102 protein-coding genes, 2 tRNA genes, 1 pseudogene and 1 riboswitch (2 of these 106 cut by a window edge) are annotated in these 112,775 nt (G+C 73.4%); of the genes and pseudogenes, 57 read left to right on the top strand and 48 right to left on the bottom strand.

Annotated features, from left to right (window positions below; translation table 11 throughout):
• Positions 1–338, bottom strand: the 5' end (the start) of a protein-coding gene (locus ACIP9D_RS27505) for a TRAP transporter permease (protein ID WP_400451258.1). 1,702 nt of this gene lie to the left of the window's left edge; 338 of the gene's 2,040 nt are visible here — the first part of the coding sequence; it begins with the start codon at positions 336–338; its stop codon lies off the left edge, out of view.
• Between the two features lie 403 nt (positions 339–741).
• Here ACIP9D_RS27505 and ACIP9D_RS27510 point away from each other — a divergent pair, with 403 nt between their 5' ends.
• Both ACIP9D_RS27510 and ACIP9D_RS27515 read left to right on the top strand, forming a co-directional pair.
• Positions 742–1,674: an ABC transporter ATP-binding protein gene (locus tag ACIP9D_RS27510; protein WP_350874053.1), complete on the top strand. Its 933-nt coding sequence runs from the start codon at positions 742–744 to the stop codon at positions 1,672–1,674.
• Positions 1,675–1,782: 108 nt separating this feature from the next.
• Complete coding sequence (locus tag ACIP9D_RS27515; protein WP_350874054.1) at positions 1,783–2,301, top strand: hypothetical protein; 519 nt, start codon at positions 1,783–1,785, stop codon at positions 2,299–2,301.
• A gap of 64 nt (positions 2,302–2,365) precedes the next feature.
• Here the strand turns inward: ACIP9D_RS27515 and ACIP9D_RS27520 are convergent, their stop codons facing one another.
• Both ACIP9D_RS27520 and ACIP9D_RS27525 read right to left on the bottom strand, forming a co-directional pair.
• Complete coding sequence (locus ACIP9D_RS27520; protein WP_350874055.1) at positions 2,366–2,698, bottom strand: hypothetical protein; 333 nt, start codon at positions 2,696–2,698, stop codon at positions 2,366–2,368.
• Positions 2,695–3,012, bottom strand: a complete 318-nt coding sequence (locus ACIP9D_RS27525) for a helix-turn-helix transcriptional regulator (RefSeq protein ID WP_350874056.1) — start codon at positions 3,010–3,012, stop codon at positions 2,695–2,697. Before ACIP9D_RS27525 ends, ACIP9D_RS27520 begins: the two co-directional genes overlap by 4 nt.
• 194 nt (positions 3,013–3,206) lie before the next feature.
• Between ACIP9D_RS27525 and ACIP9D_RS27530 the strand changes: the two genes are divergently transcribed.
• The 19 genes from ACIP9D_RS27530 to ACIP9D_RS27620 all read left to right on the top strand — a co-directional run bounded on the left by ACIP9D_RS27530 (position 3,207) and on the right by ACIP9D_RS27620 (position 28,523).
• Positions 3,207–4,004 carry an ABC transporter permease gene (locus ACIP9D_RS27530; RefSeq protein ID WP_350874216.1) on the top strand — a complete coding sequence of 266 codons (798 nt, stop codon included), beginning with the start codon at positions 3,207–3,209 and terminating at the stop codon, positions 4,002–4,004.
• Positions 4,005–4,016: 12 nt separating this feature from the next.
• Positions 4,017–4,826, top strand: coding sequence for an ABC transporter permease (locus ACIP9D_RS27535; protein ID WP_350874057.1), 810 nt, complete (start codon positions 4,017–4,019; stop codon positions 4,824–4,826).
• A 63-nt stretch (positions 4,827–4,889) separates the two neighbouring features.
• Positions 4,890–5,984: a YihY/virulence factor BrkB family protein gene (locus ACIP9D_RS27540; protein WP_350874058.1), complete on the top strand. Its 1,095-nt coding sequence runs from the start codon at positions 4,890–4,892 to the stop codon at positions 5,982–5,984.
• 282 nt (positions 5,985–6,266) lie between these two features.
• A complete protein-coding gene (locus tag ACIP9D_RS27545; protein WP_350874059.1) occupies positions 6,267–7,445 on the top strand; it encodes an ROK family protein in 1,179 nt (392 codons plus the stop codon).
• Positions 7,446–7,644: 199 nt separating this feature from the next.
• On the top strand, positions 7,645–9,156 hold the full coding sequence (locus ACIP9D_RS27550) for a sugar ABC transporter ATP-binding protein (protein ID WP_350874217.1): 1,512 nt from the start codon (positions 7,645–7,647) through the stop codon (positions 9,154–9,156).
• Positions 9,153–10,280: an ABC transporter permease gene (locus ACIP9D_RS27555; protein ID WP_350874060.1), complete on the top strand. Its 1,128-nt coding sequence runs from the start codon at positions 9,153–9,155 to the stop codon at positions 10,278–10,280. The genes ACIP9D_RS27550 and ACIP9D_RS27555 overlap by 4 nt, the downstream gene beginning before the upstream one ends.
• A 95-nt stretch (positions 10,281–10,375) precedes the next feature.
• Entirely contained in the window at positions 10,376–11,428 is a 1,053-nt protein-coding gene (locus ACIP9D_RS27560; RefSeq protein WP_350874061.1) for a substrate-binding domain-containing protein, read from the top strand.
• Positions 11,429–11,448: 20 nt separating this feature from the next.
• The gene (locus ACIP9D_RS27565; RefSeq protein ID WP_350874062.1) at positions 11,449–12,687 is read left to right on the top strand and encodes a Gfo/Idh/MocA family oxidoreductase; all 1,239 of its coding nucleotides are present in this window, start codon (positions 11,449–11,451) and stop codon (positions 12,685–12,687) included.
• Between the two features lie 645 nt (positions 12,688–13,332).
• Entirely contained in the window at positions 13,333–14,499 is a 1,167-nt protein-coding gene (locus ACIP9D_RS27570; protein ID WP_350874063.1) for an inositol-3-phosphate synthase, read from the top strand.
• Positions 14,483–15,424, top strand: a complete 942-nt coding sequence (locus ACIP9D_RS27575; protein WP_350874064.1) for an SCO3242 family prenyltransferase — start codon at positions 14,483–14,485, stop codon at positions 15,422–15,424. The genes ACIP9D_RS27570 and ACIP9D_RS27575 overlap by 17 nt, the downstream gene beginning before the upstream one ends.
• Positions 15,421–16,416 (top strand): sugar phosphate isomerase/epimerase family protein, encoded by a 996-nt coding sequence (locus tag ACIP9D_RS27580; RefSeq protein ID WP_350874065.1) that lies wholly within the window; start codon positions 15,421–15,423, stop codon positions 16,414–16,416. The genes ACIP9D_RS27575 and ACIP9D_RS27580 overlap by 4 nt, the downstream gene beginning before the upstream one ends.
• 56 nt (positions 16,417–16,472) lie before the next feature.
• Positions 16,473–17,072 (top strand): EboA domain-containing protein, encoded by a 600-nt coding sequence (locus tag ACIP9D_RS27585; protein WP_350874066.1) that lies wholly within the window; start codon positions 16,473–16,475, stop codon positions 17,070–17,072.
• The gene (locus tag ACIP9D_RS27590) at positions 17,072–17,938 is read left to right on the top strand and encodes a TatD family hydrolase (RefSeq protein ID WP_350874067.1); all 867 of its coding nucleotides are present in this window, start codon (positions 17,072–17,074) and stop codon (positions 17,936–17,938) included. The genes ACIP9D_RS27585 and ACIP9D_RS27590 overlap by 1 nt, the downstream gene beginning before the upstream one ends.
• Positions 17,938–19,137, top strand: a complete 1,200-nt coding sequence (gene eboE, locus ACIP9D_RS27595) for a metabolite traffic protein EboE (RefSeq protein ID WP_350874068.1) — start codon at positions 17,938–17,940, stop codon at positions 19,135–19,137. Before ACIP9D_RS27590 ends, eboE begins: the two co-directional genes overlap by 1 nt.
• 156 nt (positions 19,138–19,293) lie before the next feature.
• Positions 19,294–20,748, top strand: a complete 1,455-nt coding sequence (locus ACIP9D_RS27600; protein WP_350874069.1) for a nucleotide pyrophosphatase/phosphodiesterase family protein — start codon at positions 19,294–19,296, stop codon at positions 20,746–20,748.
• Positions 20,745–21,812 carry a polyprenyl synthetase family protein gene (locus ACIP9D_RS27605; protein ID WP_350874070.1) on the top strand — a complete coding sequence of 356 codons (1,068 nt, stop codon included), beginning with the start codon at positions 20,745–20,747 and terminating at the stop codon, positions 21,810–21,812. The genes ACIP9D_RS27600 and ACIP9D_RS27605 overlap by 4 nt, the downstream gene beginning before the upstream one ends.
• 323 nt (positions 21,813–22,135) lie before the next feature.
• Positions 22,136–25,000, top strand: a complete 2,865-nt coding sequence (locus ACIP9D_RS27610; protein WP_400451191.1) for a ricin-type beta-trefoil lectin domain protein — start codon at positions 22,136–22,138, stop codon at positions 24,998–25,000.
• 81 nt (positions 25,001–25,081) lie between these two features.
• Entirely contained in the window at positions 25,082–27,199 is a 2,118-nt protein-coding gene (locus ACIP9D_RS27615) for a ThuA domain-containing protein (protein WP_350874072.1), read from the top strand.
• 316 nt (positions 27,200–27,515) lie between these two features.
• Complete coding sequence (locus ACIP9D_RS27620; protein ID WP_350874073.1) at positions 27,516–28,523, top strand: sugar phosphate isomerase/epimerase family protein; 1,008 nt, start codon at positions 27,516–27,518, stop codon at positions 28,521–28,523.
• 43 nt (positions 28,524–28,566) lie between these two features.
• Here the strand turns inward: ACIP9D_RS27620 and ACIP9D_RS27625 are convergent, their stop codons facing one another.
• From ACIP9D_RS27625 to ACIP9D_RS27640, 4 genes are all read right to left on the bottom strand, one after another.
• The gene (locus ACIP9D_RS27625) at positions 28,567–29,751 is read right to left on the bottom strand and encodes an ROK family transcriptional regulator (RefSeq protein WP_350874074.1); all 1,185 of its coding nucleotides are present in this window, start codon (positions 29,749–29,751) and stop codon (positions 28,567–28,569) included.
• 107 nt (positions 29,752–29,858) lie between these two features.
• Positions 29,859–30,929, bottom strand: coding sequence for a sugar phosphate isomerase/epimerase family protein (locus tag ACIP9D_RS27630; protein ID WP_350874075.1), 1,071 nt, complete (start codon positions 30,927–30,929; stop codon positions 29,859–29,861).
• A gap of 76 nt (positions 30,930–31,005) precedes the next feature.
• Positions 31,006–34,335, bottom strand: a complete 3,330-nt coding sequence (locus ACIP9D_RS27635; RefSeq protein WP_350874076.1) for a ThuA domain-containing protein — start codon at positions 34,333–34,335, stop codon at positions 31,006–31,008.
• Positions 34,336–34,615: 280 nt separating this feature from the next.
• A complete protein-coding gene (locus tag ACIP9D_RS27640) occupies positions 34,616–35,014 on the bottom strand; it encodes a hypothetical protein (protein WP_350874077.1) in 399 nt (132 codons plus the stop codon).
• Between the two features lie 294 nt (positions 35,015–35,308).
• Here ACIP9D_RS27640 and ACIP9D_RS27645 point away from each other — a divergent pair.
• The 6 genes from ACIP9D_RS27645 (at position 35,309) to ACIP9D_RS27670 (ending at position 41,774) form a co-directional block, all read left to right on the top strand.
• Positions 35,309–35,384 (top strand) — tRNA-Asn (locus tag ACIP9D_RS27645).
• Between the two features lie 225 nt (positions 35,385–35,609).
• Entirely contained in the window at positions 35,610–37,730 is a 2,121-nt protein-coding gene (locus tag ACIP9D_RS27650) for an MMPL family transporter (RefSeq protein ID WP_350874078.1), read from the top strand.
• Positions 37,720–38,958, top strand: a complete 1,239-nt coding sequence (locus ACIP9D_RS27655) for an NAD(P)/FAD-dependent oxidoreductase (RefSeq protein WP_350874079.1) — start codon at positions 37,720–37,722, stop codon at positions 38,956–38,958. The genes ACIP9D_RS27650 and ACIP9D_RS27655 overlap by 11 nt, the downstream gene beginning before the upstream one ends.
• Positions 38,959–39,002: 44 nt before the next feature.
• Positions 39,003–39,953, top strand: a complete 951-nt coding sequence (locus tag ACIP9D_RS27660; protein ID WP_350874080.1) for a hypothetical protein — start codon at positions 39,003–39,005, stop codon at positions 39,951–39,953.
• Positions 39,950–41,635, top strand: coding sequence for an insulinase family protein (locus ACIP9D_RS27665; protein ID WP_350874081.1), 1,686 nt, complete (start codon positions 39,950–39,952; stop codon positions 41,633–41,635). The genes ACIP9D_RS27660 and ACIP9D_RS27665 overlap by 4 nt, the downstream gene beginning before the upstream one ends.
• A gap of 62 nt (positions 41,636–41,697) precedes the next feature.
• Positions 41,698–41,774, top strand: a tRNA-Ile gene (locus tag ACIP9D_RS27670).
• Between the two features lie 150 nt (positions 41,775–41,924).
• On the opposite strand, the gene ACIP9D_RS27675 is transcribed toward ACIP9D_RS27670, so the two are convergent.
• Positions 41,925–42,185 (bottom strand): hypothetical protein, encoded by a 261-nt coding sequence (locus tag ACIP9D_RS27675; protein ID WP_350874082.1) that lies wholly within the window; start codon positions 42,183–42,185, stop codon positions 41,925–41,927.
• Positions 42,186–42,220: 35 nt separating this feature from the next.
• Entirely contained in the window at positions 42,221–42,583 is a 363-nt protein-coding gene (locus tag ACIP9D_RS27680) for a YciI family protein (protein WP_350874083.1), read from the bottom strand.
• Positions 42,584–42,972: 389 nt separating this feature from the next.
• Between ACIP9D_RS27680 and ACIP9D_RS27685 the strand changes: the two genes are divergently transcribed.
• Positions 42,973–43,464, top strand: coding sequence for a hypothetical protein (locus ACIP9D_RS27685; protein WP_350874218.1), 492 nt, complete (start codon positions 42,973–42,975; stop codon positions 43,462–43,464).
• Between the two features lie 205 nt (positions 43,465–43,669).
• Positions 43,670–44,050, top strand: coding sequence for a VOC family protein (locus ACIP9D_RS27690; RefSeq protein WP_350874219.1), 381 nt, complete (start codon positions 43,670–43,672; stop codon positions 44,048–44,050).
• 12 nt (positions 44,051–44,062) lie between these two features.
• Here the strand turns inward: ACIP9D_RS27690 and ACIP9D_RS27695 are convergent, their stop codons facing one another.
• Positions 44,063–45,022 (bottom strand): helix-turn-helix domain-containing protein, encoded by a 960-nt coding sequence (locus ACIP9D_RS27695; protein WP_350874084.1) that lies wholly within the window; start codon positions 45,020–45,022, stop codon positions 44,063–44,065.
• 52 nt (positions 45,023–45,074) lie between these two features.
• Between ACIP9D_RS27695 and ACIP9D_RS27700 the strand changes: the two genes are divergently transcribed.
• The 4 genes from ACIP9D_RS27700 (at position 45,075) to ACIP9D_RS27715 (ending at position 48,265) form a co-directional block, all read left to right on the top strand.
• Complete coding sequence (locus ACIP9D_RS27700) at positions 45,075–45,677, top strand: DJ-1/PfpI family protein (protein ID WP_350874085.1); 603 nt, start codon at positions 45,075–45,077, stop codon at positions 45,675–45,677.
• Complete coding sequence (locus ACIP9D_RS27705; RefSeq protein WP_350874086.1) at positions 45,674–46,468, top strand: methyltransferase domain-containing protein; 795 nt, start codon at positions 45,674–45,676, stop codon at positions 46,466–46,468. Before ACIP9D_RS27700 ends, ACIP9D_RS27705 begins: the two co-directional genes overlap by 4 nt.
• Before the next feature lie 490 nt (positions 46,469–46,958).
• Positions 46,959–47,228, top strand: a complete 270-nt coding sequence (locus tag ACIP9D_RS27710; protein WP_350874087.1) for a hypothetical protein — start codon at positions 46,959–46,961, stop codon at positions 47,226–47,228.
• Positions 47,228–48,265, top strand: coding sequence for a hypothetical protein (locus ACIP9D_RS27715; RefSeq protein WP_350874088.1), 1,038 nt, complete (start codon positions 47,228–47,230; stop codon positions 48,263–48,265). Before ACIP9D_RS27710 ends, ACIP9D_RS27715 begins: the two co-directional genes overlap by 1 nt.
• Before the next feature lie 58 nt (positions 48,266–48,323).
• Here ACIP9D_RS27715 and ACIP9D_RS27720 read toward each other — a convergent pair whose 3' ends face one another.
• Complete coding sequence (locus ACIP9D_RS27720; RefSeq protein ID WP_350874089.1) at positions 48,324–48,857, bottom strand: SRPBCC family protein; 534 nt, start codon at positions 48,855–48,857, stop codon at positions 48,324–48,326.
• A complete protein-coding gene (locus ACIP9D_RS27725; RefSeq protein WP_350874090.1) occupies positions 48,854–49,168 on the bottom strand; it encodes a metalloregulator ArsR/SmtB family transcription factor in 315 nt (104 codons plus the stop codon). The genes ACIP9D_RS27720 and ACIP9D_RS27725 overlap by 4 nt, the downstream gene beginning before the upstream one ends.
• A 118-nt stretch (positions 49,169–49,286) precedes the next feature.
• On the opposite strand from ACIP9D_RS27725, the gene ACIP9D_RS27730 reads away from it, so the two are divergent.
• Positions 49,287–50,216, top strand: coding sequence for an LLM class F420-dependent oxidoreductase (locus ACIP9D_RS27730; protein ID WP_350874091.1), 930 nt, complete (start codon positions 49,287–49,289; stop codon positions 50,214–50,216).
• 29 nt (positions 50,217–50,245) lie between these two features.
• On the opposite strand, the gene ACIP9D_RS27735 is transcribed toward ACIP9D_RS27730, so the two are convergent.
• Positions 50,246–50,647 (bottom strand): hypothetical protein, encoded by a 402-nt coding sequence (locus ACIP9D_RS27735; protein ID WP_350874092.1) that lies wholly within the window; start codon positions 50,645–50,647, stop codon positions 50,246–50,248.
• A gap of 174 nt (positions 50,648–50,821) precedes the next feature.
• Between ACIP9D_RS27735 and ACIP9D_RS27740 the strand changes: the two genes are divergently transcribed.
• A complete protein-coding gene (locus ACIP9D_RS27740) occupies positions 50,822–52,060 on the top strand; it encodes an FAD-binding protein (protein WP_350874220.1) in 1,239 nt (412 codons plus the stop codon).
• 139 nt (positions 52,061–52,199) lie between these two features.
• Here the strand turns inward: ACIP9D_RS27740 and ACIP9D_RS27745 are convergent, their stop codons facing one another.
• Together ACIP9D_RS27745 and ACIP9D_RS27750 are read right to left on the bottom strand one after the other, a co-directional pair.
• Entirely contained in the window at positions 52,200–53,342 is a 1,143-nt protein-coding gene (locus tag ACIP9D_RS27745) for a site-2 protease family protein (RefSeq protein ID WP_350874093.1), read from the bottom strand.
• Positions 53,343–53,425: 83 nt separating this feature from the next.
• The gene (locus ACIP9D_RS27750) at positions 53,426–54,394 is read right to left on the bottom strand and encodes an alpha/beta hydrolase (protein WP_400451205.1); all 969 of its coding nucleotides are present in this window, start codon (positions 54,392–54,394) and stop codon (positions 53,426–53,428) included.
• Positions 54,395–54,453: 59 nt separating this feature from the next.
• On the opposite strand from ACIP9D_RS27750, the gene ACIP9D_RS27755 reads away from it, so the two are divergent.
• Genes ACIP9D_RS27755 through ACIP9D_RS27770 form a run of 4 tightly spaced genes read left to right on the top strand, consistent with a single transcriptional unit; the run spans position 54,454 to position 57,951 of the window.
• Positions 54,454–55,353: an ABC transporter ATP-binding protein gene (locus ACIP9D_RS27755; RefSeq protein WP_350874095.1), complete on the top strand. Its 900-nt coding sequence runs from the start codon at positions 54,454–54,456 to the stop codon at positions 55,351–55,353.
• Positions 55,354–55,355: 2 nt separating this feature from the next.
• Positions 55,356–56,165, top strand: coding sequence for an ABC transporter permease (locus ACIP9D_RS27760; protein ID WP_350874096.1), 810 nt, complete (start codon positions 55,356–55,358; stop codon positions 56,163–56,165).
• 26 nt (positions 56,166–56,191) lie between these two features.
• Positions 56,192–57,331, top strand: coding sequence for a sensor histidine kinase (locus ACIP9D_RS27765; RefSeq protein WP_350874097.1), 1,140 nt, complete (start codon positions 56,192–56,194; stop codon positions 57,329–57,331).
• The gene (locus ACIP9D_RS27770) at positions 57,328–57,951 is read left to right on the top strand and encodes a response regulator transcription factor (RefSeq protein WP_350874098.1); all 624 of its coding nucleotides are present in this window, start codon (positions 57,328–57,330) and stop codon (positions 57,949–57,951) included. Before ACIP9D_RS27765 ends, ACIP9D_RS27770 begins: the two co-directional genes overlap by 4 nt.
• Before the next feature lie 6 nt (positions 57,952–57,957).
• On the opposite strand, the gene ACIP9D_RS27775 is transcribed toward ACIP9D_RS27770, so the two are convergent.
• The gene (locus ACIP9D_RS27775; protein ID WP_350874099.1) at positions 57,958–58,872 is read right to left on the bottom strand and encodes a L,D-transpeptidase; all 915 of its coding nucleotides are present in this window, start codon (positions 58,870–58,872) and stop codon (positions 57,958–57,960) included.
• A 165-nt stretch (positions 58,873–59,037) separates the two neighbouring features.
• Positions 59,038–60,483, bottom strand: coding sequence for an alpha-amylase family protein (locus ACIP9D_RS27780; protein WP_350874100.1), 1,446 nt, complete (start codon positions 60,481–60,483; stop codon positions 59,038–59,040).
• 1,550 nt (positions 60,484–62,033) lie between these two features.
• Here ACIP9D_RS27780 and ACIP9D_RS27785 point away from each other — a divergent pair.
• From ACIP9D_RS27785 to ACIP9D_RS27800, 4 genes are read left to right on the top strand one after another with little or no spacing between them, the layout of a single operon-like run.
• The gene (locus tag ACIP9D_RS27785; protein ID WP_350874221.1) at positions 62,034–62,381 is read left to right on the top strand and encodes a pentapeptide repeat-containing protein; all 348 of its coding nucleotides are present in this window, start codon (positions 62,034–62,036) and stop codon (positions 62,379–62,381) included.
• 6 nt (positions 62,382–62,387) lie between these two features.
• Positions 62,388–63,857 carry an NADH-ubiquinone oxidoreductase-F iron-sulfur binding region domain-containing protein gene (locus ACIP9D_RS27790; protein ID WP_350874101.1) on the top strand — a complete coding sequence of 490 codons (1,470 nt, stop codon included), beginning with the start codon at positions 62,388–62,390 and terminating at the stop codon, positions 63,855–63,857.
• A 24-nt stretch (positions 63,858–63,881) separates the two neighbouring features.
• Positions 63,882–64,517, top strand: a complete 636-nt coding sequence (locus ACIP9D_RS27795; protein WP_350874102.1) for a redoxin domain-containing protein — start codon at positions 63,882–63,884, stop codon at positions 64,515–64,517.
• Positions 64,514–65,365 (top strand): cytochrome c biogenesis protein CcdA, encoded by an 852-nt coding sequence (locus tag ACIP9D_RS27800; protein WP_350874103.1) that lies wholly within the window; start codon positions 64,514–64,516, stop codon positions 65,363–65,365. Before ACIP9D_RS27795 ends, ACIP9D_RS27800 begins: the two co-directional genes overlap by 4 nt.
• Before the next feature lie 68 nt (positions 65,366–65,433).
• Here the strand turns inward: ACIP9D_RS27800 and serS are convergent, their stop codons facing one another.
• From serS to ACIP9D_RS27820, 4 genes are all read right to left on the bottom strand, one after another.
• Positions 65,434–66,720: a serine--tRNA ligase gene (gene serS / locus ACIP9D_RS27805; protein WP_350874104.1), complete on the bottom strand. Its 1,287-nt coding sequence runs from the start codon at positions 66,718–66,720 to the stop codon at positions 65,434–65,436.
• 103 nt (positions 66,721–66,823) lie between these two features.
• The gene (locus ACIP9D_RS27810; protein ID WP_350874222.1) at positions 66,824–67,882 is read right to left on the bottom strand and encodes a MerR family transcriptional regulator; all 1,059 of its coding nucleotides are present in this window, start codon (positions 67,880–67,882) and stop codon (positions 66,824–66,826) included.
• Positions 67,883–67,929: 47 nt separating this feature from the next.
• Positions 67,930–69,123 (bottom strand): saccharopine dehydrogenase NADP-binding domain-containing protein, encoded by a 1,194-nt coding sequence (locus ACIP9D_RS27815; RefSeq protein ID WP_350874105.1) that lies wholly within the window; start codon positions 69,121–69,123, stop codon positions 67,930–67,932.
• Positions 69,124–69,162: 39 nt separating this feature from the next.
• A complete protein-coding gene (locus tag ACIP9D_RS27820) occupies positions 69,163–69,606 on the bottom strand; it encodes a hypothetical protein (protein ID WP_400451213.1) in 444 nt (147 codons plus the stop codon).
• Between the two features lie 157 nt (positions 69,607–69,763).
• Between ACIP9D_RS27820 and ACIP9D_RS27825 the strand changes: the two genes are divergently transcribed.
• A complete protein-coding gene (locus tag ACIP9D_RS27825) occupies positions 69,764–72,625 on the top strand; it encodes a LuxR C-terminal-related transcriptional regulator (protein ID WP_350874106.1) in 2,862 nt (953 codons plus the stop codon).
• Positions 72,626–72,628: 3 nt separating this feature from the next.
• Here ACIP9D_RS27825 and ACIP9D_RS27830 read toward each other — a convergent pair whose 3' ends face one another.
• From ACIP9D_RS27830 to ACIP9D_RS27840, 3 genes are read right to left on the bottom strand one after another with little or no spacing between them, the layout of a single operon-like run.
• Positions 72,629–73,177: a thioredoxin domain-containing protein gene (locus ACIP9D_RS27830; protein WP_350874107.1), complete on the bottom strand. Its 549-nt coding sequence runs from the start codon at positions 73,175–73,177 to the stop codon at positions 72,629–72,631.
• Positions 73,174–73,671 carry a redoxin domain-containing protein gene (locus tag ACIP9D_RS27835; RefSeq protein WP_350874108.1) on the bottom strand — a complete coding sequence of 166 codons (498 nt, stop codon included), beginning with the start codon at positions 73,669–73,671 and terminating at the stop codon, positions 73,174–73,176. Before ACIP9D_RS27835 ends, ACIP9D_RS27830 begins: the two co-directional genes overlap by 4 nt.
• Positions 73,672–73,725: 54 nt before the next feature.
• Positions 73,726–74,412: a BON domain-containing protein gene (locus ACIP9D_RS27840; protein ID WP_350874109.1), complete on the bottom strand. Its 687-nt coding sequence runs from the start codon at positions 74,410–74,412 to the stop codon at positions 73,726–73,728.
• A gap of 200 nt (positions 74,413–74,612) precedes the next feature.
• Between ACIP9D_RS27840 and ACIP9D_RS27845 the strand changes: the two genes are divergently transcribed.
• Positions 74,613–75,251, top strand: a complete 639-nt coding sequence (locus tag ACIP9D_RS27845; RefSeq protein WP_350874110.1) for a maleylpyruvate isomerase N-terminal domain-containing protein — start codon at positions 74,613–74,615, stop codon at positions 75,249–75,251.
• 68 nt (positions 75,252–75,319) lie between these two features.
• Here ACIP9D_RS27845 and ACIP9D_RS27850 read toward each other — a convergent pair whose 3' ends face one another.
• Complete coding sequence (locus ACIP9D_RS27850; protein WP_350874111.1) at positions 75,320–75,727, bottom strand: hypothetical protein; 408 nt, start codon at positions 75,725–75,727, stop codon at positions 75,320–75,322.
• Between the two features lie 133 nt (positions 75,728–75,860).
• On the bottom strand, positions 75,861–75,998 hold the full coding sequence (locus ACIP9D_RS27855) for a hypothetical protein (RefSeq protein WP_350874112.1): 138 nt from the start codon (positions 75,996–75,998) through the stop codon (positions 75,861–75,863).
• 352 nt (positions 75,999–76,350) lie between these two features.
• Here ACIP9D_RS27855 and ACIP9D_RS27860 point away from each other — a divergent pair, with 352 nt between their 5' ends.
• Together ACIP9D_RS27860 and ACIP9D_RS27865 are read left to right on the top strand one after the other, a co-directional pair.
• Complete coding sequence (locus ACIP9D_RS27860; protein WP_350874113.1) at positions 76,351–76,713, top strand: STAS domain-containing protein; 363 nt, start codon at positions 76,351–76,353, stop codon at positions 76,711–76,713.
• A gap of 70 nt (positions 76,714–76,783) precedes the next feature.
• Entirely contained in the window at positions 76,784–77,254 is a 471-nt protein-coding gene (locus ACIP9D_RS27865; RefSeq protein ID WP_350874114.1) for an SRPBCC family protein, read from the top strand.
• 9 nt (positions 77,255–77,263) lie between these two features.
• Here the strand turns inward: ACIP9D_RS27865 and ACIP9D_RS27870 are convergent, their stop codons facing one another.
• The 5 genes from ACIP9D_RS27870 to ACIP9D_RS27890 all read right to left on the bottom strand — a co-directional run bounded on the left by ACIP9D_RS27870 (position 77,264) and on the right by ACIP9D_RS27890 (position 83,490).
• Entirely contained in the window at positions 77,264–77,785 is a 522-nt protein-coding gene (locus ACIP9D_RS27870) for a hypothetical protein (RefSeq protein ID WP_350874115.1), read from the bottom strand.
• 147 nt (positions 77,786–77,932) lie between these two features.
• Positions 77,933–79,003, bottom strand: a complete 1,071-nt coding sequence (locus ACIP9D_RS27875) for a hypothetical protein (protein ID WP_350874116.1) — start codon at positions 79,001–79,003, stop codon at positions 77,933–77,935.
• A 4-nt stretch (positions 79,004–79,007) separates the two neighbouring features.
• Positions 79,008–79,137, bottom strand: a riboswitch (cyclic di-AMP (ydaO/yuaA leader).
• A 153-nt stretch (positions 79,138–79,290) separates the two neighbouring features.
• On the bottom strand, positions 79,291–80,205 hold the full coding sequence (locus ACIP9D_RS27880) for a cation diffusion facilitator family transporter (RefSeq protein ID WP_350874117.1): 915 nt from the start codon (positions 80,203–80,205) through the stop codon (positions 79,291–79,293).
• 104 nt (positions 80,206–80,309) lie between these two features.
• Positions 80,310–82,427: an AAA family ATPase gene (locus ACIP9D_RS27885; RefSeq protein ID WP_350874118.1), complete on the bottom strand. Its 2,118-nt coding sequence runs from the start codon at positions 82,425–82,427 to the stop codon at positions 80,310–80,312.
• A gap of 124 nt (positions 82,428–82,551) precedes the next feature.
• Positions 82,552–83,490 (bottom strand): alpha/beta hydrolase, encoded by a 939-nt coding sequence (locus ACIP9D_RS27890; RefSeq protein ID WP_350874119.1) that lies wholly within the window; start codon positions 83,488–83,490, stop codon positions 82,552–82,554.
• Positions 83,491–83,634: 144 nt separating this feature from the next.
• Between ACIP9D_RS27890 and ACIP9D_RS27895 the strand changes: the two genes are divergently transcribed.
• Positions 83,635–84,300 carry a carbonic anhydrase gene (locus ACIP9D_RS27895; protein WP_350874120.1) on the top strand — a complete coding sequence of 222 codons (666 nt, stop codon included), beginning with the start codon at positions 83,635–83,637 and terminating at the stop codon, positions 84,298–84,300.
• A gap of 126 nt (positions 84,301–84,426) precedes the next feature.
• Here the strand turns inward: ACIP9D_RS27895 and ACIP9D_RS27900 are convergent, their stop codons facing one another.
• Positions 84,427–84,756 carry a hypothetical protein gene (locus ACIP9D_RS27900; protein WP_350874121.1) on the bottom strand — a complete coding sequence of 110 codons (330 nt, stop codon included), beginning with the start codon at positions 84,754–84,756 and terminating at the stop codon, positions 84,427–84,429.
• Between the two features lie 320 nt (positions 84,757–85,076).
• Between ACIP9D_RS27900 and ACIP9D_RS27905 the strand changes: the two genes are divergently transcribed.
• Positions 85,077–85,568: a DUF3145 domain-containing protein gene (locus ACIP9D_RS27905; RefSeq protein ID WP_350874122.1), complete on the top strand. Its 492-nt coding sequence runs from the start codon at positions 85,077–85,079 to the stop codon at positions 85,566–85,568.
• An 84-nt stretch (positions 85,569–85,652) separates the two neighbouring features.
• Positions 85,653–87,386 (top strand): glycoside hydrolase family 3 N-terminal domain-containing protein, encoded by a 1,734-nt coding sequence (locus ACIP9D_RS27910; RefSeq protein ID WP_350874224.1) that lies wholly within the window; start codon positions 85,653–85,655, stop codon positions 87,384–87,386.
• A gap of 6 nt (positions 87,387–87,392) precedes the next feature.
• Here ACIP9D_RS27910 and ACIP9D_RS27915 read toward each other — a convergent pair whose 3' ends face one another.
• Positions 87,393–88,037 carry a lipoprotein gene (locus tag ACIP9D_RS27915; RefSeq protein WP_350874123.1) on the bottom strand — a complete coding sequence of 215 codons (645 nt, stop codon included), beginning with the start codon at positions 88,035–88,037 and terminating at the stop codon, positions 87,393–87,395.
• 82 nt (positions 88,038–88,119) lie between these two features.
• Positions 88,120–89,934, bottom strand: coding sequence for an NAD(P)-binding protein (locus tag ACIP9D_RS27920; RefSeq protein ID WP_350874124.1), 1,815 nt, complete (start codon positions 89,932–89,934; stop codon positions 88,120–88,122).
• A 93-nt stretch (positions 89,935–90,027) separates the two neighbouring features.
• Here ACIP9D_RS27920 and ACIP9D_RS27925 point away from each other — a divergent pair, with 93 nt between their 5' ends.
• On the top strand, positions 90,028–90,246 hold the full coding sequence (locus tag ACIP9D_RS27925; RefSeq protein WP_350874125.1) for a hypothetical protein: 219 nt from the start codon (positions 90,028–90,030) through the stop codon (positions 90,244–90,246).
• A 61-nt stretch (positions 90,247–90,307) separates the two neighbouring features.
• Here ACIP9D_RS27925 and ACIP9D_RS27930 read toward each other — a convergent pair.
• From ACIP9D_RS27930 to ACIP9D_RS27965, 8 genes and pseudogenes are all read right to left on the bottom strand, one after another.
• A pseudogene (locus tag ACIP9D_RS27930) lies at positions 90,308–90,452 on the bottom strand (acyl-CoA carboxylase subunit beta); the annotation flags it as partial.
• A 3-nt stretch (positions 90,453–90,455) separates the two neighbouring features.
• Positions 90,456–91,682 (bottom strand): beta-ketoacyl-ACP synthase II, encoded by a 1,227-nt coding sequence (gene fabF, locus ACIP9D_RS27935; RefSeq protein WP_350874126.1) that lies wholly within the window; start codon positions 91,680–91,682, stop codon positions 90,456–90,458.
• A 2-nt stretch (positions 91,683–91,684) separates the two neighbouring features.
• Positions 91,685–91,924, bottom strand: a complete 240-nt coding sequence (locus tag ACIP9D_RS27940; RefSeq protein WP_007072348.1) for an acyl carrier protein — start codon at positions 91,922–91,924, stop codon at positions 91,685–91,687.
• An 89-nt stretch (positions 91,925–92,013) separates the two neighbouring features.
• Positions 92,014–92,958, bottom strand: a complete 945-nt coding sequence (locus ACIP9D_RS27945; RefSeq protein WP_350874127.1) for a beta-ketoacyl-ACP synthase III — start codon at positions 92,956–92,958, stop codon at positions 92,014–92,016.
• Positions 92,958–94,127: an acyltransferase domain-containing protein gene (locus ACIP9D_RS27950; RefSeq protein WP_350874128.1), complete on the bottom strand. Its 1,170-nt coding sequence runs from the start codon at positions 94,125–94,127 to the stop codon at positions 92,958–92,960. The genes ACIP9D_RS27945 and ACIP9D_RS27950 overlap by 1 nt, the downstream gene beginning before the upstream one ends.
• A 78-nt stretch (positions 94,128–94,205) precedes the next feature.
• The gene (locus ACIP9D_RS27955) at positions 94,206–95,510 is read right to left on the bottom strand and encodes a helix-turn-helix domain-containing protein (protein ID WP_350874129.1); all 1,305 of its coding nucleotides are present in this window, start codon (positions 95,508–95,510) and stop codon (positions 94,206–94,208) included.
• A 31-nt stretch (positions 95,511–95,541) separates the two neighbouring features.
• A complete protein-coding gene (locus ACIP9D_RS27960; protein ID WP_350874130.1) occupies positions 95,542–96,258 on the bottom strand; it encodes a response regulator transcription factor in 717 nt (238 codons plus the stop codon).
• Complete coding sequence (locus ACIP9D_RS27965; RefSeq protein WP_350874131.1) at positions 96,255–97,493, bottom strand: histidine kinase; 1,239 nt, start codon at positions 97,491–97,493, stop codon at positions 96,255–96,257. Before ACIP9D_RS27965 ends, ACIP9D_RS27960 begins: the two co-directional genes overlap by 4 nt.
• Before the next feature lie 195 nt (positions 97,494–97,688).
• Here ACIP9D_RS27965 and ACIP9D_RS27970 point away from each other — a divergent pair, with 195 nt between their 5' ends.
• The gene (locus ACIP9D_RS27970; protein WP_350874132.1) at positions 97,689–98,057 is read left to right on the top strand and encodes a hypothetical protein; all 369 of its coding nucleotides are present in this window, start codon (positions 97,689–97,691) and stop codon (positions 98,055–98,057) included.
• A 36-nt stretch (positions 98,058–98,093) separates the two neighbouring features.
• Here the strand turns inward: ACIP9D_RS27970 and ACIP9D_RS27975 are convergent, their stop codons facing one another.
• On the bottom strand, positions 98,094–98,741 hold the full coding sequence (locus ACIP9D_RS27975) for a hypothetical protein (protein ID WP_350874133.1): 648 nt from the start codon (positions 98,739–98,741) through the stop codon (positions 98,094–98,096).
• A 220-nt stretch (positions 98,742–98,961) separates the two neighbouring features.
• Between ACIP9D_RS27975 and ACIP9D_RS27980 the strand changes: the two genes are divergently transcribed.
• Positions 98,962–99,612, top strand: coding sequence for a copper resistance protein CopC (locus tag ACIP9D_RS27980; RefSeq protein ID WP_400451219.1), 651 nt, complete (start codon positions 98,962–98,964; stop codon positions 99,610–99,612).
• A gap of 68 nt (positions 99,613–99,680) precedes the next feature.
• Here ACIP9D_RS27980 and gltX read toward each other — a convergent pair whose 3' ends face one another.
• From gltX to ACIP9D_RS27995, 3 genes are read right to left on the bottom strand one after another with little or no spacing between them, the layout of a single operon-like run.
• The gene (gene gltX, locus ACIP9D_RS27985; protein ID WP_350874135.1) at positions 99,681–101,090 is read right to left on the bottom strand and encodes a glutamate--tRNA ligase; all 1,410 of its coding nucleotides are present in this window, start codon (positions 101,088–101,090) and stop codon (positions 99,681–99,683) included.
• A gap of 49 nt (positions 101,091–101,139) precedes the next feature.
• Positions 101,140–102,417 carry an MFS transporter gene (locus ACIP9D_RS27990; protein ID WP_350874136.1) on the bottom strand — a complete coding sequence of 426 codons (1,278 nt, stop codon included), beginning with the start codon at positions 102,415–102,417 and terminating at the stop codon, positions 101,140–101,142.
• Positions 102,414–103,766: a GH1 family beta-glucosidase gene (locus tag ACIP9D_RS27995; protein ID WP_350874137.1), complete on the bottom strand. Its 1,353-nt coding sequence runs from the start codon at positions 103,764–103,766 to the stop codon at positions 102,414–102,416. Before ACIP9D_RS27995 ends, ACIP9D_RS27990 begins: the two co-directional genes overlap by 4 nt.
• 186 nt (positions 103,767–103,952) lie before the next feature.
• On the opposite strand from ACIP9D_RS27995, the gene ACIP9D_RS28000 reads away from it, so the two are divergent.
• Positions 103,953–104,402 carry an SRPBCC domain-containing protein gene (locus ACIP9D_RS28000; RefSeq protein ID WP_350874138.1) on the top strand — a complete coding sequence of 150 codons (450 nt, stop codon included), beginning with the start codon at positions 103,953–103,955 and terminating at the stop codon, positions 104,400–104,402.
• Between the two features lie 151 nt (positions 104,403–104,553).
• Here ACIP9D_RS28000 and aceE read toward each other — a convergent pair whose 3' ends face one another.
• A complete protein-coding gene (gene aceE / locus ACIP9D_RS28005) occupies positions 104,554–107,298 on the bottom strand; it encodes a pyruvate dehydrogenase (acetyl-transferring), homodimeric type (protein ID WP_350874139.1) in 2,745 nt (914 codons plus the stop codon).
• Between the two features lie 172 nt (positions 107,299–107,470).
• Here aceE and ACIP9D_RS28010 point away from each other — a divergent pair, with 172 nt between their 5' ends.
• Complete coding sequence (locus tag ACIP9D_RS28010; protein WP_350874140.1) at positions 107,471–107,950, top strand: hypothetical protein; 480 nt, start codon at positions 107,471–107,473, stop codon at positions 107,948–107,950.
• 26 nt (positions 107,951–107,976) lie between these two features.
• Positions 107,977–108,381: a YjbQ family protein gene (locus ACIP9D_RS28015; RefSeq protein ID WP_350874141.1), complete on the top strand. Its 405-nt coding sequence runs from the start codon at positions 107,977–107,979 to the stop codon at positions 108,379–108,381.
• Positions 108,382–108,531: 150 nt separating this feature from the next.
• Here the strand turns inward: ACIP9D_RS28015 and ACIP9D_RS28020 are convergent, their stop codons facing one another.
• Positions 108,532–110,181, bottom strand: coding sequence for an alkaline phosphatase D family protein (locus tag ACIP9D_RS28020; RefSeq protein WP_350874142.1), 1,650 nt, complete (start codon positions 110,179–110,181; stop codon positions 108,532–108,534).
• A gap of 241 nt (positions 110,182–110,422) precedes the next feature.
• On the opposite strand from ACIP9D_RS28020, the gene ACIP9D_RS28025 reads away from it, so the two are divergent.
• Positions 110,423–112,775, top strand: partial view of a transketolase C-terminal domain-containing protein gene (locus tag ACIP9D_RS28025; RefSeq protein WP_400451221.1) — the 5' portion only. Its footprint extends 224 nt past the window's final position; only the first 2,353 of its 2,577 coding nucleotides appear in the window; the start codon lies at positions 110,423–110,425; the stop codon falls past the right edge of the window.

The raw sequence follows: 112,775 nt of genomic DNA on the forward strand, positions 1-112,775 counted from the left end.
CCGAGCGACAGCGGCAGCACCGGATAGAGGCAGGCGGCCAGCGCCAGCAGGGCCAGCGCCCAGTCGGCCACGCTGGGCCGCGTCCGGGCCGCCACGGGCTCGGGTGTGCGCCGTCGTCGCAGCCGCAGATCGGCCGGGTAGGCGAGGAAGACCAGCGGCAGGATCCCGGCCAGGAAGATGATCAGGTAGTACTTGCTGCCCTGCGGCAGTGGCCGGAACACCTGCCAGAGGGCGAGCGTGCCCACCGCGAGCGCCGCCCCGCCGAACAGCAGGCCGATCGGCCCGGAGAGCACCCGGCCGGGCTTCTCGTCCTCGAACTGGGCGGCCAACTCGGGCACCGCGGCCGGCGCGCCGGGACGGACGGAGCCGTCGCCGACGGCCTCGTCGGCACGGCTGGCACGGTCCGCCGGTCCCGTGGAGCCGGGCGAGTCGCCGACGGGTGCGTCGGTGGTCTTGGGCGGGACCGTCGAAGGTGGGGCGGCGGTCGGATCGGCCGAGTCGTCGACCGGTGGGGTGATGCTCTCCGCGCTGGGTGCGGACGCTGGTCGCGGGGCTGCCCCGGCACCGTCCGGGTCGGTGCCGGCGCTGGTCGAGCCGGCCGGCCGCGGCGTCGGCGGCGAACCGTCGGAGGAGCGGGTGGGCGACACAAAGGGACGATACACGTCAATGGGCCGCCGGCGGGGGCGCCGCCGCGCGGATAAATGGGGTGGAGCTGTCGGACCCGGTGGCTAGGGTCGGGCGGTGACCACTGCTCAACCACTCATCCGGGCCCGAGGGCTGGTGAAGCGGTTCGGCGACTTCACCGCCGTCGACGGCATCGACGTCGACGTGCAGCCGGGCGAGGCGTTCGGCTTCCTCGGCCCCAACGGCGCCGGCAAGTCCTCCACCATGCGGATGGTCGGCTGCACCTCGCCGCCCACCGGTGGCGAGCTGCGCATCCTCGACATGGATCCGGTCCGTGACGGGCCAGCGATCCGAGCCCGGCTCGGGGTCTGCCCACAGCTGGACAATCTCGACCCAGAGCTCACCGTCCGCGAGAACCTGACCACCTACGCCCGCTACTTCGGCATTGCCCGCCGGGTGGCCCGGGAGCGGGCCGCCGAGCTGCTCGACTTCGTCCAGCTCGCCGAGCGGGCCGACAGCAAGGTCGAGCCGCTCTCCGGCGGCATGAAGCGCCGGCTCACCATCGCCCGCGCGTTGGTCAACGAGCCCGAGATCGTGCTGCTCGACGAGCCCACGACCGGGCTCGATCCGCAGGCCCGGCACCTGGTCTGGGAACGACTCTTCCGGCTCAAGCAACAGGGTGTGACGTTGGTGCTGACCACCCACTACATGGACGAGGCCGAGCAGCTCTGCGACCGGCTGGTGGTGATGGACGGCGGCCGGATCGTCGCCGAGGGGTCGCCCCGGTCGCTGATCGAGCGGCACTCCACCCGCGAGGTGGTGGAGTTGCGCTTCGCCGCCGAGTCGCAGGAGGCGTTCGCCGGCAAGCTCAGCGGGTTGGGGGAGCGGGTCGAGGTGCTGCCCGACCGGATCCTGCTCTACGTCGCCGACGGCGACGCGGCGCTGGCCGAGGTGCAGGCCCGGGGTCTCACTCCGGCCAACGTGCTGGTCCGGCGCAGCAGCCTGGAGGACGTCTTCCTGCACCTCACCGGCCGCACGCTGGTCGACTGAGACGCCGGACCGTCCGGCGGCCGGCCGGGGCGTAGCATCCCGGTGGCCCGGCCGCCGGTGGCCCGGGCGGGGCGAGCGGGGGATCGGGTGTCTGTTGTGGAGGGTCGGTTGCGGCGTCGGGATGGGCTCGGTGCGCTCTATCTCGGCATCTTCGCCACCGTCTGGTTCAGCGTGCCGGCCGCGGAGCAGCCGCTGCGCGGCGCGCTGGTGGCCGGCAGCGTGGCCGCCCTGCTCACCGCCGTCGGCGGAGGGATCGTCACGGCCCGGTCCCGGGGCGCGGACGCCGGGCCGCGTGACCGGGCGGCGAGCCGTCGCTACCTGCTGATCGTCGTCGCCGAGTTCGCCCTCGCCGGGCTGGGCGCCGTGGCGCTGGCCGCCGCCGGCTGGTCGGAGTTCGTCCCGGTGCTCGTCTGCGCCGTGGTGGGCCTGCACTTCTTCCCGCTCGCCCCGCTGCTGGGCGACCCGCTGCTGCGTCCGCTCGGGGTGGCGATCTGCGCGGTCGCGCTGGCGGGGCTGGTGACGGGGCTGGCGGCGGGGGTGTCGGCCGGCCTGGTGGTGGGCACCGGCGCCGGCGTGCTGCTGCTCGGCTACGCGCTCCGGGCGTTGGCTCGGGCGGCCCGGGGCTGATCCGGGCCGCACCAGCCACCGACCGGGCCTCCGCGAGGGCGGCGCGGTAGTGGGCGGCCAGCCTTCACTGCACGAGCAACACCCCCACGCCGGCCAGCACGGCCATCGTGGACAGCGCGGCGAGGGTGACGGCGCGACGGCGGGCCGTGGGGCCGCCGACGAGGCGCAGGGCGAGGGCGAGCGGGCCGATGGGAAGCATGGGTGGCTCCTTCCGGGCGGTGATGGCGATCCGAGCGGCGGCGACGACGATTCCCGCCGCGATCCGCACCGGTGACAGGTCGAGTTCGGCGGCATCGCGCACGTCGGCCCGCCACTGTTCGAGGTAGCGCGCCCGCTGCGCCGCGTCGGGCAGGAGCGCCGCCGCGCAGCGGACGAGGGCTGCGGCCAGCCGATTCATCCGGCCTCCCGGGGGCGGGTGGTCCGGAGCGTGGCGCGCCCGGCGGTCGCCCGGGCGCAGACCCGGCGTGCTTCGCCGGCGCCCTCGGCGGTGAGTTGGTACATCCGGCGCCGGGGCCCCCGCCGCTCGTTCTCCGCCTCCCAGATGGAGGTCACCCAGCCGTGCCGCTCCAGCCGTTCCAGCAGGGGGTAGACGCTGCCGGAGGGGCGGCCGGTCAGCTTGATGATCTCCAGGCCCCAGCGCGGCTGGTCGCTGTCGAGCAGCACGCGCAGCACGTCGACGGTCGCGCCGCCGATCCGTCCGAGCGGTTCCACGAGAACAAGGCTACCTATGTAGATTAAGGCTGTCCACCGGAACGGGCACCTGCCGCTTCCGTCAGCGTGGCCGGAGCGAAAACTGGCGCGACACCGGCACTGGGTGGTCGTAGGGTGGCTCGGGCCTGTCGTACCCCCGGGGTAGGAAGGTCGCAGCGAGCGGACGGCGAGTCAGGGTGGTGATCGTGGTGGGCGTGACGCCGTCGGCGGGTCGGGTCCGGCCTGCGCTGCCCCGGGTGCCCGCGCTGGCCGTGCTCAACTACTTCCTGGTCGGCTACCGGCGCACCTGGCGGGCGGGTGTCTTCTCCTCCTTCCTGCTGCCGGTGCTGACCGTGCTCGGCTTCGGGGTCGGCGTCGGCGCCTACATCGACCAGGGCGTCGGTGGGGTGCCCTACCTCGACTGGCTGGTGCCCGGGCTGATCGCCTCGACCGCGTTGCAGGTGGCCATCGGCGACGCGACCTGGCCGGTGTTCAGCAACTTTCAATGGATCAAGACCTACTTCGCGCAGAGCGCGGCCCCGCTGCGGGTCGGCGACATCCTGGCCGGGCACCTGCTCTACGTGCTGTTCCGGGTGCTCACCACCATCGCCGCGTTCCTGCTGATCACCGGGCTGTTCGGCGCGCTCCGTTCGCCATGGGCGGTGGCGGTGGTGCCGGTGGTGGCGCTGCTCGGGCTGGCCGTCGCCGCGCCCACCTTCGCCTACAGCGCCGCGGTGTCCAGCGACAGCTGGCTGGCCATGCTGTTCCGCTTCGCGGTCATCCCGATGTCGCTCTTCGCCGGCGTCTTCTTCCCGGTCGAGAACCTGCCCGAGGCGCTGCGCTGGCTGGCCTACGCGACGCCGCTCTGGCACGCCGTCGACCTGTGTCGGGCGGCGACCCTCGGCGTCGCTCCCCAGTGGTCGGTCGCCGGGCACCTGCTCTACCTCGCGGCCTGGGCGCTGGGCGGGTGGCTGCTGGCCCGCGCGGTCTTCCGCCGCCGGCTCGTCGTCTAGGAAGGGTTCGCTGTGGTCAGTCTGGTCCTGCCCCGGCTGGTCGACGTCTCCGCCGCGTCCCGGCGGTCGGTCTCGGTGGCCGAGCGCAACGTCGCGGCGCTGAAGTCGGTCTACTGGCTGCTGCTCATCTCCGGCTTCGTGGAGCCGCTGCTCTACCTCTTCTCCATCGGCGTGGGTGTCGGCGGGCTGGTCGGTGACCTCACGCTGCCCGGCGGCCAGGTGGTCAGCTACGCGGCGTTCGTCGCCCCGGCGATGCTCGCCTCGTCGGCGATGACCGGCGCGCTCGCCGAGACCACCTTCAACTTCTTCGGAAAGATGAAGTACATGAAGCTGTACGACGGGGTCATCGCGACCCCCGTGCAGCCGTTCGAGATCGCCCTCGGTGAGCTGGGCTGGGCGATGCTACGCGGCAGCGCCTACTCCGCCGCGTTCCTGGTGGTGATGGCGGCGCTCGACCTGACCACGGTCGCGCGGGCGGCGACCGCGTTCCCGGCCGCGGTGCTGGTCGGCTTCGCCTTCGGCGCGCTCGGCATGGCGCTCTCCACGTTCATGCGCAGCTGGCAGGACTTCGACCTGATGGGCTCCGCCCAGTTCACCCTCTTCCTCTTCTCCGGCACCTTCGTCCCCGCCGAGGCCTACCCGGCCGTGCTCCGCTGGCTGGTCGAGGTGACCCCGCTCTACCGGGCGGTGCACCTGATCCGGGGCGTCTCGCTCGGCACCGCCGGTTGGTCCTGGTTGCTCGACGTGCTCTATCTGGTCGTGGTGATGGGCCTAGGGCTGCTGGTGGCCTCAAGGCGGATGGGTCGGCTGCTCTACAAGTAGGTGGTTACCCGCTCCTTCGTCGGGGCATGTCCTGAGGGCATCGTCGACAACGAGGAGGGGCGAATGGCCGCCGACGAGTCTTCCGCCCGGGGTGGGCGTCCCCGCGGCGACGCCGGTGCCCGGTCGGCCGGGGAACCGGCCGACGAGCGCTCCCACGCCGGCGGCCAGCCGGGCCGGGACCGCGGGCCGGTCGGGCCCGACGAGGGCCCGCAGAGCCCCACGGCGCTGCCCGGCACCGGGTGGAAGGCGGCGCTGCGCCGGACGATCCGGGAGTTCCAGGACGACAACCTGACCGACTGGGCGGCCGCGCTGACCTACTACGGGGTGCTGTCGATCTTCCCCGGCCTGCTGGTGCTGATCTCCATCCTCGGCCTGCTCGGACCGGACGTCACCAAGGGCGTCACCGACACCGTCAACCAGGCGGTGCCGGAGGGCAACATCCAGACGATCATCGTGAACGCGATCGAGCAGGCGAAGGGGTCCGGCGGGCTGGCGAGCGTGGCGGCGGCGCTCGGTCTGCTCGGCGCCTTCTGGTCCGCCTCCGGCTACATCGCGGCCTTCATGCGCGCCTCCAACGCCATCTACGACGTGCCCGAGGGGCGGCCGATCTGGAAGACGCTGCCGATCCGGGTCGGCGTGACCGCGGTGATCGGCGTGATGCTGCTGGTCAGTGCGGTGATCGTGGTCTTCACCGGACGCCTGGCGGAGCAGGTGGGGGACGCGATCGGGCTGGGGTCGACAGCGGTGACGATCTGGAACATCGCCAAGTGGCCGGTGCTGCTGGTCCTGGTCAGCCTGATGTTCGCCATCCTCTACTGGGCCTCGCCGAACGCCCGGCACGGCGGGTTCCGCTGGGTCAGCCCCGGTGGGGTGCTGGCGGTGGTGATCTGGTTGGTGGTCTCCGGGCTCTTCGCCGTCTACGTCTCGAACTTCGGCTCGTACAACAAGACGTACGGCGCGGTGGCCGGCGTGATCATCTTCTTGGTCTGGCTCTGGTTGACCAACATCGCGATCCTGCTCGGCGCGGAGTTCGACGCCGAGCTGGAGCGCAGCCGGGCCATCGCGGCGGGCCACTCGGCCGACGAGGAGCCGTACGTCGAGCTGCGCGACGACCGCAAGCTCCGGAAGAAGCGGAACTCCGCCGACCGCCGCCGCTGAGCGAGGCGAGACGCAGGTTTCCCGAGAGAGTGGCCGTCCGTCCGGGCGGCCACTCTCTCGTCGTGTCCCGAGGACCGCGCCGGCGCGCAGCAGGAGGTCGGAGGCGTTCGTCCGGTCGGGAGCTTTCCTTGATCCACTATTAGCTTTTGTTCGTTCGGACAAAAGTTGGAGTCAGATTGGCTGAAGCTCTGGACATGCAGCGCGGAACGCTCCTACTGTGTCGGACACAACACATCGACGTTGCGTCGATGTGAAAGACCCGCGATGCGGAGGTGAGTCCCGGTGCGGACGGAAGACCCGCTGCACGTCCGCCTCCTGCGGTTGCTGCGCGACGAGGGCGCGGTCTCCCGGGCCGAGCTGGGCGACCGGCTGCAGATGCCCCGCCCCCGGCTGCTGGCCGAGCTGGAGCGGCTGGTCGCCCTCGGCTACGTCGCCGAGGCCGGGTTGGCCGCCTCCCGGGGCGGACGCCGTTCCACCCTGGTGGAGCTCAGCCCACACCTGCGCTTCGCCGCCGTCGACCTGGGCGCCAGCTCGATCGACGTCGAGGTGGTCAACGGCCGACTGGAACCGGTCGCGGCGTACGCGGAGCCGGCCGACATCCGCTCCGGCCCGAAGGCGACCCTGCAACGGGTCAACGAGCTGCTGCACAAGGCCAAGGTGGACGGCGCGTACGAGCGGCTGGACGCGGTCGGCGTGGGCGTCCCCGGGCCGGTCAGCTTCCGCGACGGTGTGCCGGTGTCGCCACCGATCATGCCGGGCTGGGACCGCCACCCGGTGCGTGAGCTGCTCACCCGGGAGCACGGCTGCCCGGCGGTGGTCGACAACGACGTCAACATCATGGCGATCGGCGAGCGGCACGGCGGAGTCGCCCACTCGGTGGACGACTTCCTCTTCGTCAAGATCGGCACCGGCATCGGTTGCGGCATCTATCTCAGCGGCGAGGTCTACCGGGGCACCGACGGCTGTGCCGGCGACATCGGCCACATCCAGGTCGACCCGCACGGCCCGATGTGCTCCTGCGGCAACGCGGGCTGCCTGGAGGCGCTGTTCAGCGGTGCCGCGCTGGCCAAGGACGCGACCGTCGCGGCGCGCAGCGGCATGTCGCCGGCGCTCGCCGAGCGAATGGCCGCACACGGCATGGTGACCGCCCTCGACGTCGCCGAGGGCGCGGTCGAGGGGGACGTGACCTGCATCCAGCTGATCCGGGACGGCGGCCGGCGGGTCGGCGGCGTACTGGCCGGGTTGGTGAGCTTCACCAACCCGTCGATGATCGTGATCGGCGGCGGGCTCGCCCAGCTCGGGCACATCCTGCTCGCCGAGATCCGCAGCGTGGTCTACCGCCGGTCGCTGCCGCTGGCCACCGGCAACCTGCCGGTCGTCCTCTCCGAACTCGGCCCGCGGGCCGGCGTCGCCGGCGCGGCCGTGCTCGCGAGCGACGTGGCCTTCGGGGAGGCGTCGTGAGCGCGAGTGGTGAGCCGGGTTTGCGCGCCCCGCAGTCGCGAATTGAGGCGGCGCGGTGAACGAGCGGGAAGAGGCACTGACCGAGCGGAAGGAGGGCGCGGTGAGCGAGCGGGAACCAACCCAGGTGGACGGCGGCGCAGAGGGCTTGGCGTCCGACGCCCCGCTGGTCGAGGCCCCGGCCGACACCGTCGCGGGCGAGGTGGTGCTCCGCCTCACCGACGTGGTCAAGACCTTCCCGGGCGTCCGCGCTCTCGACGGGGTGCAGCTGGAGGTCCGCGCCGGCGAGGTGCACTGCCTGCTCGGGCAGAACGGCGCCGGGAAGTCCACCCTGATCAAGGTGCTGGCCGGAGTGCACCTGCCGGACTCCGGCCAGGTCGAGTGGCGGGGCGAGCCGGTCACCTTCGCGAACCCGCAGGCCGCCATGCGTGCCGGCATCGCCACGATCTACCAGGAGCTGGACCTGGTCGAGGACCTCTCGGTGGGGGAGAACGCCTTCCTCGGCCACGAGCCGCGCCGGCTGGGCTTCGTCCGCCGGGGGCACATGGCCCGGCGGACCCGGCAGATCCTCGGCCGGCTCGGCCACGCCGAGATCCCGCCGGGGCGGATGGTCCGGGCGCTGCCGGCGGCCGGTAAGCAGATCGTCAGCATGGCACGCGCGCTGTCGCACGAGGCACGACTGATCATCATGGACGAGCCGAGCGCCGTGCTGGCCCACGACGAGGTCGGCAACCTGTTCCGGATCATCCGGGAGCTGACCGCGCAGGGCATCGCCGTCATCTACATCTCCCACCGGCTGGAGGAGATCCGCGAGATCGGCGACCGGGTCACCGTCCTGAAGGACGGCCGGACCACCGCGGCGAACCTCCCGGCCCGCGAGACCCCGACCCGCGACCTGGTCAGTCGGATGACCGGCCGGACCATCGAGTACGTCTTTCCGGAGCGCCCGGCGCAAGCCGCGGCCGGCGCCGAGCTGCTCGAGGTCGAGGGGCTGACCCGGCCGGGCGAGTTCGCCGACGTGTCGCTCAGCGTGCGCGCCGGTGAGATCGTGGGCATCGCCGGGCTGGTCGGCTCCGGCCGCTCCGAACTGCTGGAAACGATCTACGGCGCCCGCCGGGCCGAGGCCGGCACGGTTCGAATGGCCGGCAAGGCGCTGCGGGCCGGCAGTGTCGGCGCGGCGGTACGGGCCGGAATGGGCATGGCGCCGGAGGAGCGCAAGAGCCAGGCGCTGCTGCTCGGCGAGCCGATCTACCGCAACGTCACCCTGGCCACCTTCGGCCGCTACGCCCGGCTCGGCTTCACCGACGCCGGCGCCGAGCGGGCCGAGGCGGACCGGATCGCCGAGAGCCTGGAGCTGCGACCGCGTGACGTCCGGCGGCCGGTGCGCACCCTCTCCGGTGGCAACCAGCAGAAGGTGGTGGTCGGGCGCTGGCTGCTCGGCGACACCAAGCTCCTTCTGCTCGACGAGCCGACCCGGGGCGTGGACATCGGCGCCCGGGCCGAGCTGTACCAGGTCATCCGGGCGCTGGCCGCCCAGGGCGTCGGGGTGCTGCTGGTCTCCAGTGAGGTGCCCGAGGTGCTCGGCCTGGCCGACCGGGTGCTGGTGATGCGGGAGGGGCGGGTCGTCCGCGAGGCCCCGGCCGGCGAACTCGACGAGAACACCGTGCTCGACCTCGTCATGGCGGGGTCCCTGATGGAAGGCGCACCGGCATGAGTGACGTGACTCCCACCGCGACGCCGGAGCGGGCAGCCCAGCTGCCGGCGCAGTCGCCGCCGGTGGATCCGGCGGAGACGGCGGCGGCCAGCGAGAAGGCGGCCCCGACCGGCAATCGGCTCTCCTGGTGGCGGGGTGATGGCGGCGACGGGGCCAAGCGCAACCTCGGTCTGATCGGGGTGCTGGTCGCGCTCATCGCGGTAGGGGCGATCACCAAGCCCGACCTCTACGACGATCCGACCTGGGTCTGGAACAACATCCTGGCGATCCTGCAGCTCGCCTCCGTCGTCGGTGTGGTCACGGTCGGCATGACCTTCGTGATCATCGGCGGCGGGATCGACCTCTCGGTCGGCGCGATCGTGGCGCTGGCCGGGGTCTGGTGCACCACGGTGGCGACCCAGAGCTACGGCGCCGGCGGCATGATCTTCGCGGCCATCGTGGTGGGCATCTGCGTCGGTCTGGTCAACGGCGTGCTGATCTCGTACGGGCGGCTGGTGCCCTTCATCGCGACGCTCGCGATGCTGGTGGCCGCCCGCGGACTCGCGGCGTCGATCTCCAACAAGCAGACCCAGGTGTCGAGCAGCACCTTCATCAACGACATCGCGGCGCGCAAGGTGCTCGGGATCCCGATCCTGGTCTACATCCTCGCCGCGGTCGTGGTGGCCGGGTGGATCCTGCTCAACCGGACGACCTTCGGCCGGCGGACCATCGCCGTCGGCGGCAACCCGGAGGCCGCGCGGCTGGCCGGCATCAACGTCCGCCGGCACACCATGCTGCTCTACGCGCTCTCCGGCCTCTGCTGCGGCATCGCCGCCATCATGCTCACCTCGCAGGCCACCTCGGCCCAGGCGGCCATGGCCAACCTCTACGAGCTGGACGCGATCGCCGCCGCGATCATCGGCGGAACCCTGCTCAGCGGCGGCCGCGGCACGATCGTCGGCTCGCTGCTCGGCGTGATCATCTTTGCCACCATCACGAACCTCTTCGCCATCAACGGCCTCTCCATCGAGGCGCAGAACATGGTCAAGGGCGGCATTATCGTCGCCGCCGTCCTGGTCCAGCAGTTCCAGTTCAAGTCCTTCACTCGGCTCCTCGCGCGGAACAGGCTCACCACCACAACCTGACGCACCGCACGTTGTCCCTGGCGACGTCGAGAACTTCGACAGTGGCCGGACCTCGCACACCCTCACCAACTGAAACCCGCTCCCAGGAGGTCGTCATGACCCAGCACAGTCGCGACCTGTCGCGTCGTCGGTTGCTGTTCGGCGGTGCCGCCGTCGGTGCCGCCACCCTGCTCACCGCCTGCACCAGCAACGAGACCCCGGCGGCCAGCACCCAGACCAAGGCCGCCGGAGACGGCGCCGGCAACAACGCCCCCGGCAAGAAGGTGGTCATCGGCTTCTCCGCCCCCGCCGCCGACCACGGCTGGATGGGCGCGATCCACGCCAACGCCAAGGCGCAGGCCGCCGCCTACTCGGACGTCGAGCTGAAGGAGGTCGACGGCGGCACGACCTCCGAGGCGCAGCGCTCCACGCTGGGCACGCTGATCGCCCAGAAGCCGGACATCATCGTCGTGCTGCCGCACGACGGCAAGGAGGTCAACGCGGTTGCCCTCCAGGCGATGCAGGCGGGTATCCCGATCGTCAACCTCGACCGGGTGTTCCCCGACGCGCTGGCCTCGCGGCTGGTCATCAAGGGTGACAACTACGGCATGGGCGTCTCGGCCGGGCACTTCATCGGCAAGCAGCTGAAGGACAAGGGCGTCACCAACCCGGTGATCGGTGAGATCGCCGGCCTGGAGATCCCGCTGACCGTCGAGCGCAGCGCCGGCTTCGCCGCGGCCCTGGCGACGTACGGGTTCAAGGTGTCCAACCGTCGCTCGGCCGAGTTCACCTCGGACAGCGGCCAGCGCGAGGCGGCCCAGCTGCTCCAGGCGCTGCCCAAGATCGACGCGATCTGGAACCACGACGACGACCAGGGCATCGGTGTGCTCGCCGCCATCAAGCAGGCCAACCGCTCCGAGTTCTTCATGGTCGGCGGCGCGGGCGCGAAGCTCGCGATCGACGCCATCAAGGCCGACAACTCGGTGCTCAAGGCGACGGTCACCTACAACCCGTCGATGGCCTCGTCGGCGATCTCCCTCGCCCGGCTCATCGCGCAGGGCCGGGGCATGGGGGACCTCACGGAGCTGCAGGTGCCCAAGGAAGTGACCCTCGCCTCCGAGACGATCACCAAGGAGAACGCGAGCAACTACGAGAAGCTCGGGTTCTGACACACGGGGGGAGACCCACCTTGTCCACGAGAGACAGAGACCTGCGGGTCGGTCTGGTCGGCTACGCGTTCATGGGCGCCGCGCACTCACAGGCGTGGCGCACCGTGAACCGGGTGTACGACCTGCCGGCGCGGGCTCGGATGGCGCTCATCTGCGGCCGGGACACCGGAAAGGTGGCCGACGCCGCCGACCGGCTCGGCTGGGAGGCGTACACCACCGACTGGCGTGACCTGATCAGCCGGGACGACATCGACGTGGTCGACGTCTGCACCCCGGGGGACAGCCACGCCGAGATCGCGCTCGCCGCGTTGGCCGCCGGTAAGCACGTACTGTGCGAGAAACCGCTGGCCAACACGGTGCAGGAGGCCAGGGCGATGGCCGCTGCGGCGGCCACCGCCCAGGCCGCCGGGGTGCGGTCGATGTGCGGGTTCAACTACCGCCGGGTGCCCGCGGTCACGATGATGCGCCAGCTGGTCGCCGACGGACGGCTCGGGGTGATCCGGCACGTCCGCGCGACGTATCTGCAGGACTGGATCGTGGACCCGCAGTTCCCGCTGGTCTGGCGGTTGCAGAAGGACAGGGCGGGCTCCGGCGCGCTCGGCGACATCGGTGCGCACATCATCGACCTGACCCAGTTCGTGACCGGCCAGCGGATCACCGGAGTGAGCGCGGTGACCGAGACGTTCGTCAAGGAGCGTCCGTTGCCGGCGGAGTCCAGCGGGCTCGCCGCCACGCTCGACGGCAACGGTGACGGGCTGGCTGCCGCTGACGGCCACGGCCCGGCCACCGGTCAGGTCACCGTCGACGACGCCGCGGCCTTCGTGGCCCGGCTCGACGGTGGCGCGCTGGGCACGTACGAGGCGAGCCGGTTCGCCACCGGGCGCAAGAACGCCCTGCGTGTGGAGATCAACGGCTCGCTGGGCAGCCTGGTGTTCGATCTGGAACGCCTCAACGAGCTGGAGTTCTACGACGCGACGCTGCCCAGCACCGAGCAGGGCTTCAGCCGCATCCTGGTGACCGAGGGTGAGCACCCGTACATGTCGGCCTGGTGGCCGCCGGGCCACATCATCGGCTACGAGCACTCCTTCACCCACCAGATGCGCGACTTCATCGAGGCGATCGCCACCGGAGTCGACCCGGCTCCGTCCTTCGCCGACGCGTTGCAGGTCCAGCTCGTGCTGGACGCGGTGACCCGCTCGGCGGAGGAGGGCTCCTCCTGGACCGAGGTGGAGCCGGCGCTGACCGCGGTCGCGGTCTGAACCACGGCCCGGCCGGGCGGCAAGTCCGGCCGGGCCACCACCCCCGACCCATCCGCGGTGGCGGTGATCCCGCCGCCACCGCCCGACCAGCTTTCCGGGAACGACCGGCGAGGGACCGGCCGCGGTTGCGCCCCGCGGCTCGGGACGAGGTCGATTCCGGAAGGGCGTGCAGCCGGGCCTCGCGGCCCGGTGGCGCACGAGCAGGACGGCTGTCCGGTGTGGCCGGACCGGGATTCCCCGGCCGCACCGGAGGGCCGCCACCACCCCGACGACGTTCCGGAGGAGCAGATGGCACCGCCAACGGCTCGCGCGACCGTCACCGACCAGTTCCGTCGCGCCGCGACGGACCGCGACTGCTGAAACGTCCGGCCGGGGCGCCATCGCCCTGACGGCTCGGATGCGGGGGAGGCAGGGTCGAGACGCCGACCCGACCCTGCCTGCCAGCCCCGTCCGTCCGCACCCGCACCGGCAGCCGGTCCGGCGCCGTCGCCGCCGACTTCGACGCCGGACCGTCTCCGAAGCGGACGGGCGGACGGGGCCCATCCGATACATCGATGTTTCTCACACTTCTATATCTTTCGGAATCAAATTCTGATATCAAGATAATTCGATGCACAACGGTCTTCCTGATCGGGAAGGGGCGCCATGCGTACGGGTGTCTGGCTGGTGGGGGCGCGCGGTTCTGTCGCGACCACCAGCATCGTCGGAGGGCTCGCGCTGCGCGCCGGCCTCACCGGTCCGGCTGGTTGCGTCACCGAGCTGCCGGAACTGCGCGGTCCCGCGCTTCCCGCCTTCAGCGACCTGGTCTTCGGTGGCCACGACGTGGCCACCACGCCGCTGGTCAAGCGCGCTGAGACGCTCGCCGCCGCCGGGGTGCTGCCGGGCCGGCTGGTCGCCGCCCTCCTCGACGAGCTCGCCACGGTCGAGCAGGAGCTGCGCCCCGCACCGGCCGGGGCGACCCAGGCCGACCGGGCCGCCGCCGCCGTCCGGGACCTCACCGACTTCCGCGACCGGCACCGGTTGGAGCGGGTGGTCGTGGTCAACGTCTCGGCGACCGAGCCGGCCGTCCGACCACACCCCGGGCACGCCGACCCGACCGCGCTGCGCGCCGCGCTGACCGGCCCCGACGAGGTGCTGCCGGCCAGCTCGCTCTACGCGTACGCGGCGCTGACCGCCGGCTGCCCGTACGTCGACTTCACCCCGTCGACCGGGGCCCGGCTGCCGGCGCTGCACGCGCTGGCGGTCGAGCGCGGGCTGCCGTACGGCGGGCACGACGGCAAGACCGGCGAGACCCTGGTGAAGTCGGTGCTGGCCCCGATGTTCGCCATGCGGAACCTGACCGTGCACACCTGGTCCGGGCTGAACCTGCTCGGCGGCGGCGACGGCGCCAACCTGGCCGATCCGGCCGCCAACGCGGCCAAGGTGGAGAGCAAGCAGCGGGTGCTCGGCGAGACGCTGGGGTACGTGCCGCAGGGCGACACCCGGATCGACTTCGTGGAGGAGCTGGGCGACTTCAAGACCGCCTGGGACCTGATCACCTTCTCCGGCTTTCTCGGCACCCGGATGCGCATGGAGTTCACCTGGCACGGGTGCGACTCGGCGCTCGCCGCCCCGCTGGTGCTCGACCTGGCCCGGCTCACCGCCGCCGCGCACGCCGGCGGGCACGTCGGCGCCCTCGAGGAGCTGGCCTTCTTCTTCAAGGATCCGCTCGGCGGGCCGACCCACTCGCTCGCCGAGCAGTGGACCCGGCTGGCGGAGTTCACCCGCCGCCTGCACGCCGGCCGGGGGAGTGCCGATGGCCAGGCTGGCTGACCTCGCAGAGCTGGTCCGGGCGCCGGCCGCGCTCTCGGTCCCCGGGGACGTGGTCGCCGGCGCCGCCGCGGCCGGGGTGCTCGACCGGCGTACGCCCGCCCTGGCCGGCGCCTCGGTGCTGCTCTACTGGGCCGGAATGGCCGCCAACGACTGGGCGGACCGGCGGCTGGACGCCGTCGAGCGCCCGGAGCGCCCGATCCCCAGCGGCCGGGTCCACCCGGGCGCGGCGGTCGGCCTCGCCGCCGGTCTCACCGCCGCAGGCCTGGGTCTGGCCGCCGCCGCGGGCGGCCGGCGCGCGACGGCGGTGGCGGTGCCGCTGGCCGTGGCCGTCTGGGGCTACGACCTGCGGGCGAAGAACACCGCTGCCGGTCCCGCGGTGATGGCCGCCTGCCGGGGGCTGGACGTGCTGCTCGGCGCCGCCGGCGGTCGACTGTCCCGCGCGCTGCCGGCCGCGCTGACCGTGGCCGCGCACACCTGGACGGTCACCGCGCTCTCCCGCCGGGAGGTCACCGGCGCCGACGCCACCCTGCCGCTGGGCACCCTCGCCGGCACCGCCCTGGTCGCCGCGAGCGCGGCTGCCGCCCCCCGCCCGCGTCCGGAGCGCCGCCCGACCCGATCGTCCGCCGACGGCGACGTCACCGAACGGCGCGCTCCGGCCCCCCGCTCCCGCCGCGCGGCGCTCGCCGCCGCGCTGCCGGCCGCGTTGACCGCCTGGTACGCCGCCGGCTACGGCCGGGCTCAGGCCCGGGTGGTCGCCGATCCGAGTGCCGGGCGGGTGCGCGCGGCGGTGGGTGCCGGGATCACCGGACTGCCCGCGTTGCAGGGCGCGCTGACCGCCCGCAGCGGCGCCGGGCTGCTCGGGTTGGCGGTCGCCGCGGCGGCCCCGCTCGGCCGCCGGCTCGCCCGGAAGGTCTCGCCGACATGACCGCACCGCCGCGCTTCGGCTACGGGACCAACGGGTTCGCCAACCACCGGCTGGACGACGCGCTCGGCGTCATCGCCGACCTGGGCTACGTCGGGGTGGCGCTCACCCTGGACCACGATCATCTCGACCCGTACCCGCCGGGGCTGGTCCGCCGGGTGGCCGCCGTGCGGCGCCGGCTGGAGACGCTCGGCCTGGCGGTGGTGATCGAGACCGGCGCCCGCTACCTGCTCGACCCCTGGCAGAAGCACGCGCCGACGCTGCTGCACGACGACCCGACCCGGCGGGTCGAGTTCCTGCGCCGGGCGGTGCGGATCGGCGCCGACCTGGGCGCGGAGGCGATCTCCTTCTGGGCCGGCGTACGCCCCGAGCCGGTTCCGCCGCGGACCGCCTGGGACCGGCTGGTGGCCGGGTGCGCCGCGGTGGTCGACGCCGCCGACCGGGCCGGGGTGCGGCTCGGGTTCGAGCCGGAGCCCGGCATGCTGGTCGAGGACATCGCCGGCTGGCGGCGGCTGCGCGCGGCGCTCGACGACCCGGCCTGCTTCGGCATCACTCTCGACATCGGACACTGCCGCTGCCTGGAGCCGTGGCCGGTGCCGCGCTGCGTGCACGAGGTGGCCGAGCACCTGGTCAACGTCCAGATCGACGACATGCGCCGGGGCGTGCACGAGCACCTCGAGTTCGGCGAGGGCGAGATCGACTTCCCGCCGGTGCTGCGCGCGCTGGACGACGCGGGCTACCGGGGTCTGGTCGCGGTGGAGCTGCCCCGACACTCGCACGCCGCCCCCGCCGTGGCCGCCCGGTCCCTGGACTTCCTGCGCGCCGCCGCGCGGTCCGCGGGCCTGGCCCGCCCGGACAGCGACGACCCGGGCGGTGGCACCGACCCGGGGCCCCAGCACACCGACGGCCAGGACACCGCGCGTCCCCTTTGCTCTGCTTCAGCGGAGGCGACAGTCGGTGTCCGCCATCCGGACACCGTCCGTCGCCTGGAGTGAAGCAGAGCAAAGGGCGCGGTGCGGTACCTGCCGACCAGCACGAGGGAGGAGACGGGATGACACCCGATCAACTGCGAGCGGCCCTGCGGGGCGTTCGGGACCCCGACTGGCTGGACGTGGCGCTGCGCCAGGTCGCCGCGGAACCGGCGGCGATCGACCGGTTCTTCCCCGCCGCCGGCCGGCACTGCGGCCGGGGGGAGCTGACCGGGTTGCCCGGTTGGACCGCCGACGAGGCGGCCCGCGTCCTGCTGCTCACCGCCCTGCCCGCCGAGCACGCCCGCTACGCCGACGCCCTCTACCGGCACGGCGACGCGGCCGAGAAGCGGGCCGTGCTCAAGGCGCTGCCACTGCTGCCGATCGGCGCGGCGGGGGTGCCCCTGCTGCACGACGCGATCCGCACCAACGACACCCGGCTGGTCGCCGCGGCCCTCGGCCCGTACGCCCGCCACCTCGACTCCGCGGCCTGGCGGCAGGCGGTGCTGAAGTGCGTGTTCATGGAGGTGCCGCTGTCGGTCGTGGCCGACCTCGACACCCGCGCCGACGGGGAACTCGGCGTGATGCTGGGCGGCCTGGCCGCCGAACGGCAGGCCGCCGGCCGGAGCATGGCCGCCGACGCCACCGACCTGCTCGACCAGCTCAGCCCACAGGAGGCGTGATGCGCATCTTCGACCCGCACATCCACATGACCTCACGCACCACCGACGACTACGAGCGGATGGCCGCGGCCGGCGTCCGGGCGGTGGTGGAGCCGGCGTTCTGGCTCGGGCAGCCGCGCACCAGCCCGGCCTCGTTCACCGACTACTTCGACTCGCTGATCGGCTGGGAGCCGTTCCGGGCCGGGCAGTTCGGCGTCCGGCACCACGCCACGGTGGCGCTGAACCCGAAGGAGGCCAACGACCCGCGCTGTCGTCCGGTGCTCGACCTGCTGCCGCGCTACCTCGACAAGGACGGCGTGGTGGCGGTCGGCGAGATCGGGTACGACTCGATGACCCCGGAGGAGGACGAGGCCTTCGCCGCCCAACTGGCCATGGCCGTCGCCCACGACCTGCCGGCGCTGGTGCACACCCCGCACCGGGACAAGGCCCGGGGGGTCGAGCGCACCCTCGCCGTGGTCCGCGAGTCCGGCATCGAACCGGGTCGGGTGGTGGTCGACCACCTCAACGAGGTGACCGTCAAGCTGGTCCGGGACACCGGCTGCTGGCTCGGCTTCTCCATCTACCCCGACACCAAGATGTCGCCGCCGCGGATGGTCGAGCTGCTGCGGGAGTACGGGACCGAGCGGATGCTGGTCAACTCGGCGGCCGACTGGGGACGTTCGGACCCGTTGCTCACCCGGGCCACCGCCGAGGCGATGTTGCTGGCCGGGTTCACCGACGACGACGTCGACCAGGTGCTCTGGCGCAACCCGGTGGAGTTCTACGGTCAGTCGGGACGGCTCGACCTGACCGGCCTGGACCTCGCCGACGTGGGCGGACCGGCGGGGACGTTCGCCGGCAACTCGATCCTGCGCGGAGGCAGCTGATGCGGCTGCGGCACGCCGGTGGCGAGACCGTCCACCTCGGCTACTGCACCAACGTGCACCCCGCCGAGGACCTCGCCGGCATCCTGGCCCAACTGGACACCTACGCCGTACCCGTCCGGGCGGCGCTCGGCGCCGACCTGCTCGGCCTCGGGCTCTGGCTGGCCGCGCCGGTCGCCGCCGAGCTGGCCGCCGACCCGGCGGCCCGCCGCCGGCTGCGGACGGAGCTGACCACCCGGGGGCTGGAGGTGGTCACCCTCAACGGCTTCCCGTACGCCGCGTTCCAGGCTCCGGTGGTGAAGGGCGACGTCTACCACCCGGACTGGACCACCGCGCCGCGGCTGGCGTACACCCTCGACCTGGCCCGGGTGCTGGCCGACCTGCTGCCGGACGACGCGGCCCGCGGTTCCATCTCCACCCTGCCGCTGGCCTGGCGCTCGCCCTGGGACACCGACCGGGCCGACGCGGCCCGGCGTCGTCTCGACCAGCTCGCGGCCGGCCTGGCCGCCGTGGAGCGGGACACCGGTCGGCGGATCCGGGTCGGTTTCGAGCCCGAGCCCGGCTGCCTGGTAGAGAGCACGAAACAATCCGCCGCAATACTGTCCGGTATGGACACTCGGCTGGGCGTCTGCCTCGACCTCGCGCACCTGGCCTGTGCCTGGGAGGAGCCGGCCGAGGCGCTGGCCCGGCTGCGCGCGGCCGACCTGCCGGTGGTGAAGGTGCAGGTCTCGGCCGCGCTGGAGGCGGCCGACCCGGCCGGCTCCGCCGACGCGTTGCGCCGCTGGGTCGAGCCCCGGTTCCTGCACCAGACCCGGGCCGTCGGCTGCGCGGGCGCCGCCGACCCGGCCGATCCGGCGTACGCGACCGACGACCTGGACGCCGCCCTGGACGCGGAGCTGCCCGGGCCGTGGCGGGTGCACTACCACGTGCCACTGCACGCCCCGCCCGAGCCACCACTGGACTCCACCCTGCCGGTGCTGCGCGCCGCGCTGGCCGCGCTCTTCGCCGGCCCGGAGGCGGGCTGCGACCACCTCGACGTGGAGACGTACACCTGGGGGGTGCTGCCCGAGGCGCGGCGCCCACGCACCGACGCGGAGCTGGCTGCCGGGATCGCCGCGGAGCTGGCGTTCGCCCGCGACGAGCTGGCCACGCTCGGCCTCGCGCCGGTGACCCGGACCGAGCGAAACGAGGTGGCGGCATGAGCGAGCGTCAGCGAGCGAATCATCGGCTCAGAGCGGTAGTGCCTCATGGCGGCACGGAGCGAAGCGGAGTGCCGGCATGAGCGAGCGTCAGCGAGCGAATCATCGGCTCGGAGCGGTAGTGCCTCATGGCGGCACGGAGCGAAGCGGAGTGCCGGCATGAGCAAGCGGTTGGTGGTGCTGGACGTGGTCGGGCTGACCCCGAGGCTGCTGGCGCACATGCCGCGGCTGCGCGGGGTCGCCGACGGCGGGTTTCGGGCCGAGCTGGGCACCGTGCTGCCCGCGGTGACCTGCTCGGTGCAGTCCACCTTCCTCACCGGGGAGCCGCCGTCCGGGCACGGCATCGTCGGCAACGGGTGGTACTTCCGGGACCTCGGCGAGGTGCTGCTCTGGCGGCAGCACAACGCGCTGGTCGGCGGGGAGAAGCTCTGGCAGGCGGCCCGGCGGGCCGAGCCCGGCTACACCGTGGCCAACGTCTGCTGGTGGTACGCGATGGGCGCGGACGTGGACTGGACGGTCACCCCGCGCCCGGTCTACTACGCCGACGGGCGCAAGGAACCGGACTGCTACACCGATCCGCCGGAGCTGCACGACCGGCTCACCGAGCGACTCGGCACCTTTCCGCTCTTCACCTACTGGGGGCCGGGCGCCGGGCTGCCCTCGTCGGCCTGGATCTGCCGCGCCGCCGAGCAGATCCTCGCCGACCACGCGCCGGACCTGACCCTGGTCTACGTCCCGCATCTCGATTACGACCTGCAACGCTTCGGGCCCTCCTCGCCCCAGGCCGCCGCGGCGGCGGCCGCGCTGGACGAGGCGCTCGGCCCGCTGATCGACGCCGCCCGGGCCCGGGACGCGACGGTGGTGGCGTTGTCGGAGTACGGCATCACCGACGTGTCCCGACCGGTCGACGTCAACCGGCTGCTGCGCGCCGAGGGCCTGCTGCGGGTGCACACCCAGGCCGGGATGGAGTACCTCGACCCGTGGACGTCCCGCGCGTTCGCGGTCGCCGACCACCAGGTCGCGCACGTCTACGTCAAGGATCCGGCGGACGTGCCGGCGGTGGCGAAGCTCTGCGCGGGCCTGCCCGGGGTGGCCGAGGTGCTGGACGCGGAGGGCAAGGCCGCGCACGGGCTGGACCATCCGCGCGCCGGCGAGCTGGTGCTGGTGGCCGAGCCGGACGCCTGGTTCACCTACTACTACTGGCTCGACGACGCCATGGCCCCCGACTTCGCCCGGCTGGTCGAGATCCACCGCAAGCCCGGCTACGACCCGGCCGAACTCTTCTTCGACCCGGCCGCCCCGGTCGCCGCCAAGCGCCGGGCCGCGGTGGCGCTGGCCCGCAAGAAGCTCGGCATGCGCTACCTGATGAGCGCGGTCGGGCTGGACGCCGGGGCCCGGGCCGTGCGCGGATCGCACGGCCGGCTGCCGGCCGACCCGGCGGACTCCCCGGTGTTGCTCTGCTCCGATCCGGCCGCGTCCCGGGACCGGATCGCGGCGACCGAGGTCAAGGGGCTCCTGCTGGAACTGGCCGGGCTGGCGAAGGCCGGCACGCCACCGGCCGACGCGGTACGCGTTCCCACGACGGCGCCCGGTGCGCCCGGGGATGCGTCGTGACGGTCACCGTGGCGCCCACCGACGCGAGCGGGCTGCGCGCCCGCTTCGACGCCGAGCTGGCCGCGTTCCTCGAACGGCAGGGTCCGGACTGGCCGGACGGGGCGCCGCGCGGTGTCTTCACCGCGTTGCAGCGGTTCGTGCTGGCCGGCGGGAAACGACTGCGCCCGCTCTTCTGCTACTGGGGCTGGCGGGGGGCGGGCGGCAACGACGGCGCCCCGATCGTGGTGGCCGCGGCCGCGCTGGAGCTGTTCCACGCGTTCGCGCTGATCCACGACGACATCCTGGACGGCAGCGACCGCCGCCGGGGCGAGCCGTCGGTGCACCGGCTCTTCGCCGACCTGCACGCCCGCTCGTCCTGGCGGGGTGACCCCGAGACGTACGGCCGCAACACCGCGCTGCTCTGCGGCGACCTCTGCGCCGCCTGGTCCGACCAGATGTTCCACGAGTGCGGGCTCACCACCGAGCAGGTGCACCGGGGGTACGCGATGTTCGCCCTGATGCGTACCGAGGTGATCGCCGGGGAGTATCTGGACCTGGTCTCCGGGGTCGGCGACGGCTCGGTGGCCAGCGCGTTGACCGTGATCCGGATGAAGGCGGCCCGCTACACCGTCACCCGCCCGTTGCAGATCGGCGCGGCGCTGGCCGGCGGGCCGCCGGAGCTGATCGAGGCGATGGCCGAGTTCGGCGACCCGCTCGGCGACGCGTTCCAGCTCCGCGACGACGTGCTGGGCGTCTTCGGCGACCCGGCGGTCACCGGCAAGTCGGTCCTGGACGACCTGCGTGAGGGCAAGCCGACGGTGATGATGGCGCTGGCCCGCAGCGTCGCGGACCGGACGCAGACCGCTCGGCTGCGGGAGCTGTTCGGCAACCCGGACCTGGACCCGGAGGGCGCGGCCGAGCTGCGCGCGATCATCGAGGCCACCGGCGCACGGGAGCGGATCGAGCAGATGATCCGGGTGCGCACCGAGGGGGCGCTGGCCGCCCTGGAGAGCGCGCCGCTCGACGACGCGACGCGGACCGCGCTGGTCGGTCTCGCGGGGCAGGCGATCGACCGCCGCTCCTGACCGACCGCCGCCCGCCGGACGTCGGCTGGGACTTTTAGCCGAATCAGCGAAAGTCCGGGTTGGCTCGGCAGAAGGTATGGACACATTGACATCTACGACTTAATGTCGTGGCCACCACCACACTGTTTCGTCGAGGTGAACCGGCGGCGCGGTAACCCATCGACTGGTGACCTCCGAGAACGTGGCTCCACCGACCGGTGGTCACGGCCGGCCCGATCGGCACCCGGGCCGCCTACCGCAACCCCGCTACGGCATCCGGCGCGTCGGCGCGCGCCCGCCCTGGCAGACACTCGTCAGGAAGGGACAGCCCTCGTATGTCCACATTGGACAAAGCACCTCAGCGACCCCGACGATGGTTCTCCGCCGGATCGGCGCTGATCCTGGTCGCCGCGGCCGGCACGGTCGCGCTCGGCGCCGGCCCGGCCGCACTCGGCGGCCCCACCGCCGCGCAGGCGCATCCGATCAACGCGACCGACTTTCAGCAGGTCGAGCTCGCCCGCGGCGTCGCCGAGATGGGCGAGCCGATGTCGTTGGCCGTGCTGCCGGACCGGTCGGTCCTGCACACCGCGCGCAACGGCACCCTGCGCCGCACCGACGCGAACGGCAGCACCTCGGTGATCGGCACCCTCCCGGTCTACACGCACGACGAGGAGGGCCTGCAGGGCGTCGGGGTCGACCCGAACTTCGCCACCAACCGGCACATCTTCCTCTACTACGCCCCGCCGCTGTCCACCCCCGGCGGGGACGCCCCGGCCACCGGCAGCGACTTCTCCGCCTGGCAGGGCGTCAACCGGTTGTCCCGGTTCACCCTCAACGCGGACTTCACCGTCAACCAGGCCAGCAAGGTCGACGTGCTCGACGTGCCGGCCGACCGGGGACTCTGCTGCCACGTCGGCGGGGACATCGACTTCGACGCCGCCGGCAACCTCTACCTCTCCACCGGCGACGACACCAACCCGTTCGACTCCGCCGGCTACGCGCCGATCGACGAGCGGACCAACCGCAACCCCGGCTACGACGCCCAGCGCAGCGCCGGTAACACCAACGACCTGCGCGGCAAGCTGCTCCGGATCAAGGTCAACGCGAACGGGACGTACTCCATCCCGGCCGGCAACCTCTTCCCGGCCGGCACGGCCCGGACCCGCCCGGAGATCTATGCGATGGGCTTCCGCAACCCGTTCCGGATCAGCGTGGACAAGGCCACCGGCGTCGTCTACGTCGGCGACTACGGGCCGGACGCCGGCTCCACCAGCGCCACCCGTGGGCCCTCCGGCCAGGTGGAGTTCAACCGGGTCACCGCGCCGGGCAACTACGGCTGGCCGTACTGCACCGGCACGAACACCAGCAGCGAGACCTACAACGAGTGGGACTTCGCGGCCAACGCCACCGGCCCGAAGTTCAACTGCACCGGCGGGCCGACGAACAACTCGTTCCGCAACACCGGTCTGCCCACCCTCCCGGCCGCCAAGCCGGCCTGGATCCGGTACGGCGGCGACGCCGGCAGCCCGACCGAGTTCGGCGGCGGCTCCGAGTCCCCGATGGGTGGCCCGGTCTACCGGTACAACGCCTCGTCGACCTCGACGGTGAAGTTCCCGCAGTCCTTCGACGGGCAGTTCTTCGCCACCGAGTTCGGCCGGGGCTGGATCAAGCCGATCCACGTCAACGCCGACGGCAGCCGGGGCGTCATCGACACCTTCCCGTGGACGGGCAAGCAGGTGATGGACTCGGCGTTCGGCCCGGACGGGGCGTACTACGTGCTCGACTACGGCACCGGGTACTTCAACGGCGACGCCAACTCGGCGCTCTACCGGTTCGAGTACATCGGCGGCGGCAACCGGGCGCCGACGGCGGCGGCCAGCGCCAACCGCACCTCCGGCGCCGCGCCACTGGCCGTGACGTTCTCCTCGGCCGGCTCGTCCGACCCGGAGGGCGGGGCCCTGACGTACGCGTGGGCGTTCGGCGACGGCACCACCTCGACGGCGGCCAACCCGACGAAGACCTACACCGCCAACGGGACGTACACCGCCACGCTCACCGTCCGCGACCCGCAGGGGGCCACCGGCAGCGCCAGCGTGGTGATCAGCGTCGGCAACACCGCGCCGACGGTCACCATCAACGCGCCCGGTAACGGCAAGCTCTTCTCCTTCGGCGACACGGTGCCGTTCACCATCACCGTCACCGACCCGGAGGACGGCACGATCGACTGCACCAAGGTCAAGATGACCTACGTGCTCGGCCACGACCAGCACGGGCACCAGATCACCTCGCAGAACGGATGCTCCGGCTCGATCACCATCCCGGTCGACGGCGAGCACGACTACGCGGCGAACATCTTCGGCATCTTCGACGCCGAGTACACCGACGCGGGCGGCCTGACCACGCACACCCAGCACACCCTGCAGCCCCGGCACCGGCAGGCCGAGCACTTCAAGACCTCGTCGGGCATCAACACCTTCGACAAGGCCGCCGCCGAGGGCGGCAAGACCGTCGGTGACATCAACAACGGGGACTGGATCGCCTTCCAGCCGTACCAGCTGGGCAACGTGACGTCGTTCAGCGCCCGGGTCTCCTCGGCCGGCGCCGGCGGCACCCTCCAGGTGCGGGCCGGCTCCGCCACCGGCACGGTGCTCGGCTCGGCCACCGTCCCGGTGACCGGCGGCTGGGAGACCTTCGCCACGGTGAACGGGACGCTCAGCAGCCCGCCCGCCGGCACCACCACGCTCTACCTGACCTTCGCCGGCTCGGGCACGGGGGCGCTCTACGACGTGGACGCCTTCACGCTGAACACCGGCACCGCCACCGGCGGCACCGGCCCGATCCGGGGCCTGGCGAACAAGTGCCTGGACGTGCGGTCCGGCGCCACGGCCGACGGGACGCAGATCCAGCTCTACACCTGTAACGGCAGCACCTCGCAGGCCTGGACGGTGACGCCGAACTCGACGGTGCGGGCGCTGGGCAAGTGCCTCGACGTCTCCGGTGGTGGTTCGGCCGACGGGACGAAGATCCAGCTGTGGACGTGCAACGGCACGGGCGCGCAGAACTGGTCGGCGCAGGCCGACGGCACGCTGCGCAACCCGCAGTCGGGCAAGTGCCTCGACGTGTCGGGCAACAACTCGGCCGACAGCACGCCGGTGCACCTGTGGACCTGCGTGGCCGGCGCGGCCAACCAGAAGTGGATACTGCCCTGACCTGAGTTGAGCGGAGGGGTCGCCGGTTCCGGCGTACCGTCGAGACCGGTGGCCCCTCCCGACCGACCCTAGGAGAGCGACATGCGCAGACTCCTGCGACCCGTCCTCGGCGCGGCCACCGCCGTCCTCGCCGTCATCGCCTGCACCACCCCGGCCACCCCGGCCAGCGCCGCCGACGCCCCCTACGACGTGCTGGTCTTCTCCAAGACGGCCGGTTTCCGGCACGACTCGATCGCGGTCGGCACCCAGGCCATCCGCGACCTCGGCGCGGCGAACAACTTCACGGTCACCGCGACCGAGGACGCCGCCCAGTTCACCACCGCCAACCTGGCCCGGTTCGAGACGGTGGTCTTCCTCAACACCACCGGCGACGTGCTCAACGCGACCCAGCAGACCGCCTTCGAGTCGTACATCGGCGGCGGCGGTGGCTACGTGGGCGTGCACGCCGCGGCCGACACCGAGTACGGCTGGTCCTTCTACGGCAACCTGGTCGGCGCGTACTTCGCCTCGCACCCGGCGATCCAGCAGGCCAACGTGAAGGTGGAGAACCGGGCGCACGCGGCGACGGCGCACCTGCCGCAGACCTGGACCCGCACCGACGAGTGGTACAACTACCAGACCAACGCCCGGTCGACCGCCCGGGTGCTGGCCACCCTCGACGAGTCGTCCTACTCGGGCGGCGGGATGGGCGCCGACCACCCGCACTCCTGGTGCAAGACCTACAGCGGTGGCCGGTCCTTCTACACCGGCGGCGGGCACACCCAGTCGTCGTACGCCGAGCCGGCGTTCCGCGCCCACCTGCTCGGTGGCATCCGCTACGCGGCCGGCCGGACGAAGGCCGACTGCCGGCCGGAGACCGGCTACAGCACCCTCTACAACGGCTCGACCACCGGCTGGTCGCAGGCCGGGCCGGGCAACTTCAGCAACTCCGACGCCACCCTCACCTCCGTCGGTGGGATGGGGCTCTACTGGTACAGCGCGAAGCAGTTCACCAACTACTCGCTGAAGCTCGACTGGCGGCTGGCCGGCGACGACAACTCCGGGGTGTTCATCGGCTTCCCGCCGTCGAGCGACCCGTGGTCGGCGGTGAACAACGGCTACGAGATCCAGATCGACCCCACCGACGCGGTCGACCGGACGACCGGCGCGGTCTACACCTTCAAGTCGGCCGACATCGCGGCCCGTGACGCGGCGCTGAACCCGGCCGGGGAGTGGAACACCTACGAGCTGCTGGTCGAGGGGGAGCGGCTGCAGCTCTTCCTGAACGGTGTGAAGATCAACGACTTCACCAACACCGACCCGGTCCGCTCGCTCGCCGGGCACATCGGCATCCAGAACCACGGCACCGGTGACGACGCCTCGTTCCGCAACATCCGGATCAAGGAACTCGGCACCACCCCGCCGCCGACCGGCAACGTCACCGTCCAGGCCGAGGCGTTCAGCTCCGCCAGCGGCGTCAGCGCGGTCGGCAAGACCGGCGCCAACGGCGGGCAGACCCTCGGCTACGTCGAGCCGGGCGACTGGGCGGCGTACAACGGCGTCGACCTGACCGGGGTCACCTCGTTCCGGTCCCGGATCGTCTCCGGTGGGCCGGGCGGCACCATCCAGGTGCGTACCGGCTCGACCACCGGCCCGGTGCTCGGCTCGGTGGCGGTGCCGAACACCGGCGGCTGGAACACCTTCGCCGACGTCACCACGACCCTCTCCGGCGTACCGTCCGGCGCGCAGAACCTCTACCTCACCTTCACCGGGTCGGGCAGCGGGCTCTTCGACGTGGACGACTTCACCCTGGTGAAGGGGAGCGGTGGCGGCACCGGCACCGGGCCGATCCGGGGCCTCGCGGGCAAGTGCCTGGACGTACGCAACGCCGGCACGGCCGACGGCACGCAGGTCCAGATCTACACCTGCAGCGGCAGCGCGGCGCAGACCTGGACGGTGACGCCGAACTCGACCGTGCGGGCGCTGGGCAAGTGCCTCGACGTCTCCGGCAGTGGCTCGGCCGACGGCACGAAGATCCAGCTGTGGACGTGCAACGGCACGGGCGCGCAGAACTGGTCGGCGCAGGCCGACGGCACGCTGCGCAACCCGCAGTCGGGCAAGTGCCTGGACGTGTCCGGCAACAACTCGGCCGACAGCACGGCGGTGCACCTGTGGACCTGCATCGCCGGCGCGGCCAACCAGAAGTGGACCCTGCCCTGATGCGCTGATCGCGGCTCACGGTAGATCCGACAGCGACATGCCCCAGGGGAAATCCCCTGGGGCATGTCGCTCGTGTGGGGGCGCCGTGCGGGACGCGGCACCCAGGCTCTTCCGTGCCGCTTCCGGTCGACCTAGAGTGGGGGCGGCGACCGTGATGGTGGCCGGTGACCCGGCGGGAGGCGCAACCCGGCGGGCCCAGGTGCGTCCCGCACCCACCGGTGCTCCGCCGCGGCCCCGCCACGCACCGGTGCGACCGGTCGCCCTCGCCCCGGTCCGCCCGTACGGAATCCCCATTCCAACAGGGGAGAGAAGGACAATGGCGCGACCTATCACGCTCTTCACCGGCCAGTGGGCCGATCTTCCGTTCGACGAGGTCTGCCGGCTCGCCTCCGAGTGGGGCTACGACGGGCTGGAGATCGCCTGCTGGGGCGACCACTTCGAGGTCGACAAGGCGCTCGCCGACGACTCGTACGTCGAGCGCAAGCGGGAGACCCTGGCGAAGCACAACCTCCAGGTCTTCACGATCTCCAACCACCTGGTCGGCCAGGCCGTCTGCGATCACCCCATCGACGAGCGGCACCAGGACATCCTGCCCGCCCGGATCTGGGGCGACGGGGAGCCCGAGGGGGTGCGTCAGCGGGCCGCCGAGGAGATCAAGGACACGGCCCGGGCGGCGGCGAAGCTGGGCGTGAACACCGTCGTCGGCTTCACCGGCTCGTCGATCTGGCACACCCTGGCGATGTTCCCGCCGGTGCCGCCGTCGATGATCGAGAAGGGCTACCAGGACTTCGCCGACCGGTGGAACCCGATCCTCGACGTCTTCGACGAGGTCGGGGTGCGGTTCGCCCACGAGGTGCACCCGAGCGAGATCGCGTACGACTACTGGACGACGAAGCGGGCGCTGGAGGCGATCGGCAACCGGCCCGCCTTCGGGCTGAACTGGGACCCGTCGCACTTCGTCTGGCAGGAGCTGGACCCGGTGAACTTCATCTTTGACTTCGCCGACCGGATCTACCACGTGGACTGCAAGGACGCCAAGGTGCGCACCGGGGACGGGCGGCGTGGCCGGCTCGCCTCGCACCTGCCCTGGGCCGATCTGCGCCGTGGCTGGGACTTCGTCTCCACCGGGCACGGCGACGTGCCGTGGGAGGACTGCTTCCGGGCGTTGAACGCGATCGGCTACTCCGGACCGATCTCCATCGAGTGGGAGGACGCCGGGATGGACCGCCTGGTCGGCGCGCCGGAGGCGCTCCAGTTCGTCCGTCGGCTCGCCTTCGACGCCCCGACCGCCGCCTTCGACGCGGCGTTCAGCAGCAAGGACTGAACCACCCGGCCCGGGGGTCGGCCGCCGGCCGCCCCCGGCCCGGTCAGTGCGTGGCGAAGACGTGCTCGCTGACCAGCCGCGCCGCGCCCACCAGCGCGGCCCGGTCGGCCAGGTCGGTCAGCACGACCGGCATGGTGCCGGTGGCCAGCGGGGCCGACCGGCGGTAGACCACGCTGCGGATCTCGGCGAGCAGGAGGTGGCCCGCTCCGTCCGGCGCGCCACCGATCACGACGATGCCCGGGTTGAAGAAGCTGACCAGCCCGACCAGCACCCGGCCGAGGCGCCGCCCCGCGTCGCGTACCACGGTCTGGGCGGCGGGGTCGCCGGCGGTCGCCGTGGCGGCCACGTCCCGCACGGTCAGCGTGCCCGCCGCGGCGAGCCGGGCGGCCAGCGCACCGGGCGGACCGGACCGCGCGGCGGTCAGCGCCGCCCCGACCAGCGCGGCGTCGCCGCAGTAGGCCTCCACGCAGCCGCTCTCGCCGCAGACGCAGGCCGGCCCGTCCTCGCCCAGCGGCAGGTGCGCGATGTCGCCTGCGCTGCTGGTCGCGCCCCGGTAGAGCGTCCCGCCGAGCACCAGGCCGCAGCCGATCGCCGTGCCGAGCTTGAGGTAGAGGAAGTCGTCGAAGGTACGGCCGATGCCGGTGTGCTGCTCGCCGAGGGCGAGCAGGTTGGCGTCGTTGTCCACCAGCGCCGGGCAGCCCAGCTCGGTGGCGAACGCGTCCCGGACTCCGAACCGCTGCCAGCCGGGCAGGACCGCGGGCGCGACGGAGGTGCCGGCCTCGGCGCCGACCGGCCCGGGCAGGCCGATGCCGACCCCGGCCAGCTCGGCGACGCCCAGTTCGGCGCGGAGCTTCTCGACGAGTTCGACGGCCCGAGCGATCACCGGTTCCGGCCCGCTGTGGACGTCGACCGCCTCGTCGGCCTCGGCCAGGACGTTCAGCTCGCCGTCGGTGATCGCCACCCGGACCCGGTCGGCGGCGACGACCACGCCGGCGAAGCGCACCCCGCCGGCGAGGCGCAGCAGCGAGGAGCGCCGCCCGCCGCGGGAGGCCGCCGGCCCGGCGGTCTCGACCAGGCCCCCGGCGACCAGCCGCTCCAGCTCCGTGGTCAGCGTCGAGCGGGACAGGCCCAGCGCGTCGCCCAGCTCCACCCGGGAGCGGGGGCCGTCGTCGCGGAGCAACCGGACGAGACGTGCCTGCTGCGTGTTCTCCGGCCGGACGAGCACCATCGCCATCACCTCCGGCTGGAGTCTTCCACGACGGTGTTACCGCCTTGTAGCGACCAGGGGCCGCATCCGATGACGGATGCGACCCCTGGCGTTACCTGTCGAGTCTGTCAGCCCCGCAGACTCGACATGTGCTGGTAACTGATCTCCGCGTACCGCAGCGAGCGGCCCGGATCGGTGGCTCCGCCCGGCGCGTTGTCCTGCTCCCACATCGGGTTGTGGTAACCCTTCGCGCCCATGTTGGCGAAGAAGCTCCCGTAGTCGATGTCACCCTCGCCGAGCGGCACCATTGCGTAACCGGCCGCGCTGGCCGGGTCGTAGGTGCCGTCCTTGGCGTGGAACAGCGGGAACCGGATGGTCTGCGCGGCGACCACGGCCAGCGGGTCGAAGATGCTGGTCTGGGTCACCCCGTCCGGGTCGGTGTAGCTGCGGAACCGGTGCTGGGCCACGTGCGCCCAGTAGATGTCCATCTCGAACCAGACCCACTCCGGGTTGGTCAGCCCGATGAAGTACTCCAGCTTGCGCACGCCGGAGGACCGGGTGGGCCGGCCCTGGGCGTCCAGCGGTCCGCTGTCGAGCAGGAAGTTGTACGCCGCGTCGTGGTTGTGCGTGTAGAGCTTGAGCCCACGGGCGGCGGCCATCTCGCCGAAGGTGTTCCACCGGTCCACGGCGGCGTCCCAGTCGGCCTTGTAGTTGCTGCCGGTCGGGTCGTTGCCGGTGCCGATGTGGGTCATGCCGAGGATCTCGGCGGTGTCCAGCGTCTGCTCGAACGCGGCGACGGTGTCCGGGGTGACCGTGCTCGGGACGGAGGCGTGTGAGCCGTTGGCGCGCAGCCCGTTGTCGTCGAGGATCTTGCGGATCTCCGTCGGGGTGATCTGCCGGCCCAGGATCGAGGTGTTCTGGGTGTACCCGGCGAACTCCACCTCCTTGTAGCCGATCTCGGCCAGCCGGCCGAGGACCCGCTCGAAGCCGTACGGCACGCCGCTGGTGTCCGGGGCGGCGCTGATCCGGTCCCGGACGCTGTAGAGGATGATGCCGCGCTTGCCGGTGGGGACGAGCAGGCCGTTGCCGGCGAAGGCCGGGGAGGCCAGGCCGGTGGCGCCGACGGCGGCCACGCCGGCGGCGCCGGCCAGGGCGCCGAGCATCCGGCGTCGGCTCATCCCGTGCTGACTGTCGTTCATCTGCTGCCTTTCCTGGTGCGGTTGGTGGGTGGAGCGGTTGGCCGGGACCGCCACGGCGGCCCCGGCCACGGCGTCGTCAGGACGTGACGCCGATGCCCTGTCCGGCGAACTCGATCCAGTTCAGGTTTCCGAAACCGCTGGTCGGGCCGCCCGGAACGGTGGTGAAGACGAGGTAGAGCCGGTGCGGACCGCCCGGGTCGGTGATCGGCACGGTGGTGCTGGTGAAGGCGTTGTTGCCGGTGGTGGCGTTGACCACCGCGGTGCCCAGCAGCGGGCCGGTGGGGGAGTCCAGCCGCAGCTGGACGCCGAACCGGGGTTGCCCGGCGGTGGCCGCGCTGCCGCCCGAGGTGCGCAACGTGACCGACTGCATGTTCCGCAGGTCCACCGTGTTGTTGACCGCGATCCAGTCACCCGGGTCGAGGCTGCCGCGCTGCTGCCCGCCACCGGTGTCGGCGCTGGCGCCGACGGTGGTGCCGGACTGGTCGACGGCGAACTCGACCTCCTGCCGCTTGTCCTGGATGACCTGCTGGTCCACCGTGGTCAGCGCCGGCTGCCCGTTGGCCCCGAGGTCGGTGTAGGAGGCGCTCACCACGCCGTAGATGTAGCCGCCGTGCGAGGCGTCATCCGGGTCGGTGGGCAGCACCCCCGAGCAGCCGAACTGGTTGGCCTCGCCGTGCCCGTGGCTGTCGTGGCCCAGGACGAAGGTCACCTCGACCTTGCCGCAGTCGACCGGCCCGTCCTCGGGGTCGGTGACCGTCACCGACCAGGGGATGCCGTCACCCCAGCTGAAGAAGCCGCCCTCCAGCGGGGTGTTGACGGTGACCGTCGGCGCGGTGTTGCCGACCGTGATGGTGGTGTTGGCCGACGCGGTCTTGCCGCTGGAGTCGGTCACCGTCAGCCGGGCGGTGTAGACGCCGTTGGCGGTGTAGGTGTGCGTCGGGTTCGGGTCGACCGAGTCGGTCGTGCCGTTGCCGTCGAAGTCCCAGGCGAACGAGATGGAGTCCGCCGGGTCCGGGTCCTTCGACCCCTCGCTGCTGAACGCGACGGTCAGCGGTGCGGTGCCGTTGGTCCGGTCGGCGGTGAGCACCGCGTTCGGCGCCCGCAGCCCCTTGACGTAGCTGAACTTCAGCATCGCCGCGTCCGGGTTGACGTTGAAGAACCCGTCGCCGTACGTCAGCAGGTAGAAGTTCCCGTCGGGGCCCCACTTCATGTCCATCGGGTTGTCACAGAGGAACGGCTTCGTCGGGGTGGTGGGCGCCTGCCCGCAGTTCAACACATTGTTGATTTTCAGGATGTCGCCCTGACCGTCGAGCCGGATCTCCTTGAGCGTGTCCCGCGTGAACTCGCCGAAGAAGATCGCGCCATCGAAGTACGCGGGGAACTTCGTCTCCGACCTCAGCTCCGGGTCGTAGTCGTAGCGCGCCGCGCCGTGCGGGCCGACGCCGCCGGTGCCCAGCTCCGGGAAGAGCACCGGGCAGGTCTGCGTCGGGGTGGACAGGTAGGACTCCGGGCAGGGAGTCGGGGCCTGGAAGGAGTACCAGAGCTCCGACTTCTGCACCGCCGGCAGGTCGGTCAGGCCGGTGTTGTGCCGGGAGGTGTTCCGCGGCGCCGCGCAGTCGAACGGCGCCACCGGCGAGATCGGGTTGGTGGTCCAGTTCATCTCGATGTACGGCAGGTTCGGCTGCACGCACATCGGCCAGCCGTAGTTCGCCGGCTTGTCGACCACCATCATCCGGCCGGTGCCCGCCGGACCCCGGCCCACCGCGGCGGTCGAGGAGTCGGGGGAGTAGTCGGTGATGTAGGCGACGTCGTCGGAGTCGAGGGTGATCCGGAACGGGTTCCGGAAGCCCATCGCGTAGATCTCCGGCCGGGTCTTGTCGCCCGGATCCTGCGCCTCGGGGAACATGTTGCCCGCCGGCACGGTGTAGCTGCCGTCCGGCTGGACCGAGACCCGCAGGATCTTGCCGCGCAGGTCGTTCGTGTTGGCCGAGCTGCGCCGGGCGTCCACGAACGGCGCCTGGTAGACCCCGGTGGCGCTGACCGAGTCGTTGTGCGGCGAGAAGCCGCCCGAGCCACCGCCGCCGGCCGGGGTGTCGTCCCCGGTCACCAGCCAGAGGTTGTTCGCCGAGTCGAAGGCGATGTCACCGGCGACGTGACAGCAGGCGCCCCGGTCGACCGGCACCTGGAGGATCTTCTGCTCCGATGCGACGTCCAGCGACGGGGACTCGCCGTCGACGAACTTGAAGCGGGACAGCTGGAAGTAGCCCTTCCACTGGTCCCAGGCCGCCGGATCGGTGCTGGTGGTCGGCGCGCCGCCGGTGGGGGTGTCCAGTGGTGGCGCGTAGTAGAGGTACACCCACTTGTTGGTGGCGAAGTCCCGGTCGACCGCCGGCCCGTACATCCCGTCCTCGCTGTGCGTGTAGACCGGGATCTGGGCGAGCACGGTGGTCTGGTTGCTCTTCGGGTCGTGCAGCCGTACGCCACCGCGACGGTCGGTCTGGATGACCCGGCCGTCGGGCAGCACGTCGAAACCGATCGGCTCGTTGACGTTCGGCTGCGCGCCGACGACCTCCATCTGGTAGTTGGCCAGCACCGTCGCACCGCAGTCGCCGTCGGTGGTGCCGGCCGCCCACTGGATCGCTCCGGCGAGGTGGGCCCGCAGGTCGGCGCCGGAGTAGCTCTCCGGGGTGGCGCCGAGTCCGGTGTAGAAGGAGCGGCCACCCTGGTAGTCCTTGCACCAGGTGACCGGGTGGTCGAAGCCCATGTTGCCGCCGGCGTACGTCTTCTCGTCCACCGTGGCCAGGACGTGTGAGAAGCCCCGGACGTTGGCCGCGAAGTTGTACCACCGGTCGGTCGTGGTCCACCGCTCGGGCAGCGGGGCGGACGCCGGGTGCACCCGGTCGGCGACGGTGACCGTGGCCGGGCTGGCCGGTGCCGCGGGCCCGGCGGCACGGGTGCCGAGCACCTCGTCGAGGAAGGACCAGCCCGGCTCCGCCTCGATCGCCGAGTGCACGCCGACGAAACCACCGCCGTCGCGGTAGTACTGCTCGAACGCCGCCTGCTGGGCGTCGGTCAGCACGTCGCCGGAGGTGTTCAGGAACACCACCGCGCGAAACTGCTTGAGGTGCGGCTCGTCGAACTTGCGGGAGTCGTCGGTGACCTCGACGGTGAACCGCCGGTCCTTGCCGAGTTCCCGGATCGCGGCTACCCCGGCGTCGGTGGCGGCGTGGCTGCCGCCGGCCGATCGGGTGAAGACGAGGACCTTGTACTGGATGCCGTTGCTCTGCTCGGCCGGGGCGGCCTGCGCCGGCGCCGGTTGGTGGGGTTCGGTCGCGACGAGCGTCGCGCCGACGAGGGTGAGAAGGCTGAGGTAGGTGACGGCTCTTCGGCCGATGGGTCTGCGCATCGAACCTCGCTCTGGTCGGGCGGGTCCGCCCCAGCGCCGGTACGTCGCTGAGGAGGTCGCCGGGGGAGTACCAAGAGCCTGGCCAGGTTCTACGCAGGACGATATTTGCGGGTGACACTAAAGAGAAGGGGTAACCGGCAGAAGTTTTTGTCGATCCGGTCGAACTTTCGTTCCAAATCGGAGAAAGTCTCCCCAGGCGTCGACCGCGCGGCCGTGACGTGCGCAGACACGGTACGGGCCCGACCGCCGAAATGGCGGTCAGGCCCGTACCGAGGTGCGACTAGAGGGTGTTGCTGTTGGTGCCCGAGCCGGACGGCTTGGTCCGCGGCGTGGTGCTGGCCGACGAGGTCGACCCGCCACTCGACGCACCGGTGCTGTGCTTCGCGCCGACCGTTGCCGGCGTGCCGGCGAACGCGTCGTCCGCCGCCGTCAGCTCCTGCTTGTGGCCGTTGCCGGTGCCCAGCTTCTCGCCCAGCTTGGTCTGGCCGAGCTTGTCCTTACCCTCGCTGTAGAGCCGGGTCGCCTGGGCCTGGGCCACCCCGGCCGCCTCCTGGACGGTCGGGTGGTCGAGCACCTTGCGGCCCCGGACCACCAACTCCTCGTACTTCTCCCGGCCGGCACGGGCGCCCAGGACGAATCCCGCAGCCAGCCCGCCAAGAAACATGATCTTTCCGCGCATGGCGGCTCCTTCCGTACCTGACGCGCCGTCGGTCCCGTCGGGTCACCCCGGCGTACGACCACCTCGCGCCTGCGTCCTGTCGTCCGCAGCTAACTACCCATCCTGCTCCGTACTCATACCTGCTTGTGCCGTGATGACGATTTATCCGAATTGCCGATCCCCACCGTCTCGGGTGGCCGGCCACTTCCCGGACCGGGGCGGGCTCGGTAACCCCCTGGACTCACACCCCCCGGAGTCCTGTATTCTTGTCCCCGTCGCACGGCGCCGGAGAGATCCGCACGCCAGCCGATGCAGTCCCCTGTAGCTCAATTGGCAGAGCAGCCGGCTGTTAACCGGCAGGTTATTGGTTCGAGTCCAATCGGGGGAGCCACTCCACGAAACGCCCGTCGGCCTTCGCCGCCGGGCGTTCGTCGTTTCCGCCCTCACCGCCGCCACTGGTGGGGCAGTCCACCGCGTGCGCACCGCTCCGGGGGCCACGCATTCGGGGCATAGGTGCCGTTTCGGCCCCTCCCGGGTCGCCTGCCGGGCAGGATGAACGATGTCGGCTTAGGCTTCGGTTGCGTCGTTTCGCGCGTCGAATCACGGGTGGGGGCGGATGTCCGGACCGGTAGGCCGCGGCCGGACCACGCTGATCGCGGTCGTCGTCGTGCTGGCGTGGCTGGTCATCGGCGCGGTCGCCGGACCCTACTCGGGGCGCCTCGGCGACGTGGCGACCAACGACAATGCCGCCTTCCTCCCCGCCGACGCCGAGGCCACCCGTGCGCAGGAGCTGGCCGGCGGCTTCGTGGACCGACAGAGCACCCCCGCCCTCGTGGTCTACGAACGGCGCTCCGGCCTCACCGAGGCCGACAAGCAGCGGGTGGCCGCGGACGCCGCCCGGTTCGCGCGACTGCCCGGGGTGGTCGGGCCGCTGCCCCCGCCGATCCCGAGCGCCGACGGGCAGGCGCTCCAGGTGGTGGTTCCGATCGACGACGCCGAGGGGGAGCGGATCGGCAGCGTCGTCGAGCGGATCCGGGAGATCGCCGGCGGCGGTGCCGGCGGGCTGACCGTGGACGTCGCCGGCCCGGCCGGCCTGCTCGCGGACCTGATCGAGGTCTTCTCCGCGATCGACGGCGCGCTGCTGCTGGTCACTCTCTGCGTGGTGCTGGTCATCCTGCTGATCGTCTACCGCAGCCCGGTGCTCTGGGCCTTCCCGCTGCTCGCCGCCGGGATGTCGTACGCCGTGGCATCGCTCTTCGTCTACCTGCTCGCCGACGCGGACCTGGTCACCCTCAACGGGCAGGCGCAGGGCATCCTCACCGTGCTGGTCTTCGGCGCCGGCACCGACTACGCGCTGCTGCTGGTCGCCCGCTACCGCGAGGAGCTGCACCGGCACGAGAAGCCCTGGGCGGCCATGCGCACCGCCTGGCGGGGCGCGGCGCCGGCCATCATCGCCTCCGGTGGCACCGTGATCGTCAGCCTGCTCTGCCTGCTGCTGTCGAGCCTGAACTCCAACCGGGCGCTCGGGCCGGTCGCCGCGATCGGCATCGCCGCCACCCTGCTGGTGATGCTCACCTTCCTGCCCGCGCTGCTGGTGCTCGGCGGCCGCTGGGTGTTCTGGCCGCGCCGGCCCCGCAACGACCGGGCCGACCCGCAGGCCGAGCACGGGATCTGGGTCCGGATCGCCGGCTTCGTGGCCCGGCGCGCCCGGCGGGTCTGGGTGCTCACCGCGCTCCTGCTGGCCGTCCTCGCCGTCGGCCTGGTCCAGCTCGGCACCACCACGCTCGGCCAGTCCGACCTGTTCACCCAGCGCACCGACTCGGTGGCCGGCCAGGAGGTGATCGCCCGGCACTACCCGGCCGGCACCGGCAGCCCGGCGAGCATCTTCACCAGTCAGCAGACCGCCCGGCAGGTCACCGAGGCGGCCCAGGCCGTCGGTGGGGTTGCCGCCGTGCGGCCGGTGACCGCCGATCGGGCCGGGGCCGCCGCGCCGGGGGCGCCGCCGCTCGTGGTCGACGGCCGGGTCCAGCTGGAGGCGACGCTCGCCGACCCGCCGGACAGCGACGGGGCCGAGCGGACCATCCGCGAGCTGCGCGCGGCCGTGCACCGGGTGCCGGAGGCCGGCGCGGTGGTCGGTGGCTTCACCGCGATCAACGTGGACACCACCGACGCGGCCGAACGCGACCAGAACGTGATCATCCCGGTGGTGCTGGCGGTCATCGCGGTCATCCTGGCCCTGCTGCTGCGCGCGATCGTGGCCCCCGTCCTGCTGATCGTGACCGTGCTGCTCTCCTTCGCGGCCACCCTCGGGCTCTGCGCGCTGCTGTTCCGGTATGTCTTCGACTTCCCCGGCGTGGACGCGTCCTTCCCGCTCTTCGCCTTCGTCTTCCTGGTCGCCCTCGGCATCGACTACAACATCTTCCTGATGAGCCGGGTCCGGGAGGAGTCGACCCGGCGCGGCACCCGGGCCGGAGTGCTGGCCGGCCTCGCGGTCACCGGCGGGGTGATCACCTCGGCCGGCGTCGTGCTCGCCGCGACCTTCTCCGCGCTCGCCGTGCTGCCGCTGGTGGTGCTGGTCGAGCTGGGCACCGCGGTCGCGGTCGGCGTACTGATCGACACCATCGTGGTCCGCTCGCTGCTGGTGCCCGCGGTCGCGTACGACATCGGGCCGACGATCTGGTGGCCGGGCCGGCTGGCCCGGCGCAACCGTGAGGAGGGCCGGCTGAATGCTGGTTGAGACGGACGTGGTCATTGTCGGCGGCGGCCTGGCCGGGCTCGCCGCCGCCCGCCGGCTGCATCGCGCCGGTGTGCCCTGGCTGCTGCTGGAGGCGAGCGACCGGCTCGGCGGCCGGGTGGCCACCGACGCGGTCGACGGCTACCTGCTGGACCGGGGTTTCCAGGTGCTCAACACCGCCTATCCCCGGCTCGGCACACTGCTCGACGTCGACCGGTTGCGGCTGGGCCTGTTCACCTCCGGGGTGCTGGTGCGCCGCGGAGACCGGCTGGTCCGGCTGGTCAACCCGCTGCGCGAGCCGACCGGCGCCCCGGGCGCCGCGCTCGCCGGGATCGGCTCCCTGCTCGACCGGATCCGCTTCGCCGGGCTCGCCGCCGGCTGCGCCACCCTGCCGGCCGGACGGCTGCTCAGCGCGCCGGAGACCACCAGCGAGGTGGCGCTGCGACGGGCCGGCCTCTCCGACGCGATCATCGAGGAGCTGATCCGCCCGTTCCTCTCCGGCGTCTTCATCGACCGCGAGCTGGAGACCTCCAGCCGGGTGCTGGCGATGGTGCTGCGGTCGTTCGCCCGTGGCCGGATCGGCCTGCCGGCCGAGGGGATGGCCGCCCTGCCCCGGGCGATCGCCGACCCGCTGCCGGCCGATCTGATCGAGCTGAACACCCCGGTCGCCGGGGTCGCGCCCGGCCGGGTGCGCACCCAGGCCGGCGACCTCCGCTGCCGCGCCGTCGTGGTCGCCGTGGACCCACCGGCGGCGCCCACGCTGCTGCCGGCCCTGGCGGCGGTACGCATGCACAGCTACACGACCTACTACCACAGCACCGAGGCGGCGCCGCTGGACGAGCCGATCCTGCTGCTCGACGGCGAGCGGCGGGAGATCCTCGCGAACACGGTGGTGGTCAGCAACGCCGTGCCGACCTACGCCCCGACGGGCCGGCACCTCGTGGCCACCTCGGTGGTCGGCCCGACGCCGCCACCCGAGCCGACCGTACGCGCCGAACTGGCCCGCCTCTACGGCCGGTCCACTGCCGATTGGACCCACCTGACCACCGTCCGGGTACCCGACGCGCTGCCCGCCGCGCCGCCACCCCAGGGCCGGCTGCGCAAGCCCGTGGCGCTCGGTGACGGGATCTTCGTCGCCGGGGACCACCGGGCCAGCCCGTCCATCCAGGGCGCCCTGGCCAGCGGCTGGCGGGCGGCCGGCGAGGTGCTGGCCGAGCTGCGTGCCGGCTGAAAAGGGGAGTTGCGGCCCGATGATGATCACTTATGCTCTCCGCCGTGCCCGCACCCCTCGCCCCACCCAACTTCGACCCCGCCGCGGCATACCCGGAGGTCGCACCGGTCCGCGACGCGCTCGCCGCGAATGACTGGCCGGCCCTGCGCGCGCTCCTCGAGGGGCTCGACCCCGGCGCCCGGACCTTCCTGATCGGAGTCGCCGCCGAGGCCGAGGCCGTCGAACCGTTCCTGCGCAAGGTGCTCGCCGACGACCCGGACGACGCGCTGGCCGGCACCCTGCTCGGCGCGCACCTGATCCAGGCCGGCTGGCGGATCCGCTCGTCCTACCGTGCCCAGTACGTCAGCCGTGAGCAGTTCGCCCAGTTCCACGACTACCTGCGCCGCGCCGAGCAGGTACTCATCGACGTGACCGCCCGGCACCCCGCCGACGCGGCCGCCTGGACCCAGCGGATCACCAACTGCCGCGGGTTGGAACTCGGCCAGGCCGAGGCGCGCCGACGCTACGACCGGCTCGCCCAGCACCACCCGCACCACCTGCCGGCGCAGGCCTCGCTGCTGCAGCAGTTCTGCCCGAAATGGAGCGGCACCTGGGAGCGGGCGCACGGCTTCGCCCGGGAGTGCGCCGAGGCCGCGCCGCCCGGCGCGCCGAACGCGGTGCTGGTCGTCGAGGCGCACCTGGAGCGGGCCCTGGACGGGAACCTCGGGCAGGCCCAGGCCTACCTACGCAGCCCACAGGTCAGCCAGGAGATCCACGCGGCCGCGCACCGCTCGGTCCGCCACCCCGACTTCCGGCACGAGCACGGCTGGGTCTGGGTGCGCAGCACCTTCGCCATGGCGTTCGTGCTGATGCAGGAGTACGGCCCGGCGGCCCAACAGTTCGTGGCCATGGGGCCGCTCGGCGACAAGGCGATGTTCGGCTACATCGACGGGGACGCGAGCAAGCTGTTCCAGCAGTTCCGCGCCGAGGCGTACGAGAAGGGCGGTGTCGCATGATCCAGGAGCTGGACGTGGACGGGGTACCCACCCTGCTCGCGCCGACGGCGGGCCCGATGCGGGCCGGGCTGACCTTCCGGGTCGGCACCGCCGACGAGACGCTGGCCCGCAGCGGCATCACCCACCTGGTGGAACACCTCGCGCTCGCCCCGCTCGGGCTCGCCGACTACCACTTCAACGGTGCCACCGCGCCCGTCGCCACCAGCTTCCACCTGCAGGGCTCCGAGCAGGACATCGCCTCCTTCCTCACCGCGGTCTGCCAGCACCTGCACAACCTCCCGGTGGCCCGGATCGAGGTGGAGAAGGAGATCCTGCGGACCGAGTGGAGCAGCCGAGGGGCCTCCGCGGTCGGTGACCTGCCGCTGTGGCGGCACGGCGCCCGGGACCACGGCCTGAGCAGCTACCCGGAGTTCGGCCTCTCCGCCCTGACCGCCGAGGACCTGCGGCAGTGGGCCGCCCGCTGGTTCACCCGGGAGAACGCGGTGCTCTGGATCGCCGGCGACCGGATCCCCGCCGGGCTGCGGCTGCCGCTGCCCGCGGGCGTCCGCCAGCCCGTTCCGGCGGTGTCGTCGGCGCTGCCGCAGACCCCGGCGTACTTCGTCAACGGCTCCCGGGCGGTGGTGCTCGACGCGGTGGTGCGGAGGAGCACCGCGGCGAGCGCCTTCGCCGGGGTGCTGGAGCGCGAGCTGTTCCGCTCGCTGCGGCAGGAGGGCGGCCTCTCCTACGCCATCCAGGCCGGCTACGAGCCCCGGGGCGACGGGCACGCCACGCTGCGCGCACTGGCCGACGCGCTGCCCGAGAAGCAGGACGCGGTGCTCGGTGGCTTCGTCGACGTACTGGCCAAGCTGCGGGTGGGCCGGATCGAGCAGGCCGACCTGGACGCGACCGTCGCCAAGCGGGAGGAGTTCCTCGCCACCGGCGAGGTGGACGCCGCCCGGCTGCCGTCGTACGCCCTGAACATGCTGACCGGTGAGCCCAACCTCAGCACCGACGAGCACCGGGCCGAGCTGAAGGCGGTGACGGTCGCCGACCTGCACGAGGTGGCCCAGGAGGTGACCGCGTCCGCGCTGCTCATGGTGCCGGACGGGCACACCGCGGACTGGGCCGGCTTCGCCGCGGCGCCCACCCGCTCGGCCGGTGTCGTCACCGGCACCGCCTACCGGGAGCGGGACGGCGAGGGCGAGCTGCGGGTCGGCCTGGACGGGGCGAGCTACGTCGGACCACACGGCCCGATCACCGTCCGGTACGCCGAGTGCGCGGTGATGCTGGCCTGGCCGGACGGTGCCCGCCAGCTGATCGGCGCCGACGCCATCACGCTGCGGATCGAGCCGACCCTGTTCGCGCTGCACCCCGACACCGTCCGGACCATCGACGCCCTGGTGCCGCCCGACCGGCACGTCCTGATGCCGGCCCGCGACCCGGAACGCGTTCCGCAGCCGCGCAACCCCGCCCGGCCGGCCCGCGACGGCGCACGCTCCTGGTGGGAGATCCCGGTGCTGGTGCTCAGCTGGCTGGCCGTGCTGTGCGTCGGTGGGCTCGCCCTGCTGATGACGATCGGCACGTTCGCCACCGCGCCGGCCGAGCGCGACGGCTGGCTGTGGGGCATCGTCGTGGTGAGCTGGCTGCTCACTGTTATCCTCGCGTTGCCCATCGTGCTGCTGCGACAACGGCGGCGCCGATGATGCGCACCGGCCCCAGTGCTGGCCGGTGATCGACCGAGCGGGATAAGATCCGGCGCGGTACCGGGGCGGTAGCTCAGCCGGTTAGAGCAGGGGACTCATAATCCCTCGGTCGCGGGTTCGAGTCCCGCCCGCCCCACCAACGGCAGGTGACTTGATCGGCCGGATCAGCCAGGCCTGCGGGTTGTCCGGCGCGCGAGCGGTCTCGGCGCGCGGTTACGAGGCGTCACGGCGCACGCGCATGTGTTGGCTGCCGCAAGGGCTGAATAGCTCGGCGTCCTTCGGGCCGGACTCAGGCGACAGCGCCTTCGATCTCGTTGGTCAGGTCGAGGATGTCGGGGACGGCGTCCAGCACGGTGACCTCCACCAGGGCGCCGTCGCGGCCGTACCGGCGGCGGTATTGGCCCTCCAGACGGTGCCTGCCGGCAGGAAGTTCGCGGATCCCTAGAAGCGCCTCGTGACGGCGCCGGGGGCGGCACTTCTCTGGCCGCCCCCGTGCCTGGTCGAATCCTTGCCGATACCGCGGCGGCGACGTCGCCCCGGTGCCGGCCACGCCTCGGCCCAAGCCTCAGCCGACGAGTGACGATCTCATCCCTGCAAGACGCGCCGCGGCTTGAACCGGCGAACCTCCTGCGGCCAGCCGCATGCCTCCGCGATTTTGCCGGCCCACATCCGGGCGGTCGCCTCATCCGGCACGTCCACGATGGTCAGGCCACCCAGGAACTCCTTGCTCTCGACGTAGGGCCCGTCGGTGAAGACCATCGCACCGCTTGTGGCGTCTGCGTTGAAGACTGGGCCGTCCTCTTCCTCCAGGCCCCCGGCGAAGACGAATGCCCCGGCGGCCTTGATCTCATCAACAACCGCCCTGGCGAGCGGACCGCGCCCGCGGAACCACTCCTCGGTGTGGTCACCCACCCACTGCTGGTTGAAGTAGATGAGGTACTCAGGCATGTCCGCTCCTCTGATCGTCCCCGGACCCGACGTCCGTCTCTGCATACGCTACGAACGGCATCCGGCAGATCCGACACTCTCCAGCTTGATTTCTGCCGCAGCTTCCGGGGCGTGGAGCCGGCGAGATCAACCGACACCGCGGCCCGGTCGAGAGATCTTCACAGCGTGGCCACGAATCCGTACGGTGGCGTCGTGAACGACGAGGCTGATGCTGGTCGGCGAGCAGGGTTGGCCAGGGTTGGGGCGGGGTTCGTACCACGACCACTACTGGTATAAGCCTCTTACGGCGCTGCTGAACGAACCGGCTACGACACCGCCACCACGATGACAGCAACGGATGAAAGCAGCGGTCAGGTCTCCCAGGGGTGACTGGTGACGGTGGGTAGGTGATGGACGCGTCCGAGCGTCTGGCGCGGGTCCGGCAGCTCTTGGCTGGCCTGCCCGGCCCGTACGGCAACGAGCACCTCTGGGCATCGGTCTGGTTCGCCGATCGGGAGGTCGTGTTCACCAGCGTGTTCGAGTTCCTGAGCGAGTGCGCGGTGATCGACGGGGTCAGCCGGTTCGGGGATCCGCCGCAGGCACCGCAGAACGAGGCCGAACTCGCTCCACTCCTGTGGCAGGTCGACGCTGCTGACGCGGTCGAGTTGCTCACCGGCCTGGCGTCGCGGACCTTGGCGTACCACGGCGAGGGCCGCTACCCGGTCGACAAGGCCCATGACGTCTTCGGGCGGCTCCGCAAGCTGCTTGGGCACGACTCCAGATGGTGGACGAACACCACTCTCAGCTCCTGGAATCCCGTCACCCAGCACACCTTCGACGCGCTGGTCGTGGGAATGGGTGGTGGAGTCGTGGTCGCCGTACTTGCAGTCGACGAGGACTGAGGGTTCCGCTGCTGCTGTCGCGGATCCCGTTCCGGCGCTGGATTCCCCGGCGTACGGCAGCGCGGCGCGCTGCCGCCGCGATCCCGGGCGGTGCCGGTTTCACGAGCCGCTCCAAGCACAAGAGCGGTCGGCGACGTTGACCGTACGCCTGCCGCGCTGAAGGCTCGCCGCCGCGCACCCGCCGCGATAGCCTCCCGCCGTGTCGATGTTTCGCACTCCGCAGATCATCCTGTTCAGTGAGGACGTCCCGCGCGCCGTCGCGTTCTACTCACGGCTCGGGTTCACCGAGACCTTCCGGGTGCCGACCGAGGGCGAGCCGATCCACGTCGACCTCGTGCTCGACGGCTACAAGATCGGTATCGCCTCGGTCGAATCCACCCGTGACGATCACGGGCTCGATCCGGTGCCCGCGGGGCAGCGGGCGGCCGTCATCCTCTGGACCGATGACACGGCCACCGCGTACACGGAACTCATCGCGATGGGGGCTCCGGCCCTGGCGTCACCCCACAGGTGGCTCGATCGCCTGCTGATCGCCTGGACCGCCGACCCGGATGGAAACCCGATTCAGATCGTCCAACGCCTCTGAACACAGGGAGCGTCAGTGCTCCGGGTGTCCGGGGGTGAAGGCTCGCCGGTAGGCGGTGGGGGTGGCGGCGAAGGCCCGGCGGAAATGCGTCCGCAGGTTGGTGGCGGTGCCCAGGCCGGTGCGTCGAGCCACCTCGTCGATGCTCAGGTCGCCGTCCTCCAACAGGGTGCAGGCGGCGCGCAGCCGTTGCTGGACGAGCCAGGCTCGCGGGCTCAGGCCGAATCGGGCCTGGAAGGCGCGGTGCAGGCTGCGGGTGGACTGCGTGCCCCTGCGGGCAAGCTCGCTGACGGTGATGGGCAGGTGCAGGTTGGCAGTCGCCCACGCGGTGACGTCGGCCAGTTCCACGGCGTCGACCGTGGCGCTCGACGGAATGAACTGCGCCTGGCCACCGGCCCGGTGCAGGGGCGTGACCATGCGGCGGGCGCGGTGGATGGCTGCGGACTGGCCGTGGTCGCGGCCGACCAGATAGAGGCAGAGGTCGAGGCCGGCGGCGAGCCCGGCGCTGGTCAGAACCTGGCCTTCGTCGATGTACAGGGCGTTCGCGTCGACCGTGACCTGGGGGTGCTCGCGGGCGAGCGCGTCGGCGTGCAGCCAGTGGGTCGTGGCGCGCCGGCCGTCGAGCAGGCCGGCCTGGGCCAGGGCGAACGCGCCGGTGCAGATCGACGCGATCCGCGCGCCGCGACGGTACGCGAGGGCCAGGGCGGCGAGGGCCTGCACCGGCGCCCGCCCGCGGGCGAACCCGGGCACGACGACGGTGTCGGCGTCGGCGAGCGCGTCGAGGCCGGCCTCGACGGTCAGGCCGAGGCCGGCGGTGGTGGTGGAGACCGCGCCGCTCTCCAACGAACAGATGGTGAGCGCGTATCGGCCCTCGCCGTCATGGCCGAACACATGGGTCGCGATCGTGAGGTCGAACGCCACCGTGGACGGCAGTGCGAGTACAGCCACCCGATGCGTGGCAGTTTCCTTGCGCATGATGGCAAGCATGCCACTCGTGCCCACGGTGATCCGACGGGATGCTGGCTGGGTGCGAATCGAGATTGTGGTGTTCGACGGCGTCGACGAACTGGACGTGTTCGGGCCGTTCGAGGTGTTGTCCATGGCCGGGTTCAGCGTCGAGCTGGTCGCTGTGGAGCGACCCGGCCCGGTGACCAGCATGCGTGGTGTCAGGTTCGACGTACCGACGGTGTTGGGCCAGGCGGACGGTCTGGTCGTTCCCGGCGGTGGATGGCTGAACCGCGCCCCGGCGGGCGCCTGGGCTCAGGCGCAACTCGGCGTCCTGCCGGCGCGGCTGGCCGCGCTGGCGCCGTCGACCCGCTGGGTGGCCTCGGTGTGCACCGGCGGTCTGCTGCTGGCGGCTGCCGGCCTGCTGGCTGATCGGCAGGCCACCACCAATCAGAACGCGTACGAGGAGTTGCGGGCCTACGACGTGGATGTCGTCGCCGAGCGAGTTGTCGACGACGGTGACCGGATCACCGCGGGCGCCCTGAGCGCCGGGCTGGATCTGGGCCTCTGGATCACCGAGCGGGAACTGGGTTCGGCCACCGCGGACCGGGTCGCGGCCGTCATCGGGTACGCGCGGACGGCCCGGGTGTTCCACGCGCGAGGGCGCGTATCGTGCCCCGCATGACGGGCCCGGTCTGGGTGGACGGTCTGGCGTACGAGGCGTACGTCGGACGGTGGAGTCGGCGCGTCGCGATGGAGTTCCTGAGCTGGCTGGACCAGCCGCTCGGCCGGCGCTGGCTGGACGTCGGCTGCGGGACCGGCGCGCTCACCTCGACGGTGCTGGCGATGGCCGACCCGAGCGAGGTGACCGGCGTCGACCCGTCAGCGGGGTTCGTGACCCGTGCCCGGGCGCTGATCGAGGACGGGCGCGCCGAGTTCCTCATCGGCGACGCCCGGTCCCTGCCGGTGTCGGACGGCAGCGTCGACGTCGTGGTCAGCGGGCTGATGCTCAACTTCGTGCCCGAGCCGACGCGGGCGGTGGCCGAGGTCGCCCGGGTGCTCGCGCCCGGCGGGGTGGCCGCCGCGTACGTCTGGGACTACGCCGAGGGCATGGCGATGATGCGTCACTTCTGGGACGCCGCCGCCGCGCTCGACCCGTCGGCGGCCGAGCGGGACGAGGGCCGCCGTCGCGGGGTCTGCGACCCGGAAGCCCTGCGCGAGCTCTGGGCCGACGCCGGTCTGCGGGCGGTGACGGTGCAGCCCATCGAGGTGCCTACCGTCTTCGCCGGCTTCGACGACTACTGGACCCCGTTTCTGGGCGGGCAGGGCACGATCCCGGGCTACGTCAGGTCGCTGCCCGAGCCGCAGCGCAACCGGTTGCGCGACCTGCTCGCCGCCCGACTGCCGGTCGAACCGGACGGTTCGATCCGGCTCACCGCCCGCGCCTGGGCGGTCCGCGGCAACGCCGCTGGGTGAGCTGTGCCCCAGCTCACGGGCCGTCGGCCAGACACATGCCGATGTTCTCCACAAGCCGGGACCACTGTCCGATAGCGGACAAGACGTCCGGGCCTCCGGCGTCGCACTGTTGTAGCAGGTGAAGAGGCTGACGGATGGCGGGCCACATCCCACTCCTCCGGCCCGGCGGGGACAGCATGGTCGCCGCCGGCGCCGCCATCCCGAGCCCGTCCGGCCGCTCGCGGCGGACCCGGCGTAGCAGCGCCGATTCCGACCGCGTACCCGCTCGGTCGTGGCCGCGGCCCGCACCGTCCCGGGCGCCCGGAGCGGTGCCGATCTCATCGGCGACAAGGACGTCATCCCACCTCCCGGTAGCCGACGCCGCCGCCGGCCGGCAGCGCGCCGACGCGCGCCCCGGCGGTCCCGGCTCCCCGCATCCCGACACCCGGCCGGACCGGCGTCGGCTTCGCGCCGTGCGCCCCGGCGACCGAACAAGAGAGGAGGGGCCGACATGGCCGCTCCCAGCGCGACCGCATCCCTCAACGCGTCGACGTACTCACCGGGGGACCAGATGACCCTGACGGTGACCTACTCCGACGCCGACACGAAGCCGTTGACCGTCACGATCGTGGTCACCGACGCGCAGGGCAACAGCAGCGCTCCGGTCCGCGTCGCCGCGGTGATCGATCCGCTCACCGTCACCGTCACCGACGACTCCGGTCGCACCTGGACCCGGCTGTCGGACAGCGGCTCGGTGGCCGTCTACCGGGCGGTGGCGTGATGCCCCGGGTGACCGTCACGGTGCGCGACGCCGGCGGGCGCACCGCCACCGCCACCGCCGACTACGCCATCGCCCAGCCGGTGCTCGGCGGCTACTACCTCTCCGGAGGGGCCGACCCGACGGCGGACATGGCCGGCGGGAACTTTCGTTCCCTCACCCAGTACCGGAGCTTCGCCGACGGCTACACCTTTCCCGGCTACCAGCGAACCTGGCTGACCACCCTCGGCAAGGCCGGGGTGAAGATGAACATGGTGCTGGAGCTGAAGCACTACGGGGCGCCCAACGCCGGGCCGCAGACCTTCACCGTGGACGGCACGTCGTACACCGTCCCGGAGCCCGCGATGACCATCCAGCAGCGACCCGGGACGACCTGGCCCAAGGCGTACGGCTACGGCCAGGTCATCGCCGGGCAGTGCGACGGGCTCTTCGCCCGGGCCCTGTCGCAGTACCGCACCCTCGGCTTCGGGGTGAACATCCAGCTCGCCTCGGAGCTGGACACCGACCACGAGTTCGGCACCAGCGAGGCGGGCAAGGCGTACACCTGGGCGGAGTCGGACGCCCGGGCGGTGCAGGCGATGACCTACATCGTGAACTGGTTCCGGGCGCGGTCGCTGCCGGCCGGGACCACCTTCTCGGTGGGCCTGGGCGGGTTCGACCGGGCCTGTTTCCAGCGCACCCACCCGGAGGCGCTGATGGCGAAGCTCGACTTCCTGCAGTGGAACGCCTACGCCACCAGCGCCAGCCACACCGCGCTGTCCCGGTTCCGGCGCACCAAGGACTGGGCGGTGGCCGACCTCGGCCCGATCGCGCTGTCCCGCCCGGTGATCATCGCCGAGTGGGGGGTGCGGGTGGCCGAGGTGCCCGACCAGGCCGCCTGGATCGCCACCGTCCCGGCGGCGATCGCCCAGCTCAACGCCGAGCGAGGGCCGCGGATCGTGCGCACCAACTACTTCAACTCCGGCTGGGGGACGCTGTCGCCCAAGGCCGCCGGGCTGGCCGCGCTGCGGTCCGCGTACGCCAAGCGCCCGTACGTCTGACCGCCCGCCGGCCCGGTGCCGTCGCGGCGCCGGGCCGGCCGGCGAGTCCGGCGCGGGCTCAGTCCCGGTCGAGCTGTGCGGCGTACGCGTCGCGCAGCTCGGCCCAGCCGAAGTCCTTCGCCTCCGCGCCCCGGATCGGGCCCACCGGGTCGCCGTCGAGCAACTGCCCGGCCACGTCGAGGCAGAGGTGCCAGCCGGCGGCGACCATCGGCACGATGCCGCGATCGGCCACGGTGTGCCGCAGCGTGAGCCGGGTGCCGGTGTCGGTGGCTGCCAGCTCCCAGCGCAGCAGGTCGTCGCCCCAGGTGTACTCGAGCAGGTGCGGCGGCTCGGCCCGGCGTACCACCGCCGGGTGCTCCTCGCGGGTCGCGCCGTCGACCAGGCTGAGCACGGCGGCGCCGGGCGTGCCGAGGTCGCGGTCGGCGAGGAACGGCGCCCACTCGGCGAGCCGGGCCGGATCGGTCAGCGCCGCCCAGACGGTGGCCGGCGGATGGCGCAGGTCGCGGACGAGGACCAGGGTGGCGCCCCCGCCGGTGGTCTCGCAGCCCAGCTCGCCGGGCGGGCTGGGGCGGAACGAGTCGCGGTCCGTCACTGCTCCTGACTGTCGAGGTGCCGTTCCAGAGCGTCCAGGTGTCGCGCCCAGAGCCGCCGGTAGGGGTCGAGCCAGCCGTCGACGGCCTGCAACGGGGCCACGTCGATGCGGTAGATGCGCTGCTGGGCGGCTGTGCGGCAGGTGACGAAGCCGGCGTCGCGGAGCACCCGCAGGTGCTTGGAGACCGCCGGTTGGCTGACCCGCAGGGCACCGACAAGCTCGCCGACGGAGCTCTCGCCGAGCCGGAGCTGGTCGAGGATCCGGCGCCGGGTGGGCTCGGCGAGGACGGTGAAGGCGTCGACTGCGGGCACCACCACAATATGCTTTCCGAAGCATATGCCTGTCAAGGCATATGCAGCTCTCCGACGCTCCGCCGGCGGTCGGGCCGGTCCCCGGGCGGGGCCCGTGGCGGCTTCCTATGCTCGGGGCATGGAACTGCGGATCTTCACCGAACCCCAGCAGGGCGCCAGCTACGACGAGCTGCTCGCCGTGGCCCGCTGCACGGAGGACGCCGGCTACGGCGCGTTCTTCCGCTCCGACCACTACCTGAAGATGGGCGCGGTGAGCGGCGACCCCGGCCCCACCGACGCGTGGACCACCCTCGCCGGCCTGGCCCGGGACACCAGCCGGATCCGGCTCGGCACGCTGATGACCGCCGCCACCTTCCGGCTGCCCGGGCCGCTGGCGATCACCGTGGCCCAGGTCGACCAGATGAGCGGCGGCCGGGTGGAGCTGGGCATCGGCACCGGCTGGTACGCCGAGGAGCACACCGCGTACGGCATCCCGTTCCCGTCGCTGGCGGAGCGCTTCGACCGGCTGGAGGAGCAGCTCGCCGTCATCACCGGGCTCTGGGCGACGCCCCGGGGCGAGACCTTCGACCACGCCGGCCGGTACTACCCGGTGACCGACTCGCCTGCGCTGCCCAAGCCGGTGCAGGACCCGCGTCCGCCGATCCTGCTCGGCGGCATGGGCCCGAAGCGCACCCCCCGGCTCGCCGCCCGGTACGCCGACGAGTTCAACCTCCCGTTCGCCTCGGTCGAGGACTCGGCGGCGCAGTTCGACCGGGTACGCGAGGCCTGCGCCGAGATCGGCCGCGACCCGGCCCAGCTGCACTGGTCGAACGCCCTGGTGCTCTGCTGCGGGCGGGACGACGCCGAGGTGGCCCGTCGGGCCGCGGCGATCGGCCGGGAACCGGACGAGCTGCGGGAGAACGGCCTCGCCGGCACCCCCGCCGAGATCGTCGACAAGATCGGCCGGTACGCGGCGATCGGCAGCCAGCGGCTCTACCTCCAGGTGCTCGACCTCGCCGACCTGGACCACATCGAGCTGGTCGCGGCCGAGGTGATGCCGAAGCTCTGACCCGGCCGACCCGTCAGCGGGCCGAGGCGTCAGCGGGCCGGCCCGGGCCCGCGCAGCACCGTGTCCAGCCGGCCGTCGCGGTCCCGGTCGACGTAGGTGACGTCCGGCACCCCGTCGCCGGTCAGGTCGACCTGCACCACGTCGGCCAGGCCGTCACCGTCGAGGTCGGTGACCACCTCGACCGACCCGTCCAGGTGCCGGGTGACGATCGAGCGCCCGCCCGGTCCGGCCACCCGCGGTGGCGGGGCCGGCGTGGGCACCGGTCGCGGCGCCGGCGGCGGCGCCGGGGTGGGCCGGGGGCCGGGCGACGACGCGTCCGGGTACGCCCCGGCCGGCCCGCTGGTCGGTTGCACGGCGGTGCCGGTCGGGTCGATCTCCTCCTCCGAGGGGAAGACGTCGCCACGTGGTGCGGGATCTCGGTAGCTGCTCATGGGCGTAGGGTTTCCCTCCGACGCCGGTGGCAACCGTGTCCGATCGACCGGGCCCGCCGCGTCGGGGCGTCGGTGCGGGTGCCGCCGGCGGCCACGCTCAGGAGCGGGGGGGTCAGGGACGTGGGACAGCGCCAGACGGCCGAGCCGGAAGCCGCCGGGAGCGGCCCCGCGGACGTGCCCCGACAGAACTGGGCCGGGAACGTCCGGTACGCCGCCCGCCGCTTCCACCGCCCGACGACGGTCGACGAGCTGCGCCGGCTGGTCGCCGGCAGCGAACGGATCCGGGCCGTCGGCAGCGGGCACTCCTTCAACCGGCTCGGGGACAGCCGAGGCGACCTGGTCACCCTCGCCGGGCTGCCGCCGGAGATCACCATCGACCGGGACCGGCGTACGGTCACCGTCGCGGCGGGCCTGCGCTACGGCGACGTCGCCACCCGGCTGCACGCCGAGGGGTACGCCCTGGCCAACCTGGCCTCGCTGCCGCACATCTCGGTCGCCGGGGCGATCGCCACCGGCACCCACGGCTCCGGCGTGGCCAACGGCAACCTGGCCACCGCCGTCGCGGCGCTGGAGCTGGTCACGGCCGACGGCGAACTGCTGCGGGTGGACCGCGACACCGACGGGGACACCTTCGCCGGCATGGTGGTCTCGCTCGGCGCGCTGGGCGTGGTCACCCGCGTCACCCTCGACGTTCTGCCGGCCTTCGACATCCGCCAGTACGTCCAGCTCGACCTGCCCCGCGCCGAGGTGGACGCCGCGCTCAGCTCGGCGTACAGCGTCAGCCTCTTCACCGACTGGCGCTCGCCGCTCATCGGCCAGGTGTGGCGCAAGCAGCGGGTTGAGCAGCCCGCGCCGCCGCCCGGCTGGCTCGGTACGACGGCGGCCGACACCCCCCGACACCCGGTGCCCGGCATGCCGGCGGAGAACTGCACCGCGCAGCTCGGCGAGTTGGGGCCGTGGCACGAGCGGCTGCCGCACTTCCGGCTCGGCTTCACCCCGAGCAGCGGCGACGAGCTGCAGTCGGAGTACCACGTGCCGCGTGCGGTGGCGGCCGAGGCGCTCGCCGCGCTGGACCCGGTGGCGCACCTGATCGCCCCGGTGCTGCAGATCTGCGAGCTGCGTACCGTGGCGGCCGACCAGCTCTGGCTCAGCCCGAACCACGGCCGGGACAGCCTCGCGATCCACTTCACCTGGATCGACGACGCCGACGCCGTGCTGCCGGTGCTGGCCGCCGTCGAGGAGCGGCTGGCGCCGTTCGGGCCGCGTCCGCACTGGGGCAAGGTCTTCGGGATCGCCCCGGCCGAGGTTGCCGCGACCTACCCCCGCCACGCCGACTTCGCCGCCCTGCTGACCCGCCTAGACCCCACCGGCACCTTCCGCACCAACCTCCTGGACCACCACTTCCCCCGCTAACCCCCCGCCACCCCCACCCCCCGCGCCCCCACCACTGGTCGATCATGCAGTTGTGGTGCCTGGCAAAGGGTGCATGCGGCGCGAAACCGGCACCACAACTCCTTGATCGACGGAGGCGGGCGCGCGGGGCCCCGGGGGGTTAGCGGCGGTCGGCGGTTACTTGGTCGCGGACGGTGCCGCGTTGTACGGCGCGGCTGATGTCGCTGGGGGAGACGATGCCGACCAGTCGGCCGTCGCTCACCACCAGCGCCCGCCCGTCGGCGCACTCGCTGAGCCGGGGAAGCAGGTGGTTCAGCGGTTCCTCCGGCTCGGCCAGCGCCAGCTCCTCGGGCCGGCAGGCCACCTCGGCCAGCGTCGTGGTCGCCCGCTGGTCCGCCGGGACGCCGCGCACCCGGTCGAGGGTGACCAGGCCGATCGGCCGCCCGTTCTCGGTCAGCGGCAGCGCCGAGTGCCGGTACGCGAAGAGGTAGTGGTCGACGAAGTCGGCGACGGTCATCTCCGGCGACGCGGTCTGCGGCTGCGGGGTCATCACGTCGGTGACCCGGATGCCGCGCAGCGCGCTGCCCATCCGGGCCTGCCGCTCCTCCATCCCGGCGGCGCCGATCAGGAACCAACCGATCAGGGCCAGCCAGAGCCCGCCGAACCCGACGCCGGAGAGGAACTGCCAGAGGCCGAGGCCGATCAGCAGCGCGCCGAGCACCCAACCGGCCCGGGCGGCCACCACCGAGGCCTTGGTCCGGTCGCCGGTCCACTTCCAGACCGCCGCGCGCAGCAGCCGCCCACCGTCCAGCGGGGCGGCCGGCAGCACGTTGAAGACCGCCAGCAGGATGTTGATGCCGGCCAGCCAGGCGAACGCGCCGAGCAGCAGGCCGCCCGGCCCGACCAGGGCGAAGATGATGGCGAACGCGCCGAAGAAGAGCCCGATGCAGAGGCTCACCAGCGGGCCCACCCCGGCGATGCGCAGCTCCGCGCCCGGACTCTTCGCCTCACCCCGCAACTCGGCCACCCCGCCGAAGAGCCAGAGCGTGATGCCACCGACCTCCAGCCCCTCGCGCTTGGCCACCACCGCGTGCGAGACCTCGTGGGCCAGCAGGCCGACGAAGAAGACCACCGCGGCGGCCAGCCCGGCCAGCACGTAGAGGACCACCGGGCGGTCCGGATAGGAACGGGGGAACTGGTTGGCCGCCAGCCCCCAGGCGATCAACGCGAAGATGACCAGGACGCTCCAGTTGACCCCGACGGGTACGCCCGCGATCCGGCCAAGTCGGAAGCTCGCCCTCATCTTCCCGTGATACCCCCGAAGCGTGTCGCTATGCCCAGCGGCGGCGGTGACCGGATCCGGTTGGTCGAGCCGTCGCCGCTCGGTCAGGGTCGGGGGGTTTCGGACGCGATGGTGGCCTGGCGGGGCAGGGCGGCCGCGCGCAGCGCCCAGTCGAGGGCGTAGTCGGCGACCTCCTCCCAGCCGTCCTGCCCGACGGTGAAGTGCGATCGCCCGGGAAAGCCGTGGAAGGCGGTCAGCGCCCGGGACTTCGTGTAGAGCGCGGCGTTGCTGCGTACCACGCCGGGCGGAACGACGTGGTCGGCCCCGCCGGCGATCAGCAGCAGCGGTGGCCGGTCGTCCCGGCGGGTGTCGACCTCGGCGGTGCTGTTCGGGTCGAGGTTGGCGAAGGCGCCCTCGAAGAGCACCCGCCCGGCGCCGGGTACGGCGTAACGCTCCCAGGCCCGGTCGGAGTCCGCCCGGCTCATCGTGTTGCCGAACGCGTAGTGGAAGTCGTCCTGGGTGAACGGGACGGCCCGGTGCCGGTTGGCCGGGCTGCGCAGGATCGAGAAGCCCGAGCGCAGGGTGCTCAGCGGCAGCTTGAGTACCCCCTTGATCGGCGCCGGGTGGATGGCCACCGCGGCCGCGCCGAGGCCCCGGTCGACCAGGACCTGGGTGAAGAGCCCGCCGAACGAGTGCCCCATGATGATCGGCGGGCGGGGGAGTTCGGCGATGACCCGCTGGTAGTGATCCACGATGTCGGCCATCCGCTGCTGCGCGATCGGCGTGGGGTCGTCGCGCAGCTGCTGGACCTCGCCCTCCATCCCGGGCCAGGCGGGGGCGAGCACCCGCAGGCCGCGCTCGGCGTACCGGTCGACCCACCGTTCCCAGCTGTGCCGGGTCATCCACAGCCCGTGGACCAGTACGACGGTGTCCACATCTCCCAGCGGCGCGCTGCCCATCAGCGTCCCCTCCCCGGTGTCGCGGTGCGCGGAACGCGCGGTTACCCGGCTGGCGGGGCGGGAATCCTGCCGGCCCGGCCCGCGACGGGGAAACCGGCCCCTGACAAATGTCATGCCCGGAAGGTGACGCGCGCTCCGGGCCCCGGAACCGGGCGCGCCGGAGCATGGCTGTCATGACCAGTACGCATCCGGCCGTCGAGCTGAGCGGCCTCACCAAGACCTTCGGCGCGGTCACCGCGGTCGACGGGCTGAGCCTGCGGGTGGAGCCCGGCGAGGTGGTCGCCTTCCTCGGTCCGAACGGCGCCGGCAAGACCACCACCATCGACATGCTGCTCGGCCTGGCCCGCCCGGACGCGGGCCGGGTGCGGATCCTCGGCGGCCCCCCGGTCGACGGGATCGCGCACGGCCGGGTGGCCGCCGTGTTGCAGACCGGTGGGCTGCTCAAGGACCTGACCGTCGGCGAGACGGTCCGGCTGACCGCCAACTTCTACCGGCGTACCCGCCCGGCGCAGGAGGTGCTGGAGCGGGCCGGGATCGCCGACATCGCCGACCGGGTGGTGGGCCGCTGCTCCGGCGGTCAGCAGCAGCGGTTGCGCTTCGCGCTGGCCCTGCTGCCCGACCCGGACCTGATGGTGCTCGACGAGCCGACCACCGGGATGGACGTCGAGGGCCGCCGCGAGTTCTGGCAGGCCCTGCGGCGCGACGCCCGGGCCGGACGGACGGTCATCTTCGCCACCCACTACCTCGACGAGGCCGACGCGTACGCCGACCGGATCGTGCTGGTCCGGCAGGGGCGAATCGTCGCCGACGGCACCACCGCCGAGATCAAGAACCTGGCCGCCGGCCGGCTGGTCCGGGCCACCCTGCCCGACGCCGACCAGGCCGCGCTCGCCGCGCTGCCCGGTGTCGACGCGGTCGAGGTCCGGGGCGACAGCGTGCTGCTGCACACCGGCGACTCCGACCGGGTCGCCCGGCACCTGCTCACCCGGACCGCGGCCCGGGACGTGGAGATCACCTCCCGCAACCTCGAGGACGCCTTCCTCGCCCTCACCACCGACCACCCCGGAGCCTGACGATGACCACCACCCTGCCGGCGACCGCCACCACCGACCGCTCCGACACCGCCACCCGGCGCCCGCCCGCCCTGGGCGGGTTCTCCCCGGCCGTGCTCGGCATCGAGTTGCGCCGGGTGCTGCGCAACCGGCGCACCCTCGCGTTCACCCTGCTCATGCCGGCGGTCTTCTTCCTCATCTTCGGCCTGCCCCAGCGCGGCCAGGATCTCGAAAACGGCCGGCCGGTGATCGCGTACGTCATGGTCAGCCTGGCCGTCTACGCGGCCATGGTGGCCACCACCAGCGCGGGCGCCGCGGTGGCCACCGAGCGGGCGCTGGGCTGGAGCCGGCAGCTGCGGCTCACCCCGCTGCGCCCCACCGCGTACGTGGCCACCAAGGTCGCCACCGCGATGGCCCTCGGCCTGCTCGCCGTCTGCGTCGAGTTCGCGGTGGGCGCCGCCGCCGGCGTACGGCTGCCCGCCCACGTCTGGCTGCTCTCCGGCCTCGGGGCCTGGCTGGGCTCGCTGGTCTTCGCCGCCTTCGGTCTCTTCATCGGCTACCTGGTGCCGGCCGAGAACGTCATGCAGTTCATCGGGCCGATCCTGGCCGTGCTGGCCATGTTCGGCGGGCTCTTCGTCCCGGTCGAGGTGCTGCCCGAGGTGCTCGCCGAGGTGGCCCGGTACACCCCGGTCTACGGCCTCGGGGAGGTCGCCCGCGCCCCGCTGACCGGCGACGGGGTGAGCCTCGGCGCGCTGGTCAACCTGCTCGCCTGGACGGCGGTCTTCACGGTCGGCGCCGCCCGGCTGTTCCGCCGGGACACCGCGCGGGTCTGAGCGGGCCGACGGCTAGCGTGGACCCGATGGACGTCGTCATGCCGGGTCAGCCCCGGCCGGTGAGCCGCCGATGGCGGGTCACCGGCTGGCTGCTCGCCGCGGTCTGGCTCTTCTTCCTCAACGTGCCGGTGGCCACCGCGCTGCGCCAGCCCGAGCCGTGGCGCCGGGTGGTCGGGGTCGGCACGGTGGTCGCCTTCGGCGTCGCGTACGTGCTGCTCTTCCAGTGGGTGCGGGGGCTGCGGCAGGCCGGCCGGCCGATCCCGCGCGGCCGGGCGGTCGCCGCGCTGCTGGGTCTGCTGGCGCTCGGCGTGGCCGGGATCCCCGGCACCGACGGGGACTGGTTGACCACCCTGGTCTTCGTCGCCGCGGCGGCCGTGCTGCTGCTGCCGGGCGGCTGGGCGCTCGCCGTCGTGGCGGCCGCCGCCGTCACGCCGCTGGTCGCGGCCGGGCTGGTGCCGGGCTGGGAGGCGGAGAGCACCATCACCTTCGCCGTCCTGCTCGCCTCGTTCGCGATGTTCGGTTTCGCCCGGCTGGCGCAGCGCAACAGCGAACTCCAGGCGGCCCAGCAACAGATCGGCCGGCTCGCCGTCACCGAGGAGCGGGCCCGAACCGCACGGGACCTGCACGACATCCTGGGCCACTCGCTCACCGTGGTGGCGATCAAGGCCGAGCTGGCCGGCCGGTTGATCGAGGTGGACCCGGCCCGGGCGGCGAGCGAGATCGCCGACGTGGAGCGGCTCGCCCGGGCGGCCCTCGCCGACGTGCGGCAGACGGTCGGGGCGTACCGGGGGGTGCGTCTGGCCGAGGAGCTGGCCGGCGCCCGCGCGGCGCTGGCCGCCGCGGGCATCGCGGCGCAGCTGCCGACCGAGCTGCCGGAGCTGCCGGCGGAGCGCGACCAGCTCTTCGGTTGGGCGGTGCGGGAAGGGGTGACGAACGTGGTCCGGCACAGTGGGGCGCGGTGCTGCACGATCCGGGTCCGGGCGGACCAGGTGGAGATCAGCGACGACGGCCGCGGACCGTCCACGTCGGACGCGGCGGCCAGCGGGCACGGGCTGGTCGGTCTGCGCGAGCGGGCGGAGCGGCTGGACGCGACGGTGACGGTGGGCCGTCGACCGGACGGCCCCGGCTTCCTGCTCCGGGTCGGGCTGCCGGCGGACGCCCGGTGAGCGCCCCGATCCGGCTGCTGCTCGCCGACGACCAGGCGCTGGTCCGGGGCGCCCTGGCCGCGCTGCTCTCGCTGGAACCGGACCTGACGGTGGTGGCCGAGGTCGGGCGGGGTGACGAGGTGGTGCCGGAGGCCCGGCGGACCAGCCCGGACGTCGCGCTGCTCGACGTGGAGATGCCCGGCATGGACGGGATCGCCGCGGCGACCGCGCTACGGGCGGCGCTGCCCTCCTGCCGGGTGCTGGTGGTGACCACCTTCGGTCGGCCGGGCTACCTGCGGCGGGCGATGGAGGCCGGCGCCAGCGGCTTCGTGGTGAAGGACACCCCGGCCCGGCAGCTGGCCGAGGCGGTCCGGCGCGTGCACGCGGGCCTGCGGGTGGTCGACCCGACGCTGGCGGCGGAGACGCTCGCCACCGGGGCCAGCCCGTTGACCGAGCGGGAGACCGAGGTGCTGCGGGCGGCCCGGGGCGGCGGCACCGTCGCCGACCTGGCCGCGACCCTGCACCTGTCCGAGGGGACGGTGCGCAACCACCTCTCCGCGGCGATCGGCAAGACCGGCGCGCGCAACCGGGCCGCCGCCGTCCGGATCGCCGAGCAGAACGGCTGGCTGCTCGGCGACTGAACCCGCCTAGGCGGTGGGCGGCGGCTCGGGCAGCGCCTCGACCACCACCACGCTGCTGCCGGGCCGCACCTCGGCCAGCAGTTCCCGCTGGCCGCTGCGGGTCAGCCGGATGCAGCCGTTGGTGGTGTTCTCGCCCAGCTCGCCGTCGTGGTACCAGGTGTGCAGGCCGATGTGCGCGCCGCGCAGGCTCGCCGGGACCGAGTCCGGGTCGTCGGGCACCGAGCCGAGGGCGTAGATGTCCACCCCGCCGTAGACGTCCTGCGGGGGCGGGGTGCGGCCGAGGATGAAGGTACGCCCGAGCGGCGTCTCCTGCCCGCGCTGCCCGAGACTGATCTCCCAGGTGCGCACCGCCCGGCCGGCGCGGTACCAGGTCAGCCGGTGCCGGCCGCGCTCCACCACGATCTGGTCGCGCAGCGCGACGGTGGTGAAGCCGCCGGGCGGGAGCCAGGCGAGCCGGCGGTTGGCCGAGGGCAGCAGCACCGCCGTCCAACCGGACTGGCGGTCGGCGATCGGCATGGTCAGCTCGACGCCGCTGATGGTCGGCGCGAGCAGGGCCACCGGTCGCCCGCCGGGCGCGTTGTAGGCCGCGATCTCCCGGGTCGGGTGCAGCCCCTCGGTCAGCGGCGTGGTGTCCATGGTGGCCGGGTCCGCCGGGAACCCGGCCGGCGCCGGATCGTAGGTGATCACCGGCAGCCCGGGTGGGGCCGGCGCGGCGGGCGGCACGCTCTCGTCGGTGCCCTGGTCGGCACTGCTCGGCGCGGGTTGCGCGGTGGCCGGCGGCGCCGCCTGTCCGCCGGTCGGCTCCGCATCGGGGGTCAGGGCCAGGCCCGTGAGCAGCGCGGCCACCAGCAGCGCCGGTACGCCGATGCCGGCGGCGATCCACCCACCCCGCCGCCGGGACTTCATTCGGTCAAACGACACGAAACCACTCTATGCCCGATACCACCCCCACCAGCCCCGTTCCCCACAAAAAGCCCACCATCAACACCGGTGATCAAGAGGTCCGCGTCAGGATCCGGGCGGAAACTGACGCGAACCTCTTGATCAACGCCGTGCGGCCGGCAGGGCAGGGGGTGGGGGTGGGGGTTAGAGGCGGGCGTTGGTGTGGATGGCTATGGCGTCGTGGGCGGGGACGTTGGCGGTGAACCAGCCGTTGGCGTCCACGGTGATCAGCGGGCCGCTGCACGAGCCGTTGCTGAAGGTGCCGTGGATGACGTCGCAGTAGCGACCCGCGGGCAGCCCGGTGGAGTACGACCGCCCGGTGATCGCCTGGTCCTCGTCGTTGACGGTGAGGTAGCCCTTGCCGGTCCGGCTGAAGGCGATGTGGTTGTTGCCGTTGTCGTACCAGTTGGTCACGCCCGCGCCCTCGGTGGCGTTGCGGAAGCCGACCATGTTGGCGATCACCGGCCAGCGGTGCTCGCACTCCCAGCCGGAGTAGCAGGTGGTGTTCAGGGTCTTGTTGTTGCCGTCCGAGGGCGGGCCCTGGTCGCGGTTGCTGAACGTGTAGCTGGACATCACCGTGGGGGAGCCGTACGGCCAGGCCAGCATGAAGGCGTTGGCCAGCGCGTAAATGCCCCGGTCCCGATAGGTCAGCACCCCGCCGGTGTCGCGCTGGGTGTCGTGGTTGTCCACGAACACCGCCGCCGGGCCGCTCGGCAGGTGGCCCCAGCCCGTGCCGAAGTTGCTCAGGTAGGCCAGCCGCTCCGAGCGGAACACCCGGGCCAGGTCCTTGCCGTAGCGAAACTCGTGCACGTCGCCGTTGCCGGTGTACTCGGTCGGCTGGATCGGCTCGCCCGCGCCGTGGATGACCTCCTGCACGATGTATGCCGGCCGGGACAGCCGGGCCTTGATGGCCGCGATGTCGGCGGCCGGCATGTGCTTGCTGGCGTCCATCCGGAACCCGTCGACGCCGAGGGAGAGCAGGTCGTTGAGGTAGCCGGCGATCCGGCCCCGGACGTAGTCGGACTCGGTCTTCAGGTCGGCCAGGTTGACCAGCTCGCAGTTCTGCACCTCGTAGCGGTCGCCGTAGTTGGCGATGTCGTTGTTGCCGTTGCGGCCGCAGTAGTGGAAGTCCTGTGACTGGTAGCTGCCCGGGTAGTCGTAGTGGCCGTACGACGAACCGGCCCAGCCGGTGCCGCCGGCGTCCTGCCCGGACATGTGGTTGATCACGGCGTCCACGATCACCTTGACCCCGGCGGCGTGGCAGGTGTTCACCATGGACTGGAACTGGGCGCGGGTGCCCTTGCGGGACTCGATCCGGTAGCTGACCGGCTGGTACGCCAGCCACCACTGGGAGCCGCGGACGTGCTCCTGGGGCGGGGAGACCTGGACGTAGCCGTAGCCCTTCGGGCCGAGGGTGCTCTGGCACTCGGCGGCGACCGACGGCCAGTTCCACTCGAAGAGCTGGACGATGACCTTCTTGCTGCCGCTCGGGGCCGCGACGGCCGGGGGTGCCGTCACGACGGTGGGAACGAGCAGGCTGGCGATCATGCCGACGGCGAGGATCGCCGATCGGCATCGGCGTCGATGCATCGCGACTCCTGACGGGGGTGGGAGGACGGGTGGAGCGGCGGGGGAGGACGCCCACGTCTGCCGGAATCTTGCAGCGAGGGCTGAAATTTTCCGAAAGGTTACAAGCGTGTTGCAGCGACTGTCAACGCATGGACGCCCGTCGTTGCGTCGAGGTCGCTTACACGCGTCACGGTGCCGGCCGGTTCGATCCGGCGGTGGAAATTTCTCCGCGACCGGTGATCCGTCCGCGCCGCCGGTCCGTACTCGATGGGGGAGCAGGGTCGGGCGGTGCGCCGCCGTTAGACGATCGAGGAGCAGATGGCCCGGGCTAAGCAGAATCAGAAGCCGGCGACCGTCCGGACCAGCGAGAGCAGCCGGGGGGTCCGCGGCCGGTCACGGTCCGCCGTGGCGGCGCTGATCGTCTCCGCGCTCGCCGCCGCGTGGGCGGCGATCATGCTCACCGGAGCCGGCCAGCGGGCGTACGCGTACGGCTTCTTCTTCACCGAGTTCTTCGCCGGCGTGGTCACCCTGGTCGCGCTGAGCCTCACCGTGATGCTGGGCCTGCTGGCCACGGACCGGCTGGTGCTGTTGATCCGGCACCGGGTGCTGCTCCAGTCCGCGCACCGGGCGACCGGTGTCCTCGGCATCGTCGGGCTGCTCTTCCACGCGCTCACCAAGATCGCGACTGGGCGGGCGGCGAGCACCGACGCGGTGGTGCCGTTCGTCGGTGGTCGCGGACTCTACGTCGGGCTCGGCACCGTCGCCGCCCTCCTGATGGTCTCGGTGCTCTGGACCGGCGTGGTCCGGGCACGCTTCGCCGGCGTCGGTCCGAAGTGGCTCTGGCGGGCGCTGCACTCCCTGGCGTACCTCTCCTGGCCGTTCGCCCTGCTGCACGGGCTGAACGCCGGCCGCCCGGCGAAGTCCTGGGTGACGCTGAGCTATTTGGCCTGCGTGCTGCTGGTGGTGCTGGCGCTGCTCGTCCGGCTCTCGGTGACCCTCGGCCGGCGCAGCCGGGAGCAGTACCAGGCCGCCGCGATGAACAGCGCCCTCGCCGGCCGGCCGGCCGAGGACGGCAAGGGACGGTCGGTGCTGGCCGGCCTCGGCCGCCGCGCCGACGCCAAGCGCGAGGCCCAGGCCGCCCGGGAGCGCCGGGAGGCCGAGTGGGCGCAGACCACCGCCGAGTTCTCGATGTCGACCGGCGATCGGCGCCGCGACCCGCAGCGCTTCGCCGTGCCGGTGGTGCCCGAGCCGGGCACCCTGGGCGAGCCGGCGCGGTCCAGCCGCAAACGGCGCGACGAGGAGTCGGCGCCGGCGGCCCGCCGCGCCCGACGGACCGCGGAGGTCGAGCCGGCCGGCCGGCAGTCGTCCCGGTACCGGGACGAGGAGCCGGCGGCGGGCCGGTCCCGGCGCCGCCGCGCGGAGCAGCAGGAGTCGCCCCGTCGCGACGAGGAGCGCACCGGCGCCCAGGCCCCGGTGCCGAGCCGGCGGCGCCGCCGCGCGGCCGACGAGGTGGACGCCGGTACGCGGTACCAGACCCCGTCGCGGCGGCGGACCGACGAGCCGGAGGAGCCGTGGGACAGCCCGCGCCGCTGGGAGGTGGGCGAGCCGATCTCCGCCGGGCCGATCTCCGCCGGGCCGATCTCGGTCGAGCCGATCTCCGCCGGTCCGATCTCCGGCGCGCCGCGCAGCGGCGCCGGCCGGCACAGCGCCGAGGACGACCAGCCGGAGGAGCCGGACTACTGGCGCCCGCCGGCCCGGTACGTGCCGGAGGAGGTGGCGCCGCCCGTCGACGACACCCCCACCCTGGTCGACCTGGCGTCGCGGCGGGCCCGCCGGGCCGCCGGCGAAGGCCGGTCGCGCCGCAAGCGGGCCAACGCGGACGCGGTGGACGGGGCGTACTGGGCCGGGTTGCGGGGTGAGGCGAAGTGACGACGCGCACCACCGTCCCCCCGGTCGCCTGCGTCGGCGAGCCCCGGCTGACCGCCGGCTTCGCCGAGTTCGGTCGGCTGAACCTGGCCGCGCACGAGGAGGTGCACGGCCCGATCGGCCCGATGGAACCGGCCAACCTGCTCCGGCTCGTCGAGGGGATCCAGCTCAAGGGCAAGGGCGGGGCGGGCTTTCCGTTCGCCCGCAAGCTGCGCGCGGTGCTGGAGTCCTGCGAGCGGCAGGACCTCAGCGCGGTGGTGGTGGTCAACGCCACCGAGGGGGAGCCGGCCAGTTGGAAGGACAAGGTGCTGCTCACCCGGGCTCCGCACCTGATCCTGGACGGCGCGGCGCTGGCCGCGTACGCGCTGGACGCCGACGAGATCGTGATCGGTACGGCCGACGAAGGGGTGGGCCGCGAGTCGCTGATGGAGGCGCTCGCCGAGCGGCGGATGCCGGTGCCGACCAGCATCGTCACCGTTCCGCACCGGTTCATCTCCGGCGAGGGCGGCGCGCTGGTCAACGGGATCAACGGGCTGCCGCACATCCCGCCCGGCACCAAGAAGCGGTCCAGCGACTCCGGCGTGAGCGGGCTGCCCACCCTGCTCTCCAACGCGGAGACCTACGCCCAGCTCGCCGTCGCCGCCCGGCTCGGCCCGTACGAGTACGCCGCCCTCGGCACCGACGACGAGCCCGGCACGGTGCTGCTCACCGTCACCGGCGCGGCCGGCCGGCCGGCGGTGGTCGAGTGCGCCGCCGGCACCCCGCTGCGGGACATCCTGGACCTCTGCGAGGTGCCCGACGGCCCGGGCATCCTGACCGGTGGCTACCACGGCAAATGGATCACCCCGGAGGCGGCGGACCGGGCCGAGGTCTCCCGAAAGGGGCTGGCCGCGGTCGGCGGCACGCTGGGTGCGGGCATCATCATCCCGCTCGGCCCCGACACCTGCCCGCTCGGCGAGGCCGCCCAGGTGGTGCGCTACCTGGCCGGCGAATCCGCCGGCCAGTGCGGCCCGTGCCGGATGGGCCTGCCGGACCTGGCCCGCGCGGTGGACCTCGCGGTCGCCGGCAGCCAGCCCGCCGACGTCGTCCGGGCCGCCGCCGGCGAGGTGAAGGGCCGCGGCGCGTGCAGCCACCCCGACGGTACGTCCCGCTTCGCGCTCTCCGCGATCGAGGTCTTCGTCGAGGACCTGCGCCTGCACGCCACGGGCGAGGGGTGCGGCCGGCGGGTCAGGGCCGTGATGGGCCTGCCCGGCGCTCCCGACCCGAACCCGCAGAAGTTGACCCTCGACTGGTCCCGCTGTGACGGGCACGGGCTCTGCGCGCACGTGGTGCCGGACTTCATCCGGCTGGACGGCAACGGGTACCCGGCGTTCCCGCCGACGCCGGTGCCGACGTGGCTGCGCGAGGGCGCGATGAAGGCGGTCAAGGTCTGCCCCGAGCTGGCCCTCCGGCTGGCCAAGGCCGAGTAGCGACCGGACGAACGGAGACGGGCGATGCAGACGGTGAAGGCCGGGCAACCACCCCGGGCGGCCCGGGTGGGGCAGGGGAGGATGGCCCGGGTGCGGCGGCTCGTCGCGACCGGCGCCCTGCTCGCCGCGCTCGCGGCCACGTCGGCCTGCACCGGCGGCGGGGCTCCGGAGGCAGCCGCCGCCAGCCCGGCCGTGGCGGGCCCGGGCGCCGCCGTTCCGGCGACCCCGGCGGCCGTCCCGGCGGCGCGGGTGCCGGACATTCTCGACTTCACCGGCACCACCCTGGACGGCGCGTCCTTCTCCGGCGCCGCGTTGGCCGGTCGGCCGGTGGTGCTCTGGTTCTGGGCCCCCTGGTGCGCCACCTGTGCCAGCCAGGCCTGGACCGTGGCCGAGGTGGCGCCGACCTACCGGGACACCGTGCCGATCGTGGGTGTCGCCGGGCTCGGCGAGCAGCGGGCCATGCGGGACTTCGTCACCGAGTTCGAACTGGCCGGGGTGCCGCAGCTCGACGACCGCGCCGGGAAGCTGTGGCGCCGCTTCGAGGTGGTGGAGCAGAGCACGTTCGTGATCATCGACCGGAACGGGAGCGTGGTCCACCAGGGCTTCCTCGACGGCGAGGCGCTCACGGCGCGGCTTGGCGCGCTGGCCGCCGGCCGGTGACGACCGCTCTGCTGCTGGCGCTGACCGCCGGCATGCTCGGCGCGGTCAACCCGTGCGGCTTCGCGATGCTGCCGGCGTACCTGTCGCTGCTGGTGGCCGGCGCGCCGGGCGCCCGGGGCGCCGTCGGCCGCGCGCTCAGCGCCGCCGCCGGCCTGACCCTGGGGTACGTGCTGGTCTTCGGCGCCTTCGGCCTGGCGCTCGCCCCGCTCGCCGGGTGGCTGAGACCCCGGCTGCCCTGGGTCACCGTGGCACTCGGGCTGCTGCTGGTGGCCGCCGGCGCCTGGCTGCTCGCCGGCCGGCGGCTACCCGCGCCGGGACGGTTCACCCGGGCCCCCCGGCTGACCCGTTCCTGGGCGTCCACGGTGCTCTTCGGCGCGGCGTACGCGGTCGCCTCGCTCGGCTGCGCGATCGCGCCGTTCCTGGCCATCGTGGTGACCAGCCTGCAGGCCGGGTCGACCCCGCGCGGGCTGGCGCTCTTCGGGGCGTACGCGATCGGGATGGGACTGGTGGTCGCGGTGGCCGCGCTCGGCGTGGCGCTGGTGCGCGACGGGCTGGTGGCCCGGCTGCGCGGCGCCGGCGCGCTGGTGCCCCGGCTCAGCGGTCTGGTGCTGGTCGCCGCAGGCGGCTACGTCGCCTGGTACGGCTGGTACGAGGTGCGGCTCACCGCCGGCCGGCGGGACGCCTTCGGTGACCCGGTGGTGCTCGCCGCGACCCGGATCCAACGCGCCCTCGCCGATGCCCTGGACGCGATAGGTCCGACAACCCTCGCCGTAACGCTCGCCGTACTCCTCCTCCTCGCTACCCTGTCCCGCCGCGCAACGCGTCGATCATGCAGTCGTGGTGGGTGACGGAAGGTACGAAAACGTAGCTACCGGGCACCACAACTGCATGATCGACGCGTGGGGCGGGTGGTGGGTCAGCGGGTGGGGGTTAGGCGGTCGGTGCCCATCCGGTCGTGCAGGACCTCGGGCAGCAGCACCGAGCCGTCGGGCTGCTGGAACTGCTCCAGGATGGCCGGGAAGAGCCGGCTGGTGGCCAGCGCCGAGCCGTTGAGCGTGTGCACGAACCGGGTCTGCTTGCCGCCCGGCTCGCGGTAGCGGATGGCCGCCCGGCGCGCCTGGTAGTCGCCGGCCCAGGAGACCGACGAGACCTCCTTGTACTTGCCGGTGCTCGGCATCCACACCTCGATGTCGAGGGTCTTCTTCATCGACGCGCTGGCGTCGCCGGCGGAGAGCAGGCTGCGCTGGTAGTGCAGGCCCAGCCGCTCGACCAGGCTCTCCGCGTGGCTGAGCATCTCCTCGAGCGCCGCGTCGGCCTGCTCGGGCAGGGTGAACTGGAAGATCTCCACCTTGTTGAACTGGTGGCCCCGGACGGTGCCGCGCTCGTCGGAGTGCGAGCCGGCCGCCTCCCGGCGGTAGCAGGGGGTGTAGGCGAACGCCTTCAGCGGCAGCTTCGGGGTCTCCAGGATCTCGTCCTGGTAGGCCCCGAGGATCGCGGTCTCCGAGGTGGGCAGCAGGAACTGCCCGCGCGGGGCCGACTCCCGGTCCAGGTGGTAGACGTCGTCGTAGAACTTGGGGAACTGGCCGGCGGCGAAGCCGGCGGTGTCGAGCAGCAGGTGCGGCGGGAGCAGGAACTCGTAGCCGGCCTTGACGTGCTCGTCGATGAACCAGTTGATCAGTGCCCACTCCAGCCGGGCACCGACCCCGGTGTACATCCAGAAGCCGGAGCCGCCGAGCTTGACCCCCCGCTCGTGGTCGACCAGGCCCAGCGCGCGGCTCAGCTCGATGTGGTCGCGGACCTTCTCGATCACCGGGGGCTCGCCGAAGGTCTTCACCACCCGGTTGGCCTCCTTGCCGCCGGGCACGACGTCGTCGGCGGGCAGGTTGGGCAGCTCGCTCATCGCGGATCGCAGCCGGGCCTGCACCTCGTCCAGCTCGGACTCCAGCTGGGCGAGCTGCTTACGCTCGGCCTCCGCCGCGGTGACCTGCGGCTCCACGCCGGCCCGCTTCGCCTCGGCGTACGCCCGCGCCTCCGCCTTGCGGCGCTGCCGCTCGGCGTCGATCTCCGTGATCAGGGCGCGGCGTTCCTGGTCGAGTCGCTGGATCTCGTCCAGCGCCCGGTTGACCTCGGCGGGATCCAGTCGCTTCGCCAGCGCGGTCGCCACCGCCTCGCGATCCTTCCGGATCAACTCCATGTCGAGCATGCTGCTCCGTACGCCTCCGTCTTGGGAGTCGGGTGGGACCCCCAGATGCTACCGTCGCGCCCCTTCCCGACAGGGCCGGGGCGCGACGGCGCCTCGGGCCGGGTCAGAGGCGGATCGGCATCAGGATGGAGAAGGCGTCCTCGTCGGCGGAGGTGCGGATCGCCAGCGGGGCGATGGGGCCGTCCAGCTCCAGCACCAACTGCCCGTCGCCGGCGGCGTCGAGGGCGTCGAGCAGGTAGCGCCCGTCCACCCCGATCCGTATCCCCGCCGTCGACTCGTCCGGGCCGAGGATCCGTAGCCCGTGGTCGTCGGCGCCGAGCACCGTCACCGCGTAGGTCCGCCCGTCGTGCTCCCGGACGATCGTGGGGGCGTCGGGGGCGCGCAGTGCGGTCCGCAGCGCGGCGGCGTCGACCGGGAACCGGTGCGCCGGCGGCGCGCCCCCGGCCCGGGGCAGCAGCCGCCGGTAGTCGGGGAACTCGTCCGGCATCGTCGCCCCGGTGACCTCGCCGCCGTCGACAGCGACCAGCACGCGATCCCCGGTCAGGGTCAGCGTCACCGCCGCGCTCCGCCCGGCCGTCAACACGGGCCGGATCTCGTCGACGACAGCGGCGGGGAGCAGCGCACGCACCGGCGGACCGTCGACCGTCCCGCCGGCCCGGGCGACGGCGAGCCGGTGCCGGTCGGTGGCGACCAACCGGACGCCGTCCGGCTCGACGTCCAGCAGGACGGCGCTCAGCATCGGCAGATCGGGGTCGTCGCCGACGGCGAACCGGACGGCGTCGACGGCGTTCGCCAGCTCGACGCGGGACAGGACGATGCGGGTGGTCATGGTGAGCTCCTCAGGGCCGATCAGGCTACGGATCCGGGAGAGCTCGCGGCGGGCATCGGCGAGGCCGTCCTCCAACCGGCGTTGGTGCGCGTCCAGCAGCCGGTGCACGTCGGCCGGCTCGGCCCGTACCGCGGCGGCGATCTCGGCGACCGGCATGCCGACCCGGCGCAGGCCGGCCACCAGCCGGGCCGACGCCAGCTGCGCGTCGGTGTACCAGCGGTAGCCGGTCGTCGGATCCACCCGGGCCGGCACCAGCACCCCTGCCGAGTCGTAGAACCGGAGCGCGCTGACCGTGAGGCCGCTGCCCCGGGCCAGCTCGCCGATGCTGCGCAGTTCGCTCTCCACGACCGGTGATCCTGTGGTCTCGACCAGGTCGAGGGTCAAGCCGCCGGCGCGGCCGGGGCGTCCAGCACGCGGAAGGTGATCCCGGCCCGGGTGAGCCGGCCCAGCAGCGCGTCGCCCATCGCGGTCACCGGGGTGACCTGACCGGCGGTCGGCGGCAGGTCGTCCAGGGCCAGGCAGAGCGCGGACTCGGCGAGCATCTTCGCCGTCTCGTCATAGCCGGGGTCGCCACCCGCCACCTCGGTGTGGACCCGCCGGCCGCCGCCCGCGCCGACGAACCGGACCCGGAACCACGACGTGGCCCGCTGCTGCGGGGTCGGCCCCTGCCCGGAGGCGAGCCGACCGAGCAGCCAGCGCCGGGTGGGCCCCAGCCGCACCAGGCCGGCCAGGGCACCGAGGCCGGCCGCGCCGGCCAGCGCGGTGGGCAGCCGGCGCACCGCGGCGAAGTGCCGGTAGCGGAAGTCCGGGCCGTACTCGGGCCGGGCCGCGGCCGAGCGGCGGACCACCTGCGGGTCGATGGTGGGCAGCGGCACCGTCCACATGCCCAGCTCGGCCGAGCGGGCGAGCCGGCCGGGCACCGCCCGGACCCGCCGGTCTGCCGGACGCGGCTCGGCCGCCCGGCGCTCGCGGGCCGCCCGGCTGGCCTGCGCGGCCCGGGAGAAGGCGGTGAGCGCCGAGTGGTAGGTGCCGGCGGAGATGCGCCCGCCGGCCCGGACGAAGCCGTCGACGGTGATCGGCACGTCGGTGGGGAGCTGTCGAATCGTGAACCAGGCGCCCAGGTCGTGCGGGATCGAGTCGAAGCCGCAGGCGTGCACCAGCCGCGCCCCGGTGCGGACCGCCTCGGCGTGGTGGCGCAGGTACATCAGGTCGACGAACTCCGGCTCACCGGTGATGTCGAGGTAGTCGGTGCCGGCCCGGGCGCACGCGGCGACCAGCGGCTCCCCGTGGTGGATGAACGGGCCGACGGTGCTGGCGACCACCTGGGCGCTCTCCGCCACCGCGCGCAGCGAGTCGGCGTCGGTGACGTCGGCGGTCAGCAGCGGCAGCTCGGCCAGCGCCGGATCGATCCCGGCGAGCCGCTCCCGCACCGCGGCCAGCTTGGCGGGACTGCGCCCGGCCAGCGCCCACCGCAACCCCGCCGGGGCGTGCCGGGCCAGGTAGTCGGCGGTCAACCCACCGGTGAACCCGGTCGCCCCGAAGAGCACCACCTGGTATGCCCGCTCCCCAGCCATCCCCAGAGTCTGCCACCCGACCCGCCGAGCGGCACACCCTCACTCACCCGGCCCGGCCCGGTCCACCGCCGAGCGGTCCGCGCGGAGCACCTCGCCCGTCTCCACCAGCTGCTTGGCCTGCCGCAGGGCGCCGGCGAGCAGCAGGCCGGGATGGTCTCCGACCAGGTGCGCGGCGAGCCCGGTGGGCGGGGGCGCCCCGATCCGGGGCCGGGCCGCGAGTTCGCTGCCGCGACCGCCCGGCGCCGGGCGTACCCGCACCTCCACCGCCCCGTCGAGCCGGCGCAGCGGCTCCGGCCACCGGCCGTCGGGCAGCACCTCGTCCGGCGGGCGGTGCACCGTCACCACCTGCCAGCGGGCCGGCTCCGGCCGTCCGCCGGTGCGGCCCGGCCACCGGGGTACGACCGGTGCCCGGGCCACCGCCCCGGCGGCCACCGATCCGGCGAGGGCGAGCGCCCAGCCGGCCAGCCGCCCGAAACGTCCCACCTCGTCCCTCCCGCCTCCTTCGCGGCACCAGATCCGTCCCGCACCCGATCCTCGGCCCGGTGCGGGTGAAGCGGGCTCGCCCCGAAGGGGTGAACCGGCCCGCGCCGGGTAACCGCCCGCCGACCGGGGGTGGAACGCGTCCGTGGGGGTGGGCCGGATGCCGGAGCAGCAGAGCGGAGCACGGGTGGAGACGGTGGCGCCGGCCGGCCCACCGCTGCTGGCCTCGCGGCTGACCCCGCCCGCGCCGCCCGAGCCGGTGGTGGCCCGGCCCCGGCTGCTGCGCCGGCTCGATTCCGGCAGCGCCGGGCCGGTCACCCTGGTCCGCGCCCCGGCCGGCTGGGGCAAGAGCACCCTGCTCGTCTCCTGGATCCGGCTGGTCGACGCCGGCGCGGGGGAGGGGGCCGAGGTGCGCCCGGACGGCAGCGTCGACGACCCCGCCCGGCCGGCCCCGGCGTGGGTGTCCGTGGAGTCCGGCGACGACGGCGACCGGCTCTGGTCGTACCTGGCGGCGGCGCTGCGCGCCACGGCGGACCCGCTGAGCCTGGCGGCGGCGCCGGTGCCGGACCGCCCGCCCCGCCCCGACCAACTGGAGCTGCTGGCCGCCGCGCTGGCCGCCCGCGAGCGGCCGGTGCTGCTGGTCCTGGACGACCTGCACCGGGTCACCGACCCGGCGGCGCTGGCCGGTCTGGAGTTCCTGCTCCGGCACGCCGACCAGCGGCTGCGCCTGATCGTCGGTGCCCGGGCCGGCCTGCCGCTGGCCGTGCACCGGCTGCGGCTCGCCGGGGAGCTGACCGAGATCGGCCCGGACGAGCTCGCCTTCACCGACGACGAGGTGGCCGACCTTCTGAGCGCGCACGGGGTGCAGCTGCCCGGCACGGCGCTGCGCCGGCTGCGGGAGCGGACCGGCGGCTGGCCGGCGGCGCTCCGGTTCGCCGCGTTGGCGCTGCGCCGGCAGCCGGACCCGGCTCGCTGGGTCGCGCAGTACGGCGGCGACCAGCCGGAGATCGCCGGGTACCTGCACGAGGAGGTGCTGGCCGCGGTGGACCCGCCGGCCCGCGAACTGCTGCGCCGGACGGCGCTCGCCGAGACGGTCTGCGCGGATCTGGCGGACGCGCTCACCGGCGGTTCGGACGCCGAGCGGACGCTGGCCGACCTGGCCGGCGACGGCGGTCTGTTGAGCCGCGACGACAGCCGCCCGCCCTGGTACCGCTGCCATCCGCTGCTCACCGACCTGCTCCGGGCCGAACTGGCCCGGCTCCCCGGCGAGGAGCTGCGCGAGCTGCACCTGCGCGCCGCCGGCTGGTACGCCGACAACGGCCGGCCGGCCGAGGGGCTGCGGCACGCGCTCGCCGCCGGGCGGTGGGACCGGGCCACCGAACTCTTCATCGCGCACTGGCCGGAGTTGGCCCCGTACGACCAGGTCGGCGCGGCCGGACCGGCGCCGGCGGCCCCGCCGGCCGAGGCCGTGCGCCGCGACCCGGAGCTGGCGCTCGCCTGCGCCGCCGAGCGGGCGTACGCGGGTGACGCCACGGCCGCCGAGGCGTACCTGCGCACCGCCGCCGCGAACGCCGACGCGCTGCCCACCCCGCGTCGCGACCGGTTCCTGCGGCTGGCCACCACGCTGGAGCTGACCCTGGCCCGGCTGGCCGGTGACCACGCCGAGGTACGCGCCGCGGCGGCCCGACTGGTCCGGGGCCGGCCGCTCCCGCCCGCCGGAGCGTCGCCCGGCGCCGAGCCGACGGCGGCCGAGCCGCTCCCGGTGTCGTCGAGCGGCGCCGGGCCGCGCGGAACCGCGACCGACGACGCCGACCTGCGTGCCTTCGCCGGTACGGCGCTCGGGTTGGCGGAGCTGGCCGACGGGCAGCTGCCCACGGCGCGGTTCGACCGCGCGCTGACGGCGGCCCGGGAGGCCGGCCGGCCGCGCACCGAGCTGGTCGGCGCCAGCCGTTCGGCATTGCTGCACGCGCTCCGCGGTGAGCTGCGCGCGGCCGAGGCGGCGGCCCGGGACGCGCTGTCCATGCCGCCCTGTCACGGCTGGGCCTGCCGGCTGGACTGCGGGTACGCCTACCTGACGCTCGCCGTGGTGGCGTTGCACCGCGACCAGCCCGAGGAGGCCGCCGCGAACCTGACGCTCGCCACGCCCGCGACCGGCGGCGCGGAGCCGGACGAGCGTCCACCCGGCCGCGAGGTCCCGGCGGGTGAGCTCACCGCCGCGACGGCGGCCGCGCTCTGCCGGGCCCAGCTGCTGCACGACCGGGGTGAGCCGGCGGCCGGGCAGCGGCTGCTGGCCGAGGCCCGGGACCGGCTCGCCGACCGACCCGCCGCCGCCGAGCTGGGGCACTGGCTGCTGGCCGCCGAGGCGGATCTGCGTGGTGCCCGGGGCGACCTGGACGGCGCCCGGGAGCTGCTCGCCGGCCGGGTCGGTGAGCGGGTCGAGCCGGTGGCGCCGATCGCGGTCGCGCTGGCCCGGGTCGAGCTGCGGGCCGGTGATCCGCGGGCCGCTGGGCGGGCGCTACCGGACTGGCGCGCGCCGGACGCGGCCGACTGGCCGCTGCCGGTACGCCTGCAGGCCGGCCTCCTCGACGCGGTCCTGGCTCGGCAGGGCGGGGACGAGCGTCGGGCCGGCCGGCTCCTGGAGGAGGTGCTCGACCTGGCCGGTCCGGACGGCTTCCGGCGGGTCTTCACCCGGGCCGAGCCGGCCGTCCGGCACCTCCTCACCACCCATCTGGACAGCGGCACCGCGCACTGGCCGATGGTGAGCGACCTGGTCCGCGGCGCGGACGTGCCGGCGGAGCGGGGCCCGGTGGAGCCGGGCCCGGCGCTGGACGAGCCGCTCACCGAGCGGGAGCTGACCATCCTGCGCTACCTGCAGAGCATCCTGTCCAACGTGGAGATCGCCAGCGAGCTGTCCCTGTCGGTCAACACGGTGAAGACCCACGTGCGCAACATCTACCGCAAGCTCGACGCGACCCGCCGCCGCGAAGCGGTACGGCGGGCGCGCGAGCTGCGGCTAATCTGAGGCTCAGGTGTCGGCTGCCGCGTCCACCGCGGCGAGCAGGTCGGGCAGGGCGTAACCGCCGTCGTGGCGGACGTCGTTGACGAAGAGCGTCGGGGTGCCGTTCACCCCGCTGCGGATGCCGCCGACGAAGTCCCGCCGCACCCGGTCGGCGTACGCCTGCCGCTCCACCTCGGCGCCGATCTCCTCCGGCGGCAGGCCGAGCTGCTCGACGCCGAGTGACAGGTGCACCGGGTCGAGCTGGTCCTGGTGCTCGTAGAGCCAGTCGTGCATCTCCCAGAACCGACCCCGGGCCCCGGCGGCCTCGGCCGCCTCGGCGGCGCTCTCGGCGTACGGGTGCACGTTGGCGATCGGGAAGTGGCGGAAGACCAGGCGCACCGTCCCCTCCCGCTGCCGGAGCAGATCGTGCAGGTTGGGGTACGCGGCGCCGCAGTACTGGCACTGGAAGTCGCCGTACTCGACGACGGTCACCGGCGCGTCCACCGCGCCCCGGACATGGTCGCTCTCGGTCACCGGCGTCCGAAGACGGGCGGTGACCTGCAGTGGCGTGGTCATCCGGCCACCACCTGCCGATCGGTGCCGAGCCGCTCCAGGGCGTCCAGAATGCCGTCGGCGCCCGGGTTGACATCTGGCGGGGAGAGGTGGCTCCAGGCGACGGCGCCGTCCGGGTCGAGCACCACCAGCGCCCGGGCGGCCTCGCCCCGCGGGGTGTACGCGCCGTACGCGCGAGCGACCTCGCCCTTGGGCTCGAAGTCGGCCAGCAGCGGGAACGCGATGCCCTGGTTCTCGGCGAACGCCCGGTGCGACCAGATGCTGTCCACCGAAATGCCCAGCACGGCCGCCCGGTAGCGGTCGAACTCCGGCATGGCGGCCTGGTAGAGCGCCATCTGGTCGCCGCAGACCGGGCTCCAGTCGGCCGGGTAGAAGGCGAGCACCACCGGCCGCCCGCGGTACTCGCCGGGTCCGGTGTGCTGCCCGTCCGGGGTGGCCGGCAGGGAGAAGTCCGGCGCCGGCCGCCCCGGTCTGATCAGCCCGTTCGGATCAGTCATGGTTCCCACGCTCGCCTGCGGGCGGGTGAGGCCGGCTCACCCGGCCCGGGTGGTTCAGTGCAGCACCGGGGCGACCGCGATCTGGTTCTGCACCTCCCGGATTCCCGGCGCGGACCAGGCCACCCGCTCCACCTCGGCACGTTCCGGGATCGAGTGGACCAGTCCGGACAGCAGCACGGTGTCGCCGTGCACCCGTACGGTGACCCGCTCGGCCTCGCTGGCCCGGTTGCGGGCGAGCGCGTCGACTATCCGCTGGACCAGTTCGTGCCCGTCCGGGCGGATGGCCGGGCGGACGGTGACGCCGTTGCTGACCCCCTGCACGCCGCGCAGCCGGCTGACCACGCGTTCGGCGGCCCGCCGCTGGTACTCCCACTCGACCTCGCCGTGCATCGTCACCCAGCCGGCGGAGACGGTCACCTGCAGCTGCTCGACCGGGACGAACGCGTCCCACTCCAGCGCGCGTCCCACGTCGGAGGCGATGTCCGGATCGGCGCGTTCCGCCCCACCGGGCAGTTGGACGGTCAGGTCGTTGGCGACCGCCCGGACCATGGCCACCCGGTGCGCGGCCCGCTCGGCCGCCCACTTCTTCGCGTAGCTGTCCACCCGGCCGGTCAACGTGACGACGCCCTCGGCGACGGTCACCCCGATCTCGTGGGGGCGTACCCGTGGCTCCCAGGTGAGCTCGTCGAGGACGTCGGACTGGATGTCCTGGTCGGTACGCGTGATCGTCGCGGTGGCCATCTGTCCCTCCTGAGGTTCGTGGGGCGGCACGCACCCCGGCCTGCACCGATCCTGTCGCCTGCCGGGGTGAAACCCCCTCGCCCGACCGGGGTGAGCCGGTGCGGCGGGCAGTGGGCGACCGACCCGGTGGGAGCCCGTCAAAGAGGCGGGCCGGGCGGCCGGGTCGTACGCTCGCCCTGGCCACCCCGAGGAGGTACCACATGAGTCCGATCAGGACGGCCTATCTCACCGCCGCGCGCTCCGCCGTCGGACTGCTGGGCGAGCCCGCGGTCGCCGCCCGCTGGGACGCGCCCAGCGCGCTCGCCGAGTTCGGCGTCGCCGGCCTCGCCGGGCACCTCGCCTCGCAGGTCTTCCAGGTCGAGGCGGTGCTGGCCGAGCCGGTACCGGAGGGCGACCCGATCGGGCTGCTCGACCACTACGCGCGCGGGAGCTGGGGCGGCGCGAGCGTCGACGACGAGGTGAACGTGGGCATCCGTCGGGCGGGGGAGAAGATCGCGGTGGCCGGAGCCGCCGCGCTCGTCGAGGGGACCGCGGCGGCGGTGCGGCGGCTGGCCGAGGCGCTGGCCGACGAGCCGGCGGACCGGGTGGTGCACCTGGCCCGGGGCCCGTGGTCGCTCGCCCTGGACGACTTCCTGACCACCCGGCTGATGGAGCTGGCGGTGCACTCCGACGACCTGGCGGTCAGCGTCGACGTGCCCACCCCGCAGCTGCCCGCCGAGGTGATCGACCCGGTGCTGTCCCTGCTCGCCCGCCTCGCGGTGCGTCGACACGGCCAGCCGGCGGTGTTGCGGGCGCTGACCCGGGCCGAGCGGGCTCCCGCCCTGATCAACGCGTTCTGATCCGGGCGGCACGCGAAGGCCCCGACCGACGGTGATCGGTCGGGGCCCGTGTCGGGTGGCTCGGGCGGTCAGCCGTCCTGGCCGACCGGGGAGTTCGGCCGGTCCACGTCGACGAACTCGATGTCGTCCGCGGCGCGATCCTCGCGGCTGCCGGCGGCCCGGGCAGCGGTGCCGGCGGCCCAGCCGATGGCGGCGCCGACCAGTGCGGCGCCGATCAGCAGCGTCCAGGGCAGCGCCGGCCGGCGGCCGGCGAGCGCGTCGAAGGCGAGGCTGGCCCGGTGGCGAGCCTCGTCGGCGGCGGAACCGACCAGGTCGCCGGCCTCGTCACCGAGGCGATGACCACCGCGGCGGGCGGACCGGGCGGTGTCCCGGACACTGTCCCCCGCGGCGTTGACGGCGGAGACCAGCTGCTGCCACGCCTGGTCCGCGATCCGCTCGGGCTTGTTGCGGCGGTCCACCAGGTTGGTTCCGAACATCGTGATTACCTCCTCGGGTGCCGGAGTCGGCGGCCACTTCGGACTCCGGCGTTTGTCCAGCGCGTCACGGTTCGCCTAACCCGCCAGTGCCCCGCCCGCCGGCGCCGCAAACCCCGCCCCTCGGGCGGTGGGTTCAGTGCAGCACGACCACGGCCGCGCCGCGGGCGAAGTCGTCGTCGTCATCGTCGTCGTCTCCGCCGCCGAAGCCGCAGGCCAGGGCGAGGGCGAGCAGGGCGGCGACGCCGGCCAGCCCGGCCAGTCTCTTGATCATCGATGGTCCTCTCCGTCGCGGTGCACTCCCGGCCGATGCTAGGCAGCGCTGGCAACCGCACGGACCGTCCGCGCGCATCCCGGCGCTCCGGGTCGGCGGTGGGGCACGCCGGGCCCGCGCCGTTTCGGCCGCGGTGGCGGGCACCGGTTACCCTGGTCCGGCGACGCGTCGGTTTGGCGATTCGCTGAACGAACAGACGAAGAGAAGAGTCCGGACAAGGGTGACGAAGTGTGCCCTGATCCGCGAATTGCTCATCCTGAGGGGTGGCGACCGAGGGCGTCAGCGGAATACTCTCGGTCGCGGCCCGCGTACTGATGAGGCGCCCGGGGGACGGGCGGGTGGAGGTGCTCGCGTGAGCCTGTCGATTGTGAAGTCGGTTCTGTCCGGTGGTGTCGTGGAGATCGCCCCGCGCGGCGAGATCGATGTCGACACCGCGTACGAGGTGCGCGAGGCGATCGCCGAAGTGCTCGCCAAGGGGCGCCCGGCCCGGATCGAGCTCAACATGCGGCTCGTCACCTTCATCGACTCCGTCGGCATCAGCGCGATGGTCGCCGGCTTCCAGACCGCCGAGGTGAGCGGGGTCAAGCTGCTGGTCACCGAGCCGAGCCGGTTCGTGCACCGGCAGCTCTGGGTGACCGGCCTGCTCGGGCTCTTCGGCGCGCCCGAGCCCTACTACGCCGGCAACGCCGCCCCCGAGGTGCTCCCCGGCGCCTGAGCCGTACGGGCGTTGCCAGCCCGCCCGGCGTACGCGACGATCGGGCGACCAACGGCGGCGGGGAGACGGTGTGCTCAGGCGAGACTCGTTCAGCTACACCGTCCAGGCGCGGTGCTCCCTCGCCGAGGCCACCGCGCTCCTGTCTGACCTGCGGCGGCAGGGCGAACTGCATCCGCTGATCATCGAGGTGCGGCAGCTGCCGCCCCGGCCCGGGGCGCGCGCCAGCTACGCGATCAGCGACCGGTTGGCCGCCGGTCCGCTCCGGTTCCGGACGACCTACCAGGCAGACCTGCTGGTCAGCACCGACGACGAGATCGTTCTGGTGGCCCGGCAGTGGCCGGCGACCACGGTGCGCAACCACACCCGGCTGCGCGTCGAGCCCGGCGGGCTGGTCCGGATCGACGTCGAGATCACCCTCGCCGCGCCGGCGCCCCTGTTCCGGTACGCCTTCCGGCAGGCGCAGGCGGCGCACCTCGCCCTGGCCAGCCGGCTCGGCGCGGTGCTGGACGCGGCCCCGGGCGGCCCGAGCGCCACCGACTGACGCCGGAGGTCAGCGCGCCGGGCGTCCGGTCATCGCCGACGGGCGGCGGCTGCCGACCGGCCCGGCCGCCCGACGTAGCCGGCCCCACGGTTTGTAGGTGGAGAGCACGGTCGCAATGATCATCAAAGTGGTGGACACGGCGGGCGCGATCACCAGGTCGGCCCGGTCCCGCGACGGCAGGGTGGCGCCGAGTTCCCCGGCGGCGCGCAGGTTCGGCGTGAGCAGCAGCAGCACCAGCCCGACCATCACCGTCGTGATGAGCAGCTTGACCAGCACCCAGCGGTGCCGTAGCAGTCCCCACGGGGTGAGCAGCGCGCTGGCCACGCCCACCAACCAGACCAGCATGCTGAGCGGGGCGAAGAGGGCAGTGCCGATCAGCGCGGCGACCGGGTAGACCACCGCCGGGTCGGCGCCCCGCTGCACGGAGATGCCGAGGGTGAGCAGGACCAGGTCGGTGCCGAGCCACCCGAGCGAGGTGACCAGGTGCAGCGTGAGCAGCGCCTTGCGGGTGCGTGGCGGTATCCGGGTCATGCCGCCGATGCTGCCCGCGCGGGCCCGTCGATTCGTCCGGCGACCGACGACACCTCGGCTACGTCCGGTGACGTAGCGCGGCCGGTGGCGACGCTCCGGCGTGCGTACGCCGGGCGGCCCGTGGTCCGGACCGCCCGGCGGGCCGGGTCAGTAGACCGATAGGTGCACGTGGTTGGTGTGATCGCTGGACGGGTCTCCGCCCGCCCCGCTGTACGACTTCCAGCCGCTGCTGGGCAGCCAGATCTGCCGATACCAGATCACGTAGAGCACGGCGAGCCGGTCGGAGTTGCGGATGAAGTACGCCGCCAGGTTGTTGCCGTAGGTCTTGTCTCCGCCGGTGGCGTCGCCGCCGAAGCCGCTCTTCTGCGCGGCGAAGTCGCAGGCTCGACCCTTCGGGTGCTCGCCCGAGCCACCGTTGCGGTGGCAGGAGACGTACCGGGTGAAGCCGGCCGCCTTGGCCTGGTTGAGCGCGTGCAGCGTGCGCGGGGTGATGCAGCCGCTGGCCGGGGTGGGGTCGTTGACGCTGCACGACTCCGAGGGCCAGGAGCCGTCGGAGTTGCGCCGGGCCGGAGTGGCCGTCGCGGTGGAGGTGCCCCGGTTGGAGACGTCCGCGGCCCGGGTGGCGTTGTTGTTGGCCACGGTCAACGCGCGCTCGGCCTGCTCCTTCCGCTTGGCCATCACGGTGACCTGCTTGCGCTGCTCGCGGATCTCGCCGTCCAGCGCGGCCCGGGTCCGGTTCGCCTCGTCCCGGGTGGCCAGCAGCTCGCGCAGCACCCGGTCCTCGTTGGCGGCCACCGCGTCCAGGGCGGCGGCCCGGTCCATGAAGCCGTCCGGGGAGCCGCTGTTGAGCAGCGCCGACATCGCGCCGAGCCGGCCGGTGCGGTAGGCCACGCCGGCGATCTCGCCGACCTTGCCGCTACGCACGCTCAGCTCGGCCTCGGTGGTCTTCAGCTCGGTGCCGAGCTGCTGCTGGCGCTTCACCGACCGGTCGAGTGCGCTCTTCGCGTCGAGGTAGCCCTTGCTGGCCGCCTCGAGCTGAGCCCGCAGTGCGGGGGTGCCGCCCTCTTCGTCCTGCCCGGGGGCCGCCGCGAGCTGACCGGCCGGGGGAGCGGCCCCGGCGGCGGTGCCGGGGGCGATCGCGACGCCGAGGGCGAGCGTCGCGACGATCAGGGCCGCCATTCGGGCGGCGCGTCGTCGTACGGGTGCCACTGGTGGCATGCACATGTCCTTCCGTCAGCCGCCGACCGGGTTAGCTGACGGGTTCGGGACGGAAGATCCCTACCGCTGACGCGGATGCACCCCACGAACGTGGTTCCCCGGCTCGCCGTGTGGCGATTAGGCGACGGTCACCGCCGGCGCCGATGGGCGCCGCCTGGCGGAGGCCGGGACCGAGCCTACCGGTGCCAGGGCGACCTGTGCAGCAGAAGTGACGGAGGGTGTTGCTGTGGTTACCGGAAAATCCGGCGTAAGCGGACGATAGCCACCTTGAATTAAGACTGCCCTCATCACCACTCCACCGGCCCGCAGGCCCCGGAGGTAGCTCCGGGCTCGATCTGCAAGGTGGCGTGCTCGATGTGGAAGTCCTCGCTGAGCGCCGTCCGGGCGGCGGCGAGCACCGCGCCGACGTCGGCCCCGGGCGACATGGTGAGGTGCGCGGAGGCCACCTCCATGCCCGAGGTGAGCGTCCAGACGTGCAGGTCGTGGACGCCGGCCACGCCGGGCACCTCGACCAACCGGTCGTGCACGGCGGTCACCTGCAGGTGCTCCGGGGCGGCCTGGACCAGGATGCGGACCGCGGCCCGCCCGAGCCGCCAGGTGCGGGGCAGGATGAACACGCCGATGGCCACCGCGACCAGCGGGTCGGCCCACCACCAGTCGGTCACCGCGATGAGCGCCGCCGCGCCGATCACGCCGAGCGAGCCGAGCAGGTCGCCGAGCACCTCGAGGTAGGCGCCCTGCAGGTTGATGCTCTCCCGGGCGGCCGAGCGCAGCAGCGCGAAGGCGCCCAGGTTGGCGAGCAGGCCCAGCGTGGCCACCACCAGCACCGGACCGGCCAGCACCTCCGGCGGGTCGCCGAAGCGGCCGACTGCCTCGACCACCACGTAGACCGCGACGCCGGAGAGCAGGACGGCGTTCGCCAGCGCGGCGAGCACCTCGAGCCGGTAGAGGCCGAAGGTGCGTTGCGGATCCTGGTTGGCGTGCCGGCTGGCGGTGATCGCGGCGAGCGCCATGCCGATGCCGAGCACGTCGGTGAACATGTGCCCGGCGTCGGAGAGCAGGGCCAGCGAGCCGGTGCGGAACGCGGCCACGGCCTCGACCACCATCAGGCCGCTCAGCAGGGCGAAGGCCGCCCAGAGCCGGCCACGGTGATGCTGCGCGGCGTTCGCCACCGACCCGTGGTGGTCATGACCTGCGCCCACCAACTCACCCTCCGCCGACGGTCCGGACCGGTCAAATATATGCTCACATTGCTATGTGTGCAAGTAATTGACCGCGCTCAGTGGCGGCCGTGCCGCGCACGATGTCAGCCGGTCGGGTCGATCGTGGTGAGCCGCTGGGTGGCCCGGGAGAGCGCCACGTAGAGCGTCCGGACGCCCGAGCCCGGGTCGGCCCGGATCTCGCTCGGCGCGACCAGCACCACCCCGTCGTACTCCATGCCCTTGGCCTCCAGGCTGGTCACCACCTGCAGCCGGGGAGCGTTGAGCGCGCCGAGCCAGCCGGCCACCTCGTCCCGGCGCGGCACCGGCGTGATCACGCCGACCGTCCCCTCCACCTCGCCGAGCAGCGTGGTCACCGCCGCCACGGTGGCGGTCCGCACCTCGGTCGCGGGCACCACCAGCTCGACCGGGTCGACCCCGGTCGAGCGGACCGCGCTCGGCAACGTGAGATCCGGATAGAGCCGGCGGATCTCGGCCGCCGCCACCGCGAAGATCTCTGCCGAGTTGCGGTAGTTGGTGGTGAGGGTGAACTGCTGCCGGCGCCGCCGGCCCAGCGCGTGGTCGCGGGCCCGGGTCAGCTCCGCCGGGTCGCCGGTCCACGCCGTCTGCGCCGGATCGCCGACCACCGTCCAGGACGCCAGCCGGCCGCGCCGGCCGATCATTCGCCACTGCATCGGCGAGACGTCCTGCGACTCGTCCACCACCACGTGCGCGTACTCCCGGTAGTCCTCCGGGCGCTGCCGGGCCGCCTCCCGGGCGGCTCGCTGCCGGTCGGCGAAGGTGCTCAACTCCCGCACCCCGCCGGCGAGCTGGTACGGGTCACGCTTCGCCCGGGCGGGCCGCACCGGCTGGCCGAGCATCGCGTCCAGCTCGTCGAGGAGCGCGATGTCGGCGATGGTCAGCCCCTCGGCGTCCAGCGTCCGGTACGCCGCGTCCAGCAGCCGGATCTCGCCGCCGGCGAGGATGCCGCCGGCGTAGCGGCGCAGCCGCTCCGGGCGGGCCAGCCAGCCCAGCACGTGCCGCGGGTGCAGCCGTGGCCACCAGGCCTTCAGGAACTCCCGGAACTCCGGTCGCTCGGCGATCTCGTCCTCGAAGGCGCGCTGCTCCGGCAGCCGGCCGATGCCCAGCCGGCGGGCCTGCGCCCAGAGGGCGGCGAAGACGCCGTCGAAGCCGGCCCGGCGCACCTCGTTGCGGCGCGCCCCCCGGTGCAGCGCGCGCTCCCGGATCCCGTCCAGCTCCCGGCGGTCCAGCCGGAGCAGCGTGCCCCGGTAGAGCAGTCGCAGCTCGGTGGGGCCGTCCGGCACGGCGTCGCGCACCGCCCGCTCCAGCACCCGGCGCATCCGCAGCGAGCCCTTCACCGAGGCCACCTCGGGCGGGTCGGTGCGGGTGGCGGTCATCCCGGGGAAGAGCGTGCCGAGCGAGTGCAGGGTGGCGGTGTCCTCGCCGAGCGAGGGCAGCACCGAGGCGATGTACTCGACGAAGACCGAGGACGGGCCGACCACCAGGATGCCGCCGCCGGCGTACCGGCTGCGGTCCGAGTAGAGCAGGTACGCCGCCCGGTGCAGGGCGACCGCCGTCTTGCCGGTGCCGGGGCCGCCCGAGACGATCGTCACGCCCGACCCGGGAGAGCGGATCGCCTCGTCCTGCTCCCGTTGGATGGTGGCCACGATGTCCCGCATGCCCCGCCCGGTGGCCCGGGAGAGCGTGGCGAGCAGCGCGCCGTCGCCGACCACCGCCATGTCCGGCGGGGCGGCGGCGGGGTCGAGCAGGTCGTCCTCGATCCGGGTGACCCGCTCCCCGCTGGACTGGATCGTCCGGCGGCGTACCACGCCGAGCGGCTGGGCCGGGGTGGCCTGGTAGAACGCCGCGGCGGCCGGAGCCCGCCAGTCGACCACCAGGCTGACCGCGTGCTCGTCCCGGATGCCGAGCCGGCCGACGTGCAGCACCTGCTGGTCGCGCAGGTCGAGCCGGCCAAAGACCAGCCCCTCGTGCTCGGCGTCCAGGGCGTGTCGGCGTCGCGCCGCGTGGAAGACCATGGCGTCCCGCTCGACCAGCGCGCCGAAGTTGCCGACCCGGGCCAGCCGGTAGCCGTCCCGCTCGGCGTGGACCGCCGCCCGCCGCAGCTCGGCGAGTCGGGCGTACACCCGGTCGAGATGTCGCTGCTCGGCGGCGATCTCCTGGTCCAGGGTGGTCTGGTCGGTCAACGAACGCTCCTGATCCCCGTCGGCGCGGGCGCCGCGGACACCGCGGGCCGTGTGCCGGGCCAACCGGACGAGGGTACGGCCCCGGCCGGCGCCACCGCGCCCGAGGTGCGTCCGGACGTCCTGGTCAGCCCCCGGCCACCGGCGCGGGACCGCTCGCCGGGGCGGGCCGGCCCAGCACCTGCCGGAGCACTCCGAGCAGGGCGGCGTTCACCTCGTCGGGCCGTTCCATCATCAGCATGTGCCCGGCGCCGGGACAGACGGTGAGCTCGGTCGCCGGCAGCGCGGCGGCGATCGACTCGGCGCACGGCGGCGGGGTGAGCCGGTCCCGGTCACCGACCAGCGCGGCGGCCGGCAGGTGGGCCAGCGCCGCCAGGGTCTCCAGCCGGTGCTGCGCCCCGATCGAGGCGCGGAACCCGCCGATCGAGCGGAGCGAGGCCCGGGCCACCGCGGAGGTGACCAGGCGGATGTCGGTGGGGTCGCAGCGGTCGCCGAAGAGCAGCCAGCGGATGCTCGGGCGCAGCGCGCGCAGCAGCGCCAGGGGTGGCCGCCACGATCCGCACCGGGCCAGCACGCCGGCGCCGGTGGTCTCGGCGAGCCGGATCAGCCGGGCGATCCGTGGGGTGAGCCCGTAGACGGTGTGCGTGTGCCCCTCGGCCGTGGTCGAGACGAAGGCCAGCCCGGCCGTGCGGGCGGTGAAATGCGCGGGATGCCGGTGCGCGTACTCCATGATCGTCATGCCGCCCATGGAGTGCCCGACCAGGACCACCCGGCCGGTCGGGGCGATCGCGTCCACCACCGCGGCGAGGTCGTCGCCGAGCTGGGCCAGCGTCGCCGTGCGTAGCGACATGCAGCTCGACCGGCCGTGACCGCGGGCGTCGTAGGCGACCAGCCGCACCGCCGGGCCCAGCGACTCACCGAGAGCGGCGAGCTGCCGGTGCCAGCTCCGCGCGTCGAGCGTCCATCCGTGCAGCAGGATCACGGTCACCTCGGCGTCCGCCGGGCCGGTCACCTCGACGTGCAGCCGCACCCCGTCGGGGAGGCGGACCTCCGACTGTTCCGGCATTGCCACCTCCCAGGTCGCCCGGATGCGCCCACCGGGATACCCGGCGGTAACACCGGCTACCCGCCATGACACCACGCCAACCGTGGCAGTGGGAAGATTCGCAACCGCGCTGCGCGGCACCGGACGGGCGGCCAAGCTGAGAACATGGGGTCGCCGCTGGCACCGCCGCCCAGGCCGGGCCGGTCGTCGTCCGCCGGCTCCGCGCCGCCGGGGCGCCCGGCCGGTGGTACGCCCCGCACGGCGCTCGCCGAACTGCTCGCCGGCAACCGTCGGTTCATCAGCGGTCAGCCGGTGCACGGCCACGACGTCACCGCCGCCGCGGCGAGCGCCTCCGGCGATCAGCAGCCGTACGCGGTGCTGCTCGGCTGCATCGACTCACGGGTGCCGCTGGAGGCGATCTTCGACCAGACCTTCGGCTCGATCTGCGTGATCCGCACCGGCGGGCACGTGCTCGACCGGGCGGTGCTCGGCTCGATCGAGTACGTGGTGCACCAGCTGGGGGTGCCGCTGGTGGTGGTGCTCGGGCACGAGCGGTGCGGCGCGGTGGCCGCCACGGTCGAGGCGGTGCGCAGCGGCGAGCGGCCCGGCGGCGCGCTGGCCCACCTGGTCGACCAGATCGCCCCGGCGGTGACCGAGGTGGGCGCCGACGACCCGCGGGTCCAGCCACTTGCCATCCGCCGGCACGTGCTGCGCACGGTGGCCGCGCTGCGCGCCGACGACCTGCTCGCCGGCCCGGTCGCCGCCGGCCGGGTGGACGTGGTGGGCGCCCTCTACGACCTGGCCAGCGGCGAGGTCAGCCTGCTGCGCTGAGTGGCTGGCCCGGCCTCGCGTCCCGACGTCCGGGCGAGCCGGTGGCGCGCCCGAGGGCGGAGACGACGAACCGCCCGCCGGGAGGTCCCGACGGGCGGTTCGGATGTCGCTGGTGGAGCGGGCGGATCAGGCCTCGAAGACGCCGGCCGCGACCAGGCGCTTCTCGGTCGCGTCCCAGCCGTCGCCGGGGTGCGCCTGGGCCAGGGTGTTGATCTCGGCCCGGATCTTCGCGGCGTGACCGGCGGCGGCCAGCACCCGGATCTCCTCGACGAAGGCGTCGGAGTCCGTGCGCAGGTGCGCGGTCTTGCCGTTGGTCAGGTTCCGCACGTAGGCGTGCTTGCCGCCGTTGAGCGGGATGAGGTACTTGAACTCGCCCAGCACGCTGAGGGCGCCACCCTGGCCAGCCTGGCCGGCCCGGACGGACGCGCGCGCGGTCTTAGAGGTGTTGCTCGCCACGGAGGTACTCCTTGCAAGACGTACGGGAGGACTGGACGTCCGGGGGCTGGTGCGGGAAGCACCCGAAAGGTGGACCCGCGAAAGTCGTGCGCGGCAGAAGCCGCCGGTGGAACTGTACACGACCACGATGCCTGGCTGGTCATCGCGCTGTCCTGAGAGACAACGGCGGTCACCCGGTCGGCTATTCCACGGCCTCGGCCCGGCGAATTTTCCGATTCCCTGGCGCACCATCCGTCACACCAGTCATCATGTGTTGCAGGAACCACTCCGGTGACACGAGGTCGTAGGGGAAGACGCACCTCGCTCTCCGGGAGGTCACCGTGCCAACGCGTGGCGTCGTATACGTCCACTCGACCCCGCTCGCCGTGTGCTCGCACGTCGAGTGGGCGATCGCGCGCGTCCTTGCCGCGCCGGTCAACCTGCAGTGGACGGCTCAGCCCGTCGACCCCGGCGCCCGCCGGGCCGAGTGCGGGTGGACCGGCCGTCCGGGGACGGGCGCCGAGCTGGCTGCTGCCCTCCGGCAGTGGCCCATGATCCGTTTCGAGGTGACCGAGGAGCCGAGCCCCGGCGCCGACGGCGAACGGTTCATGCACGTCCCGGGGCGGGGCCTGTTCCGGGCCACGGTCGGCGCGGCCGGCGACATCCAGCTCGGCGAGGACCGCCTGCGCAGCATCCTGGCGACCGCCCGAGCGCCGGAGGCGATCGCGCACGCCGTCGAGAAGGCGCTCGGCACCGCCTGGGACGCCGAGCTGGAGCCCTACCGCTACGCCGGCGACGGCGCCCCGGTGACCCTGCTCACCCGGGTCGGCTGACCCGCTCGGACAGCGGCACCGACGGCTCGCCGGGCGGGCCGACCGCAGAGGTCAAGTTGCCCCGATACGCGGAGAACTGGTGGGATAGGCGGCGTGTCGTTTCGCCCGCGCCGCGCCAGCGTCGCCGTCGCCGCCCTGACCGCCCTGCTCGTCTCCGGCTGCGCGACGGGCCCGGACCGCCCCGGTCCGGCCCCGTCGGGTGCGACCGCGGCGCCGACCCCGACCGCCACCACGCCACCCCCCGATGATCCCGCGGCCCGCGCCGCCGCCCTGGTCGGCACGCTCGGCGACGAGGACCTGGTCGGGCAGGTGCTGATGCCGTACGCCTACGGCAGCGCGGCGACGAAGGTCTCACCCGGATCGGCGGCCGGCAACCGGGCCCTCGCCGGGGTCGACACCCCCGCCGAGATGATCGCGAAGTACCGGCTCGGCGGCCTGATCCTGGTCGGCTTCAGCGCCGACGACCCGACCAGCGGCAACCAGGAAACCACAAACGTGGACAGCCCGAAGCAGGTCCACGAGCTGACCACCGGGCTGCGCGAGGCGGCCGGCCGGCTGCCCACCGGTGCGGCACCCTTCCTGATCGGCACCGACCAGGAGTACGGCGTGGTCACCCGGATCACCGACGGGGTCACCGTGCTGCCCAGCGCGCTGGCCGCCGGCGCGGCCGGTGACCCGGCGCTGACCGAGGCGGCCTGGCGGGCCGCCGGCGCCGAGCTGGCCGCGATGGGGATCAACCTGGACTTCGCGCCGGTCGCCGACGTGCTCGCCACCCGCAGCACCGTGATCGGCTCCCGGTCGTTCGGCGCCGACCCGAAGCGGGCCGCGGCGCAGGTCGGCGGCGCCGTGCGCGGCCTGCAGGGCGCGGGCGTCGGGGCCACGGTGAAGCACTTCCCCGGGCACGGGCACAGCGCGGCCGACTCGCACCAGGAGCTGCCAACGCTCACCCAGTCCCCGGCGGCGCTGGCGGCCGGCGCGTGGCCGCCGTTCAAGGCCGGGATCGACGCCGGCGCGATGGCCGTGATGTCCGCCCACCTCGACGTCCGGTCGATCGACCCGGGCACCCCGGCGACCTTCTCCCACAAGCTGCTGACGGACGTGCTCCGCAACCAGCTCGGCTTCCAGGGCGTGGTGATCACCGACGGGATGAACATGCCGCCGGCGAAGCGCTGGTCGCCGGGGGAGGCCGCGGTGCGGGCGCTGAACGCCGGCAACGACCTGATCCTGATGACCCCGAACGTGGGCCAGGCGTACGACGGGCTGCTCGCCGCGCTGCGCGGCGGCTCCCTGCCCCGCGCCCGGCTGGTCGACGCGGCGACCCGGGTGCTGACCATGAAGTTCCGGCTGGCCGGGCAGCCGGCGCCGGCGATGTCCACGCTCAACGACCCGGCGCACCGCGCGGCGGCCGACGCGCTCGCCGCCGCCGCGGTGACCGTGCTGCGCGGCGCCTGCGGCTCCACTGTGGGCCCCGGACCGGTGACCGTCACCTCCTCCGGCGGTCGGGACCAGACCCGGAAACTGCTCACCGAGGCCCTCACCGCCGCCGGGGTGCGGGTGGTGCCCAGCGGTGGCACGATCGTGCACCTGGTCGGCTACGGCGACGGCGCCGGCGACCTGCGCGCCGACGCCGCCGTGACGGTCGCCATGGACACCCCGTACGTGTTGGCGAAGGCGAAGTCGCCGACGCTGCTGGCCACCTACTCCTCCAGCCGGGCCTCGATGACCGCGCTGGCCGGGGTGCTCGCGGGGAAGGCCCGCCCGGGCGGGCGGTCGCCGGTCAAGGTGACCGGGCTGCCCGCCACCACCTGCGCCAGCTGAGAGCCGTCAGTAGCGCCTGACCCGGGCGGACTGCTTCACCAACTGGTACGCGGGCAGCAGCTCCTCGGTGTCCGGGGTGTCCAGGGTCAGCACCACCGGGCCGTACAGGGAGGCCATGGCGATGGCCCGGTCCCGGACGGAGCCGCCGCCGTCCTTGAAGTAGCTCGCCTCGAAGGCGTCCACCTTGCCGGCCTTGATCCGCCGGTACTCGGCGTCGGCGGACTCCGGGGCGTACTGGTTCAGGTAGTGCTTCAGGTGCGGCTCGGTGCCGCCGGCGACACCCTCGATCCGCCACACCCGGACGAAGCCGGTGACACCGCTGGGCCGCGCGTCGATCTCGCACAACAGGTCGGTGTCCCCGAGGTCCAGCTGACCGGCCTTGCCGTCCATCGACCGGACCTTCCAGCCGGCGGGCACGGAGAAGGTGACCGGCAGCTCGCAGGTGCTGCCGGCCTCCCCGACCGTGACGCCGGCCGGGGCCGCGGCGACCTCGTCGTACCAGGGTGGGCCGGGGGTCACCGGCGAGGCGGTGGGGCTCGGCGACGCCGTCGGCGAGGCGCTCGCCGACGGCGGCTCGTTCTTCTCCGCGCAGCTGGCGGCCAGTGCGATGGTCAGCGCCGCGAGTACGGCGACAATGCTCCGCTGCCCCATGGGATCCCCCCGTTGTCGATCTTCAGCCGGCACAGCAAACCGGGTCGGGGCGGCGGCGTCAACTCCGTTGCGGGGCCCGGGGTCACGCGGGGCGGTTCGGCTCCGGACGGTGCGTCCGCTCGCGCTGAGCCGGCGTGGCGAGCAGCGGCAGCGGCGACGGTTCGGGCAGCGCCGGCGGGTCGGCGCTGGGCACCGTCCGGGGCAGCAGCGCGGCGAGCCCGGCCCGGGTCGCCACCACGATCAACCGGTCGGTCCGGACCAGTGGACGGCGCTCCGGCAGGGACCAGATGGTCTGACCGGCCCGACCGGTGCGCATCGCGATCACCCGGACCTCTCCGGGCCGGGAGATGTCGGGGCAGAACAGGCCCTCGATCTCGGAGCCGGCGCCCACCGGCAGGTCGGCGACGAGCAGGACTCGGCGACCGACCGAGATGGTGTCGATGACCTCGCGTCCCATCATGGCGGCCGCGAACGCCGGCGCGGCCAGGTACGACACGCTGCGGGACCGGGTGAGGCCGAAGGTCCGCTGCACGCGCTGCGCGAAGCCGTCGTCGAAGAGCCGCAGCACGATGCGCAGCGCCGGCTGTCCCGCGGCGGCCCGCTGGGAGGTGTGCCCCGGTCGGCCCAACAGGGCCGTTTCCAGGTTGGACACGTCGTCGCCGGTGAGCACCACCAGGGCCCGAGCGGTGTGCAGCGAGGCGGCGCGCAGCGTCTCGGGGCTCGTCGCGTCGCCGATCACCACGGGCAGCCCCAGCTCGCGGGCGACGGCCACCCCGCGCGCCGACTCCGTACGGTCGACCGCCACCACCAGCACCCCGAAGGAGTGCAGTTCCTGGAGAACCCGGGTGCCGATGTTGCCCAGGCCGACCACGATCACGTGGTCGGCCACCGGGTCCACCAGCCCGCCCGCGGCCACCGTGAGCCGGGCGTGCACGAGCGCGTCGACCACGAGAGCGGTGACGGTCGGCACGATGGCGACTCCCGCGATCACCAGCACCACGGCGGTCACCTTCTCGGCGAGCGGAGCGCCCGGGTCGGCGTCCGCGCCGCCCAGCGCGGTGAGCAGCACGAGGTACGCCGCCTCGGCCGGTCGTAGACCCCGGGCGAACGCGAGCACCGTGCCGGCGGCGACGAAGAGCGCGGCCAGGCCGGCCAGCGCCAGCCGCACGTTCCGCCCGAAGACGAGGCCGGTGGTGCGCAGCAGGCGGGACCGCCGGCGAGGCGGCTCGTGGCGACGCTGCCCGTACGTGCGGACGAGCACCAGGTCGGCGTCCTCCTCGTTCTCGGGGAGGGTGACCGGTTCGGGTCCGTCGGTGTCCGCGAGGGCGCACACGATGTCGGCGGTGGCCGGCCCGAGCGCCGCCCGGTGAGCCGTGCGGACGAGTTCGTCGTCGGGCAGCCGCAGGTAGGTCGGGGCCTCGTCGCCCAGGGTGGCGGCCACGAACGCCGGGGCGGCGAACTCCGAGCCGGACAGCACGGCGCAGTCGCCCAGCGCGGTGGCCACCCCCTCGCCGAGCACCGAATTGAACAGACGGACCACCAGACGTACGTCCGGGTCCAGTTCGCGCACGATCATCGCGGCGTCCACGTTGGTGACGTCGTCGTCGCCGACCAGTGCCACCGCCGCCGCCTGCCGCACCCGGGCCCGCTCCAGCACCTCCGCGGTCAGCCGGCGGGCCACCAGCACCTCCGGTCGCTGACCCGGCCCGCCCGGCTCGGGCGAGAACTCCGCGATGTCCGGCGCGTGGTTCTCGGTCAGCGAGGGCAGCACCACGGTGACGGCCACGCCGTAGCGGTCCACCAGCTCCGCCACCAGGCGACGGGCGAGGGTGCCGTCGCCGCAGACCACGTAGCGCTGGCCGGATTGCTCCGCGGCGGGGAGGGTGTCGTCGGACACGCCCCGGATGGTAGCCGCAGGAATCCAGCAGGCGGCGGCCGTCGGGCCGGAATCCGGTCGCGCCGGTCCTGGGCGGCCTGGCACCCTGCGGGCATGGCAGCGGCGCGGGGATTCCGGTACGTCGAGCGGGCCGACGGCACGGTGGTGATCACCCATCAGGGGCGGGTCGCCGGCACGTTGCGTGGCGGCCGGGCGGCGCGGTTTCTCGCCGAGGTCGACGACGACCCGCAGCTCGTGATGGCGCGCTGGACCGGCAACTACCGCCGGGGCAACGAGCGGACCGCGCAGCAGCACCCGCGCAACCGCGGCTGAGCGGCGGCAACGCCGCGGGCCCGCGCTCGGTGAGCGCGGGCCCTCGACGAACCACCGATCGTCACAGCGGAATGTTGCGGTGCCCGCCGCAGGCCGCCGGGGCCGCGGCGAGCGCCTCGGCGATCCGGCGCCGGGTCTCCGCCGGCATGATCACGTCGTCCACCCACGCCGATCCCCAACGCCCGGTTGACCCCACCGGCCGTCCGGTCTCAGGCCCGGGTGAAGACGAGAGCCACGTTGTGACCACCGAAGCCGAACGCGTTGTTCAGCGCGGCGGGGATCTCCATCTGGCGCGGCTTGTGGGCGGCCACCTCCAGGGTGAGGCCCTCCTCCGGGTCGTCGAGGTTGATCGTCGGAGGTACGACACCGTCGCGGATCGCCAGGATGGTGGCGATCGACTCCAGCGCGCCGGCCGCGCCGAGCAGGTGACCGGTCATCGACTTCGTCGCGGCCAGCACCGGGTGGTCCCCGAGCGCCTTGTGCAGCGCGCCGATCTCCAGCATGTCGCCGACCGGGGTCGACGTGGCGTGCGCGTTGACGTGGACGATGTCCCGCTTGGCCACGTCCGAGTCGGCGATCGCCCGGGCGATGGCGCGGATGGCGCCCTCACCCTCGGCGTGCGGCTGCACGATGTCGTAGGCGTCGGAGGTGATGCCGGCGCCGGCCAGGCGGGCGTACACCCGGGCTCCCCGGGCAGCGGCGTGGTCGGCCCTCTCCAGCACGACCACCCCGGCGCCCTCGCCCAGGACGAAGCCGTCCCGGCCCTTGTCCCACGGGCGGGAGGCGTGCTCCGGGTCGTCGTTGCGGGTGGACATCGCCCGCATCGAGGCGAACCCGGCGATCGGCAGCGGGTGGATGACCGCCTCGGTGCCGCCGGCAACCACCACGTCGGCCCGGCCGGACCGGATGATGTCCAGGCCGAGCGCGATCGCCTCCGCGCCGGTCGCGCAGGCGCTGGCCACCGAGTGCACGCCGGCCTTCGCGCCGACCTCGAGCCCGACCCACGCGGCCGGGCCGTTCGGCATCAGCATCGGCACGGTGTGCGGGGAGACCCGGCGCGGCCCGGAGGCTTCCAGGATGTCGTCCTGGGCGAGCAGGGTGGTCGCACCGCCGATGCCGGAGCCGACGCTGACCGCCAGCCGCTCCGGGTCCAGGCCGGAGTCGGCCAGGCCGGCGTCCGCCCAGGCCTGCTTGGCCGCGACGAGCGCGATGGCCTCGGAGCGGTCCAGCCGGCGCAGCTTGACCCGGTCCAGCACCTCGGACGGCTCGACGGCCAGCTGCGCGGCGATCCGGACCGGCAGTTGCGCCGCCCACTCCTGGGTGAGGGGACTCACCCCGGAGCGGCCGGCGAGCAGGGCTTCCCAGGTCGACGCGACGTCCCCGCCGAGCGGGGTCGTCGCGCCGAGCCCGGTGACGACGACGTCGGGGCGAGTCATGATCAGGACTGCGCCTCGATGTAGCTGACCGCGTCCCCGACGGTCTTCAGGTTCTGCACCTCGTTGTCCGGGATCTTGACGCCGAACTTCTCCTCGGCCGCCACCACGACCTCCACCATGGAGAGCGAGTCGACGTCCAGGTCGTCGGTGAAGGACTTACCCTCGGCCACGTCGTCCGGGTTCACCCCGGCAACCTCTTCGAGGATCTCGGCGAGGCCGGCGGTGATCTCGTCACGGGTCATTGCGGTTGGTTCCTCTCATCGGGGGTTGATCGCGTCGGACGGCCGCGCCGCCCGACGTTCGCCTCGGCGCGTGCGCGCCGCGGTGGGACTCAGGGACACCGGACGACCTGGCCGGCGTAGGTCAGGCCGCCGCCGAAGCCGAAGAGCAGCACCGGCGCCCCGGAGGGCACCTCCCGCCGCTCCACCAGCTTGGACAGGGCCAGCGGCACACTTGCCGCGGAGGTGTTGCCGGACTCGACGATGTCCTTCGCGATGATCGCGTTCGGGATGTCGAGCCGCTTGGCGATGCCGTCGATGATCCGCGCGTTGGCCTGGTGCGGCACGAACGCGGCCAGCTCGGAGGGGGCCACTCCGGCCCGCTCGCAGGCCTGCAGGGCCAGCGGCGCCAGTGCGGTGGTGGCCCAGCGGAAGACCGCCTGCCCCTCCTGCTTGATGTAGGGGCGCCAGCCCTCGATCCGGACCGCGTCGCTCTTCTCCGGCACCGAGCCCCAGACCACCGGGCCGACCCCGGCCGGCTCGTCGTCGGCGGTGGCGGTGACCACCGCGGCACCCGCCCCGTCGGCGAAGATGATGCAGGTCGAGCGGTCGGTCCAGTCGGTGAACTCGGAGAGCTTCTCGGCGCCGATCACGATCGCGTTGCGCGACGCGCCGGCCCGGATCGCGTGGTCGACAGTGCCCAGCGCGTACGCGAAGCCCGAGCAGGCGGTGTTGATGTCGTACGCCCCGGGGGCGGTGATGCCGAGCTTGGCGGCGACCCGGCAGGCCACGTTCGGGCTGCGGTCGACCGAGGTGCAGGTGGCGACCACGACCAGGTCGATGTCGGCGGCGCTGAGACCGGAGTTCGCCAGCGCCTTGCCGGCGGCCGCGGCCGCCATGTCGGCCACCGTCTCACCGTCGGCGATCCGCCGGGTGACGATGCCGACCCGGTCCCGGATCCACTCGTCGTTGGTGTCGACCATGCGGGCGAGGTCGTCGTTGGTGACCACCCGTGAGGGCTGGTAGTGCCCCAGGGCGACGATCCGGCTTCCAGCCATTAGTTCTGTCCTCCGATGCGGGCGAGCGGTTGGCCCGGCGCGACCGGGTCGTCGTGGTGGGCGAGCCACTCGGTGAGCACGCCACTGCCGTGCGCGGTCACCTCGATCTGCCCCTGGCGGGTGACGACGTGACCGATCACCTGGCCGGACCGGAGCGTCTCGCCCTCGGCGAGACCCTCGGCCGGCGCGAAGGTGCCGACGGCCGGGGCCACCACCACCCGGAACTGGATGGTCGGCCCGTGGCTCGGCGCCATGCCGTGCCGTGCGATGAGGTCGCGGGCGGCGGGCAGGTCGTCCGGGGTGTTCAGGGTGACGATCTCCGGTGCGCCGGTGGCCTTCAGCTCCCGCTTCACCAGACCGGCCAGAGTGCCGGCCGGGGGGAGCTCGATGACGCCGGTGACCCCGAGGTCGACCAACGTGCGCATGCAGAGGTCCCACCGGACCGGGGCGGTGACCTGGCGGACCAGCCGCTGCACCATGTCCCGACCGTGGTTGACCGCGGCGCCGTCGAGGTTCGACAGCAGGATCCGGGCCGGGTCGGCCGGGGTGATCCCGCCGGCCACCGTGGCGAGCGCGGCCTCCGCCGGCGCCATGTACGGGGTGTGGAAAGCGCCGGCCACCTGGAGCCGGATGATCCGGGCCTTCGCCGGCGGCTCGGCGGCGAGCTTGTCGAGGCCGTCCAGCGCCCCGGCGGCGACGACCTGACCGGCGCCGTTGCGGTTGGCCGGGTGGAGCCCGTGCGCCTCGATCGCGGCGAGCACCTCGTCCGGGTCCCCGCCCAGCACGGCGGCCATCCCGGTCGGCTGCACCGCGCAGGCGGCGGCCATCTCCCGCCCGCGTACGCCGGCCAGGGTGATCGCGGCCTCGGCGGGAAGCACCCCGGCCAGCGCTGCCGCGCCCAGCTCGCCGACGCTATGCCCGGCGGTCACGCTCACGTCGTACATCGGCAGGTGCTCGGCGGCGAGCAGCGCCGCGGCGACCAGCAGCGGCTGGGTGCGCGCGGTGTCCTTGATCTCGTCGGCGTCGGCGGCGGTGCCGAGGTGCACCAGATCGACCCCGGCCAGCGCGGACCACCAGCGCAGCCGCGCCTCGGCACCGGTCAGGTCGAGCCACGGAGTCAGGAAGCCGGGCTTCTGGGAACCCTGGCCGGGCGAGAGTACGGCGAGCACGTCTATGACTCTCCCGGATACGCGTGGGTAGCGCTGTGCGGCCCTCGACCAAACCACACTAGAAGCTTTGTCGATATCCTACAAAGATCGGCGGTGGTCATCGCCTGTCTGCGTGGTTTTGGTGCTGGCTGGGTTCATTGTCTGGGTTGGGACCACCGAGACCACCGGGACCACCGGGTCGAGCCGGCCGACGGTGAGCGCGATCTGGAGCGCGAACGCGTCCCGCGGGACCAGCGGCGAGAAGCCGGTGACCTCGGCGATCCGGCGCAACCGATAGCGCACCGTGTTCGGGTGCACGAACAGGGCCCGGGCCGCGCTCTCCAGCGTGCCGCTGGCGCTGAAGTAGGCGTCCAGCGTCTCCAGCAGCTCGCCGCCGGCACGGACCAGCACCGCGTACACGTCGTGCCGCAGCCGCCGGCGGGCCTCCGCGTCACCGGCCAGCGCCCGCTCGGGCAGCAGGTCGGCGGCGGACACCGGCCGGGGCGCGGTCGGCCAGGCCGGCGCCGCGCGGAACCCGGCCAGCGCGGCCCGCGCCGACTCGGTCGCCTCGTCCAGGCTCGGCACCGCCGGGCCCACCACCACCGGGCCCTCGCCGAACGCGGTCAGCAGCTTGCCCGCCGCCGCCAGCGGGTCCGCGGCGCCGCCGAGCACGATGACCAACCGGTCACCGTGCACCCCGCCGATCACCTCGGCCCCGATCCGGCGGGCCAGCCGGTAGACGGTGTGCAGCACGGCCGAGACCTCACCGCCCGGGGACCGCCCGACCGCCACCGCCACGGGCGGGGCGTCCGCCCAGCCCAGCGCCGCCGCGCGGCTGGCCAGCACGTCCGGGGAGTCCCCACGCAGCAGCGCGTCGACCAGCAGCGCCTGCAACCGGGCGTCCCAGGCGCCGCGCGACTCGGCGGCGCGGGCGTAGACCCGGGCGGCGGCGAAGGCGATCTCCCGGGAGAAGCGCAGCACCGCGTCGCGCAGTTGCTGCTCCTCGCCCTTCGCGGCGAGGTGGGACACCTGCTCCTCGACCACGTCGATGGTGACCTTGATCAGCGCCACGGTCTGCTGGAGGGTGATCGAACGGGCCAGCTCCAGCGGCGCGGCGGCGAAGACCTCGTCGGAGACCTCCTGGGTGCTGTCCGCGCTGCCGCCGCCGGAGCTCAGCCACTGCACCAGGGACCGGACGCCGGCCTGGGCCACCAGCATGACCCAGGAACGCTGGTCCGCCGGGAGGGACCGGAACCAGGGCAGCGTCTCATCCATCCGGGCCACGCTGCCGGTGGCCAGCGCGCCCGCCGCCCGCTCGATCCGGCGCAGCGTGGCACTGAGTTCCGCGTCGCCCGGCTCGTTCCCCACGGCACCAGCCTGACACGCCCTGAGCAGCGGCTCCACGCCGGGCCGGGCCGCCGGCGGCCCCGACCGGTCAGGGCGGTGGCGGCGCGGGCAGGCTCAGCTCCTGGGCCAGGATGGCCGCCTGCACCCGGCTGCGCAGCGCCAGCTTGGCCAGGATCCGGCTGACATGGGTCTTGGTGGTGCTCTCCGCCAGGGCCAGTCGGTCGGCGATCTGCTGGTTGGACAGGCCCAGCCCCAGGCAGGCCAGCACGTCCCGCTCCCGGGGGGTGAGCGCGTCCACCGCCGCCCGGCTGCCATCCGGGGCGTCCGGCACGCTGTTTGCGAACGCCCGGATCAGCCGACGGGTGACCGCCGGGGCGATGAAGCCCTCACCGCGGGCCACCGTCCGCACCGCCGCCACCAGGCCCGCCGCGTCGGTGTCCTTCAGGAGGAAGCCGGCCGCCCCGGCCCGCAGCGCGCCGAAGACGTACTCGTCGAGGTCGAAGGTGGTGAGCACCAGCACGTCGGTGTGCCCGTCGGCGACGATCTCGCGGGTGGCCGCGATGCCGTCCCGGCGCGGCATCCGTACGTCCAGCACGGCGACGTCGGGGCGCAGGTCGCGGCAGAGCCGGACCGCCTCGTCGCCGTCGCCGGCCGCGCCGACCACCTCGACGTCCGGCGCGGCGGAGAGGATCAGCGCCAGCCCGGCGCGTACCGCCGGCTGGTCGTCGGCGAGCACCACCCGGATCGTCGCCCCGGTCGGCGCCCCTCGACGCCCGGCGCTCGGCTCGTCCACCCGGTCGGTCACGACGCCGGCTCGGCGGTCGGCAGGTTGGCCCGGACCCGCCATCGGCCGTCCCGTGGCCCGGCGGCGAACCGGCCGTCGAGCACGACCGCGCGCTCCCGCATGCCGATCAGACCCGCGCCCGCGCCGACCAGAGCCGCGCCGGGCAGGCCGCAGTGCGCGGGGCGGACCGGATTCTCCACCGTGACCACCACCTCGGCCGGCCGGTACGCGATCTCCAGGTCGGCCTCGCCGTCGCCGTGCTTCAGGGCGTTGGTCAACGACTCCTGCACGATCCGGTACGCCGCGAGGTCGACCCCGACCGGCAGCGCGGCCGGTTCCCCGCTGGTGCTCACCCGGACCGTCAGCCCGGCGGCTCGAACCCGCTCCACCAACCGATCCAGCTCACCGAGTCGGGCGGGGATCGCGTCCACCGGCACCGGCGCGGCCGGCCCGGACTGCTCAGTCGGCCCGACCGGCCAAGTCGGCTCGGCCGGCGCGCGCAACACGCCGATCATCTGCCGCATCTCGGCCAGACCCTGCACGCTGTTCTCCCGGATCACTTGCAGCGCGGACTCGACCTGGGCCCGGTCCAGCCCGGGCACGGAGAGCACCGCGGTGGCGTGGATGGCCACCGCGCTGAGGTGGTTGGCGACCACGTCGTGCAGCTCGCGGGCCATCCGCGCGCGCTCCGCGGCAACCGCCTGTCGCCGGTCCAGTTCCGTCAGGCGCGCGGTCTGTTCGGCCCGGGCCCGCTCGGACGCGGCCTGGTCGCGGTACTGCCGCACGCTGATCCCGGTGAGCACCGGCAGCACGCCGGCCAGCGCGAACGGCACGCCGAGGGCGACGCCCCGCCAGTGCCCGAAGATCACCACTCCGGCCACCGCGCCGAGCAGGCTCAGCGCGACCGTGATCCGCAGCAACCACCGCCACAGTGCCGCGCCACCGTGCACGCAGGCGTCGTAGAGCACCTGGGTGTAGATCAGGATGGTCCCCAACGAACCGCCGAGCAGGGTGTCCGCGACCACGGCGGCCGTGCCGAGGGCGAGGCTGGCGCCGGGGGACACCCGGCGTAGCGCCACGGCCGCGCAGACGGCCACCAGCGGTGGCAGGAACAGTGCGCCGGGCACGTCCGGATGCGGGGTGATCTGCGGCTGCCAGCCGAGGCCGTGCAGGACCAGCCCGCCGGCCAGCGCCGCGCCGGCCAGAGCGAGATCCCGTCCCGGGGTGCCGGCGCTCAGCCACGGTGGCGGTCGCATGGCCCGATCCCACCACATCGGGGCCCGGTCGCCCTCCGCCCCCGGGAGGACGTCAGACCGGCCCGCCTCCCCCGAAGGAGGTACCCCGGGAGCTGGCGGCGGCACGCGCTGCACGGCACGTCGGGGCCGGCCAGTACGGTGACAGGGCACGTCGGCGCGACCGTCGACGGCGACCGCGAGCGTGAGGAGACCGGGATGACCCAGGGGGAAGCCGAGCACGGCTGCGCCCAGGGTGAGCCCTGCCGGCCGGGCCACCACGAGCAGCAGGCGGGCGCCAAGCACCGCCGTCTGGTCGGCGGGGTGCCGCCCTTCACGCCGGAGCCGGTGGGCGGCTGGCCCGCGGAGTCGACCGGCGGGTGGCCGGCCGAGCGGGCCGAGGAGGAGGTCCCGGTGCCCCGGCAACGCTCCGGAGAGCTGCCCTCGCCGGTCGAGCCCGAGCCGGTGACGACGGCCTCGGGCTGCCGCAGCGTCCTCCCGGGTTGGGCGGGTGCGCACCGGCACGGCCCCGTCCGACCCCGGCAGCGCGGCGCTCGCCGCGAGCACCCGCCGCGCCGCTGGTGCTGATTCCGCGCGACGGGCGCTGACCGACCTGGGCGGCCGTCAGCGGGTACGGCGGCGGATGAGCAGCGCGATCCCGGCCAGGCCGCTGGTGATGACCAGCATCACCGCGACGTTGAGCAGCAGCAGCCGCTGGAGTTCGCTGAGTGCCTCGTCGATGTCCCGGCCCGGGTTGATCGCGTCTTCCGGGATCACCCGCTCGCCACCGCCGACGCCGCCGCTGACGGTGTCGTACTGCCGCTCCAGCGGCACTCCGGCGGTGCGCAGCGTCTCCGACATGGAGAGTCGACCGAGAAACCAGCCGGCACTGGTCTTGCGGGAATCCGGCTGCTTGGCCGGCCGGTAGACCCGGGGCCCGCCGACGGCCTTCGGGTAGAGGTCGTAGGTCTGCTTCGGCGTCTCGCCGGCCAGCACGACGACCGTGTACTTCGGACCGAGATCGGCCGGCTTCGGCCCGTTGGCCGTGCCGATCCGGCCGAGGAAGTTGACCTGATCGATCAGGGCGACCACGTGCGCCGGCTGGGTGTCCGAGCGCAGCCGCAGCGGCGCGCTCATCCCGGTACCGGTGATGTCGACGCCGGGCGGCGGCGGCTTCGGCGCGGCCTGAGCCGGGCCGGCGACGCCGAGCGACACGGCCGCCGTGAGCGCCCCGGCCAGCACGGCGATCAGCCGCCTCACCTGTCGGACCATCGCCGCCTCCTCGCCCCGTTCGATGGATGGCTTCGCTGCGCCTGACGTGTCGGTCGGTCGACGGCGACCGGACCCGATGGCCGGACGCCCCACCTAAAGACTCCGCAGAATGTCGATCGGTTGCAGTATCTGGAACAGTATTTGGAACTATGTGCGATCTCGGCTCGACTAATGAGGAGCCGTTGATCAGCGCGCGGATCGTACCTTTACGGAGGGGTTCATGGGGGGCAGGGTCGCACGTGTGGCGCGGTTCGGGCCAGCGGTCTTCGGCGTGGCGCTCGGTGTGTCGTTGTTGCTGCCGGCGCAGCCGGCTGCCGCGCACAACTCGCTGACCGGCAGCGATCCGCGCGACGGCGCGCGGGTGGCGGCCGCGCCGACGCGCGTCGAACTCCGGTTCCTGTCCCGACTGGATCCGAGTACGACGAAGATCACACTGACCGGACCGGACAATGTGGTCGCGGCCGGTGGGGCGCCGCGCTTCTCGGGCAGCCGGGTGAGCGTGCCGTTCAAGCCGGGCAAGGCCGGTCTCTACACCGTCGGCTACCGGGTGGCGTCCGGCGACGGGCATCCGATCTCCGGCGAGGTGCGCTTCACCCTCACCACCGGCACGCCGGCCGATCCCTCGGCCGCACCGACGTCGGGCCCGGCCGTGCCACCCTCGGCCAGCTCGACCGCCGGCTCGTCCCCGGCAGGGTCGGCGTCGCCGACGGCTGGTCCGGACGGTGCCAGCCCGACGGCGGCCGCCGTGCCCGCCGCTGAGGAGCAGGAGGGCAGCGGCAACGGCTGGTTCTGGGCGCTCGGCGGCCTGGTCCTGCTCGCCGCGCTGTTGACCGGCGGCTTCCTGCTCCGCCGCCGCGCCAGCCGCGGCTGACCGGCGGGCGAGCCGCACGCGCAGCCGGCAAGTCCGGTGCGGGTGCGGCCCGGCCGCCGGTACCGGCGTCAGACCAGGCGGACCCGGGCGGCGCGCAGCCGGGTGAGCGTGCGCTCGCGGCCGAGCACCTCCAGCGACTCGAAGAGCGGCAGCCCCACGCTGCGGCCGGTGACCGCGACCCGGACCGGCGCCTGGGCCTTGCCGAGCTTGAGACCCCGCTCAGCGCCGACCGCCTCCAGGGCAGACTTGATCGACTCGGCGTCCCAGGAGGGCAACGACTCGAACGCCGCCGTCGCGGCCTCCAGCAGCTCCGCCGAGCCCTCCTTCATCGCCTTGGCCCAGGCCGCCTCGTCGATCAGCGGGGTGGCCAGGAAGAGGAAGTCGACGTTCGGCACGATCTCGCTGAGCACGGCGATCCGGGTCTGGGCCAGCGGGGCGACGGCCGCGAACGCGGTGGCGTCGAACTCCGCAGGCTGCCACGGCGGGGGCGCGATGGTGCCGGTGCCGGTCAGCCACGGCTGGCAGGCGGCGACGAACTCGTCCACCGGCAGTGCCCGGATGTACTCCCCGTTGAACGCGCGCAGCTTCTTCTCGTCGAAGAAGGCCGGCGAGGGGTTGACCTCCTCCAGCCGGAACTCCTGCTCGATCACCGACCAGGGGACGATCTCCCGGTCGCCGGACGGCGCCCAGCCGAGCAGCATCAGGTAGTTGCGCATCGCGGCGGACAGGTAGCCCTCGTCGCGGTACGCCTCCAGGGCGACCTTGTCCCGCCGTTTGGAGAGCTTCTGCCGCTTCTCGTTGACCACCACCGGCACGTGCGCCCAGATCGGCGGCTTGACGCCCAACGCGTCCCAGAGCAGCTGCTGCTTCGGGGTGTTCGGCAGGTGCTCCTCGGCCCGGATCACGTGGGTGATCCCCATGGTCATGTCGTCCACGACGTTGGCCAGCAGGAAGACCGGCGAGCCGTCGCCCCGGGCGATGACGAAGTCCTCGATCAGCCTGTTCTCGAAGGTCGGCTCGCCGCGGATCAGGTCGACCACCACGGTCTCGCCCTCGTCCGGGGTGCGGAAGCGCAGCGCCCGCCCCTCGCCCGGGCCGAGACCCTTGTCCCGGTGGAAGCCGTCGTAGCCGGCGTACTGCGAGCCGGTGCGGGCCTGGACGTCCTCCCGGGTGCAGTCGCAGTAGTACGCCCGGCCCGACTCGTAGAGCCGCTGCGCGGCGGCCCGGTGCTCGTGGGCATTCTCCGACTGGAAGTGCGGGCCCTCGTAGCTGGTGCGCTCGATGCCGATCCAGTCGAGCGCGGAGAGGATGCCCTCGGTCCACTCGGGCTTGTTGCGGGCCGCGTCGGTGTCCTCGATGCGGAGCACGAACACCCCGCCCTGCTGCTTGGCGTAGATCCAGTTCTGCAGGGCCGAGCGGGCCCCGCCGACGTGGAACATACCGGTCGGGGAGGGGGCGAAGCGTACACGTACCGTCACGCCCCCAGCCTACGGCGCTGCGCCACCGCATTCGGCCAAGGGGTGCCGCTCAGGGCACCGAACGGATCTTCACGACCAGGGCGCTGCCGAGCAGGGTCACCACCGCGGTCACCGCGTAGAGCGTCGGGTAGCCGCCCAGATGCACCACGATCGGCGCGGAGAGGGCCGGACCGAGCACCTGTGGCGCGGAGTTCGCGATGTTGATCACCCCGAGGTCCTTGGCCCGGTCGGTGGCCCGGGGCAGTACCTGGGTGATCAAGGCCGCGTCCACCGAGAGGTAGACGCCGTAGCCGGCGCCGAGCAGCAACGCGGCGACCACCGCCATCGGCCAGACCGGGGCGACCGCGAGCAGCACCGCGGCAACCGCCATGATCAGGCCGGACGTGATCACGTAGACCTTGCGCCGTCCGGAGCGGTCGGAGAGCCGGCCGGCGATCACCGCGGTGAGCATCATCCCGAGCGTGTAGAGCAGGATCAGCACCAGCAGGCTGCCCTCGGGATCGGCCACCCGCACCCCGTCGGTGAGGAAGTACAGCAGGTAGAGGGTGCCCAGCGCGTTGCCCACCTGGACCAGGAAGCGGGTGAGCCAGGCCCAGGCGAAGTCGGGGTGCCGGCGCGGACTGATCCACATCGAGGCCAGCAGGGCCCGCGGCCGCAGCGCCGGCCGGTGCGTGCGGGGCAGCGGGTCGTCGGCGGTGAAGAGCGCGAACGGCAGCGACAGCAGCAGCATGGCCACCGCGATCGCCAGGTAACCGGCGGCGTTGCCGGTGACCACGGCGGTGACCAGCACCGCGCCGACCACCAGCCCGAGCGCCTGCGGGATGCCCACCCAGCCGGAGACCCCGCCGCGTTGGACGACCGGCACCCGGTCCGGGATGGCGGCGGTGAGGCTGGCCAGCATCGCGTTGAAGCAGACCTGGGCGGCGACCCAGGCCACCGTCACCCCGAGCACGGTCCGCTGCTGGGCCAGCAGCACCAGGGCCGCCGCCCCGAGCAGTGCGCCGCCCGCCGTCCAGACGTGCCGACGGCCGAACTCGCGCCCGCCCAGCCGCAGGCAGGTCCGGTCGGACAGCGCGCCCGCGAGGGGGTTGGCGATCACCGCCGCGAGCGCGCCGAGCCCGGTGACCACGGCCAGCATCGCCTCCTTGTCACCGGGGGTGATCCGCTCGATCTGCTGCGGCAGCAGCACCTGGATCGGGGTGAAGAAGGCCATCCAGACCCCGAGGTTGGCCGCGAAGATCAAGGCGATCCAGCTACGCCGGACCGGCACGGTCGGCTCGGCCAGCGCCGCCGGCAGCGACGTCGGGGTCGGGTCGACGGTGGTCACCGCGCCGGACCCCGGCGGGCGGCCGCGATCACGTCGCGGAGCCAGACGTACGAGGACTTCGGGGTGCGGGTCTGGTCGGTGTAGTCGACGTGCACCAGGCCGAAGCGCTTGGTGAAACCCTCGGCCCACTCCCAGTTGTCCAACAGCGACCAGACGAAGTACCCGCGCACGTCGACGCCGTCGTCGAGGGCCGCCCGGATCGCGCGCAGGTGCCCGTCGAGGTAGGCGATCCGGTCGGGGTCGTGCACCTGGCCGTCCGGCCCCGGCGCGTCGTCGTACGCGCAGCCGCTCTCGGTGATCTCGATGGGCGGCAGCGCGTCGCCGTAGCTGTCGCGCAGCCAGCCGAGCAGCTCACGCAGCCCGTCCGGGGCGACCGGCCAGTCGAACGCGGTCCGCGGATAGCCATCCAGCGGCACCAGCTCGAACGGCAGCGGCGAGCCCTCCTCGGGTGCGCGTACCCCGGTCGGGTTGTAGTAGTTGACCCCGAGCACGTCGATCGGCGCGGCGATGGCCGCCAGGTCGCCGTCGCGGACGAGGGACTCGTCGACGGCGGCGCCGTCCGGGTAGCCCCGGCCGAGCAGTGGGTCGGTGAAGAGCCGGTTGTGCAACGCCTCGTAGGCCGCGCCGGCGGCCCGGTCGGCGTCGGTGTCGCCGAGGACGCGCACCGGCGAGTAGTTGTTGGCGATGGCCACCGGGCTGCCGGTGCGGGCGCGCAGGGCGTCGACCGCCAGCCCGTGGCCGAGCAACTGGTGGTGGGCGACGGGGAAGGCGTCGAAGAGCAGCATCCGGCCCGGGGCGTGCACGCCCATCCCGTAGCCGAGGCTCATGTGGACGAACGGCTCGTTCAGCGTGATCCAGAGCCGGACCCGGTCGCCCAGCCGGGCGGCGACCAGGTCGGCGTACGCGGCGAAGCGGGCGGCGCTGTCCCGGTTCAGCCAGCCGCCGGCGTCCTCCAGCGGCTGCGGCAGGTCCCAGTGGTAGAGGGTGGCCACCGGGTCGATGCCGTGCGCGAGCAGCTCGTCGACCAGCCGGTCGTAGAAGTCCAGCCCGGCCGGGTGGGCCGGCCCGGCGCCGGTCGGCTGGACGCGGGGCCAGGCGACGGAGAAGCGGTACGCCGAGACGCCCAGCCCGGCCAGCAGCCCGACGTCCTGCCGGTACCGGTGGTAGTGGTCGCAGGCGAGGTCCCCGGTGCTGCCGTCGGCGATCCGGCCGGGGGAGTGGGCGAAGGTGTCCCAGATGGACGTTCCGCGTCCGCCCGCCCCGACCGCGCCCTCGATCTGGTACGCGGAGGTGGAGACGCCCCAGCGGAAGCCGGCGGGGAACTGCGGCATCGGTGCGGTCGGCGGCATGCGTCCTCCCGATCAACGTGAAACGTGTTCGGGACTCTAGGGCCCGGTCGGGGATTGCGCCATAGGCCGCGATGGCGCGATGCGCAATGGTCTTCGGCGTGTCTTTTTCCGAACCCGTCCAGGTACGTCCGAATTTGCGCATAGAGTGCCGATATCGTGGGATGTCCTCACTGGAGGAAGACGGAAATGATCCTCGTGGAACGCAGTGCGCACGTGGCGGCGCCGGTGGAAGCGGTCTGGGACGTCGTGCAGCGGGCCGAGCAGTTGCCGGCCTGGCTGGCGGGGGTCCGTGCGGCCGAAGTGCTCTCGGGAGAGGGCTTCGGACGACGGCAACGGGTCCAGGCCGGGCGTGGCGCGGCGCATGAGGCCGAGGTGATCGCCTTTCAGGAGCCGACCCTGATCGGGTGGCGCGAGCGCGCCAAGGGTGCCGGCGCCCGAGCGGAGGCGCGCACCGAGATCTACGTACAGCTCACTCCCGACGACGAGGAGGAGGGCGGCACCGTCGTGCGGCTGATCGTCGTACGCTGGCCGGCCGGCCCGGTCAAGGCCGCCCTGCTCCGGCTCGGTCTGCGCAGGGTCGGCGCCGATCTGGAGGATTCGCTGGCCCGGCTGACCGACCTGGCCGCCGTCGGCTGACCGGACCCGTCCTGGCGTCGCCCGCGACGGCGGTGGCCCGGCCTCCCTGCCAGGGACGTCGGTCCACCGCCGCTTCGTCGCACCCGCCGGTGCGCAGACGGCGAAGGGCCCGTGCCTGCCGGCACGGGCCCTTCGAAACGGGTCGGACGGACTAGCTGTCGCCGCCGGTCTCGCCGACCGGGGCCGCGTTGACGTCGTCGATCGCGTACTTCTTGGCCGCCTCGGCCGGCACGTTGGCCGGCACCGCGCCGCGCAGCGCGAGCTGTCGCAGCGTGGCGACCACGATCGACTCGGCGTCGACGTGGAAGTGCCGGCGCAGGGCGTGCCGGGTGTCCGACATGCCGAAGCCGTCGGTGCCGAGCGAGGTGTAGTCGCCGGGTACCCAGCGGGCGATCAGATCCGGCACCGCCCGCATGAAGTCGCTGACCGCGACCTTCGGCCCGTCCGCCTCGGCCAGCTTCCGCTGGATGTACGGCACTCGCGGCTCGGTGCCCGGGTTGAGCAGGTTGTGCTCCTCGGCCTCGACCGCGTCGCGGCGCAGCTCGGTCCAGGAGGTCACCGACCAGACGTCGGCGGCCACCCCCCAGTCCTGGGCGAGCAGCTGCTGTGCCTTGAGCGCCCACTGCATGCCGGTGCCGGAGGCGAGGACGTTCGCCTTCGGCGCGTCCCCGTCGACCTGCGGGGCGGGGGAGTAGCGGTAGATGCCCTTGAGGATGCCCTCGACGTCCACGCCCTCCGGCTCGGCCGGCTGGAAGATCGGCTCGTTGTAGACGGTGAGGTAGTAGAAGACGTTCTCCTGCGCCTCGCCGTACATCCGGTGCAGGCCGTTCTCCATGATGTGCGCGATCTCGAAGGAGAACGCCGGGTCGTACGCGACGACCGCCGGGTTGGTGGCGGCGATCAGCAGCGAGTGACCGTCCTCGTGCTGCAGGCCCTCACCGTTGAGCGTGGTCCGCCCCGCGGTCGCGCCGAGCAGGAAGCCCCGGGCCATCTGGTCGGCGGCGGCCCACAGGCCGTCGGCGGTCCGCTGGAACCCGAACATCGAGTAGAAGATGTACATCGGGATCATCGGCTCGTCGTGCGTGGCGTACGACGAGCCCGCGGCGGTGAACGAGGCGACCGAGCCGGCCTCGTTGATCCCCTCGTGCAGGATCTGCCCGGTCGTCGACTCCTTGTAGGACAGGAACAGCTCCCGGTCGACCGAGGTGTAGCGCTGCCCGTGCGGCGAGTAGATCTTCGCGGTCGGGAAGATCGAGTCCAGGCCGAAGGTACGCGCCTCGTCCGGGATGATCGGCACCCAGCGCTTGCCGAACTCCTTGTCCTTCATGATGTCCTTGAGCAGGCGGACGAAGGCCATCGTGGTGGCCACCTTCTGCTTGCCCGAGCCGCGCTTGACGTCGGCGAACCGCTCCGGCCCCGGGATGGTCAGCTTCTTCGAGCTGGTCCGCCGCGACGGCAGGTAGCCACCGAGCTGCTCGCGCCGCTCCCGGAGGTACTGCATCTCGTCGGACTTGTCGTCCGGGCGGTAGTACGGCGGCAGGTAGGGGTTCTCCTCCAGCGCCGAGTCCGGAATGTCCAGGTAGAGCCGGTCGCGGAAGGTCTTCAGGTCCTCCAGCGTCAGCTTCTTCATCTGGTGGGTGGCGTTGCGGCCCTCGAAGTGCGAGCCGAGCGTCCAGCCCTTGATCGTCTTGGCCAGGATGACCGTCGGCTGCCCGGTGTGCTCGGTGGCCGCCTTGTAGGCCGCGTAGAGCTTCCGGTAGTCGTGCCCACCCCGCTTGAGGTTCCAGATCTCGTCGTCACTGAGGTGCTCCACCATCTTGCGGGTCCGCGGGTCGCGGCCGAAGAAGTGCTCCCGGACGTACGCGCCGGACTCCGCCTTGTAGGTCTGGTAGTCGCCGTCCGGCGTGGTGTTCATGAGGTTGACCAGCGCGCCGTCGGTGTCCGCGGCGAGCAGCGGGTCCCACTCCCGGCCCCAGACGACCTTGATCACGTTCCAGCCGGCGCCGCGGAAGAACGCCTCCAGCTCCTGCATGACCTTGCCGTTGCCCCGGACCGGGCCGTCCAGCCGCTGCAGGTTGCAGTTGATCACGAAGGTGAGGTTGTCCAGCTCCTCGCGGGCGGCCACGCCGATCGCGCCCAGCGTCTCCGGCTCGTCCATCTCGCCGTCGCCGAGGAAGGCCCAGACGTGCTGCTGGGAGGTGTCCTTGATGCCCCGGTGCTGCAGGTAGCGGTTGAACCGGGCCTGGTAGATCGCGTTCAGGCCACCGAGCCCCATCGAGACGGTGGGGAACTCCCAGAAGTCGGGCATCAGCCGCGGGTGCGGGTACGACGGCAGCGCGCCGCCCGGGTGTGACAGCTCCTGACGGAACCCGTCGAGCTGGTTGTCGCTGAGCCGGCCCTCCAGGAACGCGCGGGCGTACATGCCGGGGGAGGCGTGGCCCTGGTAGAAGATGTGGTCACCGCCGCCGGGGTGGTTCTTGCCCCGGAAGAAGTGGTTGAAGCCCACCTCGTAGAGGGAGGCGGAGCTGGCGAAGGTGGAGATGTGCCCGCCGACGCCGATCTCCGGGCGCTGCGCCCGGTGCACCAGCATCGCGGCGTTCCACCGGATGTAGGCCCGGATCCGCCGCTCGACGTGCTCGTCACCCGGGAACCACGGCTCGCGCTCGGACGGAATCGTGTTGATGTAGTCCGTGGTGGTCAGGGGCGGAACCCCGACCTGGCGCTCGCGGGCCCGCTCGAGCAGGCGCAGCATGACGTAACGGGCGCGCTTGGTTCCGCGCTCGTCGATGACACCGTCAAGCGACTCGACCCATTCGCTGGTTTCCTCAGGGTCGATGTCCGGAAGCTGGCTCGGCAGGCCGTCGCTGATCACCGGGCGCTTGCGTTCCGTAGCCACAGGCGTTCCCTCGATTGTGTGTGGGATAGGTCTCTAGCGCCATCCTGCCCCCTGGTGGCACCCGTCGTCACGTCTAGGTCCCCCGGACGCGACGCTGAACACAGGTACCCGCTAGTAACTTAGCGCGACGGCGCCCGCTTCCGTCTTGTCCGGGCCCACTACCCTGCCGGGCATGAACGGGCGACGAGTGGTGCTCGGCGGCCTCCTCCTGACGGCCGGGGCGCTCGCGGTGGTCCCCGCGACGCCGGTGCTGCTGGCGAGTGATCTCGCCGCGCTGCCGATCATGATCTTTGGCCTGGCGGCGGCGGTGTTCGGCGCGGCGCGGCTGCGCGGCGGCCTGCGCGCTCCGGCGCCGCCCCGGGTGGCGCGAGGCGTGCCCGGCCCGCGCCGCCGGTACGCCGAGACCAGCAGCCCGCCGATGCCCTACTACTCGACCAACGACTACCCGTACACGTCCGATGGTGGACATCACCGCGAGGGTGATCGCGGGTCGATCGGCGACCACCGCGGCGAGGGGTCCGGCGGTGACTCGGGCGGCGGCTGGTTTGGCGGCGGTGACTCCGGTGGCGGCTGGTCTGGTGGCGGTGGCGGCTGGTCCGGTGGCGGTGGCGGCGACTCCGGCGGCGGTGGCGGCGGAGGCGGCGGTTCCTGACCGAGGGCTGCGGCAGAATGCGACGTATGCGCAGTGACGTGATCACCGTCCAGACCGGGTCCCGGCCGGCCGTCCGGGACATCACCGCGGAGGCCCAGGCGTTCGTCTCCGGTCAGGGGGACGGGCTGCTGCACGTCTTCGTGCCGCACGCCACCGCCGGGCTGGCGATCATCGAGACCGGGTCCGGCTCCGACGACGACCTGTTGACCGCGCTGGACGACCTGCTCCCCACTGACGACCGCTGGCGGCACCGGCACGGCTCGCCCGGGCACGGCCGCGATCACGTGCTGCCGGCGTTCGTGCCGCCGTACGCGACGCTGCCGGTGCTCGGCGGTCGGATGGCGCTGGGCACCTGGCAGTCGATCTGCCTGGTCGACACCAACGGCGACAACCCCACCCGCCAGGTCCGCTTCTCCTTCCTACCCGGCTGACCCACCCCGCCCCGGGCCGCCCGCCGCTCCGCACGCAAGATCCGCGCGACTTCCGGGAAGTTGCTGCCTCGACGCGTGCTGAGGCCGCACCTTCCCCGATGTTGCGCGGATCTTGGCCTGACGTTGCGCGGATCGTGAGGCGGCGGTGGGTTACGGGCGGACGGTCTCCGACTCGACGGTCTGTTGGCCGAGGTCCGCCTCAGGGACGCCACGGCGGGCGGCGGACGGGAGCGGGTTGTCCGCCGTCTGGTGCAGGCCCGGCACCCGGTCCTCGATCACGAACGACGCCCGGGTGTGCGACGGGGCGTCCGGGCGGCTGACGTACGGCAGCACGTCGAAGTCCGCGGCGAGCTGTCCGGGGGTGATCCGGGTGCGGACGTACCCCCGCAGGTTGTTCTGGAACCGCAGGTGCGGGTTGAACGCCAGCCACGGGTGCGACCCGCCGGGCGAGTCGGCGCCGTCCCCGCCCGAGGTGATCGAGGAGCAGACCAGCTCGCTGCCGACCGTCCGGGAGGTCGGGTCGGCGTAGTCCAGCTTCAGGTCGCTGGCCCAGTGCGCGTGCACGTCGCCGGTGAGCACCACCGGATTGCGCACCCCGGCGGCGAGCCAGCCGCGGGTGATCCGGTCCCGGGAGGCGACGTACCCGTCCCAGGCGTCCATGCTGGTCACCGTGAGCGGGCCGGCGTTGTTGTCCCGCTGGGCGAAGAAGACCTGCTGGCCGAGGATGTCCCAGCGGGCGTCCGAGCGGCGGAAGCCCTCCAGCAGCCACGCCTCCTGCTCGGCGCCGGTGATCGACCGGGTCGGGTCGGCCGCCGCGGCGCAGTCCCGGTAGCCGTCGCCGCAGGCCTGGTCGTCGCGGTACTGCCGGGTGTCGAGCATGTGGAAGGTGGCCAGCCGGCCCCAGCGGACCCGCCGGTAGAGCTGCATGTCGATGCCGCGTGGGATGGAGGTGCGCCGCAGCGGCATGTTCTCGTAGTAGGCCTGGAACGCCGCCGCCCGCCGCGCGAGGAAGTCCGGGTCCGCCGCCTCCGGCGTCTCGTCGGCCCAGTTGTTCTCCACCTCGTGGTCGTCGAAGACCACCACCCACGGCGCCACCGCGTGCGCCGCCTGCAGGTCGGCGTCGGTCTTGTACTGGGCGTGGCGCTGCCGGTAGTTGGCCAGCGTCCGGGTCTCCGGGCCCTCGTGGTCGCGCGGGTTGCCGCCCGGCACGGTGTAGGTGTCCGGCGCGTACTCGTACTGGTAGTCGCCGAGGTGCAGGATCAGCTCCGGCTCGGTCTCAGCGAGCCGCCGGTACGCGGTGAAGTAGCCGTGCTCGTACTGGGAGCAGGAGACGAAGCCCATCGCCAGCGCGGCGGGCATGGCCGACGGTGCCGGGGCGGTGCGGGTGCGGGCGACCGGCGAGAGGTGGCGCTCGGCGCGGAAGCGGTAGAAGTACTCCCGGCCCGGCAGCAACCCGGCCAGCTCCACGTGCACGCTGTGCGCCGACTCCGGGCGGGCCAGCGCCACGCCGCGCCGGACCACGTGCCGGAACCGCTCGTCGGCGGCGAGCTCCCAGTTGACCGCCACGACCCGGTTCGGCATGCCGCCCAGGCCGTCATCGGCCAACGGCTGCGGGGCGAGCCGGGTCCAGAGCACGAAGCCGTCGTGGTCGGGATCGCCGGAGGCGACCCCCAGGGTGAACGGGTACGCCAGCGGGCGGGCGCCGGCGGGCCTGGCCGCCGCCGAACCCGGCAGGCCGGCGACGGCGCCGGCGCCGGCCGCCGCGCCGCTCAACAGGATGGTGCGTCGGGACAGTGACACGAAATCCTCCCCAGAGTCCGGTTCTTCCGACCGGGGAAGCGTCCCGAGCGCGGGTGGCCACCAGGTGACCGGAAGGGCTCCGCGTCGTCAACCAGCAACCGAACCCGTCCCCAACAACCCTGCCCGTGGGCCCTTGACGATCAAGGAGTTGTGGTGCCCGGCAAGAGCCGCGAAGCAGCAGATATCGGGCACCACAACTGCATGATCGCCGGGCGGTGGGCGGGTGTCCGGGTGGGCGGACGTGGCCCGCGTCGGTAATGCTGTCGACGTGACCACCCCGCACGATCTCGATGACCGGTTCCGGGAGACGCTGGCGGCGCTGACCGCCCCCGAGCAGGGGCGCGACCCGGCCGAGCCGGTTGCCGACGGCGTCGAGCTGACCGGCGCACAGGCACTCGACCTCTTCGACGCGCAGGTCACCAGCCGACAGCTCGACCTGGCCGGGCGCTGGTTGCGTAGCTTCGACGAGGGCTTCTACACGATCGGCTCGGCCGGTCACGAGGGCAACGCAGCGGTCGCCGCGGCGCTGCGGCCCACCGACCCGGCCCTGCTGCACTACCGCTCCGGCGCGTTCTACTGCGTCCGCGCCGGTCAGGCCGCGGTTCCCGCCGCTGCGCCCCCGGCCGACGACCCCGGGGACGGCGGCGGTCTGGTCGACCCGTCCGGCGCGGTCGCCGATCCGTCCGGCCAGGCATCGGCTCCCGCCACGGCGCCGGCCGGCGCCGGCCCGACCGGGCCCGCCGGCCCGCGCGCGATCACCGGCGACACCGGCACCCCCGAGAGCGCCGTCTCAGACAGCGCCGATCCGGGCGGGGACGGCGACGCGGCAGGCCGGGAGAGCGCCCGACCCGAGCGCCCCTGGATGTACGCCGGGGCGGCTCGGGACGTGCTGCGCGGAATGGTCGCCTCCGCCGCGGACCCGATCGCCGGCGGCCGGCACAAGGTCTTCGGCCACCCCGACCTCGCCGTCGTGCCGACCACCTCCACCATCGCCTCGCACCTGCCCCGGGCGGTCGGGATGGGGCTCGCCGTGGAGCGGCTGCGCCGGCAGGAGCGCGCCGGCGGCGGGGTGCGCATCGGCGGCGACGCCGAGCAGTCGCCCTGGCCGTCCGACGCCGTCGTCGTCTGCTCGTTCGGCGACGCCTCGGTCAACCACGCCAGCGCCACCGCCGCGTTCAACACCGCCGGGTGGTACGACCACACCGGGCTGCGGATCCCGGTGCTCTTCGTCTGCGAGGACAACGGCCTCGGCATCAGCGTCCGCTCGCCGCAGGGCTGGGTGGAGGCGACGCTGCGGGCCAAGCCGGGGATCCGCTACTTCAGCGCCGACGGCAGCGACCTGGTGCAGGCGTACGCGGTGGCGGGCGAGGCGGCGGCCTGGGTGCGGCGGCACCGCCGGCCGGCCGTGCTGCACCTGCGCACGGTACGGCTGATGGGGCACGCCGGCGCGGACGCCGAGACCGCGTACCGCAGCCCGGCGGAGGTCGCCGCGGACCTCGACCGGGATCCGCTGGTCGCCACCGCGCGGCTGCTGGTCGAGGCGGGGGTGGCCACCGGCGCGGAGCTGCTGGCCCGGTACGACGACATCGGCTGGCAGGTACGACGGCTCGCCGAGGAGGTCATCGGCGAGCCCAAGCTCGCTGCCGCGGCCGAGGTGGTCGCCCCGCTGGCGCCCCGGCGTCCGGTGCGGGTGTCCCGGGCGGTGGCCGACGCGGCGGCCCGGGCCAGCGGGCCCGGGGCCGCGGCGCGGGCCGAGGCGTTCGGCGGCAAGCCGCCGGAGCTGACCGGCCCGCTGACCCTGGCGCAGAGCATCAACGGCGCGCTGGCCGACGGGATGCTCGACCATCCGCAGATGGCGATCTTCGGCGAGGACGTGGCCGCCAAGGGCGGCGTGTACGGGGTGACGAAGGGGCTGCGCGACCGGTTCGGGCCGGCACGGGTGTTCGACACCCTGCTCGACGAGACGTCGGTGCTCGGGTTGGGGCTGGGCGCCGGGCTGGCCGGGATGCTCCCGGTGCCCGAGATCCAGTACCTGGCGTACCTGCACAACGCCGAGGACCAGCTCCGCGGCGAGGCGGCCACCATGCAGTTCTTCTCCCGGGGGGCGTTCCGCAACCCGATGGTGGTGCGGGTGGCCGGGCTGGCCTACCAGCAGGGCTTCGGAGGGCACTTCCACAACGACAACTCGGTGGCCGTACTGCGGGACGTGCCCGGTCTGGTGATCGCCGTGCCGGCGCGGCCCGACGACGCCGCGCCGATGCTGCGGACCTGCCTGGCCAGCGCGGCGGTGGACGGCAGCGTCTGCGTGTTCCTGGAGCCGATCGCGCTGTACCACACCCGGGACCTCTATGCCGAGGGCGACGGGGAGTGGCTGGCCGGCTATCCCGAGCCGGGCGCGTGGGTGAGCGGGCACGTGCCGATCGGTCGGGCCCGGGTGTACGGGGTGGGCTCGGCCGAGGACCTCACCATCATCACCTTCGGTAACGGCGTACGGCTCTCGCTGCGTGCCGCGGCCACCCTCGCCGACGAGGGGATCGGCACCCGGGTGGTGGACCTGCGCTGGCTCGCGCCGCTGCCGGTGGCGGACATCATCC

This window comes from Micromonospora sp. NPDC093243 (assembly GCF_044753725.1).
GTDB lineage: Bacteria > Actinomycetota > Actinomycetes > Mycobacteriales > Micromonosporaceae > Micromonospora.

Coding starts and splice junctions, on each gene's coding strand:
- ACIP9D_RS27875 (WP_350874116.1), bottom strand. CDS start 79,003: ATGCCACCAGTGGCACCCGTACGACGACGCGCCGCCCGAATGGCGGCC.
- ACIP9D_RS27925 (WP_350874125.1), top strand. CDS start 90,028: ATGGCAGCGGCGCGGGGATTCCGGTACGTCGAGCGGGCCGACGGCACG.
- ACIP9D_RS27570 (WP_350874063.1), top strand. CDS start 13,333: ATGCGTACGGGTGTCTGGCTGGTGGGGGCGCGCGGTTCTGTCGCGACC.
- ACIP9D_RS27540 (WP_350874058.1), top strand. CDS start 4,890: ATGGCCGCCGACGAGTCTTCCGCCCGGGGTGGGCGTCCCCGCGGCGAC.
- ACIP9D_RS27735 (WP_350874092.1), bottom strand. CDS start 50,647: ATGAGCAGCTACCGAGATCCCGCACCACGTGGCGACGTCTTCCCCTCG.
- ACIP9D_RS27835 (WP_350874108.1), bottom strand. CDS start 73,671: ATGACTGATCCGAACGGGCTGATCAGACCGGGGCGGCCGGCGCCGGAC.
- ACIP9D_RS27975 (WP_350874133.1), bottom strand. CDS start 98,741: ATGGTCCGACAGGTGAGGCGGCTGATCGCCGTGCTGGCCGGGGCGCTC.
- ACIP9D_RS27915 (WP_350874123.1), bottom strand. CDS start 88,037: ATGGGGCAGCGGAGCATTGTCGCCGTACTCGCGGCGCTGACCATCGCA.
- ACIP9D_RS27755 (WP_350874095.1), top strand. CDS start 54,454: ATGACCAGTACGCATCCGGCCGTCGAGCTGAGCGGCCTCACCAAGACC.
- ACIP9D_RS27640 (WP_350874077.1), bottom strand. CDS start 35,014: ATGCGCGGAAAGATCATGTTTCTTGGCGGGCTGGCTGCGGGATTCGTC.
- ACIP9D_RS27840 (WP_350874109.1), bottom strand. CDS start 74,412: ATGGCCACCGCGACGATCACGCGTACCGACCAGGACATCCAGTCCGAC.
- ACIP9D_RS27650 (WP_350874078.1), top strand. CDS start 35,610: ATGTCCGGACCGGTAGGCCGCGGCCGGACCACGCTGATCGCGGTCGTC.
- ACIP9D_RS27765 (WP_350874097.1), top strand. CDS start 56,192: ATGGACGTCGTCATGCCGGGTCAGCCCCGGCCGGTGAGCCGCCGATGG.
- ACIP9D_RS27970 (WP_350874132.1), top strand. CDS start 97,689: ATGACCCAGGGGGAAGCCGAGCACGGCTGCGCCCAGGGTGAGCCCTGC.
- ACIP9D_RS27850 (WP_350874111.1), bottom strand. CDS start 75,727: ATGTTCGGAACCAACCTGGTGGACCGCCGCAACAAGCCCGAGCGGATC.
- ACIP9D_RS27575 (WP_350874064.1), top strand. CDS start 14,483: ATGGCCAGGCTGGCTGACCTCGCAGAGCTGGTCCGGGCGCCGGCCGCG.
- ACIP9D_RS27825 (WP_350874106.1), top strand. CDS start 69,764: ATGCCGGAGCAGCAGAGCGGAGCACGGGTGGAGACGGTGGCGCCGGCC.
- ACIP9D_RS27855 (WP_350874112.1), bottom strand. CDS start 75,998: ATGATCAAGAGACTGGCCGGGCTGGCCGGCGTCGCCGCCCTGCTCGCC.
- ACIP9D_RS27945 (WP_350874127.1), bottom strand. CDS start 92,958: ATGGCTGGAAGCCGGATCGTCGCCCTGGGGCACTACCAGCCCTCACGG.
- ACIP9D_RS28015 (WP_350874141.1), top strand. CDS start 107,977: ATGCGCAGTGACGTGATCACCGTCCAGACCGGGTCCCGGCCGGCCGTC.
- ACIP9D_RS27710 (WP_350874087.1), top strand. CDS start 46,959: ATGGCCGCTCCCAGCGCGACCGCATCCCTCAACGCGTCGACGTACTCA.
- ACIP9D_RS27655 (WP_350874079.1), top strand. CDS start 37,720: ATGCTGGTTGAGACGGACGTGGTCATTGTCGGCGGCGGCCTGGCCGGG.
- ACIP9D_RS27940 (WP_007072348.1), bottom strand. CDS start 91,924: ATGACCCGTGACGAGATCACCGCCGGCCTCGCCGAGATCCTCGAAGAG.
- ACIP9D_RS27695 (WP_350874084.1), bottom strand. CDS start 45,022: ATGCGCAAGGAAACTGCCACGCATCGGGTGGCTGTACTCGCACTGCCG.
- ACIP9D_RS27600 (WP_350874069.1), top strand. CDS start 19,294: ATGAGCAAGCGGTTGGTGGTGCTGGACGTGGTCGGGCTGACCCCGAGG.
- ACIP9D_RS27620 (WP_350874073.1), top strand. CDS start 27,516: ATGGCGCGACCTATCACGCTCTTCACCGGCCAGTGGGCCGATCTTCCG.
- ACIP9D_RS27815 (WP_350874105.1), bottom strand. CDS start 69,123: ATGGCTGGGGAGCGGGCATACCAGGTGGTGCTCTTCGGGGCGACCGGG.
- ACIP9D_RS27780 (WP_350874100.1), bottom strand. CDS start 60,483: ATGCATCGACGCCGATGCCGATCGGCGATCCTCGCCGTCGGCATGATC.
- serS (WP_350874104.1), bottom strand. CDS start 66,720: ATGCTCGACATGGAGTTGATCCGGAAGGATCGCGAGGCGGTGGCGACC.
- ACIP9D_RS27665 (WP_350874081.1), top strand. CDS start 39,950: ATGATCCAGGAGCTGGACGTGGACGGGGTACCCACCCTGCTCGCGCCG.
- ACIP9D_RS27615 (WP_350874072.1), top strand. CDS start 25,082: ATGCGCAGACTCCTGCGACCCGTCCTCGGCGCGGCCACCGCCGTCCTC.
- fabF (WP_350874126.1), bottom strand. CDS start 91,682: ATGACTCGCCCCGACGTCGTCGTCACCGGGCTCGGCGCGACGACCCCG.
- ACIP9D_RS27745 (WP_350874093.1), bottom strand. CDS start 53,342: ATGAGGGCGAGCTTCCGACTTGGCCGGATCGCGGGCGTACCCGTCGGG.
- ACIP9D_RS27690 (WP_350874219.1), top strand. CDS start 43,670: ATGTTTCGCACTCCGCAGATCATCCTGTTCAGTGAGGACGTCCCGCGC.
- ACIP9D_RS28010 (WP_350874140.1), top strand. CDS start 107,471: ATGAACGGGCGACGAGTGGTGCTCGGCGGCCTCCTCCTGACGGCCGGG.
- ACIP9D_RS27685 (WP_350874218.1), top strand. CDS start 42,973: ATGGACGCGTCCGAGCGTCTGGCGCGGGTCCGGCAGCTCTTGGCTGGC.
- ACIP9D_RS27590 (WP_350874067.1), top strand. CDS start 17,072: ATGCGCATCTTCGACCCGCACATCCACATGACCTCACGCACCACCGAC.
- ACIP9D_RS27870 (WP_350874115.1), bottom strand. CDS start 77,785: ATGACCCGGATACCGCCACGCACCCGCAAGGCGCTGCTCACGCTGCAC.
- ACIP9D_RS27890 (WP_350874119.1), bottom strand. CDS start 83,490: ATGCCGGAACAGTCGGAGGTCCGCCTCCCCGACGGGGTGCGGCTGCAC.
- ACIP9D_RS27750 (WP_400451205.1), bottom strand. CDS start 54,394: ATGACATTTGTCAGGGGCCGGTTTCCCCGTCGCGGGCCGGGCCGGCAG.
- ACIP9D_RS27980 (WP_400451219.1), top strand. CDS start 98,962: ATGGGGGGCAGGGTCGCACGTGTGGCGCGGTTCGGGCCAGCGGTCTTC.
- ACIP9D_RS27705 (WP_350874086.1), top strand. CDS start 45,674: ATGACGGGCCCGGTCTGGGTGGACGGTCTGGCGTACGAGGCGTACGTC.
- ACIP9D_RS27585 (WP_350874066.1), top strand. CDS start 16,473: ATGACACCCGATCAACTGCGAGCGGCCCTGCGGGGCGTTCGGGACCCC.
- ACIP9D_RS27630 (WP_350874075.1), bottom strand. CDS start 30,929: ATGAACGACAGTCAGCACGGGATGAGCCGACGCCGGATGCTCGGCGCC.
- ACIP9D_RS27680 (WP_350874083.1), bottom strand. CDS start 42,583: ATGCCTGAGTACCTCATCTACTTCAACCAGCAGTGGGTGGGTGACCAC.
- ACIP9D_RS27715 (WP_350874088.1), top strand. CDS start 47,228: ATGCCCCGGGTGACCGTCACGGTGCGCGACGCCGGCGGGCGCACCGCC.
- ACIP9D_RS27795 (WP_350874102.1), top strand. CDS start 63,882: ATGCAGACGGTGAAGGCCGGGCAACCACCCCGGGCGGCCCGGGTGGGG.
- ACIP9D_RS27625 (WP_350874074.1), bottom strand. CDS start 29,751: ATGGTGCTCGTCCGGCCGGAGAACACGCAGCAGGCACGTCTCGTCCGG.
- ACIP9D_RS27635 (WP_350874076.1), bottom strand. CDS start 34,335: ATGCGCAGACCCATCGGCCGAAGAGCCGTCACCTACCTCAGCCTTCTC.
- ACIP9D_RS27845 (WP_350874110.1), top strand. CDS start 74,613: ATGAGTCCGATCAGGACGGCCTATCTCACCGCCGCGCGCTCCGCCGTC.
- ACIP9D_RS27965 (WP_350874131.1), bottom strand. CDS start 97,493: ATGCGACCGCCACCGTGGCTGAGCGCCGGCACCCCGGGACGGGATCTC.
- ACIP9D_RS27895 (WP_350874120.1), top strand. CDS start 83,635: ATGGGGTCGCCGCTGGCACCGCCGCCCAGGCCGGGCCGGTCGTCGTCC.
- ACIP9D_RS27995 (WP_350874137.1), bottom strand. CDS start 103,766: ATGCCGCCGACCGCACCGATGCCGCAGTTCCCCGCCGGCTTCCGCTGG.
- ACIP9D_RS27580 (WP_350874065.1), top strand. CDS start 15,421: ATGACCGCACCGCCGCGCTTCGGCTACGGGACCAACGGGTTCGCCAAC.
- ACIP9D_RS28000 (WP_350874138.1), top strand. CDS start 103,953: ATGATCCTCGTGGAACGCAGTGCGCACGTGGCGGCGCCGGTGGAAGCG.
- ACIP9D_RS27730 (WP_350874091.1), top strand. CDS start 49,287: ATGGAACTGCGGATCTTCACCGAACCCCAGCAGGGCGCCAGCTACGAC.
- ACIP9D_RS27760 (WP_350874096.1), top strand. CDS start 55,356: ATGACCACCACCCTGCCGGCGACCGCCACCACCGACCGCTCCGACACC.
- ACIP9D_RS27830 (WP_350874107.1), bottom strand. CDS start 73,177: ATGACCACGCCACTGCAGGTCACCGCCCGTCTTCGGACGCCGGTGACC.
- ACIP9D_RS27560 (WP_350874061.1), top strand. CDS start 10,376: ATGACCCAGCACAGTCGCGACCTGTCGCGTCGTCGGTTGCTGTTCGGC.
- ACIP9D_RS27555 (WP_350874060.1), top strand. CDS start 9,153: ATGAGTGACGTGACTCCCACCGCGACGCCGGAGCGGGCAGCCCAGCTG.
- eboE (WP_350874068.1), top strand. CDS start 17,938: ATGCGGCTGCGGCACGCCGGTGGCGAGACCGTCCACCTCGGCTACTGC.
- ACIP9D_RS27520 (WP_350874055.1), bottom strand. CDS start 2,698: ATGAATCGGCTGGCCGCAGCCCTCGTCCGCTGCGCGGCGGCGCTCCTG.